Below are 113,116 nucleotides of genomic sequence, written 5' to 3' on the forward strand. Positions count from 1 at the left end.
CAAGCTCGCGCAGGCGCGCGCCACCGAAGCCGGCACGCTGGCGAGTTGGGACATCGCGGTGCTGCGGGCACTGCGCGAAGTCGAGACGGCGCTGGCCGAAATGGACGCCGAGGTTGCACGCAACCGCCGCCTTGCCGATGCCGAAGCGGCAGGCGCGCTCTATGCGCGGCGCAGCGCCGCACGCGTCAGGCTCGGCGACGCCGCCCCGTTGCTCCGCATTGACGCAGAACGCAGTCTCGCCACCGCGCGGCTCGCACGTGCGCGATCGGATCTTCTGGTCGCGCGCAACCAGGTGCTTCTGTTCCGGGCGCTGGGTGGCGGTTGGCAAGTCGCCGGCGGGGAGGCACGCTGATGCGTATCCTGATCGTCGAGGATGACCAGGAAACCAGGGACTTCATCGCCCGCGGCCTGAGCGAGGCTGGCCATTCCGTGGCGATTGCCATCGATGGGCGCGACGGGCTGTTCCAGGCGACCGAAGGCAGTTTCGACGTCCTGGTGATCGACCGTATGCTGCCGGTCATCGACGGGCTGTCGGCGATCCGGATGCTGCGTGCCGGCGGCTGTACCATTCCCATTCTCATCCTGACCGCGATGGGCAGCATCGAGGATCGGGTCGAGGGGCTGGAAAGCGGCGCGGACGACTATCTGGTCAAACCGTTCGCCTTTTCCGAGTTGAGCGCCAGGTTGCTGGCGCTGGGTCGGCGCCTTCCCGCGAGCCTCGCCGAGCCCAATCGCCTCGCCGTCGGGGATATCGAGCTGGATTTCGAGCGCCGTACCGTCCGTCGCGCCGGCCGGCGGATCACCTTGCAGCCGCGCGAGTTCCTCCTGCTCGCCGAGCTCATGCGAAATCCTCACCGGGTCGTCACCCGAACCATGCTGCTCGAGCGGGTCTGGGATCTCGATTTCGAGCCCAAGACGAATATCGTCGAAACCCATCTCAGCCGGCTCCGGGCAAAGCTCAACGCCGGCTTCGAAGAGGACGCGATCGAGACGGTGCGGGGCGCCGGCTATATGATCCGGGGCGGCTGATGCGGCGGACAGGAAATTCCACTTTCGGTCTCGCCTTGCTGGTCAGCCTGGCGCTGACGCTGGGTGCGGTCGCGATCGGTGCAGTCTCCTACGAGGTCACGCACGAGGCGCTGGAGCAGCAACTCGACCATCGGACTGCAACCGAGACCCGCGCCCTGCTCGCCGAGCCCGGCGCGCACCGAACCACGGCAATAGCCACGGGTATCCAGCGGCGCGAAGCGGTCCCCGGTCCGGAGCATCTCGACTATCTGCTGATCGACGCGCGCGGCCGACATATCGCGGGAAAATTGGCCGCAACTCCGCCCGCCCAGCCAGGCTACTCCGAATTCCTCCGGTACCGAGATGGACGCGTAGGTCAGGCATTGGCCACGCGGCTATCCGATGGTGCGATGCTGATCGTCTCCGCCGATCGGGCAGTACTCGACGAGACGGATCGCCACCTCCTCACGCTCTTCACCTGCGCATTCGGGGCCATGCTGTTACTCGGCCTGGGGGGCGCCTGGACGCTGGGGGCGATCACCCGGGTCCGGTTGCGGAAGATGGACCGCGCAGCCTTGGCGATCATCGGCGGCGATCTGTCCATGCGCATGCCGGTCGACGCATCGGGCAGCGAGTTCGACCGCTTGTCGGCAACGCTGAACCGCATGCTCGACCGGATCGCGGCGCTCATGGCGAATCTTCGCCAGGTTTCAGGCGACGTTGCCCATGACCTGCGTACGCCGCTTACCAGGCTGCGCAACCGGCTCGACGAAGCGCTGAACGGTGCGGAAGCGCAGCGCGACGCCGCGATCGAGGCGGCGATCGCCCAAGCCGACGAACTGCTCGAGATATTCGCTGCGCTCCTGCGCATCTCCGAAGTGGAAGGGCTCGGCGTCCGCAAGCAATTCCGCCCGGTGGCGCTGGGCGCGGCCCTTGTGGAATTCGCCGAGACCTATCGCCCCGATGCGGAGGCGAGCGGGCATCTCCTCGACACCGAGATCGACCCGGCAATTAAAGTGCTTGGCGATCGCCGCCTGCTCATCCAGCTCGCCACCAATCTGTTCGACAATGCACTGCGCCACACACCGCCCGGCACCCGTGTTCGGGTGGTGCTGGCCAGCGAGAGCGGTCTCGCCTGGTTGCGGGTGACGGACGACGGCCCGGGAGTCGCGGAGACCGCACGCGACCGGCTCTTCGAGCGGTTCAGTCAGGCCGAGCAGAGTCGATCCTCGGGCGGGCACGGCTTGGGCCTGGCGCTCGTCGCGGCGATCGCCGCAGCCCATCGGGGCGAGGCCGCGCTGCTTCCCGGCCCCGGCTTCGGGATCGCGGTGTCGCTAGGACCTATCCTCGATTAGGCTCCTAGTTCCTCGCGCGAAAGCGTCAGGCGAAGCAGTGCCGGCATCGCGATCAGCACGAGCGGATATTGCAGCATCAGCCCCGCGATGATCGCCACTGCCAGGGGCTGTTGGATTCCCGATCCCTGCCCGATCGCGAGCGCGAGCGGCAGCAGCGTGAGGATCGCCGCGAGCGTCGTCATGGTGATCGGCCGCAGCCGGTTGCGGCTCGCCTCGCGTACCGCGGCCAGCGGCGGCATGCGATGGCGCAGTTCCTCGAACTCGGAGACGTAGAATATCGCCATCTCGGTACCGATGCCGATGATCATCGTCATCCCCATCAGCGCCGTGATGTTGAGGTCGAGCCCGGCCAGCCACAGGGCGGTGAACACGGCTGTGGTCGAGAGCAGCGAACAGCCGATTATGATCAGCGGTATCGCGAAGCGGCGATACAGCACCAGAAGCAGGATGAACTCGGCAATGAGCGCCGCGACGAACACCTTGGCGAGGCCGCCAAACGCAATCTGCTGTTGCTGATAGAGACCGCCCATCTCATAGCGCACGCCGGGGGCGAGCACACCGGGCTGGTCGATCGCCCTGGTCACGTCACCCACTGCGGCACCGATACCGCGCCCGGTGATGCGGCCGGTCACCGCTACCATGGGCTCAAGATTCTCGCGGCTGATCTGGGGCTGGCCGCTAACCGGCGCCAGCGTCGCGATGCGCGAGAGCGGAAAGACATGGCCGTCGGATGCGCGGATCGGCAACTGGGCGAGCTGGTCCTGTGTGAGCGTGGTGACGCCCGGTAGCCGTACGCGCACATCCACCGCTTTCGATGGCTGCGGAATGGAGGTCGCCACGACGCCAGTCAGCGCGGAATCGAGGGCCGTCTGGACATCTGCCGGGGTGACGCCCTCATAGCCCGCCCGGATCGGATCGATTTTCACGTCGATCGCGTCTCCCGCCAGTTGCAGACCGCTTTTCACCTCGACCACGCCGGGAATCTTGCCGATCAAAGCGGCGATCTTCTCAGCCTGCGGGCCGAGCGCGGCGGCATCCGAGGAATAGAGCTTCACCTCAATCGGTTGCGGCACCGCCGTGAGGTCGCCGATCAGGTCCTCCATCAGTTGGGCGACCTCGACTTCCACTCCGGGAACCTTGCGCGCGACCTCTTCGGCGACCGCGTTCATCTTCTCCTCGGCGGTCATCGAATGGTTGGGCTTCAGCCGGACGAAATAGTCGCCATGGTAGCTTTGCCCGAGATCCCCTCCCAGGCCAGTGCCCAGGCGCCGCGAGAAGGTCGCAACATCCTTGTCCGCGCGGAGCAGGGCATCGACCTGCGCCATCCTCCGGCTCGACTCGTCGAGGGAGGTCCCCGGCGGCGTGAAATAGTCCATCACGAAGCCGCCCTCGTCGACCTTTGGCATGAACCCGGTCGGCACGTTGGAATAGGCGACATAGCCGAGGATCAAGAGCGGCACCGCGACGACGGCGAGCAGCCAGGGCCGCCGCATCACGCCGTCGATCGCCTGGTCGTGGTGGCGAGTCATCCAGCCTTCGTGACTGCCATGCGCCGTATCCTTGCCGTCGAACCGGAGCAGGCGCCGGGCGAGCACCGGCACCACGAAAGCGGTCATCGCCCAGGAGATCGCGAGCGCAGCCGCCATGGTGAGCGACAGCGCCTTGGAGAAGGCGCCGGTCACCCCGGTGAGAAAGGACAGCGGCAGGAATACCATCAGCGTTGCGAGGCTAGATCCGGTGAGCGGCGCGAGGAATTCGCGTGCAGCGGGTAGGATCGCGGCCTGACCGGTCTCCGCCCCGGGGGGAGAGCCATCGCCTTGCGCACGGCGGACGATGTGCTCGATCATCACGATTACGTCGTCGATCAGCAGGCCCACTGCTGCGGCGATGCCGCCCAGCGTCATGATGTTGAAGCTCATGCCCGCGATCGACAGCACCAGCACGGTCGCCATGAGCGTCGCAGGAACGACGATCAATGCGACCAGCGTCACCCGCCAGCTGCGCAGGAAGACGAGCAGCACGATGGCGGCCAGCACCAGCCCGATCAGCACCGCGTCGCGCACGCTGGCGAAGGACTGGGTGACGAGCTCGCTCTGGTCGTACCAGTTGAGCAGCTTGACCCCTGGCGGCAGCTTGAACCCGGCAAGCCTGGCCTGGACTTCCTTCGCGATCTGCACGGAATTGCCGTCGGGCTGCTCATAGATGTTGAACAGCACGGCCGGCTTGCCGTCCTCCGACACCCGCAGCCATTGCGGAACGATCCCGTCCTGCACCGTGGCGACGTCGCGGACCCGCACCACCCCGCCGGGGCTCGACTTGACCACCACGTCGCCGATCCGCTCGGGCGAGGCGATCGTGTGATCGGCGATCACCAGCGACAGGCGGCCACGATCCTGCACCTGGCCAACCGCGCTCAGCACATTGCCGTTGGAAATCGCGGTCGAGAGATCGCTCATCGCGAGGCCGAAGCTCGCCAGCCGTGCGGGATCGGCGAGCACCTGCACCTCCTGAGTCTCGCCTCCTTGCACATCAACGCGGGCGAGACCCGAGATGCCCGAAAGCAGGGGCGTGATCTGGTAGCGGCCAAGATCCTGGAGCTGGGTCGGGGAATGCTTGTCCGAGATCAGCGCATACGAGATTATCGGAAAGACCGTGGGGTCCATTCGGCGGACATTGTAGCTCGTGCCCGGAGGCAAGGCCGCGACCGCGCGGGCCATCGCCGCGTCGACCTCCAGCGTGCTTGCCACCATGTCGCGGCCCCAGCCGAAGTCGATCGAGATCTGCGCTGCGCCGCGCGATGTTTCGGAACGCACATTCTGGACGCCGGGGACCGAGCGGAGAGCCTGCTCCACAGGGCGAGTGACGATCAGCGCGGTCTGGTCGGCCGGGCGGCTCCCCGCATCGATGTCCACGACGACGCGGGGGAAGGAGACTTGCGGAAACAGCCCGATGGGCAGCGACAGCGCGGCGACGAGCCCGGCAAGCGCCAGCGCGACCGCGATGACGACGAAAGCCCGTGACTGGCTGGCCAGCAGCTTTGAGAAATTCACTTGGCGTCACCCATGCGGACGGCATCGCCGTCTGACAGCTGATAGGCACCATCGACGACCAGGGGCATGCCGCTCGTCATTTGCCCGCTGACCACGTCGCTGTCGGGCGTGGAAACAAGGACTTTCACCGGTACGGCGCGTGCCTTTCCGCCCGTCACCTGAAAGACCATGGCCTTGCCTTCGGCATCCATCGTCACAGCCTTGTGCGGCACGACCCAACCTTGCGCCTGACCTGTCACGATCGCGACACGCACGGCTTCGCCGGTCAGGAAGCTGCCGGCCGGATAGGCTACATCGACATCCACCTGGCGCGTGGTCGCATTCAGCATCGCGTCGATGCGCACGACATGGCCGGTCACTGCCGCGCCGCCATCCAGCCGGGAGAGCCGCACCTCCGCCCCGACGCGCACCTGATTGCGTAACGCCGGATCGACGCCGGTGGTGATCACCAGCGACCCGTTTCGCGCGACACTGGCCAGCGCCGCCCCCGGCTGAGTGCGATCGCCCTCGGCCACGGGGACCGCCGCAATCACGCCTGCAAATGGCGCGCGGAAGGTAATGGTACCGGAGCCGGCACCCTCGGCCCGGAGCGCGGCAAGCTGGACGCGCGCATCGGCCAGCGCCTTTTCCGCCTGGGCGAGCTGGTCGCGCGTTGCGAGCTGCTGGGACAGTAATTGGGCGGTGGAATCGCGCTGCGATTGCGCCGCCTTCACCGCATCGGCCGCCTGGGTGTAGGCACCACGCGCGGTCGGCGCGACGGCGAAGATCAGCACGGGCTGGCCGGCCTGTACGGCGACACCCTGGGTGACCAGCAGTTTCACCACCTGGCCCGGCTGCGGCGTGCTGATCGTCTGCTGTCCATTGCCCGAGGGGGCGGCCGATCCATAGGCTTCGATCAGCATCGGCAAGCTGCCCTGGCGGGCCTGGGTTACGGTAACCTGCGTCACTGGCGCTGCCTGGTTGCCCGGCTCGCTGGCGCCGCAGCCAGCAAGCGCGACAGCGAGCGCCAGACCCGTAGCGATACGCGCGGCGTTCACTGTGCTGCTCCGTTCGCCCCGGGATCGGGGAAACCGAGGGTATCGACTGCGGGCAGTCCCGCGCCGATCAATGTCTGGATCGCGACCTGGCGGTCGAACAGTGCGAGCTCGAGCGTCATCACTTCCTGTTCCTTGGAAAAACGGCTGCTGAGGAGGTCGACGAACGATCGCTCGTCGAGCGTGCTGGCTGCGAAAGCCTTGCCCGCGCGATCCGCGGCGGCCCGCGCCTCGTCCAGATCGTGGCGGGCCGCGGCGAGCTGAAGCGCGATCTGGTCGCGCTCGCTGAGGAGCGCTCCGACCTCGCCGGTCACAGCGGCGAGCCGAGCGGCATATTCGCGATTGAGCTGCTCGCGGGTCGCCCGGGCGACCGCGATATTGCCCTGGTTACGGTCGAACACGGGCAGGCCGATCTGCACATTGGGCCCGCCGCTGATCACCTTGCTGTTGTCGCTGGAAACCGAAGCGCCGAACACCAGGTCCGGAAATTGCGACAGGATCGCCACGCGCAGTTGTTCGTCCTGCGCGGCATAGCCGGCACGCAGCGCGAGCAGGTCGGGACGACGCTGGGGCAGCGTTCCCAGCATTGCCCGAACCTCGATCGGATCAAAGGCAGGCAGATCGATTGCGTCGGCAAGCGGCAAGGTCACATCCGGCGCAATGCCGAGCAGCGCGTTGAGCTTGTGCCGGCTGGCAAGCTGGGCCTGATCCTGCTGAAGCATCGCAGCCCGCGCCGCCTGCAGCGCACCGGCGCTGGGCGCCAGGGTCGACAGCGTGGCGTTCCCCGCCTCGAGCGCCTTGCGGTTCGCGCCATAGCGCTTTGCCATCAGTTCGTAGGCCCGCTCGAGCATGGGGCGCAGGCGCTCGCCGAGCACGATGTCGCCGGCAAGCTGGCGGGCCTGGCCGGCGACCTGCCATTCCTGCCAGAGCAGATCGGCATGGACCTGGTCGAGGCTGTCCCGGGCGGAACGCCGCTTGGGCTTGAGCACGATCAGCGCCTTGATGTCCTGCGACAGGCCGAGATTCCAGCCCGGCACCGATCCTGCTCCCGAAAGAAGCGGCAGGATCGCCCCGCTGAGGCTCGGATTGGGTAGCACGCCCGCCTGGACGAGCTGGGCCTCGGCGACGCCGGCCTTGGCGCGTGCCGCCAGCAGATCGGGGTTCCGCGTCACCGCCAGGGCGGCCACCTCGCTGACCGTGAGCGGGCGCTTCGGCATATCGGGTATGGCGGCAAGGCTCGGCGCAAGCGGTGCTTCGGTCTGCAACGGCAGCGGCGCGTAATGCTGACAACCCGCGAGCGGCACGGAGAGCGCTAGCAGCAGCGCGGTTCTGGATCGAAGAATTGGGGGCACGAGGTACCTCGGCTGAAGTGGAGGACGCCGCCGCCAAGAGGGCCGGGCGGCGGCGTCCGGACCGAAAGCTGGAATCCGCTTCGGTCAGTCCGGGTTCGGGCCTTCGACGATGTTCTCGAGCACCTTGCCCGTCACCGCATCAACCCCGACCTCATAGGCCTTGCCACCCGCCTTGATGTCGAACGAATAGCGCAGTCCGCTGCCACCCTTCTCCGCCTCGAGTTCGTGATCGGTGACCTTGCCTGCCCGCGCCTTCAGCGCGATCACCTGCGCCTGGGCGAGCGTCAGCTTCGGCTTGGGTGCTTTCTGCGTCGGACTCGCGACGGCCACGAAAGGAAGGCTGGCGGCCAGGCTGGCCAGAAGTGTGAGACGCCCAATCTTGTGCATGATCTTGCTCCAATGCTCCCCCGGCCCTGCCCTTCTACAAGGCGCGCATTGGCTGCGCGTGAGGTGAACATTGGGAATCCCCAACTTGCCCGGGCCGCGCTTCAGGAGTTTAATCGCGTGGCCTCGCCTCGGGCTCTGATAGCTTGGGACCCTGATGGCCTGAGACCCTGATGGATCGTGCCGGTGAAACTTCTGCTGCTTGAAGACGATGCTGAGACGCGAACGCACATCGCACGGCTGCTCCAGGCGGAAGGGCATGTCGTCGATACTGCGAGGACCGGTCCGGACGCGATCTTCCTCGGCACCACCGGCAGCTATGCCGTGCTGATCCTCGACCGGATGGTGCCCGGGGTGGACGGGCTCGGGGTCGTCCGTTCGCTGCGGGCCGCCGGCATCCAGACCCCCGCGCTGTTCCTCACCGCACTGGGGGAAGTCGATGACCGGGTTGCCGGGCTGCAGGCGGGTGCCGACGATTATCTGGTCAAGCCCTTCGCTGCTTCCGAACTCCTTGCCCGGGTCGAGGCACTGGCGCGTCGCGCCCCGGTTGCGGAGGTGGCGACGGTCCTGCGCGCGGCAGATCTCGAGATCGATCTGCTCCGGCGCCAGGTAACGCGCGCCGGCCGGCGCATCGAACTGCAACAGCAGGAATACAAGCTGCTGGAGTATCTCCTGCGCCACGAAGGCAAGATCGTCACGCGCAGCATGCTGCTCGAGAATGTCTGGTCCTTCCATTTCGACCCGGGCTCGAACCTGATCGAGAGCCATATGAGCCGGCTTCGCGCCAAGGTGGACAAGGGCTTCGACCGGGAACTGATCCACACCATTCGCGGCGCTGGCTATCGGCTCGATGCAGACGCCTAGGCTGCTGGTCAGCGGTGCGTTCCGCTTCGCGATCGCCCTTGCCCTGGTCTTCGCGCTCGGAGCCGTGGCCTTGCTTGCCATCGTCGAGCATTCGGTTTCCGCATATGCGGTGGAAGCAGCCGGCGACGGCATCCTCGCCGAGCATGACGTGCTGGTGAGCGAGTTCGAGACCAGCGGCCGCGCCGCACTGGTCTTGGCGATCAACCGACATGCCCGTGCCGTGCGAGAGGACCAGTTCCACTATCTCCTGTTTGATTCCGCCGGCGCGCGCCTTGCCGGCTCGCTTCCCGCAGCGGCGGCCCGCACCGGATGGCACGAATTCCAGCTACTCGATCCGGACCAGGGCGGCTCCGGCAGATCCGTGCCGGTAAGGGCGTTCGGATCGCGCCTTACGGACGGCACACTCCTGGTTGTGGCGAATGACGTCTCCGACCTGCAGGACCTGCGCACCGGCCTGCGGGCATCGACCGTCGCCTTCGGAGTGCTTATATCACTGCTGGCCTTGGCAGGGGGGCTGGTGGTCGGCACCCTGTTCCTGCGAAGGCTCGATCAGGTGAACGGCGCGATCGCGCGGATCAATGACGGTAGGCTCAACGAGCGACTGCCGCGTATCGGAATGGGCCCGGAGTTCGATCAGCTGTCAGGCAATCTGAACCGGATGCTCGATCGGATCGAAGTGCTGATGGATGGACTCCGCCAGGTATCGACCGACATCGCCCATGATCTGCGCACGCCGCTTACCCGCCTGCGCCAGCGGCTCGAGCGCATGCAGATCGGCACCGATCCGGCACCGATGCCGGAACAGATCGAGGGAGCGATCGCCCAGATCGACGAGATTCTCGGCATTTTCAGCGCCCTGCTCCGGATCGGCGCGATGGAGGCGCGAGGCATCCAGGCAAGCCTGGCCCGCGCGGACCTGAGCGAGATGCTCGAGCGGCTTGCCCAGATCTACGCGCCGGTGATCGAGGATGCGGACCATGTGCTGGAGGACGCCATCGCGCCCGGCATCCATGTACGCGGCGACCTCGAGTTGCTGACCCAGGCCGTGACCAACCTGATCGAGAACGCGATCCATCATACTCCCGCAGGCACGCGCATACGGCTCGAACTGACGCGCGCTGGAAATGACGTCCGGCTGGCGGTTTCCGATACGGGGCCCGGCATCGCCGCCGAGGAGCGCGCGCGCGTGCTCGGCCGCTTCTACCGCATCGACACCAGCCGCAGCACCCCCGGCGCGGGGCTCGGTCTGGCCCTGGTGGATTCGATTGCCAAGCTGCACGGCGCCACGCTCACCCTTTCCGACAATGGCCCAGGCCTGCGGGTAGAGCTGCTATTCGCCCGCGGCTGAGGCGAAGGATTGTTTTTCCCCAATGTTCGGCAAATCCTGAGCGAACCTCAGAGGCGCTATCCTCCGATCCTCGACCGACGGAGAATCCCATGTGCCCGCTGTTCCTCGTACTCGCTTCGCTGCTTTCTACCACCGCCGCCGATGCGCCGAACTATGCCGTGACCGGCAGCATTGCGGGCCCCGATGGCGGTTGGGACTATGCCCGCGTCGATCCGGCGGCCCGCCGTCTTTATGTCGCGCGGGGCGACGGCGTGACTGCGATCGACCTGTCGACCGGCAAGCTCGTCGGCACGATCGGGAGCGCCAGCCGCGGCCATGCCGCGGTTCCGCTGGACGGCGGGCGGTTGCTCGTCACCAGCGGCAATGACGCGACGGTGCGTTTCTTCGATGTGAAGTCAGGCACCACGCTGGCTAGCATCGCCGTCGGCAAGAAGCCCGACGCGGCCATCCTGAGCGCCGATGGCCGCACCGCCTTCGTGATGAATGCGGATAGCGGATCGGTGTCAGAGATCGACACCGTCGCGATGAAGGTCACGCGCACCATTCTGGTGAAGCCAGCGCTCGAATATGGCGCGCTGGTCGGCACGACCCTGTATATCAACGACGAGGACGCGAACGAGATCGAGACGGTCGATACCGTCCGAGGCACCGTCAGCGACCCGATCGCGATGCCGGGCTGCGAGGGGCCGACGGGCCTTGCCTATGACGCCCCCCATGGCCGGCTGATCAGCGCCTGCGCCAATGGCAAGGCGGCGATCGTCGATGTGCATGCCGGGCGCATGACCGCGCTGGTCGATATCGGCGAAGGCGCGGACGCGGTACTGCTCGATCCGGCGCGCCAGCTCGCCTTCATTCCCTGCGGCAAATCGGGCGTGCTCGACATCCTGTCGCTTTCGGACAGTGTGGTGACCCGGACCGGCCGGGTCATTACCGAGCCCGGCGCCCGAACCGGCGCCCTCGATCCGGCCACCGGCACAATCTACCTGCCGACCGCCCGCTTCTCGCCGGCGCCTGCGGGTGAACGCCCATCGGCGATCCCGGGCTCCTTCCACATCCTCGTGGTGAAGCCGCAGCGAGGCTAGCCGCTGCCATCCGGCCACAAGCCGCGCGGTATGGCAAAGTCGGCCGCAACGCCCTTCAGGCGTCGGCCCAGCGGCGTAGGAGATTGTGGTAGACGCCGGTGAGCTCGATCACCGAGCGATCGTCATTGCCCAGCGTCGCCACCAGCCGCTGCACCGCCTGGTCCATCTCGAACAGGATGCGCCGCGCGCCATCGTCACGCACCATCGACTGGATCCAGAAGAAGCTCGCCACCCGCCGCCCGCACGTGACCGGTTCCACCCGGTGGAGGCTCGATGAGGGATAGAGGATCGCATGCCCCGCAGGCAGCTTGACCGATTGCGCGCCGAACTGCCCCTCGATCAGCAGCTCGCCGCCGTCATAGGCAGCGGGGTCCTCGAGGAACACGGTCATCGACAGGTCGCTGCGGATGCGGAAGTCGGTGCCGCGCTGGATGCGCACCGCATTGTCGACATGCGTGCCGAACTGCTGCCCGCCACCATAGCGGTTGAACAAGGGCGGGAAGACCTTGAGGGGCAGCGCCGCCGCGATGAACAGCGGCGAGCTACCCAAAGCGTCGAGAACCATCGCGCCGGCGCGGCGATGCGCGTCGCTGCCCTCGGGAAGCTGTTCATTGTCCTTCGCAAGTGCAGACTGCGCGCCCGAAGTGGCGTTGCCGTCCACCCATTCCGCAGCGTCGATGATTGCACGCAGCTCGGCCACCTGCGCGGGCGGGAACAGCTCGTGAATGGCGATCAGCATCGGAGCGCCTCCGCAAGCTCGGGCCAGGCCGAACCAAGGAGCCATCCCCGCATCTTTGCGGCGAAGGCGGGGGTCGCAGTGGTCCGGGCTTCGACGATCCAGCGCCGCGCTTCGGCAGGCTGCCCCTGGCCGAGCAGCATCCGGGCATGGTTGAACATGCCCCGGAAATCGCCGCCTGCGGCTGCCTGCGCATAGAAGCCGGCGGCCTTGGCCATGTCGCGTTCGACTACCCAGCCATCTTCATGGAAGCTGCCGACATAGTTGATCGCCTTGGCATTGCCCTGCCCCGCCGCCTTCTCGAACCAGGCGAGCGCGGCAGGCCGATCCTCGGCCAAACCTTCACCGAGCGTCAGCGCGGTCGCATAGTTGTACATACCCCAGTCGAGGCCCCGTTCGGCTGCGACACGGAAGCATTCGGCGGCGCGTGTTTTGTCGACGGGAGTACCCCAGCCCAGATCGTAGCAGCGCCCGACCATGTTGAGCGCCATCAGATGGCCCTGCGCCGCCGCCTTGTTGAACCAGGCAAAGCCCTCGCGTGCCTCCCCGGTATCGAGCAGCATCTGCCCCAAGACCGCCTGCGCCTCGGCAACGCCCTGCTCGGCACCCGCCCGAATGAGCGCTGCCCGCTCCTCCGGCGAACCAGAGAGGCGGGCAGCGACCTCGTGGGAGGCAAGGCTGTTGACGTCCTCGCTCAGAACTTCACCCCGAGCGTGGCGAAAGCCGAACGACCCGGCGCGATCGAGGCATAATGCGCCGTATAGGCCTGCGGGAAATAGACCTTGTCGGTCAGGTTCTGCACGTTGACGCTCACATCGAAATGCTCGTTGATCGTGTAGCCGATACGGGCGTCGAAGCGCCAATATTCGGGCACGGTACGGATCAGCACCTTGGTGGCGGGGTTCACGGTAACGACGCCAGCCGCGTTCTGGGTCGCGGTGCGATTGTCCGCATAGCCGCCGAACACGCGGCTCATGTAGAAGGCACCGCCCCCGATGCTCAGGCCCTTGGTGGGCGTGACGTTCGCCCAGAGGGTGAAGCTGTCCTTGGCGGTCTGGGTCGCCTGGCGTCCATTGTTCACCGACGGGACCAGCACGACCTTGGCCGCCTGTGCGCCGACCGCTGCTGCCGTCAGTGCGGTGAATCCGCCATCGACGATCTTCGGATCGAGATGGGTGTAGCCGCCGAACACGTTCAGCCACTTGGTGACGTTGCCGTTGAAGCTGAACTCGATGCCGCGGATGCGGCGCTTGCCGATGAACTGCACCGTATTGTCCTCGCCGGTGGCGCGGGCGTTGTCGGTGTCGGTCTGGAACGCGGCGAGCGTCAGCGAGAGCTGATTGTCGAACAGCCCGGCCTTGGCACCAATCTCATAGCTCTTGGTCTTCTCGACCTTGAGGCTGTCGAGCAGCGCGAGGTTCGCCGTCGTGTTCGTCGTCGGCAGCGCATTCGCTTCCTGGCCTTCGCCGAGCAGGCTATTCGGCGGCGTGGCTGCCGTCGCGTAGCTCGCATAGAGGCTGGTGTTGCGGGTCGGCTTGAACACCAGGCCAGCCTGCCAGTTGAAGATATTGTCGGTGCGCTCAAGGCTGAAGCCCTGGCTGCCTGCCGGGATGGCCGGAGTCAGCTTCGAGGTGAAGCGATCGAAGCGTCCGCCCAGGTTCAGGATCAGCGACGGCGCCAGCGTGATCGAGTCGAAGGCATAGGCCGAGAGCGTGTGCGCGTCGTTCTGGATCTCGGTGGTCTGGCCACCCTTTACCACCGGCACCACCGTCGTCCCGGTGTCGCTGTTATAGTTGACCCACGGATCGTTCGGGTTCGGGTTGAACAGGCTGGTGCAGTAGAAGCGTGCGAGCGCCGCCGGCGTGCAACGCGGGCTGATGCCCGACCCACTGGCGGTTACATAGGTGCCGCGCCGCGCCTTCTCCCAACTGATCTCGAAGCCGGTCGCGAAGCTGTGCTTGATCGAACCAGTCTCGAAGCTGCCAAACAGATCGGTCTGGTTGGTCAACGCCTCGGCATAGCCGTAGCGCGTATTGTTGCGGCGCCAGACCAGGCCGCCCGCCGTGGCCGTGGCTGCGGCGTTGGTGCCATAGACATTGCCCTGCTGGTCGTCGGGCTGGGTGTAGATATAGTTCTGCTCGTTGTAGCTGTAGCGGCTGCTGTTGCGCAGCGTGACGCCGCCAAAGTCATGCTCGACGCGCAGGGTCGCCTGATGGGTATAGGCGTCGCGGAAGTCGCGGCTCTTCAGGCCGTAGAAGCTGCTGCGGTCGACATGGCCGGTCACACCCGCGATCGTCTTCACATCGCCCATTGCCGGCTCGGAGTAGATCTCGCCCGTGCCTGGCGCGTTACCGATCGTGTAGAGATAGGGGATGCCGCTGTCCGGCAGCTCATGCGTCTCGAGATAGTAATAGGACGCAGTCAGTCGGGTGTCGGTGCCAAGTCCGATCGTCACCGAAGGCGCCACGCCCCAGCGACGCTGCCAGATCGCATCGCGACCGGCGAAATCCTGATCATGCCACATCGCCGCGACGCGCACGCCGACGGTGCCGCCCAGATACTGGTTCACGTCGAGCGAGGCGTGCTTGTAGTCGGCCGTGCCGACACTTGCGCTGGCGCGGACGAAGTTGGTCGCCTGCGGGGTCTTGGTGATGATGTTAATCGAGCCGCCGGCGCTGCCGCGGCCGCCCAGCGTCGAATCCGAGCCGCGCACGACCTGGACCTGCTCGATCGCGAAGGTGTCGCGCGCCTGCGCGGCAGTATCGCGGACACCGTCGACAAAGGTCGAGCCCTGGCTGTCGAAGCCACGGATGAAGGGGCGGTCACCGACCGGGTTGCCGCCCTCGGCAGCACCGAAAGTGATGCCCGGCACCGTGCGCAGCGCGTCCGCGAGCGTGGTCGAGCCTGTCTGGTCGATCACGTCCTTGGGCAGGACGATCACCGAGCGCGGGGTATTCTCCAGCGTCGCAGTCGCCTTGGGGCCCTGCAGCTCGGTGCGGGCGCCGGTGACGATGATCTGCTCGCGATCCTGCGCGCTGCGGTCCTGGCCATCCTTGCTGTCGTTCGCGGGCGCCGGATCGTTCTCGGCTGCATAGGCAGTCGCCGAGGTGGCGATGAACCCCACACAGGCAAGCGCGAGGAAGGACACGCCGGAGCGCGTGGCGGAAACGGTCATAGAAGAAACCCCTTTGCTCAATATCTCGACAGCGGCCTTATGATCTGGCTGTCACTTATGATTCTAAGTCGCATTAGCGATAAAGGCGAAGATTTCGCCGATATTCCAATGGCTTCTAGGAAAGAACGTGATCGAAACGCGGTGCCAGCCGCGACCGGCCATGCGCGACACGCTCCAGAATGCCGCGCTGCCGCAGCTGGCTCGCATAGGCCGCCGAGATGCCGGCCTCCCGCAACTCGGCGGCGGAAACCGTACCGCGCCCACGAAGGCGCTTGATCACCTCGCCAGCGCATAGCGCTTCGCGCGAAGAGGCTGCCGGCACGCCCACAGCGGCCCGAATTCGCCGGGCGGCAGCGCCGCGCATGGCAATTTCGGTGAGCACTATGGCTTGCGGCATCTGGGTTTCCTGCGACAGCTAATGCGACTTGATCGCAACTAAGTGTCGCCTTTACGCTTCGCGGCCAGCCTGCCAATCGGCAAAGCACAACATTGGGATATTGTATGGAAATGCCAATGTTATCCCAATGTTTTGGCTCGACGCCCTTCCTGGTTAGGCCGGCAACCCGCCCGGCATCGAGGCTGAAGCGGCACATCCAGCCGGGGAGTATTCGGTCGAACGCAACACCGGCGGTTGGCATCGGGTGCCGGTCCGGCGATAGAGTTCGGAAATGCGTATTCTGATCGTGGAGGATGATCCCGAGACCCGCGCCTTCATTGCGCGTGGACTCACCGAGAGCGGCCATGTCGTCGTGGCGGCGAACGACGGCCGTGACGGGCTTTTCCATGCCACCGATGGCAGCTTCGATGTGCTGATCATCGATCGTATGGTGCCGGCACTCGATGGGCTTTCGCTGGTCAGGATGCTGCGCACCGGCAATTGCGCTACGCCCGTCCTGATGCTGACTGCGATGGGCAGCATCGACGACCGTGTCGAGGGACTGGAAGCCGGGGCCGACGACTATCTGGTCAAGCCTTTCGCCTTTTCCGAACTGGCGGCGCGGGTCCAGGCGCTCGCCCGGCGCCCTGTCCTCCAGGCCGATCCGGCGCGGATGACGGTAGGCGACATCGATCTGGACTTCGCGCGTCGCCAGGTGCGCCGCGGTGGACGGAAGGTAACGTTGCAGCCGCGCGAATTCCTGCTGCTGGCCGAGTTGATGCGCCATCCGGGCCGCATCGTGACTCGCACCATGTTGCTGGAGCGGGTCTGGGATCTCGACTTCGAGCCTCGAACCAACATCGTCGAGACCCATCTCAGCCGCCTGCGCACCAAACTCAACGCCGGGTTCGACGAGGACGCCATCGAGACCGTCCGCGGTGCGGGCTATCGGATGCGCGCGGATTGATGCGCTTCGGTCGCTCCACCTTCGGACTTGCGGCGCTGATCAGCATCGTGCTGACGCTCGGCACCCTTGCGATCGGCCGCGCTGCCTATTGGATCACCCATGAGGCGATCGAGCGGGAGCTCGACCATCGGGTCGATACCGAGACGCGCGCGCTTCTTGTCGAGCCGGGCGCAGACCGCGGCGTGGCGATCGGGGCCGCCATCGCGCGGAGACTGGCGGCACCAATCGCCAATGACCTGGACTATCTGCTGGTCGATCGCGCGGGAAAGCGGCTGGCGGGCAATCTGGATCCGAAGACGAAGCTCGTTCCAGGCTATGAGGAATTCTTCCGCGCGCGCGACGGTACCGTCGGTCAGGCAATGACCACCCGCCTGCCCGACGGGACGCTGCTGATCGTCCGGGCAGACCGGGCAGGCCTGCGCGCGATCGATGGCCGCCTGCGCGAGCTGTTCAACTGGTCGATCGGTGCGATGCTGCTTCTCGGCCTGGGTGGCGCCTGGACCCTGGGCGCGCTGACCCGGGCGAGGCTGCGCAGGATGGATCGTACCGCGCTTGCGATCATTGACGGGGATCTGGGCCAGCGCATGCCGGTCAGCGGATCGGGTAACGAGTTCGACCGGCTCGCCACGACGCTGAACCAGATGCTCGACCGTATCGCCGCCCTGATGCTCAACTTGCGCCAGGTCTCGAGCGATATCGCGCATGACCTGCGAACGCCCCTTACCCGGCTGCGCCATCGGCTAGAGGAAGCCGCAGAGGGTGGCGATTCCGATCGGTCGGCCGCCATCCAATCCGCGATCCTCCAGGCCGACGAGATGCTCGACATTTTCTCCGCGCTGCTGCGCATTTCGGAGGTCGAGGGGCTCGGCATACGCAAGCATTTCCGCAGCATCGACCTGAGTGCGACACTCACCGACTTCGCCGAAACCTTTCGTCCGGATGCCGAGCAGCGCGGCCATCTATTCGAGATCGACGTGCAACCAGGCATCACCGTGCGAGGAGACCGGCGCCTGCTGATCCAACTGATATCGAACCTGCTCGACAACGCGCTGCAGCACACTCCGGCCGGCACCCGGATCCGGCTCTCGGCCAGCAGGAACGAGCGGGAGATAAGGCTCGCCGTCAGCGACGACGGTCCTGGCGTGCCCGCGCAGGCTCAGGCGCGCCTGTTCGAACGGTTCAGCCGAGCGGATACCAGCCGTTCCTCGACCGGGCACGGGCTGGGCCTCGCGCTTGTGGCGGCAATCGCGACCGCCCATCATGGGACGGCAAGCCTCGCAACAGGCCCCGACTTCGGCATCGACGTCATCCTTCCGCTGCCCTGACCCGAAGCTGCAACCGCAGGCTGGTTGCTGCCGAAGCGGGTCCGGCCAGCCTTGGTCCACCGACATCGAAGCAACGCTTCCGTGCCGTGAGCAGCAGAATTCGTCGCGTTCATTCGATCCGATACACCGTGTGGACCATGCTCCGGACGAAGCATGGAACCTCGGCATTGAAAGCAGGATCGAGCGCGAAATCGTCTTGTCGGCCCGTCCAAACGCCGTTTGATCCGGCGGCGCGACACCGGGCCCGTCGCGCTGTTCGTCATCCTCGTCGCAGCCACATTGCCGGTAAGGCGCCCTGACGGCATCGATTGTCCGTCCGGGCCTTCAGCAAAGGCTGCTGCAACCCTGCGGACGGGCAAATGACCCCGCCTTGCCCGCAGGAGCCATTGTTCCCAGCCCGGCAAAGGGCGGCGCCGCGTGTGGTTCCGCGGCGCCGCCCTTCCCTTATTCGAACTCGAGAATCGCTGCGTCGACCGCCAGGCTGTCGCCGGGCCCGAAATTGGCGGCCTTCACCACCGCGGCCTTCTCGGCGCGCAGGATGTTCTCCATCTTCATGGCTTCCACCACCGCAAGCGGCTGGCCGGCCTCGACCCTGTCGCCGGGCGACACATGGAGCTGGGTAAGCAGGCCCGGCATCGGCGCGAGCAGGAACTTGCTCATGTCCGGCGGCACCTTCTCGATCATGTGATGCCGGAACTGCGCGATGTGCGGCGGGTAGACTTCGACCAGGTGCGAGGCGCCGTGCGCAGTAAGCTTCCAGGCGGCCCCCTTGCGCACCACCCCGACGCTGAGCGGCGCCCCGTCGACCGTCGCGGAAAGGATCAGATTGTCCGCCTGCCATTCGCCGTCGATCTCGATCGGCTGGCCATCGACGGTGACGTCCTCGTCCACCACGACCGCGAACCGCTCGCCTCCGATCAGTACCACGCGTTCCTCGCCGACATCGACCGGGCCGTTGAGCTGCCCCGAGGTCGCCGCGGCGCGCTCGGCGCGTTCGAGGTCGATCACTGCCGCCAGTGCCGCCAGCTTGCGCTTCAGAGCGTCCGATGCCGGCGCACCGTGGAAGCCCTCCGGATATTCCTCGGCGATGAACCCGGTAGTGATCGCGCCCGAGCGGAAACGCGGATGCTGCATCAGCGCGGAGAGGAAATCTATATTATGGCCGATGCCGTCGATCCGGAACCGGTCGAGCGCCGTGACCTGCAAATCGGCAGCCTCATCGCGCGTCTCGCCCCAGGTCACCAGTTTGGCGATCATCGGATCGTAGAACATCGAGATCTCGCTGCCCTCGGTCACGCCGTCGTCAACGCGGACATAGCCGTGGTCGCCGCGCGTGCCAGGCACGCCATAGGGCGTCTCCTCGCTCGCGGGCGGGCGATAGCGCACCAGCCGGCCGGTGCTCGGCAGGAAGCCCCGATAGGGATCTTCGGCATAGACGCGGTTCTCGATCGCCCAGCCGGTCAGCTTGATGTCGTCCTGGGTGAAGGCCAGCTTCTCGCCATAGGCGACGCGGATCATCTGCTCGACCAGATCGAGCCCGGTCACTGCCTCGGTCACCGGATGCTCGACCTGCAAGCGGGTATTCATTTCGAGGAAGTAGAAGCCCTGCCCGGTCTTGTCGGCACCCGAGACGATCAGCTCGACCGTGCCGGCGCTGAAATAGCCCACCGCGCGCGACAGCGCGACGGCCTGCTCGCCCATCGCCTTGCGCATTTCGGGCGACACGAACGGCGATGGCGCTTCCTCGACCACCTTCTGGTGGCGCCGCTGGATCGAGCATTCGCGCTCGCCGAGATAGACGATGTTGCCATGTTGGTCGCCCAGCACCTGGATCTCGATATGGCGCGGGCTCTCGATGAACTTTTCGATGAACACGCGGTCGTCGCCGAAGCTCGCCAGGCCCTCACGCTTGGTCGCCTCGAAGCCCTCGCGGACATCGGTTTCGCTCCAGGCAAGCCGCATGCCCTTGCCGCCGCCGCCGGCCGAGGCCTTCATCATCACCGGATAGCCGATCTCGTTCGAGATGCGGACGGCATGCTCGGTATCCTCGATCACGCCGACGAAACCGGGCACGACGTTGACGCCAGCGGCCTTGGCCAGCTTCTTGGACTCGATCTTGTCGCCCATCGCCGCGATGGCCCTGGGCGGCGGCCCGACAAAGGCGATCCCGGCCTCGGCGCAAGCCCTGGCGAAGCTCTCGCGCTCGGAGAGGAAGCCATAGCCGGGATGGATGCAATCGGCCCCGGTCTCCTTGGCGGCCAGCAGGATCAGCTCGGCCTTGAGATAGGACTCCGCCGCCGGCGCCGGCCCCAGCCGCACCGCTTCATCCGCCATCAGCACATGCGGGGCACGGGCATCAGCGTCCGAATAGACCGCCACGGTGGCGATCCCCATCTTCTTGGCGGTGCGCATGACGCGGCATGCGATCTCGCCCCGATTGGCGACCAGGATCTTCTTGAACATCAGTTATTTGGCTCCACGTATTCACGCAGCTGCTTGGTTCGTTCCTGAGTAAGTTCGGTCAGGCAACCGTTGCGCATAAGCGGCCACATCGATCCGCCGATTTCGCGCGGCCCCGTTGTCGCCGCACAATGCGCATCGCGGAACGTGATCCAGGCACGCTGCGCGACCAGGAGCCTGCCATGCTCCTTCGGATCGCCCAGAACCTCGGTTCCTCCGCGCTTCGCAAACCCCGCTGCCCTGCTCCAGGCCTGGTTCATCGCGATATCCGCGCGCAGGAAGTCCCGGTAGGAACAGATATTCATTTCGGACTGGGTCCTCTGCGTCTCGCAATCGACCCGCCGCACCTTTAGCGATTCCGCAAGCCGGCACTGATCCTGCGCAATGATGCCGACAGCCTTGCCGCAATCCGGCCCTGACGCCACCGCTTGCGCGAGGAAGAGGGCGGCCAGGATCACTCCGCCGCCTCCAGCTCCACCTTCACCTCGGCCTGCATCGGCACCACGCCCAGCCGGGCGAACAGCGCCGAATCCCTGTCGTCGCCGGCATTGCCCGCGGTGAGCAGCTTGTCGCCGGTGAAGATCGAGTTGGCGCCGGCCAGGAAGCACAGCGCCTGGGTCGCGTCGCTCATGCTCTCGCGGCCGGCCGACAGGCGGACCATGCTCTCCGGCATCGTGATCCGCGCCACCGCGATCGTGCGGACGAACTCGATATCGTCGATCTGCGCCAGCGGCGTGTCGGCGAGCATGTTGCCCAGCACCGTGCCCTTGATCGGCACCAGCGCGTTCACCGGCACGCTGCCCGGATGCACCGGCAGCGTCGCCAGCGCATGGATGAAGCCGACCCGGTCCGGCCGGGTCTCGCCCATGCCGACGATGCCGCCGCAGCAGACGTTGATCCCCGCCTCGCGGACATGCTCGAGCGTGTCGAGCCGCTCCTCGAACGTCCGGGTGGTGATCACTTCGGCATAACGCTCGGGCGAGGTGTCGATGTTATGGTTGTAGTAATCGAGCCCGGCATCGGCGAGCATCTGGGCCTGCTTCTCGCTGAGCATGCCCAGCGTCATGCAGGTTTCCATGCCCATCGCGCGGACGCCCTGCACCATCTCGACGATGGCGGGCATGTCGCGATCCTTGGGATTGCGCCAGGCGGCGCCCATGCAGAAGCGCGACGAGCCGTGATCCTTGGCCTGGGCCGCAGCCTGCAGCACCTGGCGCACGTCCATCAGCTTGGTTGCCTTCAGGCCCGTCTCGGCCGAGACCGACTGGCTGCAATAGCCGCAATCCTCCGGGCAGCCGCCGGTCTTGATCGAGAGTAGCGTCGAGAGCTGCACCTCGTTCGGCGCGTGGTTGGCGCGATGGACCTCGGCGGCGCGGAACACGAGTTCGGTGAACGGCAGGTCGAACAGCGCGGCGATCTCGTCGCGGGTCCAGTCATTACGGGTCATGGTTGCAGGGTCCGGGTAAAAAGATAAACGAACATGCCGACCCCGACGGAAAGCAGCACGGGTGCGGCGATCCGGCAGAGGTTCAGGCTCTTGTGCACTGGCCTGCGCTGGAAGCGCGCGCGGACGATCTCTCCGGCGCCCGAGAAGGACAGCAGCCCCGCCAGCGCAAGCACCAGCAGCACCGCGATGACCGCATTGGGCGGCAGGTTCTTGCCACCGGATACCAGCGCGAGCACGCCGCCCAGCGAGACGATGCACAGCGAGGTCAGGTGCTTGAAATAGTCGTAGAGCAGGGTCTCGCCGTCGCCGGCTTCCACCAACTCCTCATCGATTTCGCTCATTCGGCGGCTTCCTCCACAGGGGGCATATTGTGCCCTAGGAGCCTGAGCACTTCTTCGGCGGCTTTGACAAGGTTGGTGCCCGGCCCGAAGATCGCCTGCACGCCGGCTTCGCGCAGGAACTCATAGTCCTGCGCGGGGATCACTCCGCCCGCGATCACCTTGATGTCCGCCCTGCCCGCATCCTGCAGCTCGCGGATCAGCTCGGGGATCAAAGTCTTGTGGCCCGCGGCGAGGCTGGAGGCACCGACGACATCGACATCGCTCTCGATCGCCAGCGCCGCGGCTTCCTGCGGGGTCTGGAACAGCGGGCCCGGCACCACTTCGAAGCCGAGGTCGCCGAACGCCGAGGAGACGAGGTTCGCGCCCCGGTCATGCCCATCCTGGCCCATCTTGGCGACGAGTATGCGCGGCTTGCGGCCGAGGCGGCGTTCGGTGGCGTTCACGCCATCCTTGAGGCGCTCCCAGGTCACGTCGTCCTGATAGGCACCGCCATAGATGCCCTGCACCGGCGTCGGCTTGGTGGCATAGCGCCCGAAGCCCGCCTCCATCGCCGCGCTGATCTCGCCGAGCGTGGCACGCGCACGCGCTGCCTCGACTGCCAGCGCGAGAAGATTGTCGCCGCCCCGCGCGCCCTCCTGCAGCGCAAACAGTGCCGCCTGGCAGGCGGCTTCGTCGCGCGATGCCTTCACCCGCTTGATCCGCGCGATCTGCGCCTCGCGCACGGCATGGTTGTCGACATCGAGGATGTCGATCGGCTCTTCCTCGGCCTTGCGATACTTGTTGACGCCGACGATCACCTGCTCGCCGCGATCGATCCGCGCCGCGGTCGCCGCAGCAGCCTCCTCGATCATCGCCTTGGGCCAGCCGGCCGCCACGGCCTTGGCCATGCCACCCTCGGCCTCGACGCGCTCGATGATCTCCCAGGCTTTGTCGACCAGCTCCTGGGTCAGGCTCTCGATATAGTAGGAGCCACCCAGCGGATCGACGACATTGCACATGCCGGTCTCCTCCTGGATGACCAGCTGGGTGTTGCGCGCGATGCGGGCCGAGAAGTCCGTCGGCAGCGCGATCGCTTCGTCGAGTGCGTTGGTGTGCAGGCTCTGCGTGCCGCCCAGCATCGCCGCCATCGCTTCGATCGTGGTGCGGATGACGTTGTTGTAGGGGTCCTGCTCGGTCAGCGAGACGCCGCTGGTCTGGCAGTGCGTGCGCAGCATCTTGCTCCGCTCGTCCTGCGCCCCCAGCTTCGTCATCACCCGGTGCCAGAGCACACGAGCTGCCCGCAATTTCGATACTTCCATGAAGAAGTTCATACCGATTGCGAAGAAGAAGCTCAGACGCCCTGCAAACTTGTCGATATCCAGCCCGCTGGCGACACCATACTTCACATATTCCATGCCGTCGGCGATGGTGAAGGCGAGCTCCTGCACCTGCGTCGCCCCGGCTTCCTGCATATGATAGCCGGAGATCGAAATGCTGTTGAATTTCGGCATGTTCGCACTGGTATATGCAAAAATGTCCGAGATGATCCGCATGCTCGGTTCGGGGGGATAGATATAGGTGTTGCGGACCATGAACTCCTTGAGGATGTCGTTCTGGATGGTCCCGTCGAGCAGGCTCCGGTCGACGCCCTGCTCCTCGCCCGCGACGATGAAGAAGGCGAGGATCGGGATCACCGCGCCGTTCATCGTCATGGAAACCGACATCTGATCGAGCGGGATCCCGTCGAACAGGATCTTCATGTCCTCGACACTGTCGATCGCCACGCCCGCCTTGCCGACATCGCCGGTGACGCGCGGATGGTCGCTGTCATAGCCACGGTGGGTGGCGAGATCGAAGGCGACGCTCAGCCCCTTCTGCCCGGCCGCCAGGTTGCGGCGGTAAAAGGCGTTGGATTCCTCCGCGGTCGAGAAGCCGGCATATTGGCGGATCGTCCAGGGCCGCCCGGCATACATCGACGCGCGCACGCCGCGCGTGAACGGCGCGAGGCCCGGCAGGCCGGGATCGATCCCGGCCACGTCCTCGGCCGTATAGAGCGGCTTGACCTCGATGCCCTCGGGCGTGTGCCAGGTCAGGTCGCGGCCCTTCACTTCCTTCGAAGCGGCGGCAGACCATTGGTCGAGTGTCGGCTTGTCGGTCAAACTCCTTCTCCCCTTGTGGGAGAAGGAAGGGGCCCGCTGATGCAATCAGCGGGAAGGATGAGGGGGACGTGGGGAGACACAGCCCCCTCACCCTTCCGCGACTGCGTCGCTCCCTCCCTCTCCCGCAAGGGGAGAGGGAATACAGGATCAATGATCACGCGGCGTCTCCATAATCTCGGTCAGCACCCCGCCCATGTCCTTGGGGTGGACGAAGAAGATCGGCGTGCCATGCGCGCCGATGCGCGGCTCGCCGAGCACCTTGGCGCCCTTCGCCTCGAACCAGGCCTTGGCTTCGTGGATGTCGGGCACCTCGTAGCAGAGGTGATGCTGCCCACCCGCCGGGTTCTTCGCCAGAAAGCCGTGGATCGGCGAGCTTTCGCCCAGCGGCTCGATCAGCTCGATCTGGCTGTTCGGCGTATCGACGAAGCAAACCTTCACGCCCTGCGCCGGCAGGTCGAACGGTTCGCGGATCACCTCCGCGCCCATCACGTCGCGGTAGAAGGCGATCGACGCTTCGATCGAAGGCGTCGCAACGCCGACATGGTTGAGGCTGCCGAGTTTCATAGTCCGTTTCTCGCAATCAGGCTCAAAGTCGCGAATGAAAACACGCCCATCCCAGCGAAGATCGCGACCAGGATCGCAAACCATAGCCAAAACGACTTGGGCGATCTGGTGCGTTCAATGAAACCGGCCTGAAATCGCACGCGTCCTTCCGCGATTCCTCGCCTGATCTCCCAGCCCGAAACCAGCATGCCACCCAAGGTCAAGGCGAGCAGGAAGCCCATTACAGCGGAATATTGTCATGCTTCTTCCAAGGGTTCTCGAGCTGCTTGTTGCGCAGCTTCCGAAGCCCCAGGGCGATCCGCCGGCGCGTCGAATGCGGCATGATCACTTCGTCCACGAAACCCTTCGATGCCGCAACGAACGGATTGGCGAAGCGTGCCTCATATTCGGCGGTCCGCTCGGCGATCTCCTCCGGCGTACGCCCACGGAAGATGATCTCCACGGCACCCTTGGCGCCCATCACCGCGATCTCGGCAGTCGGCCAGGCATAGTTGAGGTCGCCGCGCAGATGCTTCGAGGCCATCACGTCATAGGCGCCGCCATAGGCCTTGCGCGTGATGACGGTGATCTTGGGCACTGTCGCCTCGGCATAGGCGTAAAGCAGCTTGGCACCGTGCTTGATGATGCCGCTATGCTCCTGGCCGACACCCGGCAGGAAGCCCGGCACATCGACAAAGGTCACGATCGGGATCCCGAACGCGTCGCAGAAGCGCACGAACCGCGCCGCCTTCTTCGAGCTGTTGATGTCGAGGCACCCGGCCAGCACCATCGGCTGGTTGGCGACCACGCCCACCGTGCGCCCCTCGATCCGGCCGAAGCCGATCAGGATGTTGCCGGCATGGCTCGGCTGCAGCTCGAAGAACTCGCCCTCGTCGAGCGTCTTCTTGATGAGCTCGTGCATGTCGTACGGCTGGTTCGCGCTCGGCGGGATCAGACTGTCGAGGCTGGGCTCGAGGCGATCCCAGGGATCGTCGCTCGGCCGCTCGGGCACCTCTTCGCGGTTCGAGGCGGGAAGGAAGTCCACGAAGTCGCGGGCCGCGAGCAGCGCCTCGATATCATTATCGAAGGCCACGTCGGCGACCCCCGACTTCGTGGTATGCGTCACCGCACCACCCAGTTCCTCCTGCGTGACGATCTCGTTTGTAACGGTCTTCACTACATCTGGGCCGGTGACGAACATGTACGATGAATCCTTCACCATGAAGATGAAGTCGGTCATCGCGGGGGAGTAGACCGCGCCGCCGGCGCACGGGCCCATGATCAGGCTCAGCTGCGGCACCACGCCCGATGCCAGCACGTTGCGCTGGAACACCTCGGCGTAGCCACCGAGCGACGCGACACCCTCCTGGATGCGTGCGCCGCCGCTGTCGTTGAGCCCGATCACGGGCGCGCCGACCTTCATCGCCATATCCATGATCTTGCAGATCTTCTGCGCGTGACGTTCGCTGAGCGAACCGCCGAACACGGTGAAGTCCTGGCTGAACACGAAGACGAGGCGGCCGTTGATCGTGCCCGATCCGGTAACGACGCCGTCACCAGGGACGATCTGGTCCTGCATGCCGAAGTCGACGCAGTTGTGCTCGACATACATGTCGAGTTCTTCGAACGATCCCTGGTCGAGCAGCACTTCGATCCGCTCACGCGCGGTGAGCTTGCCCTTGGCGTGCTGCGCGTCGATCCGCTTCTGCCCACCGCCCAGGCGGGCGGCAGCGCGGCGGCGTTCCAGTTCCTCGATCGTCGACGACATGCGGTTCCCCTTGGAATTGGCTGCCTCTGCATCGGGACATGCGTCCTTCGCAAATGCAATGTTGCAAAGTTGTATCGTGCGGGTTTGCAGATATACTGCGGACATGCGCAGATCGCTCCGCCTCGCCCTTCTTGTCCCCCTCCCTGCAAGGGAGGGGCTGGGGGTGGGTACTTGCCCGCGATACGGAGGGACCAAGTTCATCGGTGGAAGTATCGCCAGGCCCACACCCACCCCTAACCCCTCCCTTCCAGGGAGGGGGATTTGACGACCTCCCCCCGCCGCCGAGTCTTCGAAGGTTTTCGCCTGCGCGAGCTGCGCAAGCGCGCGGGGATCAGCCAGGCAGCCATGGCCGCGCGGCTCGGCATCTCGGTTTCCTATCTCTCGCAGATCGAGAACAACGACCGGCCGATCACCGATATCGTGCTGGTAGCGCTGTCCCGCGAATTCCCGCTCGAGCCGTTCGGTGACGCCGAGTCCAGCACCTCCCTGCTCCGCACGATCGATGCCGCCACCGATGCCAGCGTCCCCGCCGAGCGGATGGAGGAAAGCGATGTCCGTCGTGGGATCGAGCAACAGCCCCTGCTCGCCCGCCGCATGGTCGCGCTCCACGAAGCCTGGCGCCGCAGCCAGGAACAGCTTCGCGTGCTCGACGACCGCTACGACAGCGGCTCGAGTGATGCAGCCCCGCTCCCCTGGGAGGAGGTACGCGACTGGTTCCAGGCCGAGGGCAACTATATCGACGCCGTCGATCGCTCGGCCGAGACGCTCGCCGGCGACCTCGATCCCGATCGCCCCACCCGGGGACTGGAGGATCGCCTGCGCTGGCACGGCGTGCGCGTGGTCGGCGAGGATGGCGACGGCAGCCAGCTCAGCCGTTTCGATCCGCGGGACCGCACCCTCGCGGTCAACAGCGCGCTTCCGCCAGAGAGCCGTGCCTTCCTGCTTGCGCACCGGCTGGTCCGCTATGAGTTCGAGAATGAGATGCGCCAGGTGGTCGACGACGCGGGCCTGGCCTCGCCCGCTGCTCGAGAACTGCTCAACATCGGCCTGGCCAATTATGCCGCCGGTGCGCTGCTGATGCCCTATGGCGCGTTCAGGGATACCGCGCGCGACGTCCGCCACGACATCGATCGCCTGCGCCAGCGCTTCGGGGTGAGCTTCGAGCAGGCCTGCCACCGGCTCTCGACACTCCAGCGCCCGGGCGCCGCCGGCCTGCCCTTCTTCTTCTGCCGGGTCGACATGGCCGGCAACATCACCAAGCGGCATTCGGCGACGCGCCTGCAATTCGCGGCGCTGGGCGGCGCCTGCCCCCTCTGGGTGGTACATGAGGCAGTGGCGATCCCCGACCGAATCCTGGTCCAGCACGCCGAGATGCCCGACGGCACCCGCTACGTCTCGATGGCGAAGGGTCTGGTGAAGCCTTCGGGCAGCTACGCCCGCCCCTCGCGCCGCTATGCGGTGGCGCTGGGTTGCGAGGAGCTGCACGCGGCCGACTTCGTCTATGCCGACGACCTCAAGCCCGGCGGCGCGGCCACACCGATCGGCGCCAGCTGCCGCATCTGCCCGCGCACCGATTGCGACCAGCGCGCCTTCCCGCCCGCCGCCTCCGCCATCGCCATCGATCCGGACCGGCGCAGCGTGGTGCCTTACGCCTTCCGCTAGGCCTCCCGACGTGGCATACCCGATCCACGAAAAAGCCTTGGGAGAGGTAACATGGCCACCGCGCTGGCAAGCAAAGTAATGACCGAAGCCGAGTGGGAGGCGCGCCAGCAGCTCGCGGCCTGCTACCGGGTGTTCGACATGCTCGGCTGGTCCGAGATGATCTACAACCACATCACGCTGAAGGTGCCGGACGAGGAAGGCGCGTTCCTCATCAATCCGTTCGGGCTGCACTTCTCCGAGGTGAAGGCCTCCAACCTCGTCAAGATCGACATCGACGGCAACAAGCTCGACGACTCACCCTATCCGGTGAACCGCGCCGGCTTCGTCCAGCATTCGTTGTTCCACCGCCACCTGCCCGACGCGCATTGCATCGCGCATACCCACACCACGGCGGGCATGGCGGTCGCCAGCGTCGAGGGCGGCCTGCGCCCGACCAATTTCTACGCCTGCAACTTCGCCGGCCAGATCGCCTATCACGACTTCGAGGGCGTCACGGTACGTGACGAGGAAGGCGAGCGACTGCTCGCGCATCTCGGCGACAAGCGGGTGATGCTGCTCAAGAACCACGGCATCCTGGTGATGGGCCGCACCGTGCCCGAGGCGTTCATCAAGCACTGGTCGCTCCAGCGCGCCTGCGAGATCCAGATCGCCACCGCCTCGATGGGCGAGCCGCTGGTGGTGCCGGACGAAGTCGTGGCAGTGCACCAGCGCGACCTCCATATGGCGCAGGTTCCCGGCGGCCCGGGCGCGGCGGACTTCGCGGCAATGGTGCGGCTGGTGGACCGGACGGACAAGAGCTGGCGGGAGTAGCGCCTTGGGTGTCGGAGCTAGCCGAAGCGGTAGCCCGACACCGTCCATCCCATCACATGGTCTCGGTAATCGCACACCGCCGGCCCCTCGCCGCCCGCGCCGAGCGCGACCATCAGCGGAAGGAGATGCTCCTCACGCGGATGCGCGAAATGGGCGTGGGGCAGCTTGTCCCAGGCAGCGACACGCTCGGCCCGGCGCGCCGGATCGGCATCGGTCACCGCCGCGGTAAGCGCGTCATCCCATTCGTCGGCGACCGGCGTTACCTGCGGCCCGCGGGCGCGCAGGTTGTGGAAGCTCATGCCCGAGCCGACGATCAGCACGCCTTCATCGCGCAGCGGTGCCAGCGCCTTGCCCAGCGCGATATGGTCGGCGGGATCGAGGTCCTTGCGCAGCGAGAGCTGGACGAGCGGGATGTCCGCCCCCGGCACTGCGACCATCATCGGGATGAACACGCCGTGATCCCAGCCGCGCTCCCGCTCCTCGCCCACCGGGAAACCGGCGCCCTCGAGCAGTTCCTTCACCCGCACCGCGACTTGCGGCGAGCCGGGCGCATCCCAGCGCAGGCGATAGGTGTGCTCCGGGAAGCCATAATAGTCGAACAGCAGGGGCTGGCCGTTGCCGGCATGCACCGTGACCTGCTCCTCCTCCCAATGGCCGGAGATCAGCAGGATCGCCCTGGGCTTCTCCGGGAGCGAGTCGATCAGCCCGGCCAGATAGGCCTGCATCGGCTGCCACATCGGATCCGGAGGACCACCATTGGGGTCCATGAAGAAACAGGGGCCGCCGCCATGGGGCACGAAGAGCGTGGGAAGTGTCATGCACTGGATGTCGCGTGCGCCACGGCCCGGCGCAATGCCGGTTTCGGAAACGGCTGGTTTCCCGCTACACCCCTCCCATGACTCGCTTTACCGTCAACAACCAGCCGGTTGCCTACAAGATGGACCCGCGCACGCCCCTGCTCTGGGCATTGCGCGACGCGTCGAACCTCACCGGCACCAAATATGGCTGCGGCACCGGCGATTGCGGCGCATGCACCGTCGATGTCGATGGCACCGCGCGGCTCGCCTGCGAAGTGACGATCGGCGCGCTTGAAGGCACGTTCGTCACCACGATCGAGGGCCTGTCCAAGGATCGCAGCCATCCGGTGCAACAGGCGCTGATCGCCGCCAACGTGCCCCAATGCGGCTATTGCATCCCGGGCGTGGTGATGGCCGCATCCACCCTGATCCGCGCAAACCGCAATCCCAGCGAGTCGGACATCAAGGAAGCGATCCCCAATATCTGCCGCTGCGGCATTTACCCGCGACTGATGGAAGCGATCCAGAATGCCGCCCGCATCGCCCGTGGCGACGCGCCCGAGCCTGCATCGCCACCCGCCGCTCAGGAGGACCAGCCGGCGGAACCCTGAACTATTTCAGATGCTTTCAATAAGCTGACAGATGAATTCAGAGTCATGTCAGCCACTGGGCTTTAGAGAGTGTTTACCCTCGAAGCCCGGCGTGTGTGCCGGTCCAGCGGAGACACTAGATGAAGAAGACCTTGCTCGCGGCGATCATCGCCGCAACTGCTCTGGTCCCGCCGGCACTGGCGCAGGACCGTGGCCGCCACTGGGGTGGCGGCGACCGCAACGGCGGCAATTCGGGCGCCTCGCAGCCCTCTCAGGATCGTGGCGATCGCGGGAACCGCGGTGATCGTGGTGATCGCGGCGGCAACCGTGGTGGCTGGGGCCAGTCCTCGGCCCCGCAGCAGCAGGCGCAACCCCAACCCCAGCAGCAGCCGCGTCGCGACTGGAATGGCGGCGGCAATGTCGGCAACGGCTGGGGCCGTGGCGGCTGGAACCGTGGTGGCGGCCAGCCCGGCGGCCAGCAGGTTTCCCCGCCCCAGGCCCAGCCGCAGCAGCGCTGGGACGGCAATCGCGGCGGCAATGACCGGCGCGACTGGAACCGCGACAATAATCGCGGCGGCCAGTGGGATCGCGGCAACCCGAACTGGAACGATCGCAACCGCGATCGCAACTGGAACAATGATCGCCGCGGCAACGACTGGAACCGCAACAACGATCGCGGCTGGAACGACCGCAACCGCGGCTGGGACAACAATCGCGGCTGGGGCGGCAATCGCGGGAGCTGGAGCAACAGCTGGCGCAACGATCGCCGCTATGACTGGCGCGGCTACCGCACCTCGAACCGCAGCCTCTACCGTCTGCCGCGCTATTATGCGCCGTCGGGCTGGGGCTATGGCTATCGTCGCTTCGGGATCGGCTTCACGCTGAACTCGATCCTGTTCTCGTCGCAATACTGGATCAATGATCCCTATTATTACCGCCTGCCGGACGCGTACGGCCCCTATCGCTGGGTCCGCTACTACAACGACGCCCTTCTGGTCGATGTGGACACCGGCGAAGTGGTCGACGTGATCTACGACATCTTCTGGTAAGCCAGCCCGCATCTTGCCAGACAGAGGAGGCCCGGCCCGCAAGGACCGGGCCTCTTGCTTTTGCAGCCCGCAGGCGCGAATTGGCCGGTGTGAGCAAGCAAGTCGGCAAAGTGTCGGGAACCCCGTCCCCCAATCGCGCGCGCATCGGCCGCGAAGTGGTGGCGAAGCTGGAAGCCAATCCCGCGGTCAAGCGCGCGAAGGTGGAGACCGCGCAGATCTTCACCTATCCCGATTTCCTCAGCGACGCGGACTGCGACATCCTGGTCGGCATGATCGATGAGTCCGCCCGGCCCTCCACGCTGCTCGCGGCGCATGAGGATCCCGAATTCCGCACCAGCAGCTCCACCGATCTCGATCGCTGGGCTGCCGATGTCTGGCGCATCGACGACCACATCGCCAATGTGCTGGGCCTTCCGCCAGCCAATGCCGAAACGCTGCAGGGCCAGCGCTACGCCCCCGGCCAGCAGTTCCGCGCGCATTGCGACTATTTCCACGAAGGCGCGGAATATTGGGAGAAGATGCTAGAATTCGGCGGGCAGCGCACCTGGACCGCGATGATCTACCTCAACGATGTCGAGGAGGGCGGCGCCACCTGGTTTCCGCGCGCCGGCGTCCGCTTCCGCCCGAAAAAGGGGCTGATGCTGATGTGGAACAACATGATGGAAGACGGCACGCCGAACTATGACACGCTGCACGAAGGCATGCGCGTGCTTGAGGGCACCAAATATATCGTGACCAAGTGGTTCCGCGAGAACGCCTGGATCCGCGGCCATGTGCCGACCTACTACGCAGGCGGCGAACAGCGGACTTAAGGTCTAAACTCCCCTCCCTGGAAGGGAGGGGAATAAGAGCTAGACCAGGCCCGCAAACTCCAGCGCGGCGTCCACGGCCTTGCGGCTCGCTTCCCCCGCCGGCGTCATCGGAAGGCGCAGTTCCTCCGGGAAGCCTTGGCGCACGCGGGTCATTGCGTATTTCACCGGGCCGGGCGACGCATCGGTGAACATCGCGATATGCAGCGGATAGAGCCGGTCGTGCAGTTCCAGCGCCAGCGCGTGGTTGCCCGCCGCCCAGGCGGCCTGGAACTCGGCGCAGAGCTTTGGCGCGACATTGGCGGTCACCGAGATGCAGCCCGTGCCGCCCATCGCATTGAACGCCAGCGCCGTCTCGTCATTGCCCGAAAGCTGGATGAAGTCGTGGCCACAGCCTGCACGCTGCTCGGAAACGCGGGCGAGCGCGCCTGTCGCATCCTTCACGCCGATGAACTTGCCCGGAAACGCCTTGACGATCCGCGCCATCGTCGCGGGCTGGATGTCGGTCACGGTGCGACCCGGCACATTGTAGAGCACGATCGGCAGCTCAGCCTTCTCGGCGATCGCCGCGAAATGCTGGAAGATGCCTTCCTGGCTCGGCCGGTTGTAATAGGGCGGGACCATCAGCACCGCATCGGCGCCGGCATCCTGCGATGCCTTCACATTCTCGATCGCGACCAGCGTGTCGTTCGAACCGGCACCGGCGAGCACCGGCACACGGCCTTTCGCCTGGTCGGCACAGACGCGGACGACTTCGAAATGCTCGTCTTTCGGCATCGTCGCGGCCTCGCCGGTGGTGCCGCACGGCACCAGCCCGGCAGAGCCCTCAGCAATCTGCCATTCAACGAACGCACGATAATCTTCATCCGCGAAGATGCCGCTACGGAACGGCGTCACAAGCGCGGGAATGGAGCCGGAAAACATGGTCTCAAAATCTTCCCTAATTCCCCAATTCGGGGCTGGCAGATAGGAGCGACACGCGTATCATGTCCAGTATGCTTGCTCCGCTGCTCAAAAGTGCGTTGCTGTTCGCGGGCGTTTCCGGGCTCGCCGTCTCGTCGCAGCTCACGCAGGAACAGATCCAGTGGTACAAGGTGGCGCTCGAAGCCGGCGTTCCCCGCGTGCCCCCGCCCTATATCCAGGCCGATCAGCTCGGCGACGCGCTGATCGAATGGAAGCGCCTGCAGCAGTCGGATAACTATCCCTTTTCCGACTACGCCAACTTCCTGCTCATGCATCCCGGCTGGCCCGGTGAGAAAAGCCGCCGCGCCGCTGCCGAGACGGTGCTGGAAAGCGGCACCTGGGCCCCAGGGCTGGTCATCCGCTTCTTCGAGCGCTTCCCGCCGCTGACCGCCGCCGGCCGCATCCGCTATGCCGAAGCGCTCGCGGCTTCCGGCAAGCGCGCCGAGGCCGAACAGCAGGCACGCCAGGCCTGGCGTCACGGCGTGCTGCGCCCGCGCGACGAAACCGCGCTGCTCGCCGGCTTCTCGGCCGCGCTCACCCCGGCGGATCATGATGCGCGTATGGACCGGCTGCTCTGGGCAGGCTCGCTCAGCGCGGCGCAGCGCCAGCTCGCCTATGTCTCGCCGGCGATGCGTCCGGTCTTCGATGCCCGAATCGCCTTCCGCACCAAGGCGGCGGATGCCGATGTGAAGGGCTCGAACGCGCTTGCGCTCGGCCGCACCAATCCCGGCTTCATCGCCGATCGCGCGATGTGGTTGCGCGATACCGGCCAGAGCCCGGCGATGCGCGCCTATCTCGCCCAGCCGCGCCAGCTCGCTTCCACGCCCGGCGACGCCGAGGAGTGGATGGAAGTGCTGCTTACCGCGGCGCGCGGCGCCCAGTCGGATGGGCAGTTCAGCCTCGCCTATCAGATCGCCAGCCAGGTCGATGACGCGTTCCCGGCGGGCACCGATATCAGCGCCCAGCCGCTCGGCGAGCGCGACGACTATACCAGCCTCACCTGGCTGGCGGGCACCGTGGCGTTCAACAATCTCGGCCGCAGCCGCGACGCGGTCGGCATGTTCGATCGCTATGGTCATGGCTCGAAGACGCCGACAACCCAGTCCAAGGGCTTCTACTGGGCCGGCCGCGCCGCCGAAGCCTCTGGCGACCAGACCGGGGCGACCAGGTTCTACACCCAGGCCGCCGGCTTCCCCGACGTCTTCTATGGCCAGCTCGCCACCGAGCGGCTCGGCAATCCGCTCAAGCGCCCGCCCGATTTCAACGCACGGGTCGGCGATCCGGCGGTGCGCGATGCCTTCTTCAAGAAGGAGACGGTGCGCGCCGCACAGCTGCTCGGCACGATGGGCAATCGCCAGGACCAGGGCCTGTTCATCCGCCAGATCGCCAATGATGCGACTTCTGACAGCGACCATATCCTCGCCGCCGAGCTGAGCCGCGCGATCGGCCGCCCGGACCTGGGCGTGCTGGTCGGCAAGAGCGCGCTGCAGAACGGCCTGTCGGACTATACCGCGGCGGGCTACCCGACCGTGGCGGTGCCGGCATCGCAGCAGGATTACTGGACGATCGTCCACGCCATCGCACGCCAGGAAAGCCAGTTCGATCGCGACGCGGTCAGCCATGCCGGCGCGCGCGGGCTGATGCAGCTGATGCCGGGCACGGCCCGCGAGGTCTCGACCAAGCTGGGCATGAGCTACAGCCCCGGCACGCTCAATTCCGATACCGACTACAACATCCAGCTCGGCTCGACCTATTTCCAGCGGATGTACAATCTCTACGGCAGCTATCCGCTGGCGATCGCGGCCTACAACGCCGGCCCGGGCAATGTGAACAAGTGGATCCGCGCCAATGGCGACCCCCGCCTGCCCGGCGGTGACATTGTCCAGTGGATCGAGCAGATCCCGATCTTCGAGACGAAGAACTACGTCCAGCGCGTGATCGAGAACGCCGTGGTCTACGACCTGCTCAACCCCGAGCGCTCGCGCTCGCGCGGGCCGGCGAACACCAGCTGGTATCTGGGCAAGAACAAGCCGGGCTGATAGTCCGGGCGGACGATGGACCGCCCCAACTACATCACCCCCGCCGGCTATGCGACGCTGCGGGCCGAGTATGAGCAGCTCTTCGCCACCGAGCGCCCCGCCCTGGTCGAGACCATCTCCTGGGCCGCCGGCAACGGCGACCGCTCGGAGAATGGCGACTATATCTACGGCCGCAAGCGCCTGCGCGAGATCGACCGGCGGCTCGGCTGGCTGTCGAAGCGGATGAAGGCGGCCAAGGTCGTCGATCCGGCGCAGCAGGAAGACAAGAGCCGCGCCTATTTCGGCGCCACCGTCACGATCGCCGACGAGGACGACAACCACCGCACCCTCACCCTGGTCGGCGATGACGAGGCCGATGCCGCCAGGGGGCTGGTCGGCTGGAACGCTCCGCTCGCCCGTGCCCTGCGCGGCGCCGGGATCGGCGACCTCCGCCGGGTCAGCCTGCCCGCCGGCGAGCGCGAATATGAAGTGATTGCGATCACTTACCCCTAAGGCGCGACGAGTCGCCGCGCCCAAGGATTCCCTCGAATCTGCAAGTTGATACAAGTGCAACCAGGCCGAAGGGTTGCGGCCGGGTAGAATAATGAGCTGGGGATATATGACGGCACAGCGTATCTACGTGTCGGGCCGCGTGCAGCGCGTGGGCTATCGCGACTGGGCGGTGCGTACCGCCAAGCTGCTCGGCGTGAAGGGCTGGGTCCGCAATCTCAAGGACGGGCGGGTCGAGTTGCTCGCCGAGGGCGATGACGAGGCGCTGACCTCGCTTACCGAAGCCTGTCGCGAAGGGCCGCCCCTGGCGGTCGTCGATCATGTCGAGGCCTTCCAGGCGGCGGAGGACAAGCACGCCAAGGGCTTCACCAAGCGCTTCACGGCCTGAGCCACTTCGGAAACGGATGGTTTCCCGGGCGTCGGTTGACCGTTCGGACATGAAGTGAAACATTTCAGCCTCGAAACGGCTCGCAAGGACGCGCGCCGGTCGAGGAGAAAACCTCATGCCCATTCCCGCAAGCTGGTCCGACAAGCTGCTGAGCGTCCTGCGCATCGTCGCCGGTCTCGGCTTCCTGCAGCATGGCCTTTCCAAGTTCTTCGGCGTGCCCCCCTTCCCCTATCCGCTCAACGGCCTGCTCACCGCGGCCGGCGTGATCGAGCTGGTCGGCGGCGCGCTGCTGCTGATCGGCCTGTTCACCCGTCCGGTGGCGTTCATCGCTTCCGGCATGTGCGCGGTCGGCTATTTCCTCGTCCACGCGCCGCAGGGCTTCTTCCCGGCGGTGAACGGCGGCGAGGCGATCATGCTCTACTGCTTCATCTTCCTGTTCTTCGCGGCCGCCGGCGGCGGTTCGTGGAGCGTGGACGCGCTGACCGCCAAGAAGGGCTGATCCGTCCAGGGCCGGCCGTGCAGGACGATTCCACGGCCGGTGTCCACTTCTCTCCCGGAAGGCGCTATGGACCTCCCATGCGCCTTCCGATGAGTCTCGCCGCTGCCCTGCTCGCCGCCACTGCCGCCCATGCGCAGGACCTGCGCCCGCTCTGCCCGGACCGGCCCGGCCTCGACACGCCCGCCTGCACTGTCGACCAGGGGCATCTGATCGTCGAGAGCGGCCTGGCCGACTGGTCGCTCGACCGCGACGCGAGACAGCGCACCGACAGTTTCACCTTCGGCGACCTGCTGCTCCGCTACGGCGTCACCTCGAACACCGAAGTCCAGCTCGGCTGGACCGCGCTCGGCACCGTGCGCACCCATGATCGCATCGCCGGCACCGTCACCCACGGTAGCGGCGTGGGCGACACCACCCTCGCCGTCCGCCACAATCTCTCGCATCCCGACGGTTCGGGCTTCGCCGCCGCCATCATGCCCTATGCCAGCCTGCCGACGGGCGGCGCGACGATCGGCGCGGGCGACTGGGGGGCCGGCCTGGTGGTGCCGCTCAGCTACAGCCTGAACGACACGCTGAGCCTCTCGCTTACCCCCGAAGTCGATGCCGCGGTCGACAGCGACCGGCATGGCCGCCATCTCGCCTATGGCAGCGCGGCCGGCATCAGCGCCACGCTGGCAAAGTCGCTGACCAGCGCGCTCGAATTCCAGGCGATCCGCGACGAGGACGCCGCCGGCCACGCCACCCAGGCGCTCGCCAGCCTGTCCTTCGCCTGGCAGCCCCGCTCGAACCTGCAGTTCGACATCGGCGCCGTCGCCGGGCTCAACCATGCCAGCCCGGATGCCGAGCTCTATATGGGGATCGCCCGCCGCTTCTAGGCGGCGAACGATCCCCCGGGTGGATCCTCAGGCGGCCACGCTGTGGAGCTGGACCACCTTGCCGCGCGGCGCGGAAGCCGAAGCACCGTCCCCGGTGCGGAAGCGACCGGCCTGCTCGGCCAGGTTGCCGACTTCCTCGGCCAGGTTGCGCGAGGCAGCCGAGGTTTCCTCGACCATCGCCGCATTCTGCTGGGTCGACTGGTCCATCTCGTTCACCGCAGTGACGATCTGGGTGATCGCGGTCGACTGGGCCTGGTTGTCCGCCGCCATGGCGTCGAGCAGCTTGTGGACCGCGCCCACGCCGCCCGAGATCGCCTCCAGCGCCGTGTCCATGCGCTGCACCGCATCGACCGCCGTGCTGACCTCGTCCTGGGTCAGGGTCAGCTGTTCGCGGGCGCGCTTGGCTTCTTCTTCCGCCCGCATCGCCAGCGCCGAGACCAGGTCGGCGACCACCGCGAAGCCACGACCGGCCTCGCCGGCGCGCCCGGCTTCCACCGCGGCGTTCATCGCGAGCACCCGCGTCTGGAACGCGATCTTGTCGAGGCCCTCGATCACGTCGTCGATGCCGCGGGCGCTTTCGCTGACCCGACCCATCGCCGTGACTGCCTGCTCGGCGAGCGAGCGGCCGTCTCCGACCACGCGGATCGCCTCATCGGCGCTGCGCACCGTCTCGTTCGCCGCCCGGGCGGTGCCGCGCAGCCGCTCGTCCATCTGGCTGAGCGCAGCCGAGGTTTCCTCGAGGCTGGCGGCATTGCCTTCGGTCCGTCGCGCCAGGTCTTCCGAAGCCTGGGCGATCTCGTGCGAGCCGGTCTGGATCGCCGCCGCGCCTTCGTTGACCGTGGCGATCAGCGTGCGCAGCGCGGTCAGCGCGCTGTTGAAGTTGGTCTTGAGCGTCGCATAGCTCTCCGGGAAGGCCACGCGGATTTCCTCGGTCAGGTCGCCTTCGGCCAGCGCCGACAGCCCCTGGCTCAGCGCCGTGGTGACGATGCGCTGCGTCTCGGCGGCGGCGGCCGCCGCGTCGCGCTCCTTGGCGATCACCGATTCGAGATAGGCATCGACCGCACGGGCGATATCGCCGATCTCGTCAGCCTGGTCGGTATGCGGCACCTGGGTCGTCCCGCTGGAGCGCGCCATGCCATGGATCACCTCGGCCAGGCCCTTGATCGGCGCCACCACCTTGCGGGTGACCATGTAGAAGGCGCCGCCCAGCACCGCGAGCGCAATCAGGCCCAGCGCGACCACGATGCCGGTGGCCACATTGGCCCAGCCCAGCGCATCGGTGGTCACGTCGCTGGCGATGCTGATCTGCATGGTAACCAGCTTGCCGACGGTATCCGAAACCGGATCGACATCGGTATAGAGTTCGGTGGCGAGGAACTTGTCGATCCCTTCACGATCGCCGGCACGCAGCATCGCTTCCAGCCGGCCGATGCCGTCATTCGCCTTTGCCATGGCGTCTTCGGCCTGCTTGGCCAGCGCTTCCTCGTCGGGCGTCGCATCGGTCGCGGCATAGCGCTTCCAGGCCGCATCGAGATCGGTCTTGCCCTTCTGGATATTCTCCAGTGCCTGCGCGTAGCTGATATTGCCGTTGCGCGCCTTGTGCGCCGCATCGACGATGTGCACCGCATAGCTGTCCGCGACGAGCTTGAGGTCCTTCAGCGGGATCACGCGGTCGGCGAGCACGGTGTGCAGCGCCTGGCGGCTGGTCGCCGCGGACCAGGAAAAGCCTGCGATGACGGCGCCGAGCACGACCCCCAGCATCACCAGTGCGGAAAGCAGCTTCTGCTTCAACGTCATGGTTGAACTCCGAAAAATAAGATGTTTCTCGGAATTTATAGGAATCCTTGCGGCTCTAGCTCTGTTGCGAAACATTTCTGAAACGAGAAATCCGGGCCTTCGCCGGTCGTGCAACCTCCAGAAAATCCGTATTTTACGTATTAACGCAACGGCTTGCGCTGGATCACTACCGGCATGCCGTTCGTGTCGTTTTCGAAGCCGGCAATCTGGAATCCGTGACGCAGATTGAGCAGGATCATCGGATTGTTCGCCGCCCGGGTACGGGTCTCGGCGAAGCGATAGCCGAGCATGGCGGCATCCGCATGCTGCCGTCGCATCAGCTCGGAAGCCACGCCCCGCCCCCGCAATTCGGGCACCACGCCGCCCAGCCAGCTGTAGAGCAGCGCATCGCCGCGCCGATAGCTGAGCTTGAATCCCTTCCAGCTGCCATTCTCGATCGCCAGCCAGAGCAGCGGGTCCTCCAGCCGCGCCAGCCGGTCGAGCAGATACCCATCCGTGAAATCGGGGAAGACCGCATGGCACAGATGCAGCAAGGGCGCGGCGGCATCTGCCACCGCGCCCTCGAAGCGTTCATAAGTGATCGGCACGCCGATCAGCGCGTCAGCTTCTTGTAGGCCAGTGCGGTCGGACGATCGGCGGCATCGCCCAGGCGACGGCGCTTGTCTTCCTCATAGGCTTCGAAATTGCCCTCGAACCATTCGACATGGCTGTTGCCTTCGAAGGCGAGGATGTGCGTGGCGAGACGATCGAGGAAGAAGCGATCGTGGCTGATGACCACGGCGCAGCCCGCGAAATTCTCGATAGCCTCTTCCAGCGCGCCCAGCGTTTCGACGTCGAGGTCGTTGGTCGGTTCGTCGAGCAGCAGCACGTTGCCGCCCTTCTTGAGCATCTTGGCGATGTTGACGCGGTTGCGCTCACCGCCCGACAGCTTGCCGACATTCTTCTGCTGGTCGGCGCCCTTGAAGTTGAAGGCACCCACATAGGCGCGGGTCGAGGCGTCGTGGCCGTTGACCTTCATGTAATCCAGGCCGTCCGAGATCTCTTCCCAGACATTCTTGGTCGGGTCGAGGTGATCGCGGCTCTGGTCGACATAGCCCAGGCGCACGGTCGAGCCCATCTCGATGGTGCCGGTGTCCGGGGTCTCCTGGCCGGTGATCATCTTGAACAGCGTCGACTTGCCGGCGCCGTTCGGGCCGATCACGCCGACGATGCCGCCGGCGGGCAGCGTGAACGAGAGGTTCTCGAACAGCAGCTTGTCGCCGTACGCCTTGGAGATGTTCTCCACTTCGATCACCTTGCCGCCCAGGCGCTCGGGCACCTGGATGACGATCTGGGCCTTGCCGGGCGCGCGGTTCTGCTGCGCCTCGACCAGCTGGTCGAACTTGGCGATACGCGCCTTCGACTTGGTCTGGCGACCCTTCGGGCCCTGGCGGATCCACTCGAGCTCGTCCTTGATCGCCTTCTGGCGACCGGACTCCTCGCGGTCCTCCTGCTCGAGGCGCTTGGCCTTCTTCTCGAGATAGGTCGAGTAGTTGCCCTCGTACGGGAAGTACTTGCCGCGGTCGATTTCCAGGATCCAGCCGACGACATTGTCCAGGAAGTAGCGGTCGTGGGTGATCATCAGCACCGCGCCGGCATATTCCTTCAGGTGGTTTTCCAGCCACTCGACGCTCTCCGCATCGAGGTGGTTGGTCGGTTCGTCGAGCAGCAGGATCGACGGCTTCTGGATCAGCAGGCGGGTAAGCGCGATGCGGCGCTTTTCACCGCCCGACAGGTTGGCGACTTCCCAGTCCGACGGCGGGCAGCGCAGCGCTTCCATCGCGATCTCGAGCTGGTTGTCGAGCGTCCAGCCATCGACCGCGTCGATCTTCTCCTGGAGCGTGCCCATCTCTTCCATCAGGGCGTCGAAATCGGTGTCGTCCTTGGGATCGCCCATCTCGGCCGAGATCGCGTTGAAGCGATCGACCATGTCGGCGACTTCGCGGGCGCCGTCCTTGACGTTCTCGAGCACGTTCTTCGTCGGATCGAGCTCGGGCTCCTGCGGCAGGTAGCCGACGGTGATGTTCTCACCCGGCCAGGCCTCGCCCGAGAAGTCCTTGTCGATGCCTGCCATGATCTTCATCAGGGTCGACTTGCCGGCGCCGTTCGGGCCGACGATGCCGATCTTGGCACCCTGGTAGAATTGCAGGTTGATGTTGTTGAGCACCGGCTTGGGAGCGCCGGGGAAGGTCTTGGTCATGTCCTTCATGACGAAGGCGTATTGGGCGGCCACGTGGCGGTCTCCGTTCGCAGGTCTGGATATGCAGGAAGTTTGGCGGCGATGTAGCGAGCGGACGGTCAATTGGCAACGCGGGCGCGTCGGAACGCCCCGCTTGCAATGTAGGATATCCTCTGCTGCCCTCCGGCGGGCAGCGGCGGCACTGATTCAACCGATCCGGTTGCGTGCCGGCCACACGTGTAAACGATTCAAGGGATTCAACGAATTGGTCAACCAGCTGGTTGAATATCGGCCCGTGACGGCATCGGAAATGCCGTGGAAACCGTCGGCGCATTGCCGAATGTTTCGGGGGCGGTTAGCGTCGCCGGCCATGACCAAGCGCACCCTGCTCGCGGCCGTCGCCGCCCTCGCCCTGCCCTTCCCTGCTCTGGCCCAGAGCGCCGCGCACGATCCCGTGGCGCTGCGCGACGCCGCCTTGAGCGACAATCTCGCCTGGGAGATCACCGAGGGGCTTACCACCGAAGTCGGCCAGCGCCTCGCCGCGACCGAGGCCGAGGCGCGGGCGCGTGCCTGGGCGGTGAAGAAGCTCACGGCGCTCGGCTTCAAGAACGTCCATATCGAGACGTACAAGATGCCGCTGTGGGAGCGCGGGATCGAGACCGCCGAAGTGCTGGGCGGCGCCGCGCAGAAGCTCGCCATCGCGGCGCTCGGCAATTCGGGCTCGACGGGTCCGAAGCCGATCGAGGCCGAAGTCGTCGCCTTTGCCACGCTCGCCGATCTCCAGGCGGCGCCTGCCGCGGCGGTGAAGGGCAAGATCGTCTATGTCGGCAATTCGATGACGCCGACGCAGGATGGCTCGCAATACGGCTATTTCGGCGGCGCCCGCCGCGCGGGGCCGAGCATTGCGGCGAGCAAGGGCGCCGCGGCGATCCTGATCCGCTCGATTGGCACCGATTATCATCGGAATCCGCACACCGGCGTGACAAGCTGGGCCGCAGGTGTGAATCCCGTCGGCGCCGCCGCCCTCAGCCTCCCGGATTCCGATCAACTCGAGCGGCTGCTCAAGCGCGGGCCGGTGAAACTGCGCGTGCAGATCACCGCGGGCATGAAGGGTGAGGCCGAATCGGGCAACGTCATCGCCGATGTTCCGGGCAGCGATCCTTCGGCCGGGATCATCCTGATCGGCGGCCATCTCGACAGCTGGGATCTCGGCACCGGCGCCATTGACGATGCCTCGGGCGTGGCGATCACCACTGCCGCCGCCAAGCGGATCATGGACGCCGGCCAGCCGAAGCGTACGATCCGGGTCGTCTGGTTCGGCGCGGAGGAACCGGGTGGCTTTGGCGGCGCGGCCTATGCCAAGGCGCATGCGAACGAGCGCCATGTCCTGGCGCAGGAATCGGATTTCGGCGCCGACCGCGTCTGGAAATTCGAGGTAAACCTGCCCGCGGGCGCCAAGCCGATCGCCGATCGCCTCGCCACCGTGCTTGCGCCGCTCGGCATCTCGCGCGGACGCGGCACCGCGCATGGCGGCACCGATGTCGGGCCGGTGATCAATACCGGTGTCGGCGTGGTCGATCTTTCCCAGTCGGGCCTGCGCTATTTCGATTATCACCACACGCCCGACGACACGCTCGACAAGATCGATCCGGTGCAGCTGCGCCAGAATGTGGCAGCCTGGACCGCGATGCTCGCGGTGACCGCCAACGCTCCCGAGGATATCGGCCCGATCCCCAAGGGTGAGGGCGAGTGAGGGAACCGAATGGCGGGCCCACTCATTGATGGCCGCTAACTGGCAAGATTTAGGCAAAAAAATGTCCTAAATTTTGCCAGTGGGTGAATTTGCGATTGACGCAAACGCAACGACCGCTATGCCAACGGTTCGCGACGGCTAATCGGGCCGGATGCGAAACGTTTGAGTTCCTTTAGGAGCACCACATGAAGAAGATCCTCATTGTTGCTGCGACCGCCGGCCTGATGTCGCTCGCGGCTTGCGGTGGCGCCACCACCAACACCACCGCCGAGAACGTCGCTGCGGACGCTGCTGCGAACGCCGCTGCCTATGAGGCCGCTGCCGACAACACCACCAACGCCGCTGCCGAGGCCGTTCTCGAGAACGCCGCGAACGTGGAAGAGAACAAGGCCGACGCCGCCGAGGCGAACGCCCACTGATCTCTGTTCGGCACCCGGCCTCTGGTCGGACCGAGAGATAGAAGGACGCTCCCGCAAGGGGGCGTCCTTTTCCGTTTGGGCCCATCGCGCGCTCCGCTATGCCGGTGCGGATGTGGGGGGAGGATTGAGAATGGGCGCAGTCACGACCAGCTTTGCCGAACAGCCAGCCAGGCCGCAGCGCTGGTGGCAAATGCTCTATGTCCAGGTACTGATCGCCATCGCGGCGGGCGTGCTGGTCGGCGCGATCTGGCCCGCATTCGGCGCATCGCTGGAGTGGCTGGGCATCGCCTTCGTCAACCTGGTCAAGATGATCATCGCGCCGGTCATCTTCCTTACCCTGGTCACCGGCATCGCCGGCGCCCGCGAGCTGGGCTCGCTCGGCCGGGTGGTGATCAAGGCCCTCGCCTATTTCCTGTTCTTCTCCACGCTGGCCCTGATCCTCGGCCTGATCGTCGCCCATCTCGTCCAGCCCGGGGCGAGCATGCATATCGATCCGCACAGCCTGAGCGAGGCCAAGGTGGTTGGCTTCGAGAAGCAAGCGCACGAGACGACGGTCCAGGGCTTCCTGCTCGCAATCATCCCCACCACCCTCGCCTCCGCACTGACGAGCGGCTCGATCCTGCAGGTATTGTTCGTGGCCGTCCTGTTCGGCGTGGCGCTGGCGGGGCTCGGCGAACGCGTCCGCCCGCTGGTTGACCTGCTGGAGCAGCTCGGCACCGTCGTGTTCCGCCTTGTCGCGATCCTGATGCGCGCGGCGCCCGTCGGCGCGTTCGGCGCCATGGCCTTCACCATCGGCAAGCACGGCCTGGGCGCGCTGTGGAACCTCGGCGGCCTGGTCGCGACCTTCTATGCCACCTCGGCGCTGTTCGTGCTCGTCGTCCTGGGCATCGTCGGCTGGCTGGCGGGCTTCTCGATCCTCAAGCTGCTGCGCTACCTCAAGGCCGAGCTCCTCCTCGTCCTCGGCGCCTCCTCCTCCGAAGCCGCCCTGCCCGCGCTGATCGACAAGCTCGAGCGCGCCGGCTGCGACAAGGAAGTGGTCGGCGTGGTCGTGCCCGCCGGCTATTCGTTCAACCTCGACGGCACCAACATCTACATGACGCTGGCCGCGCTGTTCATCGCCCAAGCCACGGGCGTGCACCTGTCGCTGGGCGAACAGCTGATCCTGCTCGGCACCGCGATGCTCACTTCCAAGGGTGCAGCCGGCGTCACCGGCGCCGGCTTCGCGACGCTGGCGGCGACGCTGATGGTCGTGCCCTCGATCCCCGTGGCAGGCATGGCGCTGATCCTCGGCGTCGACCGCTTCATGAGCGAATGCCGCAGCCTGACCAACTTCATCGGCAACGCCGTGGCGACGATCGTGGTGGCGCGCTGGGAAGGCCGGCTCGACCGCGACGCGCTGCAGCGCGCGCTCGACGGCAAGGCAGACAGCGGTCCGGCGCGGGTCGCAGCCGAAACGGATCCGGACTGAAATCCGGGAAAATGGTCGGGGAGACAGGATTCGAACCTGCGACATCCTGCTCCCAAAGCAGGCGCGCTACCAGACTGCGCCACTCCCCGACGCGGATCGCGGCCCTAGGGCCTTGGGGCCGGGCACGCAAGCAGTTGCTGGTGGGCCCGGCAGGACTTGAACCCGCAACCTAGCCGTTATGAGCGGCCAGCTCTAACCAATTGAGCTACAGGCCCCCAGCAAGACGGCCCTAGCGGAACCTCAGGCCGGCCTGCAAGCCGCCGCGACAATCTCGTCCACAGATGCCGAGCGCACCCCCAGCCTGTCGAGCAACGCCAGCACCCCGTCCCACCACCGCAGGAAAGCCGCCAGATCGGCTTCGGTCCGGACATAAGGCGTATGACCGGGCTCTACCGAGGGGGAATGGAAGGCGAAGTTCAGCAGCCGCAGCCCCTCACCCACCGCGACCCGTATCGCTTCCTTGGCCTCGCCGAGCGGCATGTCCTCGGGCGTCAGCGCGACACGCGAGAGAAGCCCAAGCCGGGACGCTACGCCGATGCCATGCGGCAACCGCCCCAGCCCGCGGTGCAGCGCCGCCCCGCCCCGCCGCATTCGGCCGGTGAACACCGTGGTGAACGGCAGCTCGATCAGCGAACCGATCCGGAAGGCATCATTCGGCACCGCCGAGAAATCAGGACCGCCCTCGTCCGAATAATCATAGGCCGAGCGCATCGAGCTATCGATCCGATAGCCAAGCTCGGCCAGAAGCGCCGGCGTATCCGGCCCGATCCCATAGCGCCCCGCACGATAGACAAGCGGCCGGCGGCCGGCTGCACCTTCCACGGCTTCGGTGAGCGCCACCAGCTTGGCCCGCTGCAGCTCGAGCGGGAGATTGCCGGTGAAGCTGTTGAACCCGTTCACGTCCTCGACATGCGGAGGATTGACCCAGGGATGAAGCTGCGTGCCGATCGCGGAACGCCCGTCACGGATCACTTCGCGCAACACCTCGATCGCGAGCGGCGAGGTCGCGATCGGATAGTCGATCAGATAGGTGAGCGCAGCGCCCGCCGCCGCGAACCGGGCATGCACCGGCGGCAGGGCGGCCATATGGCGCGTGCCATCCGCATCGGCGCTGAGCGGCGCCCCCCAGTCAAACTCTTCCTCGGTGTCGACGAAGATGGTGAAGCGGGTGCCGAAATCGTCCGGCCACTGCACGCGCGCATCCGGAACGGGCGCAGGCACGCGATAGCCGCTGCCCTGCTGGTCCCCGTTCCCCATTTCAGCTCAGATGCGCTTGGCCCACCTGCTCGTTTACGGCGGCCGGAAGCCGCAAAGTCAAGCTTTCCCGGCCGATGACGAGGGCGCCTCCCAGTTCGCGGGAGAGATTGCGGGCGAGCCGCAACGCGAAGCCGGTGCCGAGCAGCGTGATATCCTCGCGCTCGTCATCGATATCGAGCACCGAATCGCCGGGATAATCGGCAAGCGCCTGCGGGCGATCGATCGTGATCGCCACCATGTCCTTGCCATCGGGCGCAACATGCACGCCGATCCGCTCGCCTTGCCCGCTCGCCGAGACGAGCGTGGCAAGCAGGCGGGCGAGCAACCGCTCCACCGCACGGCGATCCCCCATGACCGAGAGATCCGCGATCGGCAGCGCGACCACCGAGCCGCGCAATTCGGCAAGGGGTGCAAGGTCGTCGACGATCATTGCCAGCACCGGGCGAAGCGCGATCTGGCCCGGCACGAGCGACAGCGCGGCGCTGTCGATACGGGCGGCAAGATCGAGATCGTCGATCGCGCCAAGCAGCTCGCGGGCCTGCGAACGGATCACCTGGGCACGATCGCGATAGGCGTCGCCGACCGGCCCGAGCATCTGGGCCTCGATCATCTCGGCGAAACCGGCGATCGCGTTGGTCGGCGTACGCAGCTCATGGACCAGCTGGCGAAGGGAATCGGCGGGCATTGCCGGGCCGGCAAGCGGACGCAGCGGCTCGGCACGCTCATCGACACGCGGACGGCGCGCCGTGCCACGATAGCCGGTGAAACGACCGTTGGAGGGATCGAACACCGGGATCGCCGAGATCAGCCAATCCCCCGCGGCATCCGAATCGCCCTCGACCGAGAGGCGGGCATTGGAGAAGCCGGCACGGCGGCGGAAGGCACCGCCGGCAACGCCATCGACGCGCGAGCTTTCCGGGCCACCCGGCACGGACTGGCTGTCGAGCGACACGCCCACAAGCGGCGCTCGGCTGACACCATCGACCCAACGGATCATGCCCTTGGCGTCGGTCTCGAAACGGAATTCATCGGCAGGACGAAGCGCCGGCAATTCCTGCGGTCCGGCTTCCTCGCGATGGCGCCAGAACGCATCGATCCTCGCGACGACATCGGCGATCTCGAAGGTGCCGTCATCCTCGCCCGCGGCTTCTGCCGCCATCTGCCGCACTTCGGCGACCAGGACATCGCTATGTTCCATCGCCGAACCCTGCGCCCGGCCTTCCAGTGGCGCAATCGCTTCGACGGGAAGCGGTGACTCGTCTGTCCCGGATTGGACCGCACGGACCGGAATCGAGGGCGCTTCTACCGCTTGCGCAGCATCGGCAATCATCGACGGCGCAAGACCGGCAAGCGCAATGAAGGAGAAATCCTCATCCTCGCCGCCCGCGACGACAGGCTCGGGCTCGACCAACGGTTCAGGCACCTGCTCGGCGACGGGCTCCGGCGCTTCGGCCAGTTCCGCATCGAGGATTTCGACGGCGGCGGGTACCGATTCGGCCGCCTGCGTCGCCTCGGGCAGGCGCGCCAGCAAGGCGGCAAGGGTCGCCTCCTGCGCCGGAAGGCGCAGCGGGGCAGTGGCGCTCCAATAGACAAGGGCCGTGTCTTCGGCCTCGTCCTCGGACGCCTGCTCGGGCTCGGCCACCTGCTCTACAGCGTCCGCAAGAGGCTCGTCGTCGATTTCAGCCGAAGCCGCTTCGGCCGGCGGCCCGTCGACGACCTCGGACCAGTCGATCGCGATCGCGCTGACCGCTTCCTCGACAAGCACAGGCTCCGGATCCGCCGCCACTTCCGGCTCAGGCTCCGGCAACTCGACCGGCACTTCCTTCACCGTCTCGTCCGGCAGCACGAAATCGATCGGCCCGAAACTCTCGAGCGCGCGGCGCACTACCGGGCTCAGGTCACGCCGATTGCGGAGGACCGCGCGCGATGCTGGCGCGAGCTCGGGAAGAAGCTGGATCCATTCGCTGGAATTCATCCGGGCGCTGCGCAGCACCGGCAGCGCGACCTGCAGCTCGTCGAGCGCGAACAGGCGGACGAGCGGCGGCGGGGGATCGGCGAATTCGAGTGCACGCCCACTGGCAGCGCGTACCGGCAAAGGCACCGAGTCGCGGATCGAGCGCAGCACGCTCATCGCGCGATGCCCGGCCACGGCGCGACGGCGACCGATCAGGTCGACGAGCTGTCGCCATGCGGACTGGACGCCATATGGCGTGCTCAGGTCCGAGGCGAGCACCGTCTCCAATGTATCGTCGAAGCGCAACGCGTGCTCACCCTTTACCCGGCACCGCGACGCGGGCCGTAACGATTCCTTAATGCGCCGGCCGCCCGTTCGAAACCGTCCATTTCGGCACGTCGCATTGTGGGACAATTGCGTTGCGGCGTAATAATATTATGTCTAAACGCAACACACGGAAACGAATCAAAAGACAGAAGGAACATAAATGCGATTCGACGATATCGACGTACGGATTCTAGGCCTGCTTCAGGATAATGGCCGGATGACCAATGTCGAGCTTGCCGAACGCGTTGGGCTGACGGCGCCGCCGTGCCTGCGCCGCGTGCGTGCGCTTGAACAACAGGGGGCCATCACCGGCTATCATGCCGCCCTCGATCCGGCTGCACTTGGCTATAATCTCACTGTCTTCGCGATGGTCAGCCTGAAGAGCCAGGCGGAATCGGATCTGCGTGCCTTCGAGCAGATGGTGGCGGACATTCCCGAGGTTCGCGAATGCCATATGCTCAACGGCGAGATCGACTTCATCCTCAAGATCGTCGCGCCCGACCTGCAGAGCTTCCAGCATATCCTGACGACGCGGCTCACCCCGGCGCCGAACGTGGAGCATGTAAAGACTTCGCTGACGATCCGCACCTCCAAGGCCCTGCCCGGCGTGCCGGTCGCCTGATCCGCTGCATCCAGGCGGAGAAAGAAAAAGGGGCGGCCCGAAAAGCCGCCCCTTTCCTGTTTCGGGCCCGATGGCCGCGCTCAGCTGAGCGGCGGCGTATCGAGCGAGACCTGCCAGAGCAGCGCGACATTGACGAACGGGCCGGTCTTCACCGCCTGGAACGCCGCCTTCGCCTCTTCCTTGCGGCCGAGGCGCTGGAGCGCGATGCCGCGGTGCAGGTTGATCTCGTTGGTGTCCGCACCGCCCTTGGCGAGCGCCGCGTCATAGAGCTGGAGCGCGCGGGCGTTGTCGCCGGCGGCCAGCAGCGCATCGCCATTGCCCGCGCCGCCCTGCTTGGCGAGCGCGTCGAGCGCCGGGCTGCTCTTCACGCCGGCCTGGGCCGCCGTGTAGGTGCGGTTGCCGTCGGCATCGGTCGCCGGCAGCTTGCCGTTCTTGCGGCCTTCCTCGATCACCGAGATCGCTTCCCAGGGCAGACCCGAGGACTGGGCGGCATAGGCATAGTCGGCATAATCACCGCGATCGGCGAGCGAGTTGGTGATGCGGCGCAGGCGATACAGATCGATACGCTCGGTCTTGGCGGCGCGGTCGACACCCTTGGCACCCTGGCCGAGCACTTCGATCGCCCAGCGCCAGTTCTTCACCGTCGGATAGTCCTTCAGGTAATAAGCCAGCCAGTCATAGGTCGCCTCGCGGTTGCCGGTGGCGGTCACCTTCGGGATGGCGAACTGGTACCATGCTTCCGGCGCCTTCTGGCCGGTCGACTTGGCATATTCGATCGCATTGCGCGCTTCCGCGGCGGCTTCGGCGTTCTTGCCGGTCGCCGCGTAGGCGTTGGCCATCATCAGCGGGATATCGACGTTCTTCTCGCCGCCTTCGCGCGCCTTGGTCATGTAGCTGATGACGTCGGCATGCTTCTTCTGCGACGCGGCTGCCTTGCCCATCAGGAAGTTGAGGCGCGCGGCATAGGCTGCCTTGGCTTCCGGGCTGGTGCGCGGGCTGACGCTCAGCGTCTGCAGTGCCGGGATCTGCGCGGCTTCATTGCCGCGGCTCAGCTCGAGCTGAAGGCGCAGCCACGACGAATAATATTTCTCGTCGTCATTCTTCGCGGCGGCTTCGGCGGCGGCGATCTGCGGCTCGGCCGTGGCCCAATCCTTGGCCTTCACCGCAGCCTCGGCGAGGCCGGCGGGCTTGCGGAACTCGTCGCTCACCTTGAGCGCGTTGGGGTCGGCCTTTTTATCATCCTTCTTCTGCGCGGCAGCCGGGGCCACGGTGAGCGCAGTGGTGCCCAGCGACAGCACGGCGGCCAGCGCGAGCTTGGAAGCGAAGTTCATGCGAAACTCTCCTAAACGGGGAAAGAGCGGGGGCTTTCGGGGCACCTCTAGTTGCCCCTCTCGCGCCGTTCAAGCCGATCACCGCAGCCGATGCCGCGTTTGCGATGAACGCGCGTTTAACAGGCTGGCTCCTTCCCGGCACGTAATGAAGTGTTTCGACATGGCCTGCGGGCGTTAACCATCATGTCCGGATATTTTGGTTGATGTGAATTAACCCTGTGGATAAGTTCGCGATCAGTTGGGGTAACCTGTTGCGTTAGAGGGGTAAAACATGGGGTCGCTGTTTCGCGGATGCGCACTTTGCGAGGTCGATGCAGAGGGAAATCTGCTCCTGACCGAAAGCACCGCTCAGGCCCTTGGCCTGCCCGCGACCGACGAGCCCCTGGTCCTTTCCGCGCATGAACGCGATCAATGCCTGGTCGGCTATGCACGCGCCGACCTGCAGGAAATCCGCACCCGTTCGGGCATGGATGCGCGGGTTGGCGACGCGAGCATGCGCCGCATCCTCGGCATCGTCGATGTGGCGCCGCGCAGCGCGCAGGGCCTCACCCTTCCCGCCGCGATGCGCCATCATGGCCGAATCGAGAGCGTCGCGCTGGTCGTCGGCGCCGGCGATCGCTTCGAGATCTGGAATCCCCAGCTTGCGGCCGCCCAGAACGGCTTCAGCGTCAGCGCGTACGCGTTTCCGCCGGTCTCCTGGCGCCACCCGCCGCGCGGCGGCTCGCGTCGGCCCCGCCCGGCACGCTATTGATGCGCTCGCTACGCTGCCGGCTGCTCGAACACGCCGCGATGCCCGGGCGGCTTCGCGACGGAGAGCATGAATTCGCCATGTGCGTCCGTTGCGGCGCGGATCTGCAGCGCCTGCTCGGCGGCGAGGAGTGGGCGGAGGTGCCGGCCGGCGAGGCGATCGACTGGCGGCGGCGCGATGTCGGCTCCAGCGCCTCGGCGGTGGCGGCGCGCATGCAGCTACCCCCTGCCCCGCGCCGGCACGCACCACGCAACGCTATCTCCGCGGAAGGACGCGGTCAGCGCCGCATGCGCCCGCGCCGCAGCGCTTTGCTCGAACTTACCGGCCAATTCGTGCTCGACACCATCGTAGATCGAATCCGTCGCCCCGCACCAGCCGCTAGAGAAGCTTCTCGATCTCTGGCCCGATCGCGTCGGGGCTAGTCGTCGGCGCGAAGCGCTCGACCTTCCGGCCTGATCGATCGACCAGGAACTTGGTGAAGTTCCACTTGATCCCCTTGGAGCCTAAAAGGCCCGGGGCGGCTTGCTTTAGGGATTCGAAGAGCGGTGCGGCGTTTTCGCCATTTACGTCTATTTTGGCGTAGACCGGGAAGGTCACGTCGTAAGTGAGCGCGCAGAAGCTCGCTATCTCCGCCGCATCGCCCGGTTCCTGCGCGCGGAACTGGTTGCACGGGAAGGCCAGCACCGAGAAGCCGCGATCCCGGTACTTGCGATACAGCGCCTCGAGCCCCGCATATTGCGGCGTGAAGCCGCATTTGGAGGCCGTGTTGACGATCAGCAATACCTCGCCGGCGTGATCGGCAAGCGTGACCTGCTCCCCATCCGCCCTGGTCACGGGGATATCGGTGATCACGGTCATGCGGGCGCTCCCTCGTAACGGGCCATCAGCAGCTCGATATTGCGGCGAACCCCCGGCCACTCATGCGCGAGGATCGAATAGACCACGCTGTCGCGGTGATGGCCGTTCAGGATCAGATGCCCGCGCAGCACCCCGTCCAGCCGCGCGCCCAGCCGCTCGATCGCGCGGCGCGAGGCGACATTGAGGAAATCGGTGCGGATCTGCACGCAATTGACCTCCAGCACCTCGAAGGCGTGGCGGAGCAGCATGAACTTGGCTTCGGTATTGAGCCCGGTGCGCTGGACCCGCGGCGCATAGAGCGTGCCGCCGATCTCGACCCGGCGATGCCCCTTGCTCATGCGCAGGAAGCGCGTGGCACCGGCAATCCGCCCCTCACTATCGAGCACCGTGAACGGCAGGCCGCGCCCGGCCGCGACGTCATTGTCGATCCGGTCCATCCACGCATCGATACTCGCATCACTCGGCACCGTGGTGTGGAACAGATGCCGAAGCCCCGCAAAGGCATCGAGCAGCCCCGCGCGATCCTCGCGCACCATCGGCCGCAGCGTGACGTGACGCCCCGCCAGGGTCGGCACTTCCCGCCACGGGTTCATTCGAGATGCCCTTCGTGCAGCCGCACCACCCGGTCCATCCGGGCAGCGAGCCGCTCGTTATGCGTGGCGATCAGCGCGGCCGATCCCTGGGTGCGAACCAGGCTGAGGAACTCGGCGAGCACCTTGTCCGAGGTCAGCTCGTCGAGATTGCCCGTCGGCTCGTCCGCCAGCACCAGCGCCGGCTTGTTGGCGAGCGCGCGGGCAACAGCAACGCGCTGCTGCTCGCCGCCCGAAAGCTGGTTCGGCCGATGGGTAAGCCGATGCCCGAGACCCAATGCGGTGAGCAGCTCCTCCGCCCGCTTGTCGGCATCGGCGCGCAGCGACCCGTGGATCATCTGCGGCAGCACGACATTCTCGAGCGCGTTGAAATCCGGCAGCAGGTGGTGGAACTGGTAGACGAAGCCGAGGTGATCGCGGCGCACCGCGGTGCGGCCCGGGCTGTCGAGCTGCGCCGCTTCCTTGCCGGCGATGCGGATCGATCCGTCGAACCCGCCTTCGAGCAGGCCAACGGCCTGGAGCAGGGTCGACTTGCCCGAACCCGAAGGGCCGAGCAGCGCGACGATCTCGCCCGGCTGCACGTCGAGATCGACGCCGCGCAACACTTCGATCGTCTCGCCGCCCTGGCTGAAGCTGCGCTTGAGGCCGCGCGTCTGGAGAACCGGCCCAGCGCCGTTCACGGCGCCCACTTCAAAGTTACTCATAGCGCAGCACCTGGACAGGATCGGTATTGGCGGCCTTCCAGGCCGGATAGAGCGTGGCGAGGAAGCAGAAGACCAGCGCCATCACGCAGATGCCGATCGTCTGGAACGGATCGGTCTTCGCCGGCAGCTCGGTGAGGAAGCGCATCGACGGGTCCCAGATGTTCTGGCCGCTCACCAGCCCGATGAACTTCACCACGGATTCGCGGAAGGTGATGAAGAGGAAGCCGAGCACGCCGCCGGCGGCCACGCCCAGCGCGCCGATCGTCGTGCCGACGGTGACGAAGATCCGCATCAGCCCGCCGCGTGTCGCGCCCATCGTCCGCAGCACCGCGATATCCCGCGTCTTGGCGCGCACCAGCATGATCAGCGAGGAGACGATGTTGAACGCCGCCACCACCAGGATGATCGAGAGAATGGTGAAGGAGACAGTGCGGTCCACCGCCAGCGCCTCGAACAGCTCCGAATTCATCGTCCGCCAGTCGGTGATCTGGCCGACCTGGCTGACCTTGTCGACGAGCGGCTGGAGGATCTCGCCGACCTTGTCCGGGTTGCTGGTCTCCAGCTCGATCATCGAGACGCCATCGCCGAGCAGCAACAGCGTCTGCGCATCCTCGATCGGCATGATCGCGAAGACCTTGTCGTAATCATAGACGCCGACCTCGAAGATCACCGCCACCTTGTACTTCACGATGCGCGGCATCGTGCCGAAGGGCGTAGCGGCGCCGGCGGGATTGAGGATCGATATCTCGCTGCCCACCGTGGCACCCAGCGATTCCGCCAGGCGCGAGCCGATCGCGACCTGCTGGCCGCCCGGCTTCAGGCTCTTGAGCGAGCCGATCACTTCCTTGCCCTTGAGCGTCGGGTTGCTGAGGATCTCCTCCATGCGCATGCCGCGCAGCTGGAGGGCCTCGGCCCGGCCATTATAGGTGGCGAAAAGCGGCTGCTCGATCAGCGGGGTGGCACTGGTGATGCCCGGCGTCTTGCGCGCCTCCTCCAGCACCTCGCGCCAGTTGCGCAGCTGGCCGCCATAGCCCTGAATCACGGCATGGCCGTTCAGCCCGGTGATCTTGTTGAAAAGCTCGGCGCGGAAGCCGTTCATGACGCTCATCACCACGATCAGCGCGGCAACGCCGAGCATGACGGCGACAAGGCTGAACCCGGCGACGACGGCGATGAACGCCTCGCTCCGCCCCGGCAGCAGGTAACGGCGGGCGATCATCCGCTCGTAGCGTGAAATCAATAGCATGGGGGTCTGGTAACTCGCCCGTAAAACAGCTCTGACGCCGATCTAGGGTAGATGGCGGCGAATTCCTACTGCCAACCGACATGTTGCCGATTCAACACAGGGTGACACCAAACTGCGGCTACCCCTTGTAATGCAAGTGACAAAGCCGGTCCGGGAGCCTAGCAAAACTCTTGTCGAAACGCAGGCGAAAGGCCGTGGTTCGGGGAGGCTCCAAGCCCCGCTCGTAGGCAAGTACGAGTGTGTGGGCTGGGCCTGACAAAGGGGGCTGACGAGCATTCGTCACGCAGGCGCCCGGATCGGAAACGGTCCGGGCGTTTGCCGTTTCAGAGCCCCTGGAACCGCACCGGATTCATCGCAACGCCGAAAGCGGACGCCATTCCGCCTGCTGCTCCGGCGTGGGCAGGTTAATGATGTGGTTGACCACGCCCGGGTGCAGCTGCTCGAGGAACTGCAGCCCGGCCGCATCGCGATTGCTCCAGACAACCCGAGCGGCGAGCGGCTTGAAGCCGGGAAGACGGACCACCGTCTCCATCCCCGGCGCAAGCAGAAAGCCTGTCTCGATCCGGCAGCCCAGTCGCGAGATTTCCACCAGTCGCACATCCTGGAAGCAGAAGCGCGATTCCTTCACCGCAATCAGCACGGAAACCGGCCAGCGCATCGCCTCGCGCCGGTCCACACCCTGGGTAATCTTCAATCCTCTACGATCGCCACGCATCATCACGCCCCACGCTCACTCCCCTCACCCAACCAATATCGGCTTGCCGCACCGCACGCCGTTCACCCGCACATCCGCCTGCCCGACATTCACGCCGAGCAGGCCGGTAAGATCGTTCAGAAGCGAATCCAGCGGCGCCGCCGCCCCCTGCAGCACCGTTCCCACCGTCGAGGTCACCAACGAGAGGTTGATGCCGAACCCCGGCGAGCCGACCTGCACATCCAGATCGCGGACCAGCGAGGCGGCGACTCCGCCCGCCAGATCGTTCGTCGATACGGTGCGGGTCTTGCCCGCGGCGATCTCCTGGGCGGTGAAGCTCACCTGTTGCGGGCTGGCCCCGCCCAACTTGATATTCGATTCGCCCGTGACCTCACCCAGCCCGAGCAGCTTGACCAGCGTGGCCCGCCGCGGCGCGACCGGGGTGTTGAAATTGCCAAGCACGGCGGCATCGACGTCGCCGATGGCGACCTGGCCCACCGCCGTGGTGACATTCAGGCTCACCGTGGCGGTGGACGGCGTGGGACAGGAGACGCTGCGAAGCGACGCCTCCGCCGTGGCGAGCTCGACGAACAGCGGCAGGTGCACCTGGGTCGCGGAAAGCAATCCCGATCCGCCCACCTTGGCATCGACATACAGCCGCGACTGCGCGGTATGCAGCTTGACGCTCTGGTCCTTCGCAACGGTGAGCCAGGGCGATTGCGCCGCCCGCTCGCCGATCGCGAGCGTCACCTTCGTCGAGGCAACGCCCGGGAGCCCCGCCGCGAGATCCAGCTCGACCTGGCGCTTACCGGTCGCGATCTCGAGCATTTCGCGAACCAGCGCATAGCCATCCGCCTTGATCGGGCGGGCGGGATCACTCTGCGTCTCACCGGACAGCGGGCCGAGATTGATGATCTTCGACAGTTGCACCGTGACCGGCGGAACGCGCGCCGCGATGGCGCGGAGTGCCGTTTGCGCTGCTGAATTGCCGGTTGCGGCGGCCATCGCGGCCAGTGCCTTGGGCAGCGGCACCTGCGTGGCCAGCGTCTCCCCGAAGGTCAGCCCCTGCAGATTGGCCTGGGTGCGCAGCGCATCGGCATAAGCGAGGATATCGATGTCGGCGTTGACCAGCCCCTGCGAGTCCATCGCGGTGAGATTGAGCTCGGTCCCGGCCAGCCCCGACAGGAGTTGCCCCGGCAGGCCGCCGCCGACCGAAGCCAGGCGCGAGCCGATCGAGAAGGAGGCCAGGTCGACACGCGCGGCCAAGGCCGTCACCGATACCCGGGCGGTCGGCCTGCCCGTCAGGAACTTGCCGAAGAACAGCGGCACATCGCGCCCGACGGTGAGGCGAACCGCATTCCCCCCGCCTCCCGAGGCGACGAAGCGCGCGGCGGGCGCGATGCTGCTGTCGGGCGAATAGGCGCCCTGCTCCAGCTTCTCGATGCTGGCGTCACCGGCCTGGTTCGCCGCCATGGCCGAACGCGCCGCGGCATCCGCCCCCTGGCTGTTCGCCGCGCTCAATGCCGCGGCATCCGCTACGCCCTGGAGCCGCCGCTTCTCGAGATAGAGCGATCCGGTATCCACGGCGAACGCCGCCGACCCGGCAAGCATCACGAAGCCACCGGCGAACAACATGGTGATGTTGCCGCGGCGATCCCCCGCAAGGGCACGAAGGAACAAGGGCGCGCGCACCGCCAGCCTCACGGCGCCGACAGCGTGACCGTCGCGCTGCGCTCGATCACCTTGCTCGGCGGCGGCACGAGCTTGATCGAAAGCAGCGGGTCATTCGACGCATCGTAGGAAAGGCGCACCGTCACCGTCCTGCCGTCATCGTCGACAAGCGCGTTCATCTGGTCCGGCTTGAGCGCCCCGGTCTTGCGGATATTGGCGTCGAGCGCGGTGCGGACCAGCGCCGCCCGCTCCGTGGGATCCAGGCCGCCAACGGCGGCACGCGCCGCCTCGTTGGCCGCCTGCTGCACGCTATGGGCGCAAAGGAACCAGCCGCCATAGGTGACGATGCCGCTGACCAGCAGAAGCAATATCGGCAGCGAGAAGGCCATCTCGATCGCCGCCGCGCCGCGCCTGTCCGCCCACAACCGCCGGCCGGAACAGGCCGCCCTCGAAGTGGAAAGGAACCAACGCGAGCACATGCGCATCTTTTCGCATGTCGTAGCTTCCAAATTGCTCCCAGGCAGCGAAGCGCGATATTCGGATTTTCAGTAAAGATCGGACATAGGCAAGGAGCGCCAAAAGCACCTTGATTCGAACGATACTCTTGATTTTTCGCTCCATTTTCGACACAGCACGGCTTGATTTACGTTAACGGTGCTATATTGTCCTCGTAGAAAACACATTGGTCAAAATACGTAATTGCTCGAACTTGTCGCGACCGAGCCGTAACAACTGCCGACGCCCGAAAACATTCGAGAGTTTTCAGTTATGCAACGACCATCGGCCCAGACCGTTTCCTCCGCTGAACTTACCCGCAATTTCGCGTATTGGCAGGATAGGGCCATGCATGGCCCGGTGACCATCACTTATCATGGTCGCCCCCGCTATGTTCTGCTCGCCGCGGAAAGCTGGGATGCCGAACAGGCAGTCGTCGAACGGGACACGACACAGCGTGATCTCGAATACCAGTTCCTCGTGGAGCATATGGACGGCGGCCTGCTCGTGATCGATCCCGAGCTGAAGATCACCGACGCGTCCAGCGCCGCCGCGATGATCCTGGGGCGGGCTCCCGCGGCGCTGGTGGGCATGCCCGTCGCCGATGCGCTGCCCGCGACGACGCATTCCACGCTGCTCTCCAGCCTGCGCCACGTCCTTCGCAGCGGCGAGCAGGCGCAGTTCGAGCTGACACTCGACGAGGAGAATGGCACGCGGCTGCGCGTGCGCGCCGTGCCCTGGGTGGAAGGCCTCGCCCTGCTCGTCCGGGTCAGCTACGAGGGCGACGAGGAAGCACGGCTCGCCGAGCAGACCGCCCTGGAGAAGGCGCGGGTTGCGCATGGGCGGATCGAAGTGATCCGGCTCACCGTGCGCGGGACGGTGACGATGGTGGAGCCGGAATTCGCCCGGCTGGTCGGCTTGCCGCGGGACCGGATCCTGGGGCTGCGCTTCGTCGATCTGCTGGCGGTACGGGACCGGGCGCTCGCACGCGACGCGATCGAACGGGTGCTCAGCGGCCGCTCCGAGGCCGAGGCCTTCGACACCAGGCTGTTGTGCGGGGGCGCCGAGGAGATCGGCGCGCGCATCTCGATCGCGCCGCTCGCCAGCGGCTATGCGGTGGGCGGCGCCGTGGTGATCGTCACGCTCGACCCGGGGACCGAGGCGGCCTAGGCCTAGTAGCAGGACGGGCGCTTGAGCGCGGCGGTGCGCGACACGGCGCGCCTGAACGTATCCACCACCTGATTGGTGAGCTCGTCCGGCCGGCGCGTCATCCCGGTCAGGCGGCCGCAGGACAGGGTGACTCCCGCCCAGGTCACTGCCCAGCCGATGCGCGGGCGCTCGATGCTGTGCCCCTCCAGCGTGACATTGCCGTGGATCTCCGCGGGCGCGCCGTCGTCGATGCGGGTCAGGGCGGCCTGGTTGAGGCGGGTGGCCCAGCCGCCGTCCCCACCCTCGCCCGGCCGCAGATCGATACGCGCCGCACCCGGTCCTCGGCGCAGGCGCGGGTCGGCGGCCTGGTCCTCGGGCTGGACGACGCCCTTCGGGCGGGCGCCCATCGCGGCGGACACCATGTCGCCCACCTGCTTCACGCCCGACACGTCGCTGCGCACCGCCACGCCGAGCAGCACGGCGATCATCCCGAGGATCAGCGCGATGCGGACCAGGTTCGGGATGGTGAGCCGCGACAGCACCAGCACCGAGATGCAGAGCGAGGCGATCAGCGCGATATTGGCATAGCCGCCCGGCGTGAAGGCCGGCGAGTTCACCCAGACCAGCGCGCCGGCGATCTGGCATGCCGCCACCAGCGCGGCCAGAAGGCCTGCGCCACTGAAGCTCGGCACGGTGTTCGGCGAAACGCGCATGATCTTCTCAATGTAGAAGATCCTACTATTCGATTCCGGTTAAGACGCGGCAAATCCTCCGGAATGAACAGATAACAAGAAGGGAGGCGGTGCGGGCGCCGCCTCCCTTCCCCAACCTCCCCCGGCCATGGCAGGAGGTCAGTATCGCGAAGATCAGAAGCTCTTGCTGATCGTCAGGCCATAAGTCCTCGGGTCGCCGGGCTGGCCCACGATCAGGCCGGTGCTGCCCGACTGGACCGAGAGCAGCTCGAAATACTGCTTGTCGAACACGTTGCGGACCCAGCCATAGATGTTGAGATCCGCGCGCCGCCAGCCGAGGCGGACGTTCGACAGCGAATAGGCGTCGATCCAGGTATAGGCCGAGGGCGACGGGTTGGACGAGAATTTCGAGCGCCAGTTGCCGTCATAGCCGAGATAGACCGTGCCATCCCCGGCCGGCTGGCGGATCTCGCCACCCCAGCTGAGCGACCATTTCGAGATACCCGGCAGCACCTGGCCCGAAATGTCGCAATAGGCGGGGCTGCGGCCGCCCGGCGTACCCGCCGGATCGGTGACGCCGCCCGGCGCGGTCGCGGTACCGCCGGAAAGCTCCGGCGGGCACGGCGCGTTTTTGAAATCGGCGTATTTCGCGTCGGTATAGGCGCCGTTGAAGTAGAAATTGACGTTCTGGGTCGGACGGGCCGAGAGATCCCATTCAAAGCCCTTCACCCGCACCTTGCCGGCATTGGCCAGATAGCCGCGGATCACGTTGATCGCGTTGTTGTTCACCGTCGCCTGATAGTCGCGGATCTCGGTCCAGAAGGCAGCCGTGTTGAAAGTCACCTTGCGATCGAGGAACTGGGTCTTCAGGCCGATCTCGAAGTGATCGACCTTCTCCGGCTTCACCGTCTGGGTCGAGAGATCGACACCCGTGCTGGTCGAATTGAGCGGCAGCCCCGAGAGGTTGATGCCGCCCGACTTGAAGCTGCGCGCATAGGTCGCATAGCCGTGGACGTCCGGCGAGAAGTCGTACGACAGGGTGATGTCGCCCGAGACGTTCCAGTCGCTGAACTTCGGGCTGTAGCGCTGCGGGGCCAGGGTGTTCAGCTGGTCCGCGGTAGCGGTGCCATTTGCGAGCAGCGCGGCGACATTGGCCGCCGTCGCGACGAAATTGTAGCGCGCGTTGCTGATGCTGACGACCGACTCGTAGAAGCCGGACTTCTTGTCATAGTTCAGGCGCAGGCCCGGCTGGATGTGGAAGCCGTCCACGGGCTCCCAGTTGAGCTTGCCGAACAGCGCGAAACTGGTGTTGTCGAAATTGATCGTGTTGGTCGAGGTCAGCCCGTTCAGCACCAACGGGTTGCAGGCGGCTGCCGTAGCCGTGGCGCAGCCGGTCGCACCGATCGGAACATTGCCCGGATTGAGCAGCCAGCGGCTTGCCGCCGCCCCCTGGACCTGCGAGCCTTGGGTATCGATCGTCTGGTGGAAGAAGAAGGCGCCGATCGTGTAATCGAGCCGGCCGTCGCCATTGGAGCTGAGGCGCAGTTCCTGGCTGAACTGCTTCTGCTGCGACGGGTTCTGCGAGACGGTAGTGATCGGCAAGCCGATGAAATCGCGATCGTTCTTCGGCTGCCAATCCCAATAGCGCCACGCCGAGACCGAGGTCAGCGTCGCCGGGCCGAGATTCCAGTTGGCGACCAGCGAAGCGCCGCCGATTTCCTGGCGCGAGTTGATCTGGGCATCGAGATCGACCTTGCGATCGAACGGATCGGTACTGGCCGGCGCATAGCCGAACGCGGCTGCCAGCGCCGTATACTGGCGGGAGATCGGCCGCTGGGTAGCGCCGACCCGCGCATAATATTGCACGCAGCACAGCGGGTTCTGGAGATTCCAGTCGCCCGCCAGGGTGAAATCGAGATCGTCATTCACCTTCCACAGCAGCTGGCCGCGGAAGCTGCTGGTGCGCTGCTTGTGAAGATCCTCGCCGGTGCGGACATTCTCGATCGTCCCCTCGCGGCTGGTGAGCGCGCTGGAGATGCGGATCGCGAGCTTGTCGCTGAGCGGACCCGAGACCGATGCCTTGGCCGAGATCAGGTCGTAATTGCCGACGCTCAGCTCGACCTTGGTCTCCGGCGTGAAGCTGGGCGCGCGAGTGGTGATGTTGATCGCGCCAGCCGTGGTGTTCTTGCCGTAGAGCGTGCCCTGGGGCCCGCGCAGCACTTCCACCCGCTCGACATCGACGAAATCGAAGGTCGAGGCGCCGATACGGCCGATATAGACCTGGTCGAGATAGAAGCCGACGCCCTGCTCGATGCCGTCATTGGTGAGACCGAACGGTGCGCCCAGGCCGCGGATGTTGATCGCGGAATTGCGCGGGTTGCTCGAATAGAACTGCACCGCGGGCAGCGAGGTCTGCAGACGGTTGAGGTTGGTCGCGCCGGTGTTCTCGATGGTCGCGCCGCCGATCACCGAAATCGCGATCGGCACGTCCTGGGCCTTTTCCTCACGCCGGCGGGCCGTGACGACGATCTCGCCGCCATCCTGAGGCTTCGCCTTTTCCTGCTCATCCGCATCGGCGTTGGCGCTGGCGTTGGCAGCGGCGGGCGCCGGATCGTCACGCAGAACTCCGGCAGGTGCCGGAGCCGCACTGGCTAGGAGTAGCAGTGAAAGCGAAGCAAGGCTCATGATTATCCCCTCTGGCCGTGTTGCGCTTAATCTCCACTCAATTGGGGGATATTAGCGAGCAAGGAGATGTTTAGCGATACCTAGCCTGAGTTGGCCGGCGCTTGCGGGGCCCGTTTCGCCGCATCTTGAAAGGCAGAATCTCCGACACAATCTGTATCAAGCGGCGCCGTAACGGGCCGCGAAAACCACGGCGTCGCGGGCATCCGGGCGCCGGCAAGTTCATCAATTCGCTCAAGAATAGAGGTCTTGATATGCGCCAGTTCGATTTCACCCCGTTCCGCCGCTCGACCATCGGGTTCGACCGGCTGTTCGACCTGCTCGAGGCCAGTGCCCGCGCGCAGGCATCCGAGAATTATCCCCCGTTCAACCTCGAGCGCGTTGCCGAGGACCGCTACCGGATCACGATCGCCGTCGCCGGCTTCAAGGCTGACGAGATCGACATCACCGCGCAGCAGAACCTGCTGCTGGTGGCCGGCAAGAAGCGCGAGGAGAACGAGAACAACCAGGGCGCGTACCTGCACCTGGGAATCGCCACCCGCAGCTTCGAGCGGCGCTTCGAGCTGGCCGATTTCGTCCGCGTAGAGAGCGCCGACCTTGCCGACGGCCTGCTGGTGATTGAGCTGGTCCGCGAAGTGCCCGAGGCGATGAAGCCCAAGAAGATCGCGGTGAACGGCGGCTCCGCACCGAGCCCGATCGAGCATCGCGAGGCCGATGCCGCATAACTGACCGACCACGGCTAGCGACGTCTTCCTCCCTTTGGACGTCGCAGCGGGGGGCGCTCGGGCGATGGTCCGGGCGCCCTTTGTGTTTGCGCGGACCTGCCCTCCAGCAGCCTTGAAATGCGAAAGGAGGGAAGGACTTGCGTCCTCCCCTCCCCATATGCTCGCAGTTTCATTATAGGAAAGCCTGCGTGCAAATCGCGTATTTCACGAAAAATATGATTTAAAACGTCGCCCAATCGTCCGACGGGGTGAGTGCGGCGACGGCGGCCGCCGGAAGCGGCTTCACCGGCGAGACATAGCCCGGCGCAACCTTGGCGCGGATGCTGCTCGCCGCCGGCTTGGCGGGGCGGCGCGGCGGGGCCTGGCTGGCACCGATATTGAACGCCGAGGCCTGTTCCGAGAGCAGCTGGACTTCCGAGCTCAGGTTACGCGATGCGGCCGAAGTTTCCTCGACCATCGCGGCATTCTGCTGCGTGGCCTGGTCCATCGTACCGATCGCCACGGCGATCTGCGTGACGGCCGCCGACTGCGCTTCGTTGTCGCTGGCGATATTGGCGAGCAGGTCATGGACCTGGCCGACATCGCCCGAGATATTGGCAAGCGCGCCATCGACCTTTTGCACCATCTCCACCGCGGCGACGATATCGCCCTGGGTTGCGGTGAGCTGGTCGCGGGCACGGCCTGCCTCTTCCTCGGCGCGCATGGCGAGCGCGCTGACGAGATCGGCGACGACCGCGAAACCGCGACCCGCCTCGCCCGCACGCCCCGCCTCCACGGCGGCGTTCATTGCAAGCACGCGCGTCTGGAACGCGATCTTGTCGAGGCCTTCGATGACCGAGTCGATGCCCTTGGCGCTATCAGCGACGCGAGTCATCGCCTGGACAGCGTCATCGGCGATCGAACGGCCATCGCTGACGGTGGAGATCGCCTGATCGGCGCGGGTCAGCGTATTGCCGGCGGCCCTGGCCGTCGCCTTGAGGCGATCGTCCATCTGGCTGATCGCGGCCGACGTCTCCTCCAGCGAAGCGGCGTTGCTCTCGGTACGGCGGGCAAGATCCTCCGACGCCTGGGCGATCTCGCCCGAGCCGGTGCGGATGGTGGCCGCGCCTTCGACGACCGAGCCGATCAGCGTGCGCAGTGCAGTGAGCGCCGAGTTGAAGTTGGTCTTCAGGGCAACATAGTCGGAAGCGAACTCGCTGTTGATCTCGGTGGTGAGATCACCCTTCGCCAGGCTTTCCAGCCCGTCGGTGAGCGCGGAGACGACATGCTTCTGCTCGGCGTCGGCGACCAGCTTCGCGGCATCCGCCTTTTCCTTGGCGACCGCGGCATCGCGGAACACCAGCACGGCGCGCGCCATGCCGCCGACTTCGTCCTGGCGATCGGTGCCGGGCACGTCGATCGTGTTCTCGCCGCCGGCGAGCCGGCCCATCAACCCGGTCATCCGCTTGATCGGATGCGCGATCATCGTGGTGAGCAGCCAGCCGAACAGCGCGGCCATGGCGATGCCGAAGGCGCCACCCAGCGTGAGCGCGGTGATCGCAGCTGCACGCGCAGAGGCCTCAACCTTCTGGGTCGCGGCGACGCGCTCGTCCTGCACATCGTTGATCTCGCCAATGATCTTGCGGATCTTGCCGAGCTGCTTGACGCCCGCGAGCTGCTGCGCCTCGCCCTGGGTGGCGGGATTCTTCGCAAGCGCGATCATGTTATCGAGCTTGCCGCGAAGCTCCGCGATCGCGGCGACCAGATTGTCCATACGCGTCTTCTGCTCGGGAACCGCGGTTCCTGCGCGGAACGCGTTGGCCAGTTCCTCGATCTTCTTCCCCGCCTCATCATAGGTCGTGAGGAAGTCGGCGTTGCGCAGGATGACATAGGCGCGGACAGCGCTCTGCTGCTCCAGGATCTGGCCCATGATGTCGCTGACATGCTCCGACATCTCGGACGCACGCTGCTTGTCCTCGGATGCTGCGCCGACGGTCTGCAGGCTCGAGAAGAGCAGCCAGCCTACGCCGGCGAAGATGCAGACGAGCAGGACGAAGGCCGCCGCGAGCTTGCGCGGTATCGACATATTCTGAATTATCATATTCCCTCCCGACCGGCCCCCGAGAGGACCGGCATCCGAAAAACATTCGGGCAAGACGCGAGAAGCCTGCGAGCGGAGGGCCGGTTCGATCTAATCCCATTTCCGTCATAGGAACCGGGCGGCCGATCGATCCGAAACGGCGTGAAATATTTTTCCGGAACGTGTCCGGCTTGCGACCAAGTCTTTCCGCCGTAGGGGAAATTCGGTTACTTCGGCGTGCCGATCAGCCAAGGCTTCACATAGCCGGTGGGCCTGGCGACGCCGTCCAGGCGGACGGCGCGGAGGATCTGGACGGGCTTGAGGATCATCTGGTCCTTCATCGCATCGCGGCCGCCGCCGGTGGGCATGGCGAGCATCCGCTTGACCACGTCCATGCCGGTGACGACCTTCCCGAACGCCGCAAAGCCGCGATAGCCGGCCTTGGCATCGAGCCCGGGATTGGGCCCGACCATGATCGAGAAGTTGCAGTTCGCTCCGTCCGGGTTGGGGCCGTGCGCCATCGAGATCGTCGCGTCGAGATGGCGGATGCCGGTCTGCAGCGTCGATTCCAGCGGCGGCGACGGCAGCATGCGCCGGGCATCGGTGCCGATCCCGCCCTGGACGAAGCCGTGCGCCGGATCCCCCTTGCGCCGGGCGGAGCGGTAGAACTGGGTACCGTCGAGCCGGCCGTCATCGACATAGGCCATGAAATTGGCGACCGTCTTCGGCGCGCGCCTGGCATCGAGCGCGAGGACGATGTTGCCCGCCGAGGTGACCAGGCGGACACGCACCGTGGCGGGCTCCTGCGGGCCGGACGCGGCGGTGAGGAACAAGGCGAGGACGGCAATCAGGATACGCATGCGGCTTCGCTAGTCGATGCCGGCCGTCGAAGGAAAGGTCCTTGTTGCGGCTGCGAAGGCATTTGCGACCGTGCGAGCTTCCGCGAACGAAGCGCTCTAGAGGAGATAGACCACGACATAACGGGCCACGAGGGCGGCCATCACCACCCTCGCCCAGCGGTTGTTGGGCACGAACATCGCGGCGAGCATCAGCGCGGCGAGGATGACGGTGAGCGTGAGCGCGAGCGGGCGGAACAGATGCGGCGCGATCTTGGGCAGGCCGGCGTAGAAGCCGAGCTGGCAGATCAGCAGCGCGAGCATCACCCCGATGACGATGCGGCGGACGCGGAAGAAATGCGCGTCGAAGTCCGCCTCCTCCTGCACTTCGCGCGGGAAGACGAGGTGCGCGGCGAGATAATAGGCGCTCGCGAATACGGTGATCGCCATCAGCGCCTTGCCCGAGACGAGTACGAGCTCGCGCACCGTCCAGGCCGCCTGCCAGAAGGAGAGCAGGTCGAGGATCACAAAGGCGCCGAGCAGCGGGGTGAGCCAGCCGATCCGGATCGTCGAGCCGGGACGCAGACGGGCTTCGATCGCCCGGGCGAGGCCGCCGAGCACCTCGGCAAGCGAAAGCCCGAGCAACAGTCCGTAAAGTGCGAAGATGAACTCGAAATCCGACATGCGGCTTGTCCCCCTGCCCGGCTGTTAGCGCGAGGGACGGGCAAAAGAAAAGGCCGGGCGTTGCGGCCCGGCCTTCCTGTTCCTGCGGGACTGGGCCTAGACCAGCCGGGACTGCCGCACCGCCGCCTCGATGAAGCTGGCGAACAGCGGATGCGGCTCGAAAGGCTTGGACTTGAGCTCCGGGTGGAACTGCACGCCGACGAACCAGGGATGGTCGGGCCGCTCGACGATCTCGGGCAGCGAGCCGTCGGGCGACATGCCGGAGAAGACCAGGCCGCCCTGCTCCAGCACCGGCTTGTACGCGGTGTTGACCTCGTAGCGGTGACGATGGCGCTCGCTGATCTCGTCCGAGCCGTAGATCGACGAGACGACCGAATTGCCGCCGAGCTTCGCGGTATAGGCACCAAGGCGCATCGTGCCGCCGAGATCGCCGCCCTCTTCCCGCTTCTGCAGGCCCTCAGCGGTCATCCACTCGGTGATCATGCCGACCACCGGCTCCTCGGTCGGGCCGAATTCGGTGGTCGAGGCATTGGCGATGCCGCCGGCGCGGACGCCTTCGATGCAGGCCATCTGCATGCCGAGGCAGATGCCGAAGAATGGCACGTTGCGCTCGCGGGCGAACTTCACGCCGGCGATCTTGCCTTCGCTGCCGCGCTCGCCGAAGCCACCGGGGACAAGGATGCCGTGCAGCGGCTCGAGCTGCGCGGTGATCTCTTCCTCATTGTCATGCTCGAACAGCTCGGCGTCGAGCCAGCGGATGTTGACCTTCACCCGGTTGGCGATGCCGCCATGGGTGAGCGCCTCGGTTAGCGACTTATAGGCATCCGGCACGCCCATATACTTGCCGACCACGCCGATCGTGACTTCGCCCTCGGGATTGAGGACGCGGTCCTCGATCTCTTCCCAGCGGGCGAGATCGGGCGAGCCGGCGACGTCGATGCCGAAGGCCTTGAGCACTTCGACGTCGAGACCCTCGGCATGATATTGCAGCGGCACGCCGTAGATGGTCGGTGCGTCGAGTGCCGGGATCACCGACGAGGCGGGCACGTTGCAGAACAGCGCGATCTTGGCGCGGTCGCTCGCCGGCAGCGGCTTTTCGCTGCGGCAGACGATGACGTCGGCATGGACGCCGAGCGAAGCGAGCTCGCGGACGCTGTGCTGGGTCGGCTTGGTCTTCAGCTCACCGGCGGCCGCGATGTACGGCACCAGCGTCAGATGGACGCTGACCGACTGGTTGCGGCCGAGATCGTTGCGAAGTTGGCGGATCGCCTCGACGAAGGGGAGGGATTCGATATCGCCTACGGTGCCGCCGATTTCGCAGAGGACAAAATCGAGATCCTCGGTGTCCGCCTGGGCGAACGCCTTGATCGCGTCGGTCACGTGCGGGATCACCTGGACGGTGGCGCCGAGATAGTCGCCGCGGCGCTCGCGCTCGATGATCGTCTTGTAGATCCGGCCCGACGTGATGTTGTCCGACTGCCGCGAGGCGACACCCGTGAAGCGTTCATAATGCCCGAGATCGAGATCGGTTTCCGCCCCGTCGTCGGTCACATAGACCTCACCATGCTGGTGCGGCGACATCGTGCCGGGATCGACGTTGAGATAGGGATCGAACTTGCGGATGCGGACCCGATAGCCACGCGCCTGGAGCAGAGCCGCGAGGCTCGCTGCCATGAGACCCTTGCCTAGCGAGGAGACCACGCCGCCGGTGATGAAGATATACCGCGCCATGGGAGAAAACGCCTAACGTGAATGGACGCGCGCCGGAAGCGTGCGAATCACGCAACCGGGCACAAATTTATGTGGACAGACCCGGACCAGGCCGGGACCGGCGGATTTACTGGGCCAGCGGAACCGAGCTGTTGCCCTGCGCGGCCGGAGCCGGCGCCGTACCAGTCGGGGCCGAGCTGTTGCCCGGCGCGAAGGGAACCGCACCGCCCGCGGGCGCGCTGGTCGGCAGCGCCTGGGGCGCCGCAGCCGGAGCCGCACGCTGGAGCGAGGCGTCGATCGTCGCGCCGTGGCGATTCGCCGCCAGGAAGGCGAGCAGGATCGACATGGCGATGAACGCGGTCGCGAGAATCGCGGTGGTCCGCGTCAGGAAATCGGCCGCGCTGCGCGCCGACATCAGGCCCGACGGGCTGCCGCTCGAAGTGAGGCCGCCGCCCTCCGACTTCTGCACGAGGATCACGCCGACGAGACCAGCGGCGATGAATGCCTGAACGATGAGCAGGAAGGTGAACATGAAATGTGCGGACCTCTTGGAGAAAGGCGGCACATAGGGGAGCAACCCGCTCCGATCAACCTTCGAGAGGCGTCCACTCATCTCGGTTAATCAACAAAGCTGTAACATTTCGCATCCGGACTGAAACCGGATCGGTTCACGCGCGTTATGACGTGTGGCCCTGGCGTATCGGGGGCGTAACAACAGAGTAGATGCCGTGAACGCAATGACCGACAGCTCGCTTTCTTCGTGGAAGAACACGCTGATCGACTATGTGCGATCGGGAGAACCGGACCTGACCAACCGGCAGATGGCCCTGCTTATGCTCGTCTATCTGGAACCTGGCCCCCATACCGTGCGCGGTTTGGCCCGGGCTTTGAACGTATCCAAGCCCGTTGTAACGCGTGCCTTGAATAGACTGGGCACGCTCGGCTATCTGCGCCGCCAGCGCGACGACACCGACAAGCGGAACATCTTCGTCGCCAAGACCGCGGAAGGGGCAGAGTTTCTTGCAGAATTCGGGCATTTCCTCGCTGGGGGGCACATCGCCGAACCAGTCGCCCGCAGGGCCAGCGCGTAAGCGTTTCGCGCTGAAGGGCCGTTCGGTTCCCATCGATCCCAGGGTCGATGCGGTTCGTCGTGATCTGGCAGACGTGCGTCTGGCGGATCGCGTTTTCGCACCCCATTATGCGGCGCCTATGCCTCGCATGATCGCCTCTGCCGTGCCCCTGCGCGCCGGCCCCAAGCTCGATTCGGATACGCTGGTGGAACTGGCCGCCGGCGAATCGTTCGAAGTGCTGGAATTCGCCGGCGATCACGCCTGGGGCGTGGCACCCGGGCACAATCTGGTCGGCTATGTGCCGGCCACGGTCCTGGAGCGCCCGGCGGCATGACGATTCGCGTGTTCATCGACGGCGCCGTGGGCACCACGGGCCTGGAGATTCGCGAGCGGCTGGATGGCCGCGCGGGGATCGAGCAGATCATCCTGGACGACAAGGACCGCAAGGACGCCGCCAAGCGCGAGGACGCGCTCAATTCGGCGGACTTCGTGATCCTGTGCCTGCCCGACGACGCCGCCCGCGAAGCGGTGGAGATGATCAAGGCCAGCAAGGTCCGCGTGATCGACGCATCGAGCGCGCACCGCGTCGCCGATGGCTGGACCTATGGCTTTCCCGAGCTGGAGCCCGGACAGAGCGCGCAGATCGCCGAGTCGGCGCGCGTCTCCAATCCCGGCTGCTATCCGACCGGCTTCCTCGCGCTCGTCCGCCCGCTGATTCGCGCCGGCCTGGTGCCGCACGACCATCCGCTGAGCGTCAACGCGGTCTCGGGCTATTCGGGCGGCGGCAAGAACATGATCGCCGAGTTCGAGGACGCCAAGGGTGCGACCTATACCGAGACGGCGTTCCGCAACTACGGGCTCAACCTTGGCCACAAGCATGTGCCCGAGATGACCAAGCATGCGCGCATCGTGCACCCGCCGATCTTCCAGCCAGCGGTGGTGCGGACCTATCGCGGCATGCTGGTCGAGATTCCCCTGCCCCTCCACGCCTTTACCCGCCGACCTTCGCTCGACGCGATCGAGAATGCGCTGCGCGAGGCCTACAAGGATTCGCCGATCGTCCGCGTGCTGCCGGGCGACGTCGCGGCGGTGACGATCGAGGAGGACGCAGGCACCGACCGGCTTTCGCTGCGCGTGTTCGGCAATGCCGAGACGGGCCAGGCACGGCTGGTGGCGACGCTCGACAATCTCGGCAAGGGCGCCGCGGGTGCCGCGGTGCAGAACCTCAACATCATGGCCGGATTCGAGCAGACCGAAGGGCTGGTGCTCTAAGGGGCTTGTCTGGTTTTGGATTTTGAAGAGGCCGGGCCCTTGGGTCCGGCCTTTTTCGTTTTCAGCGGCTGGTGCGGCTGTTCCCGGCGAAGGCCGGGGCCCAGGGTCATAAGCGACACGGCAGAGAAACCCTGGGCCCCGGCTTTCGCCGGGGAACATGAAGGGTTGGCGGCCCGACAAGTTCGTCATCCCGGCGAAAGCCGGGATCTCGTGCGGCTCCTTCCCGCGCAACGGCATGAGATCCCGGCTTTCGCCGGGATGACGGTTTTCCGATGCGCCGCGGCGAGCGCACGCCCGTCCGCGCGCACGATTTCTTTCCTCCCCACCTCGCCGCGAGCAATCTTCCGCCACTCCGCTTGCCGCTGCCACCGGTTACCCTATCTAGAGCGCTCCACCCGGCCTTGATCTTTGCGCGCCATTGGTGTCTCGCGGGCCCGAAACGACGATTAAGAGGCGATCCATGCGACAGCCCGCGGGCAAACTGCTTTTGTTCGGCGCCACCGGCGACCTTTCCCAGCGGATGCTGCTCCCCTCGCTCTACGGCCTGCATGCCGATGGGCTGCTGCCCGACGGCCTGACGATCACCTGCACCGCGCGCTCCGAATATGACGATGCCGGCTTCCGCGGCTTCGCCCGGGAATCGCTCGAGAAATTCCTGCCGGCCGACCGCAAGGATGACAGCGCTGTCGCCAGCTTCCTGGAGCGGGTCTTCTACCAGCGGCTCGATGCCTCGAAGACCGAGGGCTTCGCCGCGCTGGCCGAGAAGCTGGGCGACATCTCGGACGGGCTCGCCATCTTCCTGTCGACCGCGCCTTCGCTGTTCGGCCCGACGATCAAGGGGCTGCAATCGGCCGGGCTGACCGGCGACAATGTCCGCATCGGGCTGGAAAAGCCGCTGGGCGTCGACCTCGCCTCCAGCCGGATCGTCAACGATATCGTTGCCGAAGCCTTCCCCGAGGACCGCACCTTCCGGATCGACCACTATCTCGGCAAGGAGACGGTGCAGAACATCCTGGCGCTGCGCTTCGGCAATTCGCTGTTCGAGCCGGTGTGGAACGCCCAGGGCATCGAGAACGTCCAGATCACCGTTTCCGAGACCGTCGGCCTCGAAGGCCGTGCGGGCTATTATGACGATGTCGGCGCGCTGCGCGACATGGTGCAGAACCATATGCTCCAGCTGCTCGCGCTGATCGCGATGGAGCCCCCTGCCCGCTTCGACGGCACTTCGGTGCGCGACGAGAAGGTGAAGGTGCTGCGCTCGCTCCGCCCGATCGCCGGGGCCGACGTGCCGAACCTGACCGTGACCGGCCAATATGGCGGCGGCGCGGTGAAGGGCGAGATCGTGCGCTCCTACGACACCGACCTGGAGAAGAGCTCGGACACCGAGACCTTCGTCGCGATCAAGGCGCATGTCGACAATTGGCGCTGGCACGGCGTGCCCTTCTACCTGCGCACCGGCAAGCGGCTGGCCGAGCGCCGCAGCGAGATCGTCATCACCTTCAAGCCGGTGCCGCACTCGATCTTCGAGGATCGCGGCGGCGCGCTGAAGCCCAATGTGCTGGTGATCCGCCTGCAGCCCGAGGAATATATCCAGCTGCTGGTGATGGCGAAGGAGCCGGGCCTCGACCGCGACGGCATCCACCTGAAGGAAGTGCCGCTGAACCTCAGCCTCGAGCATGAGTTCGCGGGCAGCCGCCGCCGCATCGCCTATGAGCGGCTGTTCCTCGACCTGATCGAGGGCGACCCCACGCTGTTCGTCCGCCGCGACGAGGTGGAGGCGCAATGGGCGTGGATCGATGCGATCCGCGAAGGCTGGAAGACCGGCAATGTGAAGCCCAAGCCCTATGCCTCGGGCAGCTGGGGCCCGAGCGCCGCGATCGCGCTGACCGAGCGCGACGGGGTGACGTGGAACGAGTAGGATTTTAGAGGACCGTCACCCTGAACTCGTTTCAGGGTCCAGCGCGCCACCGGCGACGGTTTCCCGAGTGGAGCCTTGGGTGCTGAAACAAGTTCAGCATGACAGTGATTTTTGGGCCAGGAATACCCACCTGAAACGCAAGGAACGAACATGACGACCGAAATCGAATGGTGGGACTATGAGAGCGCCGACGAGATGGCCGATGCCGTCGCCGGCGATATCGGCTTCATCATCGAGAGCGCGATCGATGCGCGCGGCGCGGCGGTGATCGCGCTGGCCGGGGGCAAGACCCCGCTGCCGATCTACGAGAAGCTCGCCAAGGCCAAGATCGACTGGAAGCGCGTGACGATCATCCCGGGCGACGATCGCATCGTGCCGCTGGGCGATCCGCTGTCGAACGTCACCGCGATCGGCAAGATCTTCATCCCCAAGGGCGCCCGCGTGCTCCCGCTCGTCTCGGACAAGGCACCCGACTACAAGGCGGCGGGCCGCTCGGCCGACGCGCTGCTCCAGGACGTGCACTGGCCGCTCGACCTGTGCCTGCTCGGCGTGGGCGGCGACGGGCACTGCGCCTCGATCTTCCCGGGCCCCGATTACGACGAAGCGCTGAACGGCCCCAAGGAGCGCCGCGCGCTGGGCGTGATGCCCGATCCGCTGCCGCCCGAGGCGCCGGTTGCCCGCGTGACGCTGAGCCGCGCCGCGATCGTCTCGGCCCGCGCGCTGATGATCGCGTTCACCGGCGAGGCGAAGAAGGGCGTGCTCGAGACCGCGATCGAACAGGGTGCCTCGTCGAGCTACCCGGTCGGTCGCGTGCTCGCCGATGTCGAGCTGCCGGTGGATATTCACTGGGCGAACTGAGGCTTGCCTGATCCCCGGTGAATGCCGGGGGCCAGGGTCACAAGCGACGCAGCCGAGAAACCCTGGGCCCCGGCTTTCGCCGGGGAACGGTAGTGTAAATGGAATGAGTATATGACCCTGCACCCCGAAATCGCCGCCGTCACCGACCGGGTGATCGAGCGCTCCAAGGCCAGGCGCCGCGCCTATCTCGCGCTGCTCGATGCCGAGCGCGAATCGGGGAACGACCGGCCGAAGCTCGGCTGCGCCAACCTCGCCCATGCCTATGCCGGCACCGACGAGCAGCGCGAGCAGATGAAGGCCGGGCGCTCGATGAACATCGGCATCGTCAGCGCCTATAACGACCTGCTCTCGGCGCATGCGGTCTATTATCGCTATCCCGAGCAGATGAAGATCTGGGCGCATGAGGCCGGTGCCACCGCGCAGGTGGCGGGCGGCGTGCCGGCGATGTGCGACGGCGTGACGCAGGGGTACCAGGGCATGGAGCTGTCGCTGTTCAGCCGCGACACGATCGCGCTGAGCACCGCGGTCGCCCTCTCCCACCGCACCTTCGAGGGCGCGGCGCTGCTCGGCATCTGCGACAAGATCGTGCCGGGGCTGCTGATGGGCGCGCTGCGCTTCGGCCACCTGCCGATGGTGCTGATCCCGGGCGGGCCGATGAAGTCGGGCCTGGCCAACAAGGAAAAGGCCAAGATCCGCGAGCTCTATGCGGAGGGCAAGGTGAGCCGCGACGAGCTGCTCGACGCCGAGATCGCGGCATACCATTCCAAGGGCACCTGCACCTTCTACGGCACCGCCAATTCGAACCAGATGATGATGGAGGCGATGGGCCTGCACATGCCGGGCGCCGCTTTCGCCAATCCGGGCACCAAGCTGCGCCAGGAGCTGACCCGCGCCGCGGTGCACCGCCTGACCGAGATCGGCTGGAACGGCGATGATTACCGCCCGATCGGGCATGTGGTGGATGAAAAGGCGATCGTGAACGCGGCGATCGTGCTGCTGGCGACCGGCGGCTCGACCAACCACCTGATCCATGTGCCGGCGTTCGCGCGGGCGGCGGGGATCACGATCGACTGGGACGATTTCGACCGGCTCTCGCGGATCGTGCCGCTGCTGACGCGGGTCTATCCGAACGGCTCGGCCGATGTGAACGGCTTCGAGGATGCCGGCGGGCCGAGCTTCGTGATCCGCGAGCTGCTCGGCGCCGGGCTGATGCATGGCGACACGCTGACCGTCGGCAAGGGCGGCATGGCGGACTATGGCCGCAAGCCCGAGATGGCCGGCGACACGCTGGTGTGGACCGAGCATGGCGAGAAGAGCGGCGACGACACGATCGTGCGCACCGCGTCCGATCCCTTCTCGAGCGAGGGCGGCTTCCGCATCCTCAAGGGCAATCTGGGCCGGGCGTGCATCAAGGTCTCGGCGGTCGAGCGCGAGCGCTGGACGATCGAGGCGCCGTGCCGGGTCTTCGCCGACCAGCTTGAGGTGCAGGAAGCGTTCAAGGCCGGCGAGCTGGAGCGCGACGTGATCGTCGTGGTCCGCTTCCAGGGCCCCAAGGCGAACGGCATGCCCGAGCTGCACAAGCTGACGCCGCCGCTGGGCGTACTGCAGAACCGCGGCTTCAAGGTCGCGCTGGTCACCGACGGACGCATGTCGGGCGCGAGCGGCAAGGTGCCGTGCGCGATCCACCTCAGCCCCGAGGCGCTGGGCGGCGGCCCGATCGCCAAGCTGCGCGACGGCGACGTGGTGCGGCTGTGCGCCGAGAGCGGCGAGCTGAGCGCGCTGGTCGACGCGGCGGAATGGGAAGCGCGCGAGCATGTCGCCGCGCCGCCGCCGGCGATCGGCACCGGCCGCGAGCTGTTCGCGATGCTGCGCCACCACTGCGACGAAGCCGAAAAGGGCGCGTCGGCGATGCTGGCGGAAGCGGGACTGTAAGACCCGGACCGCACCCCGGCCACGGCCGGGGTGACGGTTATCCTTTACTTCTGCGTCGCACGCGGGAAGAAGGGCCCGGCCGGGTATGGCAACGTTGACAGACCCAGGCGGATGAGAGGATCAGGAGCCCGAATGGAAGTCGTCGCGGTCGATATCGGGGGCACGCATGCCCGCTTTGCCGTTGCCGAAGTAGCGGAGGGCCGCGTCGTCTCGATCAGCGAGCCGGTCACGCAGAAGGTCGCCGAGCACCCCAGCCTGCAGCTCGCCTGGCAGGCCTATGGCGAGGAACTCGGCCGGCCGCTGCCCAAGGCGGCGGCGCTGGCAGTGGCCTCCCCGGTGGGCGGCGAGATCATCAAGCTCACCAACAATCCCTGGATCATCCGCCCCGCGCTGATCCCCGACCGGCTGGGCGCCGACACCTGGACGGTGGTCAACGACTTCGAGGCGATCGGCCACGCCGTCGCGCAGATGGGCGACGAGCATTTCCTGCACCTGTGCGGGCCCGACCAGTCGCTGCCCGACAAGGGCTCGATCACCGTGTGCGGCCCGGGCACCGGCCTGGGCGTCGCGCAGGTGTTCCGTCACCGCGCCGGCTATGACGTGATCGCCACCGAGGGCGGGCATAGCGACTTCGCGCCGCTCGACCCGATCGAGGACGCGCTCGTGAAGCGGCTGCGCAAGATCTACAACCGCGTCTCCAAGGAGCGCGTGGTAGCCGGTCCGGCGATCGTCTCACTCTACGAGACGCTGGCCGAGCTGGAAGGCAAGCCGGTAAACCGGCTCGACGACAAGGCGATCTGGGGCCTCGCGCTCGAAGGCAAGGACGAGCTGGCGGTGGCCGCGCTCGACCGCTTCTGCCTGAGCCTGGGCGCCGTCGCGGGCGACCTTGCGCTGAGCCACGGCCCCAAGGGCGTGGTGATTGCCGGCGGTCTGGGGTTGCGACTCAAGGACCATCTGTTGCAGTCGGGCTTCGGCCAGCGGTTCATCGCCAAGGGCCGGTTCCAGGGGCTGATGTCTTCCATTCCGGTGAAGCTCATCACGCACCCGCAGCCGGGCCTCTACGGCGCCGCCGCGGCATTCGCGCAGGAGCATGCCCTTTGAATATCGAAGCCATCATGAAGACCGCGCCGGTGATCCCGGTGCTCGTGATCGAAGACGCCGCCACGGCAAGGCCGCTGGCGGAAGCGCTGGTGAAGGGCGGCCTGCGCGTGCTCGAGGTGACCTTGCGCACCGAAGCGGCACTGGAAGCCATCGCCGAGATGAAGAAGGTCGAGGGCGCGATCGTCGGCGCCGGCACGGTGGTAAACACCGACCAGTTCGAGCAGGTGATGAAGGCCGATGCCGAATTCATCGTCTCGCCGGGCCTGACCGATCGCCTGGGCGACGCGATCACCCGCAGCGGCGTGCCGTACCTGCCTGGCGTCGCCAATGCCGGTGACATCATGCGCGGGCTCGACCTCGGCCTCACCCATTTCAAGTTCTTCCCGGCCGAGACCTCGGGTGGCCTGAAGGCCCTGAAGGCGCTCGCCGCGCCCTTCTACCAGTGCAAGTTCTGCCCGACCGGCGGCATCACGGCGGCGACCGCGCCGGAATGGCTGGGCTTCGACCCGATCCTGTGCGTCGGCGGCTCCTGGGTCACGCCCAAGGGCGCGAGCTACGAGCAGGTCGAGACGCTGGCACGCGAAGCGGCTTCGCTGGGGCGGTAAACAACCGTCATCCCGGCGAAAGCCGGGATCTCAGGCGGCTCTATTCCCGAATGTCGTCGAACAGATCGCGCCATTCGGGATTGGAGCGCTCGATCAAATCGATCTTCCATTCGCGCTTCCATTCCTTGAGCATCTTCTCGCGGCGGATCGCGTCGTCGATTGTGTCGTGGTGCTCTGCGAGGACGAGTAGCGTCAGGTTGTATCTGGCACAGAATTTGGAGCCTCTACCTTCGCGGTGTTGCTGGATGCGTTGCGCAAGCGACGCCGCGACTCCGATGTAGAGAACCCCGCGCGACTTGTTGGCCATGATATAGGTCCAGCCGGCCACCACTCCCCTCCATCGCCTGAGATCCCGGCTTTCGCCGGGATGACGATATCGTAGCTCTGACTGCGTGTCTGGGACGGAATGTCCCATTTCCGTTTCGCGTCGGCATCCCCAGATAGCCGCCATGGAAAAGACCGGCACGCCCTCCCCCCATGCCATCCAAATGCGAGACGAGAAGCGGCGCGCGGCGGCGGAAATGGGGATCGACGATGCGTTCGTCTCCGAGCTGGTCGAGCGCTTCTACGCACGCATCCAGGCCGATCCGGTGCTGGGGCCGGTCTTTGGCGAGCGGATCACGGACTGGGCGCCGCATCTCGCCCAGATGAAGCGTTTCTGGCGCTCGATCCTGTTCAGCAGCGGCGAGTATCTGGGGCGGCCGATGCCGCTGCACCTGGCCATCCCCGGGCTCGACAAGCCGATGTTCGCGCGCTGGCTCGACCTGTTCGGCGCGACGCTGGCCGAGATCGGCGGCGGCGATGCCGCCGAGCATGTCCATGAGCGCGCGCGGATGATCGCGAACAGCTTCCTCAACGGCATCGCCATCCACCATCACGGCAAGATGGGCCTGGGACCTGGCGAAGGGTTCGCCTGAGCCCCGGATCAGGCTCCAGCGTCAGTTCTTACCCGCCTTCGCCTCCGGACGCGCGGGCGGGCTGCTCGAGGCGCCAGCGCGCAGGGCATCGTCATACCAGGTCGAGAGATCGCGGTGCATCTGCGGCAGCGTTTCCGGGTTCAGATACACCATGTGCCCAGCATCATAATAAGTGAACCGAATGTTCTTCTGGAGCTGCTGGTCGAGCAGCATGTGGCTGACATCGAATTCGGCGCCGTAAAAGGGCGTGGCGAAATCATAATAGCCGTTGATAAACAGCACCTTGAGGTACGGATTGGTGCGCATCGTATAGGCGAGATCAACGGCGCTGTCCGGTGCGAGATGGGTGCCGTCCCCCGGCGCGCGGTGCTTCCAGTCCCATTCGAATCCGGGGCCCCGCGCGCTCATGCGATAGGGCATGTCGGTCTTGTAGCCGAGCACGCGGGCCGCATAGTCCTGGAAGGTCGCGACAAAGGCGCCCGAGACCGCAGTCGACGAGGGATCATCCTCGGGACTGTCGGCATTGGCGTCGGTGACGTTCAGCAGATAGCGCGAATCGAGCCGGCCCACGGCGACACGGCGATCGCGCAGCAGCTCGGTCTGGAAGCGCGGCAGCGTGAGGCGCAGGTCGGCGCGCAGGATATAGGCCTCGCTGATGCCGGTATAAGCGGCCATCTTCGCTGCGACGGCGGCCTTTTCCTCGGGCGAGATCGTCGATCCCTTGGCCAGCGCGGCGGCATAGGCGCCGCTGGTGAAGGCACGGACCTCGTCGAGGAAGGCACGCAGATCGGCCGAGCGGTTCTGCAGACGGTTATGATACCAGGCCGTCGCCGCCATCGTCGGGAACAGCGTCAGGAAATTCTGGTCATAGCCCGGCTGGCGCACGCCATAGTTCATGATCGTCGAGAACTGGACGATGCCGTTGAGGCTGAGGCCCGCCGACTCCAGCTTCGCCGCGACCACCGGGTTGCGCAGCGTGCCATAGCTTTCGCCGAACAGGAATTTGGGCGAGGCCCAGCGGTTAAACTTGCTGGTGTAACGCAGGATCGCGCGGGCAAAGCCGTCGGCGTCCTGGTCGACTCCCCAGAAATCCTTGCCGGTCTTGTCGCCGAGCGGCCGCGACCAGCCGGCCCCGATCGCATCGATGAACACCATGTCGGTCTTGTCGATCAGCGAATCGGGATTGGGGCCGAAGCCATAGGGCGCCGGGCGGATATATTCGGGATTGGCGGTGGTCACGCGGACCGGCGCGAAACTGCCCATGTGCAGCCAGATCGTCGGCGAGCCGGGACCGCCATTGTAGAAATAGGTGACCGGGCGCGGCCCCTTCGCCTCGTCGCGGGTATAGGCGGTGTAGAAATAGGAGGCGGTCGGCTTGCCCTCGTCATCGCGGATGGTGAGCGTACCGGCGGTGGCGGTATAGGCGATGTTCTGGCCGCCGACCGTGACCGCACCGTGGCTGACCGCGCTGGCTTCCTCGACCGGCGGACGCGCCCATGCCGCCTCGGCCTCGGCCTTCATCTGCTCGCGATAGCCCTGCCCCTTTGCCGCCGGCTGCTCGGCCTTGTCCTGCGCCCAGGCGGGCGCGGCAGTGGCGAGCAAAAGGCTAGTCAGGACAAGGCGGCGCATGCGGTGATTTCCCCGGTTTCGTGGCGATTGCGAAACAAGGTTCGCATGGGGTTGCGGGGGAGGCAAGCAGGGTTCCCCAACCCTCTCCCGCCTGCGGGAGAGGGAAAGGCGATCACATCTCGCCGCGTGCGCGGCGGATGGCGTACCACTTCTGGACGTTGGCGTTGTGCTGCTCGAGCGTGTCGGCGAACACATGGCCACCGGTGCCGTCGGCAACGAAATAGAGCGCCGAGGAGGTCGCCGGATCGAGCACCGCGTCGATGCTGGCGCGGCCCGGATTGGTGATCGGACCGATCGGCAGGCCGGTCTTCTCATAGGTGTTGTAGTCGTTCTTCGCGTGCACTTCGGAGAGCAAAGGACGACGACCGAGCGGCTTGCCCCGGGTGATCGGGTAGATGAAGGTCGGGTCCGCCTGGAGCATCATGTTCTGACGCAGGCGGTTCGAATAGACCGCGGCAACCGTCTTGCGCTCCTCGGGCTTGCCGGTTTCCTTCTCGACGATCGCGGCCAGGTTGATCGCCTCTTCGGGGGTGTTGACCGCGATGCCCGGCTTGCGGGCCTCCCAAGCCCTGGCGAGATAGGTCGCCATCGCCTTCTGCATACGATCGAGCACCGACTGGCGGGTGTCGCCGCGATTATAGGCATAGCTGTCCGGCAGCACCGAGCCTTCGGCCGGCACCTGGATCTCACCGCTGAGCTGCGGCGCCTTCATCAGCGCCTCATAGACCAGGATCGAGGGCGTGCCCTCGGGGATCGTCACGAAGCGCTGGAGCGTCTTGCCGCCCTGCATCATCTTGAGGATGTCGGACTGGCTGAGATGCGCCGGCACGCGATATTCGCCCGCCTTGATCGGATCGCTGCTGCCCAGCACCTTGGCAAGGATCAGGAACTGGCGGGCCGAGCCGATCGCCCCGGCCTTTTCCAGCTCGGTCGCCGCGCGCGACAGGCTGGAGCCTTCGGGAATCAGGACCGAGACATTCTGCTTCGAAGGCCCCGCCCCGCCCCAGAGCTGGAGCACGGCCATGCCGAGCGCGACCAGCACCAGGATTGCGACCAGCAGCGCGCAGCCGCCCAGACGCCGCTTGCGCGGCTTCCGGACGGGCTGTGCGGCAGCTGCCGGCGCAGGCGTGTCTTCAGACAGCCTTCATCACCAGGCTGGCATTGGTGCCGCCAAAGCCGAACGAGTTGTTCAGCACGGCCTTCACCTTGCGTTCCTTGGCGACGTGCGGGACGAGATCGACGCCCGCGCAATTCTCGCTCGGATTGTCGAGGTTGAGCGTCGGCGGCACGATCTGGTCGCGCAGCGCCAGGATGCAGAAGATGCTCTCCACCGCGCCGGCACCGCCGAGCAGGTGGCCGATCGCCGACTTGGTCGAGCTCATCGACAGGCCGCCGATCGCGTCACCGAACAGGCGGCGGACCGCACCGAGCTCGAGCTCGTCGCCGAGCGGCGTCGAGGTGCCATGGGCGTTGATGTAATCGATGTCCGACAGCGCCAGGCCCGACTTCTTCACCGCCATCTGCATCGAGCGGAACGCGCCCGAGCCTTCCGGATGCGGCGCGGTGACGTGATAGGCATCGCCCGACAGGCCATAGCCGACCACTTCGCAATAGATCTTCGCGCCGCGCGCCTTGGCGTGCTCATATTCCTCGAGCACGACCACGCCGGCGCCTTCGCCCATGACGAAGCCGTCGCGGCCCTGGTCCCAGGGGCGGCTGGCCTTGGTGGGGTCGTCACGGAAGCCCGTGGAAAGCGCGCGGGCCTGGCCGAAGCCGGCGATGCCGATCGGGCAGACCGTGCTCTCGGCGCCGCCGGCGAGCATGATGTCGGCATCGTCCATCGCGATCATGCGCGCGGCGTCGCCGATCGAGTGGGCGCCGGTCGAGCAGGCGGTGACCACGGCGTGGTTCGGGCCCATCAGGCCGTACTTGATGCTGACCTGGCCCGAGATCAGGTTGATCAGGCGGCCATGGACGAAGTGCGGCGAGACGCGCTTCGGGCCCTTTTCGGCGAGCACGAGCGATTCGCTCTCGATGCCCGGCAGGCCGCCGATGCCCGAGCCGATCGAGCAGCCGGCGCGGAATCGGGTCGCCTCGTCCATATCGAGCAGGCCGGCATCCTCGATCGCCTGGCCGGCGGCATCGATGCCGTAGATGATGAAGGGATCGACCTGACGCTGGATCTTGTGATCGACGCGCTTGCCGGGATCGAAGCCATATTCATGGTCCGGACCCTTCACTTCGCAGGCATAGTTGCTCTGGAAATCGGTCGCGTCGAAGCGCGTGATCGTGCCCGCGCCGGACTTGGCGGCGATGATATTCTTCCAGGCAGTCTCGACGTCCGCGCCCAGCGGGGTGACGAGGCCAAGGCCGGTGACGACTACACGGCGCATCCGATTTCTCCGTCAAACTTCATAATATCGCGCATGAAAGCGGCTTAAATGCCTGTTTTCACCGCCAAAACAAAACGGCTCCCCGCCCAACTCTTTTCGAGCCCGGGACGGGGAGCCGCTGGATTCTCAAGCTCGGCCCATAAGGGCACGATCGCCTGGAGGGCGATCAGCCCGCCTGGTGCTCGGAGATGTAGGAGACCGCGTCGCCGACGGTGCTGATCTTCTCAGCCGCGTCGTCGGGGATCTCGACACCGAATTCCTCTTCGAACGCCATCACCAGCTCGACGATGTCGAGGCTGTCGGCGCCTAGGTCATCAATGAAGCTCGCCGTCGGCGAAACGTCGCCTGCGTCGACACCGAGGTGATCGACGACGAGCGCAGTCACGCGGGTGGTGATCTCTTCCTGAGTGGCCATGGTCCCTGTTTTCCTTTGTAGCTAGGGGCTCAATATCGTTGGAACGCACCTAGATCGCACATGGTGCCGTTGCAAGAGGGTGCGCGCACCGGCTTCGACGTCAGGCTTCGGAAAACTGCCAGACCGAGTAGCGCACGGTGCTGAGAAACAGGAAATATTTGTTGAGAAGCGCGGCGTTGGCGCGCGTCTGCTTCGCTTCGTCGGTGACCGAGGCGATCACCAGCTGCTGCATTTCCTGGTTGGTAAGCGGGCGGTTGCGGGCGTCTTCGGGCAGCGCGTCGAACTGCGATTCCAGCTCGCCGACGTTGAAACCCTGCGCCGAAACGAAGGTTTCCGCGATCGGCAGGCCGAGCTTGGCGAGCGTGTAGACCCGGGCGGCTTCCAGCGCCGCATCGGACCATTTGTTCGCGTCCGCGCATTCCTTCGCGGCGATAGAAATGCCGCTGCCCACCGCTGCATCATAGGTAGGGCGCACGGCGACGCCCTCCCCCATGTTGCGCGTGACATCGCCGGAGATCTGCGCCTGGAGCGCGGGCTTCAGCTTGCCGATCACGCAATCGATGGTGGCGAGGTCGGCGGCATGTGCCGGGGCCGCGAAGGCTATGGCCGCAAGGGCCGCGAATCCGAAAATACGCATAGAATTCAAACTCCAGCCCCCGGACACGGTTTACAGCATCGCCATGCCGCCGTTCACATGCAAGGTCTGACCGGTGACATAGCCGGCTTCCTTGCTTGCGAGATAGACGACGGCAGCGCCGATATCCTCGCCGGTACCGAGATCGCCCGCCGGAATGCGGGTGAGCAGCGCGGTCTTCTGCGCTTCGGGCAGCACGTCGGTCATCGCCGAGCGGATGAAGCCCGGGGCGACGCAATTCACCGTGATGTTGCGGCTGGCGAGCTCCTGGGCGACCGCCTTGGACATGCCGACCAGGCCGGCCTTGGAGGCGGCATAGTTGGCCTGGCCCGGGTTGCCGGTCGCGCCAACGACGGAGGTGATCGAGATCACCCGGCCGAATCGGGCCTTCATCATCGGCTTGGCGGCGGCGCGGATCAGGCGGAAGGCGGCCTCGAGGTTGACCGAGATCACCTGATCCCACTCCTCGTCCTTCATCCGCATGGTGAGGTTGTCGCGGGTGACGCCGGCGTTGTTGACGAGGATATCGAGCTTGCCGAGCGCTTCCACCGCCTGGGGCACCAACGCATCGACCTGCGCCGCGTCGGACAGGTTGCAGGGCAGCGCGACATGGTCGCCGCCGAGCTCGGCGCGGAACGCCTCGAGCTTCTCGACATTGCTGCCGGACACGGCGAGCCGCGCACCCTGCGCGGCCAGCGCCTTGGCGATCGCCGAGCCGATACCGCCCGAAGCGCCAGTGACGAGTGCGGTCATGCCAGTGAGGTCGAACATTTGATTCTCCTACTCCGCCGTCCCGTCGAAAGCCGGGATGACGGCCAAAATTACAGGCTCTTCGCCAGCGCTTCGATGTCGTCCATCGTCACCACGCTGACCGGGGTTGCATCCGGCGTGATGCGCTTGACCATGCCGCCCAGCACCTTGCCGCCGAACTCGACATAGTCGGTCACGCCCGCCGCGAACATCGCCAGCACCGATTCGCGCCAACGGACCATGCCGGTGACCTGCTCGACGAGCAGCGCGCGGATCGCGTCGGGGTCGGCGGCCGGGGCAGCGGTGACATTGGCATAGACCGGCACCAGCGGCGCCTGGAGCGTCACGGCGGCGAGCGCTTCGGCCATCGCATCGGCAGCAGGCTGCATCAGCGGGCAGTGGAAGGGCGCGGAGACCGGCAGGAGCAGCGCGCGCTTGGCGCCCATTTCCTTGGCGATCGGCAGCGCCCGCTCGATCGCCTCGCGGTGGCCCGAGATCACCACCTGCGACGGATCATTGTCGTTGGCGACGGTGCAGACCTGGCTCTCGGCCGCGGCGTCGGCGATCGCCTGGGCCTTCTCGCGGTCTGCGCCGAGAATCGCGGCCATCGCGCCGACACCAACGGGCACCGCCGCCTGCATCGCGTCGCCGCGGATGCGCAGCAGCTTCGCCGTGGTGGCGAGATCGAAGGCACCGGCGGCGCAGAGCGCGGTATATTCGCCGAGGCTGTGGCCGGCGACGAAATCGGCCTTGTCGGCCAGACGAATGCCGCCTTCCTTCTCGAGCACGCGCAGCACCGCGATGGCATTGGCCATGATCGCCGGCTGGGCATTGGCGGTGAGAGTCAGTTCGTCCTCGGGGCCTTCGCTCATCAACTTGAAGAGATTCTGGCCCAGCGCGTCATCGACTTCCTGGAAGACTTCGCGGGCGGTGGCGCTTGCTTCGGCAAGGGCCTTGCCCATGCCGACGGCCTGGCTGCCCTGGCCGGGGAAGATGAAGGCGCGCATGTGTCTCTCCTGTCAGCGGCTGCGTGCGATTGGGGCCGCGCGTTAGGCCTGCACCATCCGCGAGGCAAGCGCCAAGCTGAACGGACCGGACAGGATTGCGAAACATTGCGACCATTTCGCAATGCCGGAGACAAACGTCTGCGACACGCCATCCCCAGATTGCCCTCAACGCCGAAACAACCCGGCGCCAGAAGAACTAAAGAGGAGCGCAATCATGAAGAAGTTCATTCTCGCCGTCGTCGCCATGTCGATGGTCGCCACGCCGGTGCTCGCCGCTGCCCCGCAGCAGCATGGCCGCCCGCCGGCGCACCAGGTGGTCACCAAGAAGAAGGTGGTCGTCACCAAGCAGGCCTATCGCAGCAACTGGCGCAAGGGCGAGCGCTTCGACAGCCGTCAGGCGCGCAACTACCGCCAGATCGACTATCGCAAGTATCGCGGCCTGAAGGCCCCGCCGCGCGGCTATCGCTATGTCCAGTCGGGCAACGACGCGGTGCTGGTCGGAATCACCTCGGGCATCATCGCCGCGGTGATCGCGGGCGCGATCCGCTAAGCAAAACGCCGAAAGCGTTCATGAAACGGCAGGGCCATGCCCTGCCGTTTTACATCTGCAACACGAATCCGACTCCTCGTTTCGCTAGCGTTAGTGTTATGGTTAACGCGTTCGACTGGGAGGAGTGCAGGATGTTCCGGGCAACCCTTACGGCCCTTTCCGTGGCCATGCTCATGCCGTTCGCCGCACAGGCCCAGCCGACGCCACGGGACCGCGACGATCCCGCCCTCGCTCCGGATTTCGAAGGCCAGGTCGCCTATTTCGGCAACTATACCGGCAAGACCTCGGTCACCGCAGATCTGCGCCGGCGCGAGCAGACCCCCTGCCCCTATCCCGACCAGCGCTGCTACCAGCAGGTCGTCGGCGGTGGCGTGAAGGTGGTGCTCAGCTTCGATGGCGAGCATATCACCGGCTTCTACTATTCGGTCGGCGGGTTCGAAGGCCCCAATGGACTGCGCGAAGGCACGCTGATCGGCCGGCGCACCCCGGTGGGCTGCGAGCTCTACGAGGCGGACGGCACGATGTGGCAGGCGACGACCTGCGGCAGCAAGGGATTCCAGGGCCAGATCGTCTCGGTGCGCGGCATCCCCAAACAGTCGGAGGTGACCTTTTCCACCGTCGGCATGTTCGTGCGCGACACCGGCTGGATCACCCGGCTGGGCGAGGAAGAGGCCCGCCGCGACCGGCGGATCAACTGGCTGACCCAGAAGCTGGACGGCCCGGGCGGCGCGGAAGGCCGTTTTCGCGCCGCGATCGAACTCGACAGCTATTCGCGCCACTTTCGCGGCATCGACATGGGACGGGTTTCGGAGCCCGTGCAGTCAGGCAAGCGCAAGAAGAACCGCGAATGGTATCTCGACAGCAGCTATAGCCGGCCTGACGGCAGCACCGGGAATATCCGCGGCGTGATCTACAATGAGCGGCTGCGCTGCCTCCAATGGGACGATGATCCCTGCGGCCCGATCCACCCGCCGGCGGATTTTCCCAAGCCGAGGCTCGACGATGACGGCGGCTGGCTTTCGCGAAGCCCGGCCCCGATCGTGCCCAGCGACACGCGCCCCGCGCCGCGGCCACGTGGGAATGGGGATCGCTACTAGGCTTGCCAGCAGCCCCGCCCTGAGCTAAGGGCCCGCCTTCGTTCGAGTGGGGACGCGATTCCCGCTCGCGCGACCATTGAATTGAGACGACAGCCGGAGGGGCGTCACACGGGGTGGCGTCAGCGATCGGCCAACAGTGAGAAAGACGCATGGCTCTTTACGAGCACGTGTTCCTTGCGCGCCAGGATCTGGCACAGGCGCAGGTGGACGCTCTGGCGGAAGCCGCCACCAAGATCATCGAGGACAACAACGGCAAGGTCGTGAAGACCGAGACCTGGGGTCTTCGTTCGCTTGCCTATCGTATCGCGAAGAACCGCAAGGCGCACTACGTGATGCTCGAAATCGACGCCCCGGCGGGTGTCGTCGCCGAGCTCGAGCGCCAGACGCAGATCAACGAAGACGTGATCCGCTACATGACCGTCAAGGTCGATGAGCTGGAGCAGGGTCCGAGCGTGATGATGCGCAAGGGTGACCGCGAGCGTGGCCGTGGCCGTCGCGATCGCGACGAAGCCGGCGGCAACACCGGTTTCGGCGGCGAATAAGGAGATATAGACCATGGCACGCCCGTTTTTCCGCCGCCGCAAGAGCTGCCCCTTCTCCGCGAAGGACGCTCCCCGGATCGATTACAAGGACGTCCGTCTGCTGCAGGGCTTTGTCTCTGAGCGCGGCAAGATCGTCCCGTCGCGCATCACCTCGGTGAGCGCCAAGAAGCAGCGCGAGCTGGCCCAGGCCATCAAGCGCGCCCGTCACCTGGGCCTGCTGCCCTACATCGTTAAGTAAGGGAGGCTCGACCCATGGAAGTCATTCTGCTTGAGCGCGTCGAGAAGCTCGGCGCCATCGGCGACGTGGTGAAGGTCAAGGACGGGTTCGCCCGCAACTACCTGCTCCCGAACAAGAAGGCGCTCCGCTCGAACGCCGCCAACCGCAAGGTCTTCGAGGCCAACCGCGCGCGCATCGAGGCCGACAACGCCGCTCGCCGCACCGACGCCGAGAAGGAAGCCGGCACGTTCAACGACGTGTCCGTCACCCTGATCCGTCAGGCTTCGAACACCGGCCAGCTTTATGGTTCGGTTGCTGTGCGTGACCTGGTCGAAGCGCTTGTCGCCGACGGCCACAAGATCACCAAGTCGCAGGTCGTCCTCGACAAGCCGATCAAGGCGATCGGTGTGTACGAAGTGCGCGTGCAGCTGCACCCGGAAGTGTCTGTGACCGTCAAGGTCAACGTTGCACGTTCGCCGGAAGAGGCCGACATGCAGGCGCAGGGCGTCGACGTGATGGCTCAGATGTTCGAGGAAGGCCGTGACACCACGGGCTTCGTCGAGGATTATGATCCCAACGCCGAGCCGGGCGCGACCGCCGAGGCCCGCGAGGAAGCTCCGGCCGCCGACGAAGGCGAGACCGCCGAGGGCTGAGCCCTTCGCAACGGTACAAAGTGAAAGGGCCGTTCCGGTATGCCGGGGCGGCCCTTTTCTTGTGCGACCCTCCGGGGGAATTGGGGGAGGGATTCGAAACTTCAGGCTATTCGCGGCCGAAACCAAGTAAATCGCGGCTCCCCGCCAGCATCGGGGAGGAAAACCGGCCCGGTCAGGGGCAGGATACACAGGCGCCGATCACCGCCGCGAGCGGGATGAGGGCCAATACCACTGGCAGAACCTTGTTCATCGCAACCCGAACCTTTGTTGTCGCTCGGGGTATGAAACGAGCCCAGTCGAGCAAGGTTGCAGCGCGCGTTAATCTTTTGTTCGGAGACCATTCATCCCGCCCTGCTCTATAGGCGGGCGATGCTGCCGTTCCTGCCCCTCGCTCTGACGCTCGCTACGCCCGCGCCCGCGCCGCTCCAGGCCGGACTGGAGGCCGCGGTGCTCGCCGAGATCAACTTCGCGCGCACCCGCCCCCGCGACTATGCCGAGCGGCTCCGCGAATATCGGAAGTACTTCAAGGGCAAGATCGTCTGGTATCCCGGCAACCCCGACGGGCTGCGCACCGAGGAAGGCGTACGCGCCGTGGACGAGGCGATCCGCTTCCTCGAGCGCCAGACGCCGCTGGAGCCGATCGCACATGCCCCGCTGCTCGCCCGCGCCGCGCGCGACCATGTCCGCGAACAGGGACCGCGCGGCGGCACCGGCCATTATTCCGCCGACGGCGCCGATCCGCGCGACCGGGTGCAGAAACGCGGCGGCGGCCCCTATGTGGCGGAAGTCATCACCTATGGCCCGCCGAGCGCCCGCGAAGTGGTCCGCCAGCTGATCGTCGATGACGCCGTGCCGGGGCGCGGGCACCGCAAAACGCTCTACGCCGCCGAGATGCGCTATGCCGGCGTCGCCTGCGGCCCGCACAATGGCTACCGGATGATGTGCGTCGCCGACCTGGGCCGCAAGCCGGACGGCCAGCCCTGACCGCGGAGTAACAAGCGGCACCGCAGAGAAACCCTGGGCCCCGGCTTTCGCCGGGGAACTGCCAGATCAACCGCCGCCCCCTAAGGTTAACTCCCGAATATCCGCTTGCCTTCTCAGCCGGTTAAGCGGAATGCGCTACCGGTGACACAACGGACGGGCGCGGGGCCCGGACCGGCTCCGGGGGGAGCTCTACGTGACTGCCAAGGGCCGACTGACCGCCGCGCTGGGCGCGTGCGCCATGTTCTTCGCCGGCGCCACCGCCCAGGCGGGCGAGCGCGCCACCACCGTCTCGCGGCTCGAGCGCGACGTGCTCACCGAGATCAACTATGCCCGCCAGCATCCGCAGGACTATGCCGAGACGCTGCGCGACTATCGCCGCTATTTCGACGGCCGCGTGCTGTTCCTGCCCGGCGATCCCAATGGCGTGATCACCAATGAAGGGCTCGACGCGGTGGACGAGGCGATCGACTTCCTCGAGCGCCAGGAGCCCCTGCCCCCGCTCAGCCGCGGCGACCTGCTGGTGCTCGCCGCGCAGGACCATGCCGACGACCAGGGGATGAGCGGCGCGAGCGGCCATGTCTCGCGCAACGGGATGAGCCCGGGCGACCGAGTGAAGCGGCGCGGCGGCGACATCTATGTCGGCGAAGGCATCTGGTACGGCAACGGCGACGCCGGCGCGGTGGTGCGCAGCCTGATCGTCGACGACGGGGTGCGCTCGCGCGGGCACCGGGCGCTGCTGTTCCAGGCGGACTTCCGCTTCGCCGGCGTCGGCTGCGGCACGCATCGCCGCTTCGGCAATATCTGCGTGGTCGATTTCAGCGGCACCGCCGACGGCTCGCCGGTGGTGCCGGGCTGGGCCAAGGCGCGCGGCGGGCAGGTGTTCCGGATGCGGGATACCACCAAGCGCTGAGGGCGCAAAAACTGAGACATCGCGCTCTTTTCTCCCCTCCCTGCAAGGGAGGGGCTGGGGGGTGGGTGGCGAGCGCAGCGAGCTCAGCTAACCGGCGGAGACAAAGAAAACGCCGGGCATCGAGCCCGGCCTTTTCTAACCCACCCCTAACCCCTCCCTTGCAGGGAGGGGAATTGAAAGCCACCCAAGCCGGATTGCCAGATGCTCTCATATCGGTGAGGATCACCGCCGATGGGGTATCTCGTGCTTTTCCTCGCCGGCGCCTTGCTCTGCAACGCGATCCCGCACCTTGCCTCCGGCCTGCGCGGGGAGCCCTTCCCCACTCCCTTTGCCCGTCCGCGCGGCGTGGGGCACTCCTCGCCGCTGATGAACTTCTATTGGGGCACCGCGAACCTGCTGATCGGGATCTCGGCGCTGCTCAGCTACTCGCTGCACGACTATGGCGTATGGCCGGTGATCGCCGGCTGGCTGGTGCTGGGGAGTTACTGCGCGTGGCATTTCGGGAAGGTGCGGCGGTAGGGCGCAATCAATCCGGAGCCGCCCAATTCTGCGGCTCGAAGGGAATTGCACCAGTCGCGGTGAGCGAGGCATGCACGCGATCGGCATAGCGATGGGCGAATGCCTCGCGCTCGCCCCGCGGACGAGCGAAATAGCGATCCCGCAGCATCGAGAAATCCTCGCCCTGTGCCGCCGGCGTCTCCACCTTTTCCAGCCAGTCGAACCAATGCCCGACCTCGTGCGGCACCGTGCGATAGAGCTGGGTGGCTCTTGCCGACTCCGGCGTGACGCGAATGATGTAGCGATTGCCCGACCGTTCGACGCCATGGCCGTCCGCCTCGAGGCGAGCCAGCTCGGCCTGGTCATCGAGCGCCAGCCCGGTTCGCCAAGTGAAGTGACGGCCCTGCTCGATGGCGTCGAGCAGGAGCATGGGGCCGTCCGCGACCACCCTGCCGCGGGCCGTGACGATCTCTCCGAAGTAGAAGAGCCGGCCCCAGCTCGGATTCAGAAGGCTCTGCTTCCGGCTAGGCTGGCGGAAGACGATCGTCCTGATACCCGCCCAATCGGACTGCGGGATACGCTCAAGCAGGCGGATCACATCGCCGATCGTACAAGGATGCAGCCAGTTCGCCCGCAACTCCTCGACAACGAAGCGGATTTCCCCCGATCCGACGCGCCAATGGGTCGCGACATGCGCACCGATCCGCTCGATCGGTGAGATCAGGCGCCCCGGATTGGGCACGACCATGCGGTTGTCCTGCCCATGGCCCTGGCTGGCCGTGCCGATGTTGCGATTCCGGCGAGCTGGATTGAAGCCCGGCCGCATCACTTCCGCCCGAACAGCTTCTCGATGTCACCATGCGCCAATTTCACCCAGGTCGGGCGGCCGTGGTTGCACTGGCCCGAATGCGGGGTGACTTCCATCTCGCGGAGCAACGCGTTCATCTCGGCGACCGAGAGCACCCGCCCCGCCCGCACCGAGCCGTGGCAGGCCATGGTCGCGGCGACATGGTCGAGCTTTTCCTTGAGGCTGAGCGCTTCGTCGAAGCTCGCCAGCTCGTCGGCGAGGTCGGTGGCCAAGGCGTGGACATCGCCCTTGCCGAGCGCGGCGGGAACGGCGCGGACCAGCACGGCGTGCGGGCCGAAGCGCTCGATATCGAGGCCGAAGTCGGAGAGCTCGCCGGCGCGCGCCTCGAGCCGGTCGCAGCCGGGTTCGTCGAGCTCGACCACTTCGGGGACGAGCAGGCCCTGGCTGGCGACACCGCCTTCGGACATCGCCCGGCGCATCCGCTCGAGGACGAGGCGCTCATGCGCGGCGTGCTGGTCGACCAGGACCAGGCCGTCCTCGGCTTCGGCGACGATATAGGTCTTGGCGACCTGGCCGCGGGCGACGCCGAGCGGGTGCTGGACGCTTTGCGGCACCGGCGCGATTGCCGGCTCGGCGCGGGCGAGCGGTGGCGGAGCGGCGAAGCTCGGACGGCGATCCTGGACGCTCGAATAATTGTAGGACGGTGCCGGACTGTATTGCGGTGCCGGGGTGAAGGCCGGCTCGGCATCCCAGAGCTGCGGCGCGGGTGCCGGCGGCGGGCTGGTTTCGCTGGTCCACATCCCCAGCGCCGCTTCGCTCGGGCGCTGGACGCTGCGGTGGCCGGCCTCGTCGAGCGCACGGCGCAGGCCCGAGACGATCATCCCGCGCACCAGTGCCGGATCGCGGAAGCGGACCTCGGTCTTGGCGGGGTGGACGTTGACGTCGACCTGGTCGGGCGGGACGTCGAGGAACAGCGCGACCACCGGATGCCGGTCGCGCGCCAGCATCTCGGCATAGGCGCCGCGCAGGGCGCCGATCAGCAGGCGATCCTTCACCGGGCGGCCGTTGACGAAGAGATACTGGTGATCGGCGACGCCGCGATTGAAGGTCGGCAGGCCGGCGACGCCGCCCAGCACGATGCCTTCGCGCTCGAAATCCACCGCGACGCTGTTTTCGGCGAGCGCGCGGTCGGTGAGGCCGGCGACGCGCTCGGGGCCGCTCTCATTGCCCTGGACATGGAACGCCTTGCGCCCGTCATGCTCGACCGAGAAGGCGATATCGGGCCGCGCCATCGCCAGCCGCTTCATCACATCGAGGCTGGCGGCATATTCGGCGCGCGGCGAGCGCAGGAACTTGCGGCGGGCGGGCACGCGGGCGAACAGGCTCTCGACTCGGATCCGGGTGCCCGGCGGCAGTGCGGCGGGGCCTTCGGAGACGACTTCGCCATTATCGACGATCCGGTGCCAGCCCTCGGCGCCGCGCACCCGGCTTTCGAGCGACATGCGCGCGACGCTGGCGATCGAGGGCAACGCCTCGCCCCGGAAACCCAACGTCGTGACCTGATCGATCTCGTCATCGGGCAGCTTGGAGGTGGCGTGGCGCTCCAGCGCGAGCGCCATTTCGGGCGGCGACATGCCGCATCCGTCGTCGGTGACTTCGATCAGATCGGTGCCGCCACCGGATAGCTTGACGGCGATCCGGGTCGCCCCGGCGTCGATGGCGTTTTCGACCAGTTCTTTCAGCGCGCTGGCGGGGCGTTCGACCACTTCGCCTGCAGCAATCCGGTTGACAAGATGTTCGGGTAGACGGCGTATTGACATGGTCGTTGCTCTAGCCCAAGCGACGGCATCCCGCGACCCCAACCGCACCGCACCAGGCCGGATTCTTCAGTCCGTCCCGGAAGGGGCCGGACTAGATTTTTTTGAAGAGCTGCGCGGCGGGCGCCCGCGCCGCAGGACGGAACCATAGATGGCATTTCCCCGCTTGTTCAATTTCATGTCCCACGACATGGCGATCGACCTCGGCACCGCGAACACCGTCGTGTATCTGCGCGGCCGCGGCGTCGTCCTCAACGAGCCGTCGGTTGTGGCGGTCGAGACGCTGAACGGCGTCAAGCGCGTGAAGGCAGTCGGTGACGACGCCAAGCTGATGATGGGCAAGACCCCGGGCAGCATCGAGGCGATCCGCCCGCTGCGCGACGGCGTGATCGCCGACATCGACATCGCCGAGGAAATGATCAAGCACTTCATCCGCAAGGTACATGGCCAGCGCCGCTTCATGCGCTGGCCGCAGATCGTGATCTGCGTGCCGTCCGGTTCTACTTCTGTTGAAAGGCGCGCGATCCGTGACGCCGCGTCGAACGCCGGCGCCTCGCAGGTGTGGCTGATCGAGGAGCCGATGGCGGCCGCGATCGGCGCCGACATGCCGGTGACCGAGCCGATCGGCTCGATGGTCGTCGACATCGGCGGCGGCACCACCGAAGTCGCGGTGCTCTCGCTGCGCGGCCTCGCCTATTCCACGAGCGTGCGCGTCGGCGGCGACAAGATGGACGAAGCGATCGTCTCGTACGTGCGCCGCAACCACAACCTGCTGATCGGCGAAGCCACGGCCGAGCGCATCAAGCAGGAAGTCGGCATCGCCAAGCCGCCGGCGGACGGCATCGGCCAGACGATCCACATCAAGGGTCGCGACCTGGTCAACGGCGTGCCCAAGGAAATCCAGATCAACCAGGGCCAGATCGCCGAAGCGCTGTCGGAGCCCGTCGGCACGATCGTCGAAGGCGTGCGCATCGCGCTCGAGAACACCGCACCGGAACTGGCCGCCGACATCGTCGACCAGGGCATCGTGCTCACCGGCGGCGGCGCGCTGCTGCAGGGCATCGACGAAGTGCTGCGCGACGAGACCGGCCTGCCCGTGACGATCGCCGAAGACCCGCTGACCTGCGTGGCGCTGGGCACGGGCCGCGCGCTCGAGGATCCGGTGTTCCGCGGCGTGCTCATCCAAGTCTAAGCGAGGATAAGGGGAGATGGCGCCGCCACGCAACCGGCGCCCGGGTTTTTCGCGGCGGGCGCAATACGGGCTCTTCCTCGGCTATGTGGGCGCGGTCGGCGGCATGCTGATCGGCGTGGCCTTGCTGCTGCTCTCGACGTTCAACCCGCCGGCCTTCGCGGCGGTGCGCGGCTTCTTCTCGGAGATCACCACGCCCGTCGCCAGTGGCCTCACCTGGGTGCGCACCAGCGTGGCCGGGGTGCCCGGCGGCGTCTCCAGCTACTGGAACGTGCGCGGCGAGAACGCGCGGCTGAAGAAGCAGATGGCGGATGACGCGCTGCTGGTCGATCGCGCGCGCACGCTCAACCAGGAGAATCGCCACCTGCGCGAGATGCTCAAGCTGCGCGACGTCTCCACCGATGCGGTGGCGGTGGCGCGGCTGGTGGCGAGCTCGATCGGCAGCACCCGCCGCTATGCCACGCTCAACGCGGGCGGCTGGCAGGGCGTGAAGTCGGGCCAGCCCGTGCGCCAGCCCGACGGGCTGATCGGCCAGGTGGTGGAAACCAGCCCGAACACCGCGCGCGTGCTGCTCATCGTCGATTCGGAGAGCATCGTGCCGGTGCGCCGCACCCGCGACGGCCTGCCCGGCATCGCCACGGGCCGTGGCGACGGACTGCTCGACATTCGCTCGGCCAGCGTGGCGACGATGATCTTCCAGCCGGGGGATACCTTCGTGACATCGGGCACCGGCGGCATCTTCCCGCCGAACATCCCGGTGGCGCGGGTGATCCGCACCGCGCGCGACATTGCGGTGGCAGCACCCTCGGCCAATCCGGACGCGCTTGATTTCGCGCTGGTCCAGCAGACCTTCCTGCCCGAGCCGACGCCTACGCCGAGCGCTTCGCCCAGCGCGAAGCCGGCGGCGCAGAAGAAATAGCGGTGACCGACTATATTCCTCTCGGCCGCAGCGAGAAGATCCCGCGCAGCGTCTGGCTGGCGCCGCTCTCGGTGGTGCTGGGATCGATGACGGTGCTGCTGCCGATCATCGCGACCGTGCCCTTCCTGCCGCCGTTCGGGCTGATGATGCTGCTCGGCTGGCGGCTGGTGCGCGGCGATGCGATGAAGGTGTGGATGCCGGTGCCTCTGGGCTTTGTCGACGACATGCTGAGCGGCCAGCCGCTGGGCAGCGCGATGGTGCTGTGGACGCTGGCGATCCTGATGGTCGATGTGCTCGACACGCGGTTGGTGTGGCGCGATTTCTGGCAGGACTGGCTGATCGCATCGGCGGGGATCGGGCTGGTGCTGATCGGCGGGCGGCTGCTGGCGACGCCGTTCAGCGCGCATGTCGATACCGCGCTATTGCTCCAGATTGTCGTCTCGGCGGCACTTTTTCCAGTGATTGCCCGGTTCTGCGCATGGCTCGATCGGGATAAGAAGCGACAATAATGGCCCGGATCACCGAAGCAGCGCAGGCTTACAGTTTCTCCCGCCGCGCGCTGGTGCTCGGCGGGCTTCAGGGCACTGCCGCGCTGGTGCTGGCCGGGCGGATGACCTGGCTCGCCGTGTTTGAGAACGAGCGCTACCGGCTGACCGCCGAGAGCAACCGCGTGCGGCTGACGCTCACCCCGCCGCGCCGGGGGTGGATCGTCGATCGCAACGGCATCCCGATCGCCAACAACCGCACCGCGTTCCGCGTCGACATGATCCCCGACCGGATGGAGGACAAGGAAAAGACGCTGGGCATGCTCCAGCAGATCCTGAGCCTGGGCGAGGAGGAGATGGCGCGGATCCGCACCGACCTGAAGCGCGCGTCGGGCTTCCAGCCGGTGCAGGTCTCCGACAAGCTCGACTGGGAGCATTTCGCCGCGGTCAGCGTGCGCGTGCCCGAGATGCCGGGCGTGCAGCCCACCCGCGGCTTCTCGCGCAACTATCCGCTGGCGGCGGGCGTCGCGCATCTGGTCGGCTATGTCGGCACCGCCTCGGCCGAGCAGTACAAGAAGGAAAAGGACCCGCTGCTCGTCGCCCCCGGCTTCAAGCTGGGCAAGGACGGGCTGGAAAAGGTGCTGGAGGACCGCCTGCGCGGCACGCCCGGCGCCAAGCGCGTCGAAGTCACCGCGCATGGCCGGCTGGTCAAGGAACTCGCCACTCGGCCCGACCAGCCCGGCGAGACGGTGAAGCTTACCATCGACGCGCTGCTCCAGGAATATGTCGCGCGGCGGCTGGGCACCAATTCGGGCTCGGCGGTGGTGATCGATGTGAGCAATGGCGACATCCTCGCCATGGTCTCGATGCCGGCATACGACCCCAACAGCTTCTCCGATGGCATCAGCCGCAACGAATGGAAGATGCTGAGCGAGGACGACCACGTCCCCTTGATGAACAAGGTGCTGCAGGGTCTCTATCCGCCGGGCTCCACGGTGAAGCCGATGAACGGCCTGGCGCTGATGCATGCCGGCGTCGATCCCAATGCCCGCGTCGTCTGCTCGGGCGCGATGCGCGTCGGCAATGGCGTGTTCCACTGCCACAAGCGCGGTGGCCATGGCCCGCTCGACCTCAAGCATGCGATCATGCAGAGCTGCGACATCTATTTCTACGAAATGGTGCGCCGCGTGGGCTATGACGCGGTGGCGCCGATGGCTCGCGCCATGGGGCTGGGCCAGAAGTTCGACCTGCCCTTCTCCACCCAGCGCTTCGGCACGGTGCCGGACAGCGCCTGGAAGCTGAAGCGCTACAAGCAGCAATGGACCGTCGCCGATTCGCTCAACGCGTCGATTGGCCAGGGCTATGTGCTGGCCAATCCGCTGCAGCTGGCGGTGATGGCGAGCCGGCTCGCCTCGGGCCGCGAGCTGATCCCGAGGCTGATCGCCGATGCCCCGCGCATCGAGGCCCCTCCCCTTGCCGCCACACCGGAGCAGCTCGCGATCATCCGCGACGCGATGTTCGGCGTGATCAACGGAGGCGGCACCGGCGGCGCGGCGCGCATGCTGGTCCCCGGCATCTCGCTGGCGGGCAAGACCGGTACCGCCCAGGTGCGCCGCATCACCATGGCCGAGCGCCGCTCGGGCGTGCTCAAGAACGCCTCGCTGCCATTCAAGCTGCGCGACCACGCGCTGCTCGTCTGCTTCGCGCCGGCCGACAATCCCAAATATGCCGCCGGCATCGTGCTCGAGCATAACGGCCACACGATCCGCAATCTCGACACGCCGCAGATCGGCCGCGACATCATGACCTTCCTGTTCGACCGGAAGCGCGCGATGGACTCGCTGCACGCCGAGGAGCCGACCTGGGGTGGCGACTATCGCACCCGGATGGCGGCCCAGTCCGCGGCGTTCAGGGCCGCGCAGAGCGCCCCGCCCCCCGAGGCACCCGAGGACGCGGCGGAGGCAGCGAGCACCGTCGCCTCCGAAGCGGCCAACGCCACGACCAGCAACACCATCGACAGCAGCGCGGCCGAACGCGGCAGCGTGGAGGCAGACTGATGTCCACGCTCCAATCCTCGGGCCTTGGCCCCTCGGGCATCGTCCCCGGCCCGCTTGCCCAGCTTCCCTGGCGGATCATTGGGCTGGTGGTGGCGATCGGCATGTTCGGGCTGGTCGTGCTCTATTCGGCGGCGAGCGGCAGCGTGACGCCCTGGGCGTTCAACCAGGGGCTGCGCTTCTTCGTGTTCCTGGCCATGGCGATCGGCATGTCGCGCGTGCCGGAGACCTTCTGGGCGCTGGGCGCCTTCCCCATCTACATCGTCGTCGTGCTGATGCTGGTGGGCGTGGAGCTGCTCGGCGCGGTCGCCGGCGGCAGCCAGCGATGGCTCGACCTGGGCTTCATCCGATTGCAGCCTTCCGAGCTGATGAAACCGGTGATCATCATGGCGATGGCCCGCTTCTACGAGATCCTGCCCGCCGGTGAGATCCGCAAGTTCGGCGCGCTATGGCCCGGCTGCGTGCTGATCGGCATCCCGGCGGCGCTGGTGATGCTGCAGCCCGATCTCGGCACCGCGCTGGCGATCAGCTTCGGCGGCGTCGCGGTGATGTTCCTGGCCGGCCTGCCACTGCGCCTGTTCATCGGCGGCGCGCTGGCGCTGGCGCTGGCGATCCCTTTCGCGGTGAACTTCGTCCTGCACGACTATCAGCGCAACCGCGTGCTGATCTTCCTCAACCCCGAGAGCGACCCGCTGGGCACCGGCTATCATATCAGCCAGTCCAAGGTGGCGATCGGTTCGGGCGGCGTGTTCGGCAAGGGCTTCCTGCAGGGCACGCAGAGCCATCTCGACTATCTGCCCGAGGGGCATACCGACTTCGCGCTGGCGACGATGATGGAGGAATGGGGCCTGATGGGCGGCTTCTTCCTGATCATCGGCTTCAGCATCCTGATCCGCTGGGCGATCGGCGTGAGCATGCGCGCGCAGAGCCGCTTCGCCCGGCTGACCGCCTCCGGCCTTGCCGCGACGATCTTCTTCTACTGCGCGATCAACATGGCGATGGTGATGGGCCTGGCGCCGGTGGTGGGCGTGCCGCTGCCGCTGATCAGCTTCGGTGGCACCGCCGTGATGACCTTCATGATCTGCTTCGGAATCCTGCTTTCGATCGACCGGAACAGCCGCCGCACGCAGCGTTGGTGATTTTTTCAAAATAGGGGGTTTACAAGCCGCGAACCTCGCAGCTAAAGGCCCACCTCCACTGCGGAGGCGCACTCACCAAGGGCGCCGAAACAACCCGGAATGGACGCATAGCTCAGTTGGTAGAGCAGCTGACTCTTAATCAGCGGGTCCTAGGTTCGAGCCCTAGTGCGTCCACCACCTCCTCCTTACCAAATAACGATTTGATGCGGTTGTGAGGTGAGATTTGAATGCAGCCGGGGGCTATGCGTTCCGCGCCTCTAAGCTTCAAATTTGAACGGGTTGTCGCCAGCGAAATGCGGGTTTGCGACACCGCCTAGACGGAAATCCATTTCGATCATGCCGTTCCGGCCAGCCGGGATGGTCAGCTTAGTATCGGCCAACGAGATCGACATGATCGCGGCAAGCGAGGTTCGCTGCCGGCCCACTCGCACGAGAGCGTTATGCGAGAACCTAGCCATGTCGTTAGCGAGGTTCTTCCTGAAACCTGTGGCAAAGAGGACAAGGCCACCGACCCTGTTCCGATTGATTTGCGCCTTTGATCGATCGACGATCTGCTTCACGGCAGATTCGACCATGCCCGGCGGGTCCGCCTCCCCAATAGTTTGAAGCGCTTGCGGAGCTTTCACCTCCAAATAGGTTCGACTGCCCTGAACACCTCGAACGTACAGATCAGGGTTCGGCTCGCCATACCTGTCCTCTAACGCCAAACCGACAATCGAGGCGTTCTGATACATGATAAATGCGGTCGTGAATAACCCGGCTGTGTGCAAGAACGACTTCGGCTTAGCGAAACCTCGCGCGATGAGATTGAAGCGCGGATGGCGCTTCCATCTGCCGTAGATACTGCCGAAGGTGCTTATGTAAATTAGCGCAGAGCAGGTGTCGGCGTCGCGCACATCGAGCACATTCGCCGCCAAGCGATCTCTCAATATCCCAATCGCCCAGGCAAAAGTTAGATCGTGCCGGAACTTTGCGGGTGACCGTTCAACGATCTTTCGTTGGGCCGCGAAATCCCCACCCGTCGTTTCGGCATAAATCTCGACGAGCCGGTCGAGCCCCTTAAAATTAAGCTCGAATGGAATTCCCGCTTCGGCTGGAGTGGTCATTTCGATATTCGCGTTGAACGCCGCACTGCTCGCGATCATCAACCCGGCCCGCTTCGTCACGGTACCGCCGATCAGATACCCACCTTGGTCCGGGAACGTCATTGTTCGGGCCGAAAAGATCTCTCCCAGCTCAATATCAGGCGTGAAGCTGACGTGCTTGCATTGGAAGCACTGGATGCCGACCGCAATGTAATCCTCTGCAAGATAGTGGTCTATCAAAACGTGTCCGCATTGCTCGCATAGAAATGTAAGTCCGCTCTCGGGTTCGCCGCGAAAGACAGGAGCCGCGCTCCCTTGCACAAAACGGACGGTGCTCGACTGCTGATTCGACTCCATTGATCGAATCTAAGGTTTTGACCTGCAGCGAGCGAATCATTCCCTTCACGTTGCGCTACATCGTTGGATGCAAGTCCTTATAGCTTGTAAATGTCCCTCTATCGCAGGCGCTATCCCACGGGCGCGCCAGTGGCACCAAAAGGTTGCAGCGGGCCGTGAGGCCGCCGCGGCGCGGCAGCCCCTGTCCTATCGATCGCAGGTGCAATGGCTTGCCGGCCTTACGCGATTCCGTGCGGCTGAGCCCCAGCATCAGCCGCACGCCTTCAAAGCCTCAGGCTGAAGCTGGCGCGCACCGACTGGTCGGAAGCGTTCGAACCGAACTGGCCGCCATAGGCGATGCCGAGCGCTGCCCGCGAGGTAAGCGCGACATCGATCCCGGCATCGAGCGCGGCGGCATTGCGCGCGATCGGGGTGCCGGCGATCCGGAAGCTGTCGCCACCGCTCGCGTACTGCATCGCCGATAGCGGCGTCACATCGCCGAACGCATGGCGCCAGCCAAGTGCACCGCGGGCCGTGAACTTCGCGCTGCCCAGCGAGAAGGACGGCGCGGCGCGCAGACCGAGCGTGGTGAAGCTGGTGCCGCTTTCCGCCGAGGCGATCCGGAGCGCCGCCGCCCCGCCCTTCTCGGTGGCACCGTCGGTGCTCAGCCAGACATGGGCGAAATCGGCGAAGGGCTCGAGGCGCGTGGCGCCCAGCTCGATACGATAGGCGAGCTCGCCAAAGGCCTGGGTGGTGCGGGCATCCTGCTCGCCCTTGAGGCCATCCGTGAAGCCTGGGAAGGCGACCAGGCGCGTCGTGTCGAGCTTGTGCCAGCCATGAGACAAGCCGATCCGCACGGCTGCCCCACCCAGGTCCGCGCCGCCATAGATGCCGATCTCATAGCTGTCGCGCGTGCCGGACGAACCATGTGCCCGCGTGTCGAAGCTGGCACGGTCATAGCTGCCGACCAGGCCAAGCCGCGCCTTGCCGAGGACCGTGGCGTCGGCGCCGAGCACGAAGCCGTTGACCGAACGATTGAGGCGGGCGGCGTTGCCGTCGCTTCCCCAATGCCCCCAGGATCCGAAGCCATTGCCCCAGATGGCGAAGCCGGCGTCCGCCGCGCGCAGGCGATCGGCGACCGCGTCGCGCAGGAAGCGGCTGTCTTCGATCAGCGCGGTGCGTGCCGAGGCGTGGACTTCGCCGGAAAGCTGGTCGAACGCGGCGCGGGCCTGCTCGGCCGAGAGATTGGCCACCGCCGCGAAGACCGGACTGTTCCAGCCCAGGCCCTGGGTCGCGGTGCCGGTCGCGACCTGGTTCGGCGTGGCACCGACGCTGGCGAAACTGATGTCGTTGCGCCGCAGCCGCAGATAGACGTTGTTGCCATCATAGCTGAGCGAGGGATCGAGGAAGGCGAGGTTCGAGGTGACGCCGCCGAACCGGCCGGTGCCCGCGATGCCGCCATCAGCGTGGAGGATCAGATAGCTGGTCTCCGGCCGGTAGCTGCCGGCACCGGCAAGCACCGAGACGGTGCCGCCGTTGAGCGTGGCGGTGCCCGTGGCGACGATGCGGTCGGCCAGGCCCGCGGCGTCGGCCTCGACCTCATAGGTCGAGCCGGTGTTGAAGACGATGTTCCCGGCGACGTTCAGCGTACCGATCGAATTGCCCGGCGCGATGGTGCCGGAGACGATGGTGTTGCCCATGGTGCCGGTGCCCTGCAGACGTCCGGCGGCCAGCACGGTTACCGTGCCTCCGAGCTTGCCGTTCACCGCCAGCGTGCCGTTCGCGACGCTGGTCGTCCCGGTATAGCCGCTCGAATCGCCGGTCAGCTCGGTCTTGCCCGAACCCGCCTGTCGGATGCTGCCGGCACCGCTGAGCACGCCGGCGAAGACAAGATTGTTCGAGCGGTTGAAGGCCAGCGTGCCGCCATTGGCGACATTGCCGGTGATCCCGCCGGTCGTGCCGCCATCGCCGAGCTGCAAGGTGGCGCCCGCGGCAATGCTGGTGCCGCCGGTATAGCCGCTGTCCGCGGTGAAGGTGACGCTGCCGCTCAGGATGCGCACCGCTCCGGAGCCCGAGATCGTGCCGGCAAAGTTGTTGGAGCTGGAACGGGCAAAGGTCAGCGTGCCGCTGTTGGCGACATTGCCGGTGATCGAACCGGTGGTGCCGCCATTGCCCAGCTGCAAGGTCGCGCCGGTGGCGATGCTGGTGCCGCCGGTATAGCTGTTGCCGGCGGTGAGCGTGAGGCTGCCGCTCAGGACCTCCACCGCGCCCGAGCCCGTGATCCTCCCCCCCAGAGTGCCGGCATCGGAACGGGCAAAGGCGAGCGTGCCGTCATTGGCCACAGTACCGACGATCGAGCCGGTCGTACCACCATTGCCGATCTGCAGGATCGCACCGGTGGCGATGCTGGTGCCGCCAGTATAGCCGTTGTCGGCGGTGAGTGCGACGCCGCCGCTGAGGATGCGCACCGCGCCGGTGCCGGAGATGATGCCGCCGAAGCCGATCTCGTCCGAACGTCCGAAGGCGAGCGTGCCGTCATTTGCGACATTGCCGGTGATCGAGCCCGTCGTGCTGCCGCTGCCCAGCTGCAGGGTCGCGCCGTTGGCGATGCTGGTGCCGCCGGTATAGCTGTTGTTGGCGGTGAGCCTTATGCTGCCGCTCAGGACCTCCACCGCGCCCGCGCCGGAGATGGTGCCGCCGAAGCTGCTGGCATCGGAGCGCGTGAAGGCGAGCGTGCCGTCATTGGCGACGTTGCCGCCGATCGAGCCGCTGGTGCCGCTGCCGACCCGCAGCGTCGCACCCGCGGCGATGCCGGTGCCGCCGGAATAGCTGCTGTCGGCGGTGAGGGTGACGTCGCCGCTCAGCACGCGCACGGCCCCGGTGCCGGAGATGATGCCGTCAAAGCTGGTCTCATCGGAGCGCGCAAAGGCGAGCGTGCCGTTGTTGACGACATTGTTCGTGATCGAGCCGGTCGTCCCGCTATTGCCGATCTGCAGCGTGCCGGCCTGGATGGTGGTGCCGCCCGAATAGCTGTTGGTGCCCGTGAGGATCAGCGTCCCCGCCTCGGTCTTGATGAGGGCGCCGGTTCCGGTGATCTCGGTGGCGATCTCGGCGCTGTCGGCGAGCACGCGGATCTCGCTGCCGGCCGGATCGGTGACCAGCTGGCCGCTGCCCTGCAGGACATAGCCCTTGTTGACGAACTGGAGGCCGAGGAAAGACTGCGCGCCCGCAACGGTGATCGTGCCGCCGACATAGCCGTCGTCATCCTTGAACACGGCGTAATTGCCCGCCCAGCTCGCCGGGGCGGTGCCGCCCTGGTTGAGCCACTGGGTGTTCGCGGCGTTCCAGGTGCCGTCGCCGCCCTGCCAGTGCTGCAGCGTATCGTCTCCGGGGATCAGCGACGGGCTGATGAACAGGTCTACACTGCCGCCGCCGACCTGCAGCTCGTAATTGACGTTGCTGAGCCCGGGCGTGGTGCCGATCACCGCGGTGTTGCTGGTGATCTGGTGGGTATAGGTGATCAACCGGTAATAGCCGATCCCCGCCGCACCATCGGCCGGGTTGCCGCTCTGGCTCAGGTTGATCGTGCCGTCGAGCGCGAGGTCGCCGCCCGAGACGACGATCCGGTCGCTGATTCCGAACAAGGCCAGGCCGCCGGGTTGGCCCAGCTCGAAATCGAGATTGGCGCCCGCCGCGACCGTGAGGCCGCCGACGACGTTCAGCGTGCCGATCGAGTTGCCCGGCGCGAGATGGCCACCGCTCTGTACGGTCGTGCGGCCGATGGTGCCGGAGCCGCCGACTGTGGCGCCGGAGGCCACGGTGACGCTCGAGCCGAGCCGACCGTTCACTGTCAGCGTGCCTTCCTCGACAAAAGTCGTACCGGTCAGCCAGGATGAATCCCCGGTCAGCGTGAGCCGCCCGCTGCCGGTCTTGTGCAGGTCGCCGGCGTCGAGGAGCGTGCCGGCATAGCTGGCGTTGCCGGTCTGGTTGAAGGTCAGCGAGGCACCGGCCAGGATCTTGGCGTTGCCGGTGAAGTGGTTCGCATCGGCGATCACACCGCCCTGGTTGATCGCCCAATCGACCGCGGAGCTGCCGGTCAGGGTGACCGTGCCGCTGCCCATTTTGAGCATGGTGCCGGTGCCGGAGATCGTGCCGGCATAGCTGCCGTCGAAATTCTGGTTGAACGCCACGACGCTGGTGAGCGGGGCGGAGGTGAAGGTCAGGTTGCCGCCCAGGCTGTTGGTGTCGCCGACCAGGTTGCCGCCGGTGATCCGCCAGTCCTGATTGCCGGTGCCGGTGAGCGTCCAGGTGCTCGACCCCGATTTCTCGTAGGTGTCGAAGCCCAGATAATAGTTGAAGCTGGCAGTGGAGCCGATCTCGGTGACGTCGAAGCCCGAATCGGTGCTGCCACCCAGTGCCAGGACATTGTTGACGCCGCCGGCCTGGACCACGACGCCGCCATCCATATAGGAGCCCGCCCGCAGCTCGAGCCGGTTGTTGTCGCCGAACAGGCCGATCGCAAGGTTGCGCTGCGACGATGCGTTCACGCCGCCACGGATGATGCCCGAATTGATGATCGTGGAGCCGCCACCCGCGGCGCACACCACGCCCATACCACCCGCACCGACCGCGGTGCCGAACGCATAGCGCGGGCCACCCGCGCCGCCATTGATCTCTCCGGCGTTGATCAGTGTCGCGGCCTGGCCATCCATCAGGCGTACGGCCGCACCGCCGGCGCCGGTATAATGACTGGGGTTGCCGCTATTGTTGTAGCCGCCCCGGCCGCCGGTGATGGTTCCGGTCGCGCTGTTCTGGATCGTGCCGCCCCAGGCCTGCACGCCATCCCCGGCGCGTCCGCCACGGGAATAGCCATAACCGCCTTCGCCGCCGGCGATCGCCCCTTCGTTGACCACCGTGCCGAGATTGCTGAGCACCGCGGCGCCACCGGTGCCACCGTCGGTAGTGAAGGTGCCGCCCTCGCCGCCAGTCACCTTGTTGCCGTTCCGGATCGTCAGCGTGCCGCCGTCATAGAGGAATATGCCAGCACCCGAGCCGCCATATTCCTGCCCGATGCCGCCGGTGATCGTGCTGAATGCACCGCCCGTGCCGCCATCGACCGTGACGCTGCCGCCATTGAGCAACACCAGCGCTGCGCCGCCGCCGCCGCCGCTGCCCTGGCCTGAACCGCGGCCGCCATTGCCGCCGGTCACGTCATAACCCTGTGTCGTGACCTGGACATTGGCGCCAGTCAGCACGAGCCCCGCGCCACCGCCGCCAGCCGAAGCGCCGGAGCCGGAGCCGGAGCCGCCGTCACCGCCCACATAGTCGATCGAGAAGGCGAAATTGCCGGTGGCCGTGACCAGATTGCCGGCGCCGCCATCGCCGCCCGTCGCCCCGGCGCTACTGCCGCCCGTGCCCCCGCCGCCAGCCGCGATATCGTTGGGTGTGCCGGGCTGGCCACCCGCGGCCCCGCCCGAACTGATGCCGCCAGCCGACGCCGTGCCATCCGGGGTCTGCGCCGCCGAACCGCCGGCGCCCCTGCTGGCGCCGCCGCCGCCGCCGGCGATGCCGCCCTGTCCGATGGTTCGGCCGGAGATCCAGGCGCCGTTGCCGCCGCCCTGGGTGATCCGCTGGGCCTGCGCCATCGAAGGCGCCAGGCTGATCGCCACGGCGAGCGCCGCCAGCGAAGTCGAACCGCGAACCAGACGCGCCGACCGCGCCTTGAGAAACTGATGCTGCATGGCTCACCCCGATGGCGGCCCGTCTCGCCGGGCCGGAATTGCATGTTGAAAGTCGGGACCCATGCGCCGCGGTTCCCCGGACCGGCGGCGATGTCCCGTCCGGCGCTTGCCACGGGGGTGCGGCGGCTCACTATGCGATTCCGGCATGAATGCCCGAGGGGCGGGAGATAGGCATTCAGCCCTTCAAGTTCCCCGGCGAAGGCCGGGGCCCAGTCTCGACGCAGTTGGTTGGGCGCGTGAACTTCTCGACCGACATTGCAGCTGGGCCCCGGCCTTCGCCGGGGAACTGAAAGAGCCGAATGCCGGTACGTGCTAGTGCGCGTTCCTGCGCAGCGTATCGGAGGGGCGCTCGCCGAAGCGCAGGCGATAGGCCTGGGCGAAGCGGCCGAGCTCCCAGAAGCCGTAATGCATCGCGACGCTGGTGATCAGCGTGCTCGACGGGTCCGACGCCATCAGAGTCTCGCGCACCCGGTCGAGCCGGCGGTTGCGGGCATAGTGCATCGCGCTCTCGCCCAGGAACTCCTGGCAGGCGAGGTTGAGCGTGCGCTGCGGCACGCCCACAGCCGCGCAGATCGCGCCGAGCGAGAGCATCTCCTCCGGCCGCTCCTCCACCACGCGCTCGAACCGCGTGACGATGTCGCGGTGGCGGCCAAGCGCGGCGCGGTCGGCCCTTACCCGGCCATGGGCAAGGCAGGCGAGCAGGCTGTCGAGGATGGTGCCGGACAGCGCCTTTGCCGGCTGGGGCGCATCGACGATCCACGGCGTGTCGCGGATCACTTCCGCCATGTCTCGCATCAGGTCGGTGAGCCGAGTCAGCGCGGCCTCCGGGGCGTGGAACATCCGGTCGTCGTCGAGCGGCACACCGTGATCGGTGCCGATCAGGTCGGGCGCATGGCCGGCGAGCCGGTCGAACGGCATGGCGACAATGCCGAAGGCCCAGGGCATGCCGTCGGGCGAGCCGGTGACGGTCCGCTCGTCCGGGCGGAAATGGAAGATGCGCCGGCCGAACAGCTTCCGGCCCGAAACCTGGCGGACGATGCCCGGCTCGGTGGCGAACATGAAGGTGTGGACATTCGGGATGGCCGCGGTCTGCGGGATGCCGCGCGCGAACTTGCCGATGCCGATGTTGAGCCCGTCGAAAACCGCGCGGGCCAGCATCGCGTGGAAGTTCGGCCCGGAGCCGCCCAGCGGATTGGGACTGCTCCCCGAGTTGATCCCGCCGATTGCCGATGCCATCGCGTCAGGATCGGAGAAGGTACCGAAATAGCTTCGGGAAGCAGTTTCGGTTCGAGGGGCGAGCGACATCGTTACGGGGGTAGCCCTGTCCGGCGGTCTTGCCAACCGGATGTGGTTTTATCCTTTCGACTGGCCAAGCCAGCTTCTGACCTGGTTGAGGGTTCGCCGTTCCTGATCCGCCTCCATCACAAAAGGCGTCTCGATCCGGGCAGCTGGCGCATGGCTCGCAAGTACCGACGCAGCGTTGCCGATGCCGTAGCCGCCATGGGTGATGAACGGCCGGATTGCGCGCCCACGCAGATCATGCATCTTCAGGAACGATCGGATCGGTGGGGGCACGGTTTCACCCCAGATGGGAAAGCCGAGATACAACTCCCGGCAATCCGCCAGATTTTCGATCTTCGCCGCCAGCACGGGCTCGAAGCCGCTATCCCGCTCCCTTGTCGCCTGCGCGACGTGCTGCTCATAATCCTGGGGATACGGGCGGGCCGGTCGGATCTCGAACAGTCCGCAGCCAAGCTCCCGGTGAAGCGTCTCGGCAATGACGCGCGTGTTGCCCGAGCGTGTGAGATAGGCGACGAGCATCTTGGAACCGGTCATCGCCGCCCCCCCGTCCTTCGCACAGGCGCCCGTGCTGGTAAACGCGAGGACCGCCGGCGCGGCAAGCATCGCGCGACGGGAGAAGGCATCGCCCTTCCCCGTCACGGTCGCATCGGGGCTTCCACCCCAGAAAACGCCTGCACCGCCAGTGGCAGGCGATCGCCCTTGACCGTGATCGCCGTCACCGCCCCGGAAGCGTCCGGGGCGCCGGCGATCTGCGCCGACGCAATAGTCCCCGGCGCAATCAGCGGGGCCATAGCCAGCGTGCCTCCGGCCAGCAAGGCGCGGCGGCCGATCTTCGGTTGCCCGGTCATTCCGCCACCTCCTGCCTGGCAGGTGCCTCGCGGCCGGCCATTGCCATTTGCGCAGGTGCATAGCGCTCGCCGGCGGGCTCGATCCGGGATGCTGCCTCATTGATGTCGCGCAGTTCATCGTCGCCCAACACCACTTCGGCCGCCGCAATATTCTCCTCCAGCCGATGGAGCTTCGTCGTGCCCGGGATCGGCACGATGTACGGGCGCTGCGCCAGCAACCAGGCGAGGGCAATCTGGGCAGGCGTAGCGCTCTTCTCGCCGGCGACGCGCCGCAGCAGATCCACGAATGCCTCGTTCTTCGCCAGCGCGTCCGGCTGGAAGCGCGGCGTCGTTGCGCGGAAATCGCCCTGCGGCAGCGTCTGGTTCGACATGGCGCCGGTCAGGAATCCCTTGCCGAGCGGGCTGTACGGCACGAAACCGATGCCGAGCTCGTCGCAGGCCGCGAGAATTCCGTTGGTCTCCGGCGCACGCCACCACAACGAATATTCGTTCTGGACTGCCGTCACCGGCTGCACCGCATGGGCGCGGCGCAGCGTCTGCGCGCCGGGCTCGGAAAGCCCGAAGTGCTTGACCTTGCCCTCGGCGATCAGATCGCGAACGACGCCCGCGACATCCTCGATCGGCACATTGGGATCGACGCGGTGCTGATAGAGCAGATCGATGGTCTCGATCCCGAGCCGTTGTAGCGAACGGTCCACGATGCCACGGATGGCTTCGGGACGGCTGGAGACGCCGCGGTTCTCGGCTGTTTCCGGATCGATGTCGAAGCCGAACTTGGTGGCGATCACCACCTGATCCCGCACCGGCCGAAGGGCCTCGCCGACCATCACCTCATTGGTGAAGGGACCATAGACTTCTGCCGTGTCGAAGAAGGTGACGCCGCGATCCACGGCCTGGCGGATCAGGGTGACGCCCTCATCCTTGCTCACCCGGGTGGCGTAGCCGAAGTCCAGGCCCATGCAGCCAAATCCGAGTGCCGAGACCTGAAGGCCCTGACCAAGCGTACGTGTCTTCATCGAAATTCTCCGGTTTGTCGGTTTGAAATCAGTTGCGGGCCGTGCGCGGCAGCAGCCAGGTGCAGAGGAGGCAGGCCGCCCCGGTGAGCGCCATCACCAGGCCCAGCGGACCCGGCGTTCCATCCGCCAGCAGGCTCACCAGCGCCGAACCCAGGATGCCGCCGCCATATTGGAACGCACCGATAAGCGCGGAGGCGGCTCCGGCCCGCTCGGGAAAGGCATCCAGCGCGCCTGCGATGGAATTGGCCACGATCAGTCCGTTCATGCCGCTGAACAGGATCAGCGGGACGGCCAGGCCGGCGAGCCCACCGAAGCCGGTATAGCCCGCTACCGCCGACGCCAGCCCGGCAATTGCCGCGATCATTGCCCCGGAACGGATGAGACGGTTCATGCCGAGGCGTGGCACCAGCCGGGCATTGAGCATGTTCATCAGCATGATCGCCAGGATCGCCAGGCCGAACAGAAAGCCATAAAGCTGTGGCGAGACGTGGTGGACGCGGATGTATGCGTCGGGCGAACCGGCGATATAGGCGAAGGCACCGGCATAGAAGAAACCGCCCACGCCTGCCGCCGCGAGGATCCGCCGGTCGCCCAGCAGAGCGACGTAGCGCGAAAGGGCGTGGCGGACGGCACTGGCGTCCCGCCGCTCGGATGCGAGCGTTTCGGGAACGGTGAACAGCGCCGCCATCGTGATCGCCCCAATGCCGACGAGCAGCCAGAAAATCAGATGCCAGGATCCGATCGACAGCAGCTGGCCACCGATCAGCGGCCCGACCAGCGGCGCCACCGCCATGATCGTGATCAGGGTGGAGAGCATCTGCGCCGCCCGGTTGCCGGCGAACAAGTCGCGCACCATCGCGCGGGAAAGAACGACGCCGGCGGAAGCGCCGGTTGCCTGCACCAGCCGCCATGCGATCACTTCCGGCACGCTGGCGGAAAGTGCGCAGCCAGCCGAACCGATCATGAAGAGCGCGATGCCGATCGCGACGGGTATCCGGCGTCCGATCTGGTCGCTAACCGCGCCCCAGAAGAGCTGGCCAAGGCTGAAGCCGACCAGATAGGCGGACACCGTCAGCTCCAGCGCGCCCGGGCCGCTGTGCAGGTCGATCGCCATCGCGGGCATTGCAGGCAGATACAGGTCCGTGGAAATCGAACCGAACGCCATCAGCGTCGCCAGCACCGCCAGTATCCGCAGAGGGTTGCGAGCTGCACTTGCCGCCTCCGACGGGAGACTGATCGACGGGGAGGTGACTTGCATCGTCATGTCGCGGTCCTTCACGAGCAGGACGGTGGGCCACTGCCGCAGCGTTCCTGATCACCGCCCATTTACGCCTTTGGACCCTTGCCGATTAGACAGGCAATGCAACTTGAGCCTATGAATGTCAGTCATGAAACTTTGAGGAACCGGCATGAAACGCGAGGACATGGCGGACCTCACGATGTTCCTGGCAGTCGCCGAGGAGGCGAGCTTCACGGCCGCCGCGAAGAAGCTGGGCATCTCGCAATCCGCGCTCAGCCATACCGTCCGCCGACTTGAAACCCGGCTTGGCCTCAGGCTGCTGACCCGGACCACCCGCAGCGTTGCCCCCACCGAAGCGGGCGAACGCCTCCTCGACACGCTCCGACCGGCCCTGGAGGAAATCGACCAGCGGCTGGCCTCGCTGACCCGGCTGCGTGAACGGCCGGCCGGCACGGTCCGCATCACGACGTCCGAACATGCCGCCGAAACGATCCTCTGGCCCGCGATCGACCGGTTTGCCCTCGCGTATCCGGACATCAACATCGAGCTGAACGTGGAGTCCGGCCTGACCGACATCGTCGCCGGCCGCTTCGATGCCGGGGTCCGCCTCGGCGAAGCGCTCGCCAAGGACATGATCGCGGTCCGCATTGGTCCACAGGTCAGGATGATCGCAGTCGGCGCGCCCGGCTATTTCACCGAGCATGGCATGCCGGCAACACCCCAGGATCTCGCCCAGCATCGCTGCATCAATCTGCGCATGACCAGTGCGGGTGGCATCTATGCCTGGGAGTTCGAGAAGGACGGACGCGAACTGCGCATGAAGGTGGACGGCCAGCTGGTGCTCAACCGGGTTTCGCTGATCCTCAAGGCTGCGGCGGCGGGGCACGGTATCGCGTTCGTCATGGAAGACCGGGCGAATGAAGAACTGCGCTCAGGATCGCTCGTGCGAATACTTGAAGATTGGTGCCCGCCTTTCGACGGCTATCACCTTTACTATCCAAGCCGCCGGCTGGTGTCGCCGGCATTCAGGCTGTTCATCGAAGCTCTTCGCTACCGGCAGCCCTGAGCCCCCTAGCAAACCCGGCGCCTTCGACTAGGAAGCAGAGGCCGTCGGCAAGCACGAGACAAGCGGGCTCGGCACCCGCTAGCGGTCTCGGCGTACCACCGTCCAATCATGAACCCGCTCAGGATGCTGGACAGGCGTGCAGATCCTCACGACCCGACGCATATCGAAAAATAGCGAAAAACCAGAAGATAATTTACAGACAATATTACGGTTATTACGCAATTTCTACATCAAATTACGTAATTTCTACGTCAACATACTTACTCGCAAGATCACGGCTAGGGATTAACCACGGTATACACTTACAGTTTAAATTAATTCGTCGAGCGCAATTTACCCCTGCGATTTCAGGGGGAAAATTGCTTGCAGGTTACTCGTGTCAGACATGAAAGGGAGCGCAGGGCAGTATTACTGTCTGCGGCAGCCCTTTCTTGTATCTGTACGATGCCCGCCTTCGCGCAGACGCGCGCGGGAACCTGGATCACCAATACCGCGCGCCTTGACTATTCCATGGACGGCGCGCCCGAGCAGGTCAGCTCCAACCCCTCGACGCTGCAAGTCGCAGAGTTCATCGGCAGCCGGATCGTCGCGCGCCCGCTGCGCATGGCGGTGGTGCCAGGCCAACTCACACCCCTTCCCTTTACCCTGACCAATATTGGCAACAGCCGCCAGGCCTTCTGCCTCAGCGCCGAGTATCCCGACGGCACGGTCGAGGGCTTCGCGATCGATGGCGACAGCGACGGGCTCTACGATCCCGCGCATGACAGGATGCTGCCTGACGGCTGCACCGAAGAACTCGAGCCCGGCCAGTCGGTCGACTTCCTCGCGTTCTTCCGCAGCAGGCTGGGCACGGTCCATACGCTGACCCTGATCGCCCATCCCAAGGGCAGCAGCGGCGGGACCATCGGCACAGGCCCCGTCTCCACCGTCGTAACCATCGAGCCGGTGGTGGACGGCGGCGATCCGACGCTCACCAAGAGCCAGTCGGTGCTCGATCCCTGGGGGGGGACCATTCCCGCGCATGGCGCGGTGGTGACCTATACGCTTGTCGCCACTTTCCCCGGCCTCACCGCCAATGCCGCGGTCATCGATCCGATCCCGGCCGGGACGCGCTACCTCCCCGGCACCCTCATGCTCGACGGCACCGCGCTCAGCGACGCCAGCGACGGCGATGCCGGCGGCTTCGACGGCACCGGGATCCGGGTCGCGCTCGGCGATGTGCCAGCGGCCACCACACACAGCATCCAGTTCAAGGTCACCATCCAATGACGAGGAGTTTCACCATGCGCCATGCCTTGTTGCTCGGCAGTCTGTTGCTGACGACTGCCGCCGTCGCCGCGCCCACCGGGCCGGTGAACATCACCACGACCGTACTCGCCGAAACGCGTGCCGATGCCGCCAACGGCATCACCCAGGTCAAGCTGGTGCCGGCCAGGCGCGTCGTGCCCGGCGACCATGTCGTCTACCAGATCAAGGTCACCAACAGCGGCGCAAAGCCCGCCAGCGGCGTGGTGATCGCCAATCCGGTGCCGGCCGGCATGCAATATGCCGGGCCCGCCGCCAATTCCCCCGCGCCCGAAGTGTCGGTCGATGGGAAGAGCTTCGGCCAGCTCGCTTCGCTTCGCATCGCCACCGCCGATGGCCGGGCTCGCCCCGCCACCGCGGCCGATGTGCGCGTGGTGCGCTGGCGGTTGGCCCAGCCGGTGC

The 113,116-nt window shown here is 66.2% G+C and carries 105 protein-coding genes and 3 tRNA genes (2 of these 108 running past the window's edge); 51 read left to right on the plus strand and 57 right to left on the minus strand.

Annotated elements, in window-relative coordinates; all coding sequences use genetic code 11:
* The 3 genes in view from AC1RJ5_RS03200 to AC1RJ5_RS03210 are tightly spaced (at most 35 nt apart) and all read left to right on the plus strand, a layout consistent with a single transcriptional unit that may run on beyond the window.
* Positions 1–352 carry the final stretch of an efflux transporter outer membrane subunit gene (locus AC1RJ5_RS03200; RefSeq protein WP_493111691.1) on the plus strand. Its footprint begins 1,025 nt before the window's first position, so only the last 352 of its 1,377 coding nucleotides appear in the window; its start codon lies off the left edge, out of view; its stop codon occupies positions 350–352.
* Positions 352–1,029, plus strand: a complete 678-nt coding sequence (locus AC1RJ5_RS03205; protein WP_269575128.1) for a response regulator transcription factor — start codon at positions 352–354, stop codon at positions 1,027–1,029. Before AC1RJ5_RS03200 ends, AC1RJ5_RS03205 begins: the two co-directional genes overlap by 1 nt.
* Positions 1,030–1,064: 35 nt before the next feature.
* The gene (locus AC1RJ5_RS03210; protein ID WP_493111693.1) at positions 1,065–2,363 is read left to right on the plus strand and encodes a sensor histidine kinase; all 1,299 of its coding nucleotides are present in this window, start codon (positions 1,065–1,067) and stop codon (positions 2,361–2,363) included.
* On the opposite strand, the gene AC1RJ5_RS03215 is transcribed toward AC1RJ5_RS03210, so the two are convergent.
* From AC1RJ5_RS03215 to AC1RJ5_RS03230, 4 genes are all read right to left on the minus strand, one after another.
* Positions 2,360–5,413 (minus strand): efflux RND transporter permease subunit, encoded by a 3,054-nt coding sequence (locus AC1RJ5_RS03215; protein WP_493111695.1) that lies wholly within the window; start codon positions 5,411–5,413, stop codon positions 2,360–2,362. The two genes, AC1RJ5_RS03210 and AC1RJ5_RS03215, sit on opposite strands and share 4 nt — an antisense overlap.
* Entirely contained in the window at positions 5,410–6,450 is a 1,041-nt protein-coding gene (locus tag AC1RJ5_RS03220; RefSeq protein WP_493111697.1) for an efflux RND transporter periplasmic adaptor subunit, read from the minus strand. Before AC1RJ5_RS03220 ends, AC1RJ5_RS03215 begins: the two co-directional genes overlap by 4 nt.
* On the minus strand, positions 6,447–7,664 hold the full coding sequence (locus AC1RJ5_RS03225; RefSeq protein WP_493111699.1) for a TolC family protein: 1,218 nt from the start codon (positions 7,662–7,664) through the stop codon (positions 6,447–6,449). The genes AC1RJ5_RS03220 and AC1RJ5_RS03225 overlap by 4 nt, the downstream gene beginning before the upstream one ends.
* Before the next feature lie 219 nt (positions 7,665–7,883).
* Entirely contained in the window at positions 7,884–8,129 is a 246-nt protein-coding gene (locus AC1RJ5_RS03230) for a PepSY domain-containing protein (RefSeq protein ID WP_493111701.1), read from the minus strand.
* Between the two features lie 240 nt (positions 8,130–8,369).
* Between AC1RJ5_RS03230 and AC1RJ5_RS03235 the strand changes: the two genes are divergently transcribed.
* The 3 genes from AC1RJ5_RS03235 to AC1RJ5_RS03245 all read left to right on the plus strand — a co-directional run bounded on the left by AC1RJ5_RS03235 (position 8,370) and on the right by AC1RJ5_RS03245 (position 11,477).
* Complete coding sequence (locus tag AC1RJ5_RS03235; RefSeq protein ID WP_269575122.1) at positions 8,370–9,047, plus strand: winged helix-turn-helix domain-containing protein; 678 nt, start codon at positions 8,370–8,372, stop codon at positions 9,045–9,047.
* Positions 9,034–10,395 (plus strand): sensor histidine kinase, encoded by a 1,362-nt coding sequence (locus tag AC1RJ5_RS03240; protein ID WP_493111704.1) that lies wholly within the window; start codon positions 9,034–9,036, stop codon positions 10,393–10,395. The genes AC1RJ5_RS03235 and AC1RJ5_RS03240 overlap by 14 nt, the downstream gene beginning before the upstream one ends.
* An 89-nt stretch (positions 10,396–10,484) precedes the next feature.
* Positions 10,485–11,477: a YncE family protein gene (locus AC1RJ5_RS03245; protein WP_493111706.1), complete on the plus strand. Its 993-nt coding sequence runs from the start codon at positions 10,485–10,487 to the stop codon at positions 11,475–11,477.
* A gap of 55 nt (positions 11,478–11,532) precedes the next feature.
* Here AC1RJ5_RS03245 and AC1RJ5_RS03250 read toward each other — a convergent pair whose 3' ends face one another.
* From AC1RJ5_RS03250 to AC1RJ5_RS03265, 4 genes are all read right to left on the minus strand, one after another.
* On the minus strand, positions 11,533–12,216 hold the full coding sequence (locus AC1RJ5_RS03250) for a Fe2+-dependent dioxygenase (protein ID WP_493111708.1): 684 nt from the start codon (positions 12,214–12,216) through the stop codon (positions 11,533–11,535).
* Positions 12,210–12,785 (minus strand): tetratricopeptide repeat protein, encoded by a 576-nt coding sequence (locus AC1RJ5_RS03255; protein WP_493111710.1) that lies wholly within the window; start codon positions 12,783–12,785, stop codon positions 12,210–12,212. Before AC1RJ5_RS03255 ends, AC1RJ5_RS03250 begins: the two co-directional genes overlap by 7 nt.
* Before the next feature lie 122 nt (positions 12,786–12,907).
* Entirely contained in the window at positions 12,908–15,388 is a 2,481-nt protein-coding gene (locus AC1RJ5_RS03260) for a TonB-dependent receptor (RefSeq protein ID WP_493111712.1), read from the minus strand.
* A gap of 115 nt (positions 15,389–15,503) precedes the next feature.
* A complete protein-coding gene (locus tag AC1RJ5_RS03265; RefSeq protein WP_269575115.1) occupies positions 15,504–15,785 on the minus strand; it encodes a type IV toxin-antitoxin system AbiEi family antitoxin domain-containing protein in 282 nt (93 codons plus the stop codon).
* 271 nt (positions 15,786–16,056) lie between these two features.
* On the opposite strand from AC1RJ5_RS03265, the gene AC1RJ5_RS03270 reads away from it, so the two are divergent.
* Together AC1RJ5_RS03270 and AC1RJ5_RS03275 are read left to right on the plus strand one after the other, a co-directional pair.
* Positions 16,057–16,731: a response regulator transcription factor gene (locus tag AC1RJ5_RS03270; protein ID WP_269575114.1), complete on the plus strand. Its 675-nt coding sequence runs from the start codon at positions 16,057–16,059 to the stop codon at positions 16,729–16,731.
* Positions 16,731–18,056 carry a sensor histidine kinase gene (locus tag AC1RJ5_RS03275; RefSeq protein WP_269576440.1) on the plus strand — a complete coding sequence of 442 codons (1,326 nt, stop codon included), beginning with the start codon at positions 16,731–16,733 and terminating at the stop codon, positions 18,054–18,056. Before AC1RJ5_RS03270 ends, AC1RJ5_RS03275 begins: the two co-directional genes overlap by 1 nt.
* 444 nt (positions 18,057–18,500) lie before the next feature.
* Here AC1RJ5_RS03275 and AC1RJ5_RS03280 read toward each other — a convergent pair whose 3' ends face one another.
* From AC1RJ5_RS03280 to AC1RJ5_RS03315, 8 genes are all read right to left on the minus strand, one after another.
* Positions 18,501–20,519 carry an ATP-binding protein gene (locus AC1RJ5_RS03280; RefSeq protein ID WP_493111715.1) on the minus strand — a complete coding sequence of 673 codons (2,019 nt, stop codon included), beginning with the start codon at positions 20,517–20,519 and terminating at the stop codon, positions 18,501–18,503.
* A complete protein-coding gene (locus AC1RJ5_RS03285; RefSeq protein WP_342250392.1) occupies positions 20,519–20,974 on the minus strand; it encodes a lysozyme inhibitor LprI family protein in 456 nt (151 codons plus the stop codon). Before AC1RJ5_RS03285 ends, AC1RJ5_RS03280 begins: the two co-directional genes overlap by 1 nt.
* Positions 20,971–21,963, minus strand: coding sequence for a biotin synthase BioB (gene bioB / locus AC1RJ5_RS03290; RefSeq protein WP_493111717.1), 993 nt, complete (start codon positions 21,961–21,963; stop codon positions 20,971–20,973). The genes AC1RJ5_RS03285 and bioB overlap by 4 nt, the downstream gene beginning before the upstream one ends.
* The gene (locus AC1RJ5_RS03295; protein ID WP_342250391.1) at positions 21,960–22,304 is read right to left on the minus strand and encodes a hypothetical protein; all 345 of its coding nucleotides are present in this window, start codon (positions 22,302–22,304) and stop codon (positions 21,960–21,962) included. The genes bioB and AC1RJ5_RS03295 overlap by 4 nt, the downstream gene beginning before the upstream one ends.
* A complete protein-coding gene (scpA, locus tag AC1RJ5_RS03300) occupies positions 22,301–24,442 on the minus strand; it encodes a methylmalonyl-CoA mutase (RefSeq protein WP_493111719.1) in 2,142 nt (713 codons plus the stop codon). Before scpA ends, AC1RJ5_RS03295 begins: the two co-directional genes overlap by 4 nt.
* Before the next feature lie 147 nt (positions 24,443–24,589).
* A complete protein-coding gene (mce, locus tag AC1RJ5_RS03305; RefSeq protein ID WP_493111721.1) occupies positions 24,590–25,006 on the minus strand; it encodes a methylmalonyl-CoA epimerase in 417 nt (138 codons plus the stop codon).
* Positions 25,003–25,227 (minus strand): hypothetical protein, encoded by a 225-nt coding sequence (locus AC1RJ5_RS03310; protein ID WP_269575107.1) that lies wholly within the window; start codon positions 25,225–25,227, stop codon positions 25,003–25,005. Before AC1RJ5_RS03310 ends, mce begins: the two co-directional genes overlap by 4 nt.
* Positions 25,227–26,753 carry an acyl-CoA carboxylase subunit beta gene (locus AC1RJ5_RS03315; protein ID WP_493111724.1) on the minus strand — a complete coding sequence of 509 codons (1,527 nt, stop codon included), beginning with the start codon at positions 26,751–26,753 and terminating at the stop codon, positions 25,227–25,229. Before AC1RJ5_RS03315 ends, AC1RJ5_RS03310 begins: the two co-directional genes overlap by 1 nt.
* A 261-nt stretch (positions 26,754–27,014) precedes the next feature.
* Here AC1RJ5_RS03315 and AC1RJ5_RS03320 point away from each other — a divergent pair, with 261 nt between their 5' ends.
* Together AC1RJ5_RS03320 and AC1RJ5_RS03325 are read left to right on the plus strand one after the other, a co-directional pair.
* On the plus strand, positions 27,015–28,415 hold the full coding sequence (locus AC1RJ5_RS03320; protein WP_493111726.1) for a helix-turn-helix domain-containing protein: 1,401 nt from the start codon (positions 27,015–27,017) through the stop codon (positions 28,413–28,415).
* A gap of 51 nt (positions 28,416–28,466) precedes the next feature.
* A complete protein-coding gene (locus AC1RJ5_RS03325; protein ID WP_493111728.1) occupies positions 28,467–29,225 on the plus strand; it encodes a class II aldolase/adducin family protein in 759 nt (252 codons plus the stop codon).
* Positions 29,226–29,242: 17 nt separating this feature from the next.
* On the opposite strand, the gene AC1RJ5_RS03330 is transcribed toward AC1RJ5_RS03325, so the two are convergent.
* Positions 29,243–30,043: a DODA-type extradiol aromatic ring-opening family dioxygenase gene (locus AC1RJ5_RS03330; RefSeq protein ID WP_269575103.1), complete on the minus strand. Its 801-nt coding sequence runs from the start codon at positions 30,041–30,043 to the stop codon at positions 29,243–29,245.
* 77 nt (positions 30,044–30,120) lie between these two features.
* Between AC1RJ5_RS03330 and AC1RJ5_RS03335 the strand changes: the two genes are divergently transcribed.
* The 3 genes from AC1RJ5_RS03335 (at position 30,121) to AC1RJ5_RS03345 (ending at position 32,473) form a co-directional block, all read left to right on the plus strand.
* Entirely contained in the window at positions 30,121–30,633 is a 513-nt protein-coding gene (locus AC1RJ5_RS03335) for a (2Fe-2S)-binding protein (RefSeq protein WP_269575102.1), read from the plus strand.
* Between the two features lie 119 nt (positions 30,634–30,752).
* Entirely contained in the window at positions 30,753–31,661 is a 909-nt protein-coding gene (locus tag AC1RJ5_RS03340; protein WP_269575101.1) for an RcnB family protein, read from the plus strand.
* 110 nt (positions 31,662–31,771) lie between these two features.
* On the plus strand, positions 31,772–32,473 hold the full coding sequence (locus AC1RJ5_RS03345) for a prolyl hydroxylase family protein (protein WP_269575100.1): 702 nt from the start codon (positions 31,772–31,774) through the stop codon (positions 32,471–32,473).
* Between the two features lie 39 nt (positions 32,474–32,512).
* Here AC1RJ5_RS03345 and dapA read toward each other — a convergent pair whose 3' ends face one another.
* Positions 32,513–33,394, minus strand: a complete 882-nt coding sequence (dapA, locus tag AC1RJ5_RS03350; protein ID WP_269575099.1) for a 4-hydroxy-tetrahydrodipicolinate synthase — start codon at positions 33,392–33,394, stop codon at positions 32,513–32,515.
* Positions 33,395–33,465: 71 nt separating this feature from the next.
* On the opposite strand from dapA, the gene AC1RJ5_RS03355 reads away from it, so the two are divergent.
* The 5 genes from AC1RJ5_RS03355 (at position 33,466) to AC1RJ5_RS03375 (ending at position 37,723) form a co-directional block, all read left to right on the plus strand.
* Positions 33,466–35,472: a lytic transglycosylase domain-containing protein gene (locus tag AC1RJ5_RS03355; RefSeq protein WP_493114626.1), complete on the plus strand. Its 2,007-nt coding sequence runs from the start codon at positions 33,466–33,468 to the stop codon at positions 35,470–35,472.
* 15 nt (positions 35,473–35,487) lie between these two features.
* Complete coding sequence (greB, locus tag AC1RJ5_RS03360) at positions 35,488–35,964, plus strand: transcription elongation factor GreB (protein WP_269575098.1); 477 nt, start codon at positions 35,488–35,490, stop codon at positions 35,962–35,964.
* 91 nt (positions 35,965–36,055) lie between these two features.
* The gene (locus AC1RJ5_RS03365) at positions 36,056–36,349 is read left to right on the plus strand and encodes an acylphosphatase (RefSeq protein ID WP_269575097.1); all 294 of its coding nucleotides are present in this window, start codon (positions 36,056–36,058) and stop codon (positions 36,347–36,349) included.
* 115 nt (positions 36,350–36,464) lie between these two features.
* Complete coding sequence (locus AC1RJ5_RS03370; RefSeq protein ID WP_269575096.1) at positions 36,465–36,848, plus strand: DoxX family protein; 384 nt, start codon at positions 36,465–36,467, stop codon at positions 36,846–36,848.
* Positions 36,849–36,925: 77 nt separating this feature from the next.
* Positions 36,926–37,723: a transporter gene (locus AC1RJ5_RS03375; RefSeq protein WP_493111734.1), complete on the plus strand. Its 798-nt coding sequence runs from the start codon at positions 36,926–36,928 to the stop codon at positions 37,721–37,723.
* 27 nt (positions 37,724–37,750) lie between these two features.
* Here the strand turns inward: AC1RJ5_RS03375 and AC1RJ5_RS03380 are convergent, their stop codons facing one another.
* From AC1RJ5_RS03380 to ettA, 3 genes are all read right to left on the minus strand, one after another.
* Complete coding sequence (locus AC1RJ5_RS03380) at positions 37,751–39,520, minus strand: methyl-accepting chemotaxis protein (RefSeq protein ID WP_493111736.1); 1,770 nt, start codon at positions 39,518–39,520, stop codon at positions 37,751–37,753.
* 140 nt (positions 39,521–39,660) lie between these two features.
* Positions 39,661–40,107 carry a GNAT family N-acetyltransferase gene (locus tag AC1RJ5_RS03385; RefSeq protein ID WP_269575093.1) on the minus strand — a complete coding sequence of 149 codons (447 nt, stop codon included), beginning with the start codon at positions 40,105–40,107 and terminating at the stop codon, positions 39,661–39,663.
* Positions 40,108–40,112: 5 nt separating this feature from the next.
* The gene (gene ettA, locus AC1RJ5_RS03390; RefSeq protein ID WP_184166778.1) at positions 40,113–41,792 is read right to left on the minus strand and encodes an energy-dependent translational throttle protein EttA; all 1,680 of its coding nucleotides are present in this window, start codon (positions 41,790–41,792) and stop codon (positions 40,113–40,115) included.
* 316 nt (positions 41,793–42,108) lie between these two features.
* Between ettA and AC1RJ5_RS03395 the strand changes: the two genes are divergently transcribed.
* The 3 genes from AC1RJ5_RS03395 (at position 42,109) to dctA (ending at position 45,378) form a co-directional block, all read left to right on the plus strand.
* Positions 42,109–43,491, plus strand: a complete 1,383-nt coding sequence (locus AC1RJ5_RS03395; RefSeq protein ID WP_493111739.1) for a M20/M25/M40 family metallo-hydrolase — start codon at positions 42,109–42,111, stop codon at positions 43,489–43,491.
* 185 nt (positions 43,492–43,676) lie between these two features.
* On the plus strand, positions 43,677–43,910 hold the full coding sequence (locus tag AC1RJ5_RS03400) for a hypothetical protein (protein WP_269575091.1): 234 nt from the start codon (positions 43,677–43,679) through the stop codon (positions 43,908–43,910).
* Between the two features lie 130 nt (positions 43,911–44,040).
* Entirely contained in the window at positions 44,041–45,378 is a 1,338-nt protein-coding gene (dctA, locus tag AC1RJ5_RS03405; RefSeq protein ID WP_493111741.1) for a C4-dicarboxylate transporter DctA, read from the plus strand.
* 12 nt (positions 45,379–45,390) lie between these two features.
* On the opposite strand, the gene AC1RJ5_RS03410 is transcribed toward dctA, so the two are convergent.
* The 4 genes from AC1RJ5_RS03410 to AC1RJ5_RS03425 form a co-directional block, all read right to left on the minus strand.
* Positions 45,391–45,467, minus strand: a tRNA-Pro gene (locus tag AC1RJ5_RS03410).
* A 49-nt stretch (positions 45,468–45,516) separates the two neighbouring features.
* Positions 45,517–45,593: transfer RNA gene (locus AC1RJ5_RS03415), tRNA-Ile, on the minus strand.
* 25 nt (positions 45,594–45,618) lie between these two features.
* On the minus strand, positions 45,619–46,635 hold the full coding sequence (locus AC1RJ5_RS03420; protein WP_493111743.1) for a polysaccharide deacetylase family protein: 1,017 nt from the start codon (positions 46,633–46,635) through the stop codon (positions 45,619–45,621).
* Position 46,636: 1 nt separating this feature from the next.
* Positions 46,637–48,895, minus strand: coding sequence for a sensor histidine kinase (locus AC1RJ5_RS03425; RefSeq protein ID WP_493111745.1), 2,259 nt, complete (start codon positions 48,893–48,895; stop codon positions 46,637–46,639).
* 181 nt (positions 48,896–49,076) lie between these two features.
* Between AC1RJ5_RS03425 and AC1RJ5_RS03430 the strand changes: the two genes are divergently transcribed.
* Entirely contained in the window at positions 49,077–49,538 is a 462-nt protein-coding gene (locus AC1RJ5_RS03430; protein WP_183995261.1) for an Lrp/AsnC family transcriptional regulator, read from the plus strand.
* A gap of 80 nt (positions 49,539–49,618) precedes the next feature.
* On the opposite strand, the gene AC1RJ5_RS03435 is transcribed toward AC1RJ5_RS03430, so the two are convergent.
* A complete protein-coding gene (locus AC1RJ5_RS03435) occupies positions 49,619–50,869 on the minus strand; it encodes a tetratricopeptide repeat protein (protein WP_269575087.1) in 1,251 nt (416 codons plus the stop codon).
* Between the two features lie 271 nt (positions 50,870–51,140).
* Here AC1RJ5_RS03435 and AC1RJ5_RS03440 point away from each other — a divergent pair, with 271 nt between their 5' ends.
* Positions 51,141–51,620 carry a hypothetical protein gene (locus AC1RJ5_RS03440; protein WP_493111748.1) on the plus strand — a complete coding sequence of 160 codons (480 nt, stop codon included), beginning with the start codon at positions 51,141–51,143 and terminating at the stop codon, positions 51,618–51,620.
* 375 nt (positions 51,621–51,995) lie between these two features.
* Here AC1RJ5_RS03440 and AC1RJ5_RS03445 read toward each other — a convergent pair whose 3' ends face one another.
* The 7 genes from AC1RJ5_RS03445 to AC1RJ5_RS03475 all read right to left on the minus strand — a co-directional run bounded on the left by AC1RJ5_RS03445 (position 51,996) and on the right by AC1RJ5_RS03475 (position 57,859).
* The gene (locus AC1RJ5_RS03445; protein WP_269575085.1) at positions 51,996–52,475 is read right to left on the minus strand and encodes a glutathione peroxidase; all 480 of its coding nucleotides are present in this window, start codon (positions 52,473–52,475) and stop codon (positions 51,996–51,998) included.
* Positions 52,472–53,068 (minus strand): GNAT family N-acetyltransferase, encoded by a 597-nt coding sequence (locus AC1RJ5_RS03450; protein WP_269575084.1) that lies wholly within the window; start codon positions 53,066–53,068, stop codon positions 52,472–52,474. Before AC1RJ5_RS03450 ends, AC1RJ5_RS03445 begins: the two co-directional genes overlap by 4 nt.
* Positions 53,065–53,769, minus strand: a complete 705-nt coding sequence (locus AC1RJ5_RS03455; RefSeq protein ID WP_493111750.1) for an ABC transporter ATP-binding protein — start codon at positions 53,767–53,769, stop codon at positions 53,065–53,067. The genes AC1RJ5_RS03450 and AC1RJ5_RS03455 overlap by 4 nt, the downstream gene beginning before the upstream one ends.
* Entirely contained in the window at positions 53,762–54,988 is a 1,227-nt protein-coding gene (locus tag AC1RJ5_RS03460) for a lipoprotein-releasing ABC transporter permease subunit (protein ID WP_184168298.1), read from the minus strand. The genes AC1RJ5_RS03455 and AC1RJ5_RS03460 overlap by 8 nt, the downstream gene beginning before the upstream one ends.
* A gap of 376 nt (positions 54,989–55,364) precedes the next feature.
* Entirely contained in the window at positions 55,365–55,709 is a 345-nt protein-coding gene (locus AC1RJ5_RS03465) for a PilZ domain-containing protein (protein ID WP_269575082.1), read from the minus strand.
* A gap of 45 nt (positions 55,710–55,754) precedes the next feature.
* Entirely contained in the window at positions 55,755–57,401 is a 1,647-nt protein-coding gene (locus tag AC1RJ5_RS03470; protein WP_493111752.1) for a pilus assembly protein TadG-related protein, read from the minus strand.
* A gap of 8 nt (positions 57,402–57,409) precedes the next feature.
* A complete protein-coding gene (locus AC1RJ5_RS03475) occupies positions 57,410–57,859 on the minus strand; it encodes a TadE/TadG family type IV pilus assembly protein (protein ID WP_493111754.1) in 450 nt (149 codons plus the stop codon).
* Positions 57,860–58,235: 376 nt separating this feature from the next.
* On the opposite strand from AC1RJ5_RS03475, the gene AC1RJ5_RS03480 reads away from it, so the two are divergent.
* Positions 58,236–59,045: a PAS domain-containing protein gene (locus AC1RJ5_RS03480; protein ID WP_269575080.1), complete on the plus strand. Its 810-nt coding sequence runs from the start codon at positions 58,236–58,238 to the stop codon at positions 59,043–59,045.
* A 2-nt stretch (positions 59,046–59,047) separates the two neighbouring features.
* Here the strand turns inward: AC1RJ5_RS03480 and AC1RJ5_RS03485 are convergent, their stop codons facing one another.
* On the minus strand, positions 59,048–59,737 hold the full coding sequence (locus AC1RJ5_RS03485; protein WP_493111756.1) for a hypothetical protein: 690 nt from the start codon (positions 59,735–59,737) through the stop codon (positions 59,048–59,050).
* A 153-nt stretch (positions 59,738–59,890) separates the two neighbouring features.
* Complete coding sequence (locus AC1RJ5_RS03490; protein ID WP_493111757.1) at positions 59,891–62,401, minus strand: TonB-dependent receptor; 2,511 nt, start codon at positions 62,399–62,401, stop codon at positions 59,891–59,893.
* Between the two features lie 251 nt (positions 62,402–62,652).
* Between AC1RJ5_RS03490 and AC1RJ5_RS03495 the strand changes: the two genes are divergently transcribed.
* Positions 62,653–63,123, plus strand: coding sequence for an Hsp20 family protein (locus AC1RJ5_RS03495; RefSeq protein ID WP_269575077.1), 471 nt, complete (start codon positions 62,653–62,655; stop codon positions 63,121–63,123).
* A gap of 220 nt (positions 63,124–63,343) precedes the next feature.
* Here AC1RJ5_RS03495 and AC1RJ5_RS03500 read toward each other — a convergent pair whose 3' ends face one another.
* The 5 genes from AC1RJ5_RS03500 to secG all read right to left on the minus strand — a co-directional run bounded on the left by AC1RJ5_RS03500 (position 63,344) and on the right by secG (position 68,944).
* Positions 63,344–65,188: a methyl-accepting chemotaxis protein gene (locus tag AC1RJ5_RS03500; RefSeq protein WP_493111759.1), complete on the minus strand. Its 1,845-nt coding sequence runs from the start codon at positions 65,186–65,188 to the stop codon at positions 63,344–63,346.
* A gap of 221 nt (positions 65,189–65,409) precedes the next feature.
* Positions 65,410–66,042 (minus strand): peptidylprolyl isomerase, encoded by a 633-nt coding sequence (locus AC1RJ5_RS03505; RefSeq protein ID WP_269575075.1) that lies wholly within the window; start codon positions 66,040–66,042, stop codon positions 65,410–65,412.
* A 96-nt stretch (positions 66,043–66,138) separates the two neighbouring features.
* On the minus strand, positions 66,139–66,702 hold the full coding sequence (locus AC1RJ5_RS03510; protein ID WP_269575074.1) for a hypothetical protein: 564 nt from the start codon (positions 66,700–66,702) through the stop codon (positions 66,139–66,141).
* A gap of 96 nt (positions 66,703–66,798) precedes the next feature.
* Positions 66,799–68,433, minus strand: a complete 1,635-nt coding sequence (gene pyrG, locus AC1RJ5_RS03515; RefSeq protein ID WP_269575073.1) for a CTP synthase — start codon at positions 68,431–68,433, stop codon at positions 66,799–66,801.
* Positions 68,434–68,539: 106 nt separating this feature from the next.
* Positions 68,540–68,944, minus strand: a complete 405-nt coding sequence (gene secG, locus AC1RJ5_RS03520; RefSeq protein WP_269575072.1) for a preprotein translocase subunit SecG — start codon at positions 68,942–68,944, stop codon at positions 68,540–68,542.
* A gap of 205 nt (positions 68,945–69,149) precedes the next feature.
* Between secG and AC1RJ5_RS03525 the strand changes: the two genes are divergently transcribed.
* From AC1RJ5_RS03525 to eda, 8 genes are all read left to right on the plus strand, one after another.
* On the plus strand, positions 69,150–69,503 hold the full coding sequence (locus tag AC1RJ5_RS03525; protein ID WP_183996777.1) for a MarR family transcriptional regulator: 354 nt from the start codon (positions 69,150–69,152) through the stop codon (positions 69,501–69,503).
* A 127-nt stretch (positions 69,504–69,630) separates the two neighbouring features.
* Positions 69,631–69,816 (plus strand): SH3 domain-containing protein, encoded by a 186-nt coding sequence (locus AC1RJ5_RS03530; protein ID WP_342250374.1) that lies wholly within the window; start codon positions 69,631–69,633, stop codon positions 69,814–69,816.
* Positions 69,813–70,754 carry an N-acetyl-gamma-glutamyl-phosphate reductase gene (argC, locus tag AC1RJ5_RS03535; RefSeq protein WP_269575071.1) on the plus strand — a complete coding sequence of 314 codons (942 nt, stop codon included), beginning with the start codon at positions 69,813–69,815 and terminating at the stop codon, positions 70,752–70,754. Before AC1RJ5_RS03530 ends, argC begins: the two co-directional genes overlap by 4 nt.
* Before the next feature lie 460 nt (positions 70,755–71,214).
* Entirely contained in the window at positions 71,215–72,672 is a 1,458-nt protein-coding gene (gene zwf, locus AC1RJ5_RS03540) for a glucose-6-phosphate dehydrogenase (RefSeq protein WP_184166846.1), read from the plus strand.
* Positions 72,673–72,822: 150 nt separating this feature from the next.
* Entirely contained in the window at positions 72,823–73,530 is a 708-nt protein-coding gene (gene pgl / locus AC1RJ5_RS03545; RefSeq protein WP_342251387.1) for a 6-phosphogluconolactonase, read from the plus strand.
* 111 nt (positions 73,531–73,641) lie between these two features.
* Entirely contained in the window at positions 73,642–75,462 is a 1,821-nt protein-coding gene (edd, locus tag AC1RJ5_RS03550; RefSeq protein WP_184166852.1) for a phosphogluconate dehydratase, read from the plus strand.
* 132 nt (positions 75,463–75,594) lie between these two features.
* Positions 75,595–76,563: a glucokinase gene (gene glk / locus AC1RJ5_RS03555; RefSeq protein WP_269575070.1), complete on the plus strand. Its 969-nt coding sequence runs from the start codon at positions 75,595–75,597 to the stop codon at positions 76,561–76,563.
* A gap of 14 nt (positions 76,564–76,577) precedes the next feature.
* The gene (gene eda / locus AC1RJ5_RS03560) at positions 76,578–77,168 is read left to right on the plus strand and encodes a bifunctional 4-hydroxy-2-oxoglutarate aldolase/2-dehydro-3-deoxy-phosphogluconate aldolase (protein WP_269576437.1); all 591 of its coding nucleotides are present in this window, start codon (positions 76,578–76,580) and stop codon (positions 77,166–77,168) included.
* 40 nt (positions 77,169–77,208) lie between these two features.
* On the opposite strand, the gene AC1RJ5_RS03565 is transcribed toward eda, so the two are convergent.
* Positions 77,209–77,496, minus strand: a complete 288-nt coding sequence (locus AC1RJ5_RS03565; protein WP_493111764.1) for a GIY-YIG nuclease family protein — start codon at positions 77,494–77,496, stop codon at positions 77,209–77,211.
* Positions 77,497–77,656: 160 nt separating this feature from the next.
* Here AC1RJ5_RS03565 and AC1RJ5_RS03570 point away from each other — a divergent pair, with 160 nt between their 5' ends.
* Positions 77,657–78,085: a group III truncated hemoglobin gene (locus tag AC1RJ5_RS03570; protein ID WP_269575069.1), complete on the plus strand. Its 429-nt coding sequence runs from the start codon at positions 77,657–77,659 to the stop codon at positions 78,083–78,085.
* A gap of 21 nt (positions 78,086–78,106) precedes the next feature.
* On the opposite strand, the gene AC1RJ5_RS03575 is transcribed toward AC1RJ5_RS03570, so the two are convergent.
* The 7 genes from AC1RJ5_RS03575 to fabD form a co-directional block, all read right to left on the minus strand.
* The gene (locus AC1RJ5_RS03575; RefSeq protein WP_493111766.1) at positions 78,107–79,714 is read right to left on the minus strand and encodes a S10 family peptidase; all 1,608 of its coding nucleotides are present in this window, start codon (positions 79,712–79,714) and stop codon (positions 78,107–78,109) included.
* Positions 79,715–79,826: 112 nt separating this feature from the next.
* A complete protein-coding gene (mltG, locus tag AC1RJ5_RS03580; RefSeq protein WP_269576435.1) occupies positions 79,827–80,738 on the minus strand; it encodes an endolytic transglycosylase MltG in 912 nt (303 codons plus the stop codon).
* Positions 80,739–80,847: 109 nt separating this feature from the next.
* The gene (gene fabF, locus AC1RJ5_RS03585; RefSeq protein WP_184166864.1) at positions 80,848–82,107 is read right to left on the minus strand and encodes a beta-ketoacyl-ACP synthase II; all 1,260 of its coding nucleotides are present in this window, start codon (positions 82,105–82,107) and stop codon (positions 80,848–80,850) included.
* A 166-nt stretch (positions 82,108–82,273) separates the two neighbouring features.
* On the minus strand, positions 82,274–82,522 hold the full coding sequence (locus AC1RJ5_RS03590) for an acyl carrier protein (RefSeq protein WP_086129474.1): 249 nt from the start codon (positions 82,520–82,522) through the stop codon (positions 82,274–82,276).
* A 100-nt stretch (positions 82,523–82,622) separates the two neighbouring features.
* Positions 82,623–83,159 (minus strand): hypothetical protein, encoded by a 537-nt coding sequence (locus tag AC1RJ5_RS03595; RefSeq protein WP_269575067.1) that lies wholly within the window; start codon positions 83,157–83,159, stop codon positions 82,623–82,625.
* Between the two features lie 30 nt (positions 83,160–83,189).
* On the minus strand, positions 83,190–83,927 hold the full coding sequence (gene fabG, locus AC1RJ5_RS03600) for a 3-oxoacyl-[acyl-carrier-protein] reductase (protein WP_269575066.1): 738 nt from the start codon (positions 83,925–83,927) through the stop codon (positions 83,190–83,192).
* A 50-nt stretch (positions 83,928–83,977) separates the two neighbouring features.
* On the minus strand, positions 83,978–84,913 hold the full coding sequence (fabD, locus tag AC1RJ5_RS03605) for an ACP S-malonyltransferase (RefSeq protein WP_342251390.1): 936 nt from the start codon (positions 84,911–84,913) through the stop codon (positions 83,978–83,980).
* Positions 84,914–85,124: 211 nt separating this feature from the next.
* On the opposite strand from fabD, the gene AC1RJ5_RS03610 reads away from it, so the two are divergent.
* The 8 genes from AC1RJ5_RS03610 to AC1RJ5_RS03645 all read left to right on the plus strand — a co-directional run bounded on the left by AC1RJ5_RS03610 (position 85,125) and on the right by AC1RJ5_RS03645 (position 90,385).
* Entirely contained in the window at positions 85,125–85,463 is a 339-nt protein-coding gene (locus AC1RJ5_RS03610; protein ID WP_493114629.1) for an RcnB family protein, read from the plus strand.
* Positions 85,464–85,594: 131 nt separating this feature from the next.
* A complete protein-coding gene (locus tag AC1RJ5_RS03615; RefSeq protein ID WP_269575064.1) occupies positions 85,595–86,560 on the plus strand; it encodes a hypothetical protein in 966 nt (321 codons plus the stop codon).
* A 149-nt stretch (positions 86,561–86,709) separates the two neighbouring features.
* Positions 86,710–87,102 carry a 30S ribosomal protein S6 gene (gene rpsF, locus AC1RJ5_RS03620; protein WP_184166878.1) on the plus strand — a complete coding sequence of 131 codons (393 nt, stop codon included), beginning with the start codon at positions 86,710–86,712 and terminating at the stop codon, positions 87,100–87,102.
* Positions 87,103–87,115: 13 nt separating this feature from the next.
* Positions 87,116–87,340 (plus strand): 30S ribosomal protein S18, encoded by a 225-nt coding sequence (rpsR, locus tag AC1RJ5_RS03625; RefSeq protein WP_010543816.1) that lies wholly within the window; start codon positions 87,116–87,118, stop codon positions 87,338–87,340.
* 14 nt (positions 87,341–87,354) lie between these two features.
* Positions 87,355–87,972 (plus strand): 50S ribosomal protein L9, encoded by a 618-nt coding sequence (gene rplI, locus AC1RJ5_RS03630; protein ID WP_493111771.1) that lies wholly within the window; start codon positions 87,355–87,357, stop codon positions 87,970–87,972.
* Between the two features lie 369 nt (positions 87,973–88,341).
* On the plus strand, positions 88,342–88,956 hold the full coding sequence (locus AC1RJ5_RS03635) for a CAP domain-containing protein (protein WP_493111773.1): 615 nt from the start codon (positions 88,342–88,344) through the stop codon (positions 88,954–88,956).
* A 193-nt stretch (positions 88,957–89,149) separates the two neighbouring features.
* Positions 89,150–89,866: a CAP domain-containing protein gene (locus tag AC1RJ5_RS03640; protein ID WP_184166887.1), complete on the plus strand. Its 717-nt coding sequence runs from the start codon at positions 89,150–89,152 to the stop codon at positions 89,864–89,866.
* Between the two features lie 231 nt (positions 89,867–90,097).
* On the plus strand, positions 90,098–90,385 hold the full coding sequence (locus tag AC1RJ5_RS03645) for a hypothetical protein (RefSeq protein WP_269575060.1): 288 nt from the start codon (positions 90,098–90,100) through the stop codon (positions 90,383–90,385).
* A gap of 7 nt (positions 90,386–90,392) precedes the next feature.
* Here the strand turns inward: AC1RJ5_RS03645 and AC1RJ5_RS03650 are convergent, their stop codons facing one another.
* Both AC1RJ5_RS03650 and mutL read right to left on the minus strand, forming a co-directional pair.
* Complete coding sequence (locus AC1RJ5_RS03650; RefSeq protein WP_269575059.1) at positions 90,393–91,190, minus strand: hypothetical protein; 798 nt, start codon at positions 91,188–91,190, stop codon at positions 90,393–90,395.
* Positions 91,190–92,992: a DNA mismatch repair endonuclease MutL gene (gene mutL / locus AC1RJ5_RS03655; protein ID WP_493111776.1), complete on the minus strand. Its 1,803-nt coding sequence runs from the start codon at positions 92,990–92,992 to the stop codon at positions 91,190–91,192. Before mutL ends, AC1RJ5_RS03650 begins: the two co-directional genes overlap by 1 nt.
* Positions 92,993–93,140: 148 nt before the next feature.
* Here mutL and AC1RJ5_RS03660 point away from each other — a divergent pair, with 148 nt between their 5' ends.
* The 6 genes from AC1RJ5_RS03660 (at position 93,141) to AC1RJ5_RS03685 (ending at position 98,952) form a co-directional block, all read left to right on the plus strand.
* On the plus strand, positions 93,141–94,181 hold the full coding sequence (locus tag AC1RJ5_RS03660) for a rod shape-determining protein (protein ID WP_116840784.1): 1,041 nt from the start codon (positions 93,141–93,143) through the stop codon (positions 94,179–94,181).
* Between the two features lie 16 nt (positions 94,182–94,197).
* On the plus strand, positions 94,198–95,097 hold the full coding sequence (locus tag AC1RJ5_RS03665) for a rod shape-determining protein MreC (RefSeq protein ID WP_269575057.1): 900 nt from the start codon (positions 94,198–94,200) through the stop codon (positions 95,095–95,097).
* 2 nt (positions 95,098–95,099) lie between these two features.
* Positions 95,100–95,606, plus strand: a complete 507-nt coding sequence (mreD, locus tag AC1RJ5_RS03670; protein WP_269575056.1) for a rod shape-determining protein MreD — start codon at positions 95,100–95,102, stop codon at positions 95,604–95,606.
* On the plus strand, positions 95,606–97,639 hold the full coding sequence (gene mrdA, locus AC1RJ5_RS03675; RefSeq protein ID WP_269575055.1) for a penicillin-binding protein 2: 2,034 nt from the start codon (positions 95,606–95,608) through the stop codon (positions 97,637–97,639). Before mreD ends, mrdA begins: the two co-directional genes overlap by 1 nt.
* The gene (gene rodA, locus AC1RJ5_RS03680; protein WP_493111779.1) at positions 97,639–98,775 is read left to right on the plus strand and encodes a rod shape-determining protein RodA; all 1,137 of its coding nucleotides are present in this window, start codon (positions 97,639–97,641) and stop codon (positions 98,773–98,775) included. Before mrdA ends, rodA begins: the two co-directional genes overlap by 1 nt.
* A 101-nt stretch (positions 98,776–98,876) precedes the next feature.
* Positions 98,877–98,952, plus strand: a tRNA-Lys gene (locus AC1RJ5_RS03685).
* Between the two features lie 80 nt (positions 98,953–99,032).
* Here AC1RJ5_RS03685 and AC1RJ5_RS03690 read toward each other — a convergent pair.
* The 7 genes from AC1RJ5_RS03690 to AC1RJ5_RS03720 all read right to left on the minus strand — a co-directional run bounded on the left by AC1RJ5_RS03690 (position 99,033) and on the right by AC1RJ5_RS03720 (position 110,367).
* A complete protein-coding gene (locus AC1RJ5_RS03690; RefSeq protein ID WP_269575053.1) occupies positions 99,033–100,217 on the minus strand; it encodes a hypothetical protein in 1,185 nt (394 codons plus the stop codon).
* A gap of 263 nt (positions 100,218–100,480) precedes the next feature.
* Positions 100,481–105,937 (minus strand): autotransporter domain-containing protein, encoded by a 5,457-nt coding sequence (locus AC1RJ5_RS03695; protein WP_493111781.1) that lies wholly within the window; start codon positions 105,935–105,937, stop codon positions 100,481–100,483.
* Positions 105,938–106,249: 312 nt separating this feature from the next.
* Positions 106,250–107,173: an AraC family transcriptional regulator gene (locus AC1RJ5_RS03700; protein WP_269575051.1), complete on the minus strand. Its 924-nt coding sequence runs from the start codon at positions 107,171–107,173 to the stop codon at positions 106,250–106,252.
* A gap of 117 nt (positions 107,174–107,290) precedes the next feature.
* Entirely contained in the window at positions 107,291–107,773 is a 483-nt protein-coding gene (locus AC1RJ5_RS03705; RefSeq protein ID WP_493111784.1) for a flavodoxin, read from the minus strand.
* 101 nt (positions 107,774–107,874) lie between these two features.
* Positions 107,875–108,087, minus strand: coding sequence for a hypothetical protein (locus AC1RJ5_RS03710; RefSeq protein ID WP_493111786.1), 213 nt, complete (start codon positions 108,085–108,087; stop codon positions 107,875–107,877).
* A complete protein-coding gene (locus AC1RJ5_RS03715; protein ID WP_493111788.1) occupies positions 108,084–109,103 on the minus strand; it encodes an aldo/keto reductase in 1,020 nt (339 codons plus the stop codon). Before AC1RJ5_RS03715 ends, AC1RJ5_RS03710 begins: the two co-directional genes overlap by 4 nt.
* A 28-nt stretch (positions 109,104–109,131) precedes the next feature.
* Complete coding sequence (locus tag AC1RJ5_RS03720) at positions 109,132–110,367, minus strand: multidrug effflux MFS transporter (protein WP_493111790.1); 1,236 nt, start codon at positions 110,365–110,367, stop codon at positions 109,132–109,134.
* A 145-nt stretch (positions 110,368–110,512) separates the two neighbouring features.
* Here AC1RJ5_RS03720 and AC1RJ5_RS03725 point away from each other — a divergent pair, with 145 nt between their 5' ends.
* The 3 genes from AC1RJ5_RS03725 to AC1RJ5_RS03735 all read left to right on the plus strand — a co-directional run.
* Positions 110,513–111,409, plus strand: a complete 897-nt coding sequence (locus tag AC1RJ5_RS03725) for a LysR family transcriptional regulator (protein ID WP_493111792.1) — start codon at positions 110,513–110,515, stop codon at positions 111,407–111,409.
* A 444-nt stretch (positions 111,410–111,853) separates the two neighbouring features.
* The gene (locus AC1RJ5_RS03730; protein ID WP_493111794.1) at positions 111,854–112,678 is read left to right on the plus strand and encodes a hypothetical protein; all 825 of its coding nucleotides are present in this window, start codon (positions 111,854–111,856) and stop codon (positions 112,676–112,678) included.
* 14 nt (positions 112,679–112,692) lie between these two features.
* Positions 112,693–113,116 carry the 5' portion of a hypothetical protein gene (locus AC1RJ5_RS03735; RefSeq protein WP_269575044.1) on the plus strand. It continues 47 nt past the right edge of the window, so the window shows 424 of its 471 coding nt (coding positions 1–424); the start codon lies at positions 112,693–112,695; the stop codon falls past the right edge of the window.

The organism is Sphingomonas sp. GW822-FHT03G08 (assembly GCF_058801135.1).

Bases quoted from the DNA above. Each gene is read 5' to 3' on its own strand.
- AC1RJ5_RS03205 (WP_269575128.1), top strand. From the start codon at position 352: ATGCGTATCCTGATCGTCGAGGATGACCAGGAAACCAGGGACTTCATC.
- AC1RJ5_RS03225 (WP_493111699.1), bottom strand. From the start codon at position 7,664: ATGCCGAAGCGCCCGCTCACGGTCAGCGAGGTGGCCGCCCTGGCGGTG.
- AC1RJ5_RS03240 (WP_493111704.1), top strand. From the start codon at position 9,034: ATGCAGACGCCTAGGCTGCTGGTCAGCGGTGCGTTCCGCTTCGCGATC.
- AC1RJ5_RS03245 (WP_493111706.1), top strand. From the start codon at position 10,485: ATGTGCCCGCTGTTCCTCGTACTCGCTTCGCTGCTTTCTACCACCGCC.
- AC1RJ5_RS03250 (WP_493111708.1), bottom strand. From the start codon at position 12,216: ATGCTGATCGCCATTCACGAGCTGTTCCCGCCCGCGCAGGTGGCCGAG.
- AC1RJ5_RS03260 (WP_493111712.1), bottom strand. From the start codon at position 15,388: ATGACCGTTTCCGCCACGCGCTCCGGCGTGTCCTTCCTCGCGCTTGCC.
- AC1RJ5_RS03265 (WP_269575115.1), bottom strand. From the start codon at position 15,785: ATGCCGCAAGCCATAGTGCTCACCGAAATTGCCATGCGCGGCGCTGCC.
- AC1RJ5_RS03270 (WP_269575114.1), top strand. From the start codon at position 16,057: ATGCGTATTCTGATCGTGGAGGATGATCCCGAGACCCGCGCCTTCATT.
- AC1RJ5_RS03275 (WP_269576440.1), top strand. From the start codon at position 16,731: ATGCGCTTCGGTCGCTCCACCTTCGGACTTGCGGCGCTGATCAGCATC.
- AC1RJ5_RS03280 (WP_493111715.1), bottom strand. From the start codon at position 20,519: ATGTTCAAGAAGATCCTGGTCGCCAATCGGGGCGAGATCGCATGCCGC.
- bioB (WP_493111717.1), bottom strand. From the start codon at position 21,963: ATGACCCGTAATGACTGGACCCGCGACGAGATCGCCGCGCTGTTCGAC.
- AC1RJ5_RS03295 (WP_342250391.1), bottom strand. From the start codon at position 22,304: ATGAGCGAAATCGATGAGGAGTTGGTGGAAGCCGGCGACGGCGAGACC.
- mce (WP_493111721.1), bottom strand. From the start codon at position 25,006: ATGAAACTCGGCAGCCTCAACCATGTCGGCGTTGCGACGCCTTCGATC.
- AC1RJ5_RS03310 (WP_269575107.1), bottom strand. From the start codon at position 25,227: ATGGGCTTCCTGCTCGCCTTGACCTTGGGTGGCATGCTGGTTTCGGGC.
- AC1RJ5_RS03315 (WP_493111724.1), bottom strand. From the start codon at position 26,753: ATGTCGTCGACGATCGAGGAACTGGAACGCCGCCGCGCTGCCGCCCGC.
- AC1RJ5_RS03325 (WP_493111728.1), top strand. From the start codon at position 28,467: ATGGCCACCGCGCTGGCAAGCAAAGTAATGACCGAAGCCGAGTGGGAG.
- AC1RJ5_RS03330 (WP_269575103.1), bottom strand. From the start codon at position 30,043: ATGACACTTCCCACGCTCTTCGTGCCCCATGGCGGCGGCCCCTGTTTC.
- AC1RJ5_RS03335 (WP_269575102.1), top strand. From the start codon at position 30,121: ATGACTCGCTTTACCGTCAACAACCAGCCGGTTGCCTACAAGATGGAC.
- AC1RJ5_RS03340 (WP_269575101.1), top strand. From the start codon at position 30,753: ATGAAGAAGACCTTGCTCGCGGCGATCATCGCCGCAACTGCTCTGGTC.
- dapA (WP_269575099.1), bottom strand. From the start codon at position 33,394: ATGTTTTCCGGCTCCATTCCCGCGCTTGTGACGCCGTTCCGTAGCGGC.
- AC1RJ5_RS03355 (WP_493114626.1), top strand. From the start codon at position 33,466: ATGCTTGCTCCGCTGCTCAAAAGTGCGTTGCTGTTCGCGGGCGTTTCC.
- greB (WP_269575098.1), top strand. From the start codon at position 35,488: ATGGACCGCCCCAACTACATCACCCCCGCCGGCTATGCGACGCTGCGG.
- AC1RJ5_RS03365 (WP_269575097.1), top strand. From the start codon at position 36,056: ATGAGCTGGGGATATATGACGGCACAGCGTATCTACGTGTCGGGCCGC.
- AC1RJ5_RS03370 (WP_269575096.1), top strand. From the start codon at position 36,465: ATGCCCATTCCCGCAAGCTGGTCCGACAAGCTGCTGAGCGTCCTGCGC.
- AC1RJ5_RS03375 (WP_493111734.1), top strand. From the start codon at position 36,926: ATGCGCCTTCCGATGAGTCTCGCCGCTGCCCTGCTCGCCGCCACTGCC.
- AC1RJ5_RS03380 (WP_493111736.1), bottom strand. From the start codon at position 39,520: ATGACGTTGAAGCAGAAGCTGCTTTCCGCACTGGTGATGCTGGGGGTC.
- AC1RJ5_RS03395 (WP_493111739.1), top strand. From the start codon at position 42,109: ATGACCAAGCGCACCCTGCTCGCGGCCGTCGCCGCCCTCGCCCTGCCC.
- AC1RJ5_RS03400 (WP_269575091.1), top strand. From the start codon at position 43,677: ATGAAGAAGATCCTCATTGTTGCTGCGACCGCCGGCCTGATGTCGCTC.
- dctA (WP_493111741.1), top strand. From the start codon at position 44,041: ATGGGCGCAGTCACGACCAGCTTTGCCGAACAGCCAGCCAGGCCGCAG.
- AC1RJ5_RS03420 (WP_493111743.1), bottom strand. From the start codon at position 46,635: ATGGGGAACGGGGACCAGCAGGGCAGCGGCTATCGCGTGCCTGCGCCC.
- AC1RJ5_RS03430 (WP_183995261.1), top strand. From the start codon at position 49,077: ATGCGATTCGACGATATCGACGTACGGATTCTAGGCCTGCTTCAGGAT.
- AC1RJ5_RS03435 (WP_269575087.1), bottom strand. From the start codon at position 50,869: ATGAACTTCGCTTCCAAGCTCGCGCTGGCCGCCGTGCTGTCGCTGGGC.
- AC1RJ5_RS03440 (WP_493111748.1), top strand. From the start codon at position 51,141: ATGGGGTCGCTGTTTCGCGGATGCGCACTTTGCGAGGTCGATGCAGAG.
- AC1RJ5_RS03445 (WP_269575085.1), bottom strand. From the start codon at position 52,475: ATGACCGTGATCACCGATATCCCCGTGACCAGGGCGGATGGGGAGCAG.
- AC1RJ5_RS03450 (WP_269575084.1), bottom strand. From the start codon at position 53,068: ATGAACCCGTGGCGGGAAGTGCCGACCCTGGCGGGGCGTCACGTCACG.
- AC1RJ5_RS03455 (WP_493111750.1), bottom strand. From the start codon at position 53,769: ATGAGTAACTTTGAAGTGGGCGCCGTGAACGGCGCTGGGCCGGTTCTC.
- AC1RJ5_RS03460 (WP_184168298.1), bottom strand. From the start codon at position 54,988: ATGATCGCCCGCCGTTACCTGCTGCCGGGGCGGAGCGAGGCGTTCATC.
- AC1RJ5_RS03475 (WP_493111754.1), bottom strand. From the start codon at position 57,859: ATGTGCTCGCGTTGGTTCCTTTCCACTTCGAGGGCGGCCTGTTCCGGC.
- AC1RJ5_RS03485 (WP_493111756.1), bottom strand. From the start codon at position 59,737: ATGCGCGTTTCGCCGAACACCGTGCCGAGCTTCAGTGGCGCAGGCCTT.
- AC1RJ5_RS03490 (WP_493111757.1), bottom strand. From the start codon at position 62,401: ATGAGCCTTGCTTCGCTTTCACTGCTACTCCTAGCCAGTGCGGCTCCG.
- AC1RJ5_RS03495 (WP_269575077.1), top strand. From the start codon at position 62,653: ATGCGCCAGTTCGATTTCACCCCGTTCCGCCGCTCGACCATCGGGTTC.
- AC1RJ5_RS03500 (WP_493111759.1), bottom strand. From the start codon at position 65,188: ATGTCGATACCGCGCAAGCTCGCGGCGGCCTTCGTCCTGCTCGTCTGC.
- AC1RJ5_RS03505 (WP_269575075.1), bottom strand. From the start codon at position 66,042: ATGCGTATCCTGATTGCCGTCCTCGCCTTGTTCCTCACCGCCGCGTCC.
- AC1RJ5_RS03510 (WP_269575074.1), bottom strand. From the start codon at position 66,702: ATGTCGGATTTCGAGTTCATCTTCGCACTTTACGGACTGTTGCTCGGG.
- pyrG (WP_269575073.1), bottom strand. From the start codon at position 68,433: ATGGCGCGGTATATCTTCATCACCGGCGGCGTGGTCTCCTCGCTAGGC.
- secG (WP_269575072.1), bottom strand. From the start codon at position 68,944: ATGTTCACCTTCCTGCTCATCGTTCAGGCATTCATCGCCGCTGGTCTC.
- AC1RJ5_RS03525 (WP_183996777.1), top strand. From the start codon at position 69,150: ATGACCGACAGCTCGCTTTCTTCGTGGAAGAACACGCTGATCGACTAT.
- AC1RJ5_RS03530 (WP_342250374.1), top strand. From the start codon at position 69,631: ATGATCGCCTCTGCCGTGCCCCTGCGCGCCGGCCCCAAGCTCGATTCG.
- argC (WP_269575071.1), top strand. From the start codon at position 69,813: ATGACGATTCGCGTGTTCATCGACGGCGCCGTGGGCACCACGGGCCTG.
- zwf (WP_184166846.1), top strand. From the start codon at position 71,215: ATGCGACAGCCCGCGGGCAAACTGCTTTTGTTCGGCGCCACCGGCGAC.
- pgl (WP_342251387.1), top strand. From the start codon at position 72,823: ATGACGACCGAAATCGAATGGTGGGACTATGAGAGCGCCGACGAGATG.
- edd (WP_184166852.1), top strand. From the start codon at position 73,642: ATGACCCTGCACCCCGAAATCGCCGCCGTCACCGACCGGGTGATCGAG.
- glk (WP_269575070.1), top strand. From the start codon at position 75,595: ATGGAAGTCGTCGCGGTCGATATCGGGGGCACGCATGCCCGCTTTGCC.
- eda (WP_269576437.1), top strand. From the start codon at position 76,578: ATGAAGACCGCGCCGGTGATCCCGGTGCTCGTGATCGAAGACGCCGCC.
- AC1RJ5_RS03570 (WP_269575069.1), top strand. From the start codon at position 77,657: ATGCGAGACGAGAAGCGGCGCGCGGCGGCGGAAATGGGGATCGACGAT.
- AC1RJ5_RS03575 (WP_493111766.1), bottom strand. From the start codon at position 79,714: ATGCGCCGCCTTGTCCTGACTAGCCTTTTGCTCGCCACTGCCGCGCCC.
- mltG (WP_269576435.1), bottom strand. From the start codon at position 80,738: ATGGCCGTGCTCCAGCTCTGGGGCGGGGCGGGGCCTTCGAAGCAGAAT.
- fabF (WP_184166864.1), bottom strand. From the start codon at position 82,107: ATGCGCCGTGTAGTCGTCACCGGCCTTGGCCTCGTCACCCCGCTGGGC.
- AC1RJ5_RS03590 (WP_086129474.1), bottom strand. From the start codon at position 82,522: ATGGCCACTCAGGAAGAGATCACCACCCGCGTGACTGCGCTCGTCGTC.
- AC1RJ5_RS03595 (WP_269575067.1), bottom strand. From the start codon at position 83,159: ATGCGTATTTTCGGATTCGCGGCCCTTGCGGCCATAGCCTTCGCGGCC.
- fabG (WP_269575066.1), bottom strand. From the start codon at position 83,927: ATGTTCGACCTCACTGGCATGACCGCACTCGTCACTGGCGCTTCGGGC.
- fabD (WP_342251390.1), bottom strand. From the start codon at position 84,913: ATGCGCGCCTTCATCTTCCCCGGCCAGGGCAGCCAGGCCGTCGGCATG.
- AC1RJ5_RS03615 (WP_269575064.1), top strand. From the start codon at position 85,595: ATGTTCCGGGCAACCCTTACGGCCCTTTCCGTGGCCATGCTCATGCCG.
- rpsF (WP_184166878.1), top strand. From the start codon at position 86,710: ATGGCTCTTTACGAGCACGTGTTCCTTGCGCGCCAGGATCTGGCACAG.
- rpsR (WP_010543816.1), top strand. From the start codon at position 87,116: ATGGCACGCCCGTTTTTCCGCCGCCGCAAGAGCTGCCCCTTCTCCGCG.
- rplI (WP_493111771.1), top strand. From the start codon at position 87,355: ATGGAAGTCATTCTGCTTGAGCGCGTCGAGAAGCTCGGCGCCATCGGC.
- AC1RJ5_RS03635 (WP_493111773.1), top strand. From the start codon at position 88,342: ATGCTGCCGTTCCTGCCCCTCGCTCTGACGCTCGCTACGCCCGCGCCC.
- AC1RJ5_RS03645 (WP_269575060.1), top strand. From the start codon at position 90,098: ATGGGGTATCTCGTGCTTTTCCTCGCCGGCGCCTTGCTCTGCAACGCG.
- AC1RJ5_RS03650 (WP_269575059.1), bottom strand. From the start codon at position 91,190: ATGCGGCCGGGCTTCAATCCAGCTCGCCGGAATCGCAACATCGGCACG.
- mutL (WP_493111776.1), bottom strand. From the start codon at position 92,992: ATGTCAATACGCCGTCTACCCGAACATCTTGTCAACCGGATTGCTGCA.
- AC1RJ5_RS03660 (WP_116840784.1), top strand. From the start codon at position 93,141: ATGGCATTTCCCCGCTTGTTCAATTTCATGTCCCACGACATGGCGATC.
- AC1RJ5_RS03665 (WP_269575057.1), top strand. From the start codon at position 94,198: ATGGCGCCGCCACGCAACCGGCGCCCGGGTTTTTCGCGGCGGGCGCAA.
- mrdA (WP_269575055.1), top strand. From the start codon at position 95,606: ATGGCCCGGATCACCGAAGCAGCGCAGGCTTACAGTTTCTCCCGCCGC.
- rodA (WP_493111779.1), top strand. From the start codon at position 97,639: ATGTCCACGCTCCAATCCTCGGGCCTTGGCCCCTCGGGCATCGTCCCC.
- AC1RJ5_RS03690 (WP_269575053.1), bottom strand. From the start codon at position 100,217: ATGGAGTCGAATCAGCAGTCGAGCACCGTCCGTTTTGTGCAAGGGAGC.
- AC1RJ5_RS03695 (WP_493111781.1), bottom strand. From the start codon at position 105,937: ATGCAGCATCAGTTTCTCAAGGCGCGGTCGGCGCGTCTGGTTCGCGGT.
- AC1RJ5_RS03700 (WP_269575051.1), bottom strand. From the start codon at position 107,173: ATGGCATCGGCAATCGGCGGGATCAACTCGGGGAGCAGTCCCAATCCG.
- AC1RJ5_RS03705 (WP_493111784.1), bottom strand. From the start codon at position 107,773: ATGACCGGTTCCAAGATGCTCGTCGCCTATCTCACACGCTCGGGCAAC.
- AC1RJ5_RS03710 (WP_493111786.1), bottom strand. From the start codon at position 108,087: ATGACCGGGCAACCGAAGATCGGCCGCCGCGCCTTGCTGGCCGGAGGC.
- AC1RJ5_RS03715 (WP_493111788.1), bottom strand. From the start codon at position 109,103: ATGAAGACACGTACGCTTGGTCAGGGCCTTCAGGTCTCGGCACTCGGA.
- AC1RJ5_RS03720 (WP_493111790.1), bottom strand. From the start codon at position 110,367: ATGACGATGCAAGTCACCTCCCCGTCGATCAGTCTCCCGTCGGAGGCG.
- AC1RJ5_RS03725 (WP_493111792.1), top strand. From the start codon at position 110,513: ATGAAACGCGAGGACATGGCGGACCTCACGATGTTCCTGGCAGTCGCC.
- AC1RJ5_RS03730 (WP_493111794.1), top strand. From the start codon at position 111,854: ATGCCCGCCTTCGCGCAGACGCGCGCGGGAACCTGGATCACCAATACC.